This window comes from Rothia sp. HMSC075F09, assembly GCF_001810515.1.
Lineage (GTDB): Bacteria > Actinomycetota > Actinomycetes > Actinomycetales > Micrococcaceae > Rothia.
Genome location: NZ_KV801793.1, coordinates 1 through 86,556, shown reverse-complemented (window position 1 = coordinate 86,556; position 86,556 = coordinate 1). Strand labels below are relative to the sequence as shown.

Sequence of the window (86,556 nt, the reverse complement as noted above, 5' to 3'; positions counted from 1 at the left end):
GCGTTCACTGTATGGTTTTTGGATAACAATCCAATAGGCAATAAAAAGAGCCCGCTTGCGCGGGCTCTTTTGCTTTAACAGCTAAAGTTAGAAAGGGGGCAGACCCGCATGGGTCTGCCCCCTTTTTTTTGTACCCTCAGACCCTTGTCTATGGCTCTGACTACAAGGAAGAATGCTCTTCACAGACACACTGGGATAGAGTAGAACCATGCACTACCCCATGTTTTCCCACGCACCAGAGCCCGTCGATCAGCAGCACCAACACAACGGTGAAGAACGAACGGCAGCCCTCTACGTAGAGAGCACACTGGAGCCTCACGAAACCTGGGCGGCACTGACCGAATACATTCACCTCTGGTGGCCCAGGCAGCTCCTACAGAGCGAGGAAAGCCATATCGACCTCTCCACTGAGCTACTGCTCGAAGAGACCGCAGCCGGGGATATCATTCCTGTCGCACGCATTATCCAATGCGAGAACGAAGACGTCCTCACCATCGCACCCTACCCGGGTACACACTTGGGACGCCTCCTGGGAGTAGCTGAAGAATCAGAAGAAAGCCTGAGCTTCATCCTGGATGCCCTGGCACCGGAGACCGCAGAAGGACCGTTATCCCTGCTCGAAATCAGTAGCGGCACCTACACTGGTCGTGAAGACGAGGAACTGGGCATCTACGCTGAACAGGAAGCAGCAGCAGCCCTACTTATGGGTGCCTACAGTCGTTTCATTGGAACTGAACTCCAGCGAGAAGAGCTATAGGGGCCTTCGGATAAAAGAGGTTCTCAACCCCTGTAGAGTGGTATGTCATGAGCACACAGGACCAGAACACCCCGCAGCAGAAGGACGCACGCCCCATCTGGGCGCGGCTGCGTACTAAAGCCACAGCAGAAGAGGCGCAACCTCACCATTACACCAGGGCTGACATGCTAAAGCAGAGCAATATCTGGTTCCGTAAACAGGGCGTGCCCCTCATTATTCCTGCCCGTCAACGTGCTCTCGATGCGTTCCCACGCTCCGTGCCGTGGATCCTGTGGGCTGGCATCATGCATATCTGCTATATCTTCCTGCGCGACATTCTCCTCTTCGTCGTAGAGGACGTGAAGGGTTCCCTACCGAACTACATCAAAGCTCTCACAAGCGATAGCGCCCTCAGCAACGAAGTACTCCCAGTGCTCGTACTCGGCGGGATTTTCCTCGTTATGCCGATTATCTCCGGTGCGTTCATCGCTCTTGCTCACATGCTGATGGTCCGTACCCCGCAGTGGGTTCAAATCACCACGGGTATTCTTACCCTACTTTTTGCCGGAATGCTCTTCACCACCGGCGTCTTCGAAGCAAGCACCCTTGAAGGCATAGACTTCGTCTATGACGGCGGACAGGTCTTCCCCCTGATTGTTATCGGAATCTACCTCGCCATCTTCTTGGGCGTAGATACCGTACTCGGCTGGTCCCTCAAGCACGCCATCCACCAGCTCGCATCCCTGTCGCCCATGATCGCGAAAGTACTGCCCGTACTCATGGTGTCCGTACTCTTTATCTTCGTGAACGCAGACCTCTGGAAGCTCGCCAACGGACTCAGCTTCCCGCGGACCTGGGCGGTTCTGGGCCTCATGGGGCTACTCGCCGTGTTCGTGGTCGTCACAACCTCCCTGGAACGCACAGCGCGCCTGCTGGGGCGCTCCAGAGGCGACGACATCGCACGCTTTAGCGACAACGACTACGAGTATGCCGCAGCCCTCGAAGGCGGAATCTGGAACACTGCCCAAGACTGGGTCGAAGAGAAGAAAATCCTCGAACACCGACCCCTCAAAATCGCGCCCTGGAGCAACCTCATCATCATCCCCATGATCGGGCAGATCATTCAGGCGACCCTCTTCATGCTGCTCGTCTTCGGATTCTTCATGGGCTTCTCGTCCATCGCCATTAGCGACACCACCATCGAATCCTGGATGAGCATCAAACCCGAACACCTCAAAATCCTCGGCGTAGACACCAACATCAACGCCGTCGTCATCAAGGTGTCCATGATCGTTGCCGTGTTCTCCGGGCTCAACTTCGTTGCAACCACCAGTAGCGACGAAAAATACGCCCGAAGCTTCCTCAAGCCCATGATTGAGCGAATCAAACACATCCTGATCATTCGCGATATCTACCTGGGCCTACTCACCATGCCCAAAAATGAAGTGCTCATACCCCTCGAAGAGGAGAAGAGCACTGAAAAAGAGACTGACAAAGCATAAAGAGGCAAGTCAGGGGGATAAAAGCTAATGAGTCGACAGGTTCACTGTCAGCAGGTTGAATACCAGATACACCATGAGTAGGGCCACCGCCGCATCAAGTACACGCCAGGCCTCCGGGCGGGCAAAGAGCGGACGTAAAATTCGTGAGCCGTAGCCAATCATGAGGAACCACAGCACGCTACCGCAGCAGCATCCCAGGTAATACCACCAGCGGCCGGGATCGCCCTGCGTATTAGCCAGAGAACCGAGGAAAATCGTTGTGTCCAACCATGCCAGCGGGTTGAGGTAGGTGACCGCCGCCGTGGTCAGCAGGGCCGCCTTCAAAGACTGCGCATCCTCGGTACCCTCCTCAACGACAACCGCATGCGGGATGAAAACACGCTTCGCCGACTCGTAGCCGAACCACGCCAAAAACGCCGCACCCACGTAGCGGAACACCTCAATAAACCACGGCGCCGCATCCAACAGGGCACCCAGACCCACAACGCCCAAACCAATCATCAGAGCATCCGACAGAATGCAGAAAATAATAATCGGGGTAATATGCCGACCCAAAATACCCTGACGCAGCACAAAAGTTCCCTGGGCGCCAATAGCCGCCACCAAAGAAATCGTGGTGGTAGCACCCAGAAACAGCAGGGAGAGGGATGCGGACATCGTGAAACTTTCTCTGTTGATCAAACGGGGTATGAACCCGCGTACGCAGTGGTGGGTAGCGGCTCTCTTACTACCAGCTTGCCAGGCAAAAGCTCGCGACGCAGGGATAAAGCCTGCGTTAGCTGAAGTGTGAAGTGCCAGAGACGAGAATACGGGAAAAAGGACCCTAAATCTATCTAAATATTTTCACACTGCGTAAGATATTCTTATGACACGTTTCAGTACCGACCAGCTCACCACCTTCGCCACCGTCATTGAATACGGCACCTTCGACGCGGCAGCAGATATCCTGCGAGTGAGCCCCTCCGCCATCTCCCAGCGCATCAAAGCCATGGAACAGATTGCCGGAAAAGTCCTGGTACGCCGAAGCAACCCCGTCACCCCCACCGACGCCGGACAAAGCGTACTGCGCATCGCCCGACAAAGCGAATTCCTGCAGCAAGAAATGGAACGCGAACTCATGGGCGCCGGCGGCTTCCAGAGCGTCTCCGTTGCCGTCAACGCCGACTCACTCGCTACCTGGTTCCTCGACGCCGTAGGAATCCTCAGCCGCGAAGACAGCATCTTCTGTGACCTGCGACGAGAAGGCGAATTCCACTCCTCCGCTATGCTCCGATCCGGAGAAGTCATGGCAGTCATCACCTCCAAACCCGAAAAAATCCCCGGCTGCTCCGTCGAAACCCTCGGTGTGGCACGCTACTGGTGCGTTGCCACCCCCGACTTCGTGCAGCGGTACCTGCCCGGCTGGCCCAAGACCATGAGTCGCGAAGAGCTCAATCGTGCCCCCGTCGTCGAATATGACCGTAAAGACTTTGTGCAGGATGTGGCGCGAGCCCTCATCGAAAAAGAGGTAGGTCTAGAGGCTGAAGAAACCTTCACCCAAAGCCCCACCATCTACATTCCCTCATCTCCGGACTATGCGCGAGCCGTCAGCTCCGGTATTGCCTGGGGTCTCATTCCTGAGGCGCAATGCGCCGAAGAGCTCGAAAGCGGGCACCTCGTGAAGCTCGCCGCAACCCCGGTAGAATTCCCCCTCTACTGGCAGCGCTGGAACATCAACTCGCCCGTTATGGAGACCGTAACCCGCCGCGTCCACGAAGCGGCACGAGGCGACCTAATCTACTAAAGGGTTCATTGATTCAAGATTCTGAAATTAACCAAATTGTTAAAAATATATGTCTGACTAGACTATATTCTTATATAAGAATATAAGAACCGGGTAATAAAACCCTATAACACCCCACCACACATACAGAGGCGGCCGCCCCACACGGGACGGCCGCCTCTCTATAAGCTCTAACGCCTAAGTCATAACGCCTAAAACTCTAGCGCCAACGAGTCATCATCAGCATGCTCACCATCATGGCGCCCACACCAACACTCACATTCCACATACCCAAATCAGGAATCGGGAACAGGCCCTGCGTAATGTAGAAAACAATAATCCACAGAATGCCCACCGCCAGCAGCGAGAACATAATCACTCGGTACCACAACGGAGTCTGCTCCTTCAGCTGCGTGCCGCTCTCCATCTCACGAGCAATCTCACGCAGACGCAGCTCGCTTGCATCCTCCACCTCAGACTTAGCAGACTTCTGAGACTTCTTCTTGGACGATGCCTTAGCCGAGTTGGTCGACATACTTCCTCCGCTTATTGTTGTATGGGTAACCTAAAAATATATGTTCACACCTATCTTTGCAGACTTACGGGATGATTTCACCTTCTCCGTGCGTTGAAAGATAAGGAACGCCACCCGGCGCCCAAGAACATACACAACCCAAAGGACAAAGGAGAACGCATGAGCCAAGGAACGGCACCCACCGCAGAGCGCCGCCCCCGCACCGTGCTGCACTGGATCATCCAGATTACAGGCGAACTCCTTATCACCGTCGGCCTCCTACTGTTGCTCTTTGTTGCCTGGCAACTCTGGTGGACCAACATCGACGCCGACCGCACCCAATCCCAAGCCGTCAGCACCCTCGTTCAGGAATTCGACTCCAATCCCGGCGAACCCGTCCCCGACTGGGACCCCAACACCCCTCCCGCAGGTCTGAGCGAACCCGGCCACGGTGAAGTCTTCGGCGTCGTCTACATCCCCAAGTTCGGATCCGACTACCAGCGCCCCGCCACCCAGGGCACCAGCTCCGACGTGCTCGACTCCCTCGGACTCGGCCACTACGAAGGAAGCGCCATGCCCGGACAGGTCGGCAACTTCTCCCTCGCAGGCCACCGCCAAACCCGCGGTAAAGTCCTCAACGACATCGACCTGCTCACCGAAGGCGACCACATCTACGTGCGTACCAAAGACGGCTACTACACCTACACCGTCTACAGCCACGAAATCGTGCAACCCGACCAGGTAGAAGTCATCGAACCCGTCCCCGGACAGCCCGGCGTAGCACCCACCGAGCGCCTCCTGACGCTCACCACCTGCCACCCGCGCTACGGCGACACCGAACGATACATTGTCCACGCCCGCCTCGAATCCTGGCAGCCCGCCGCAGCCGGAGCACCCGCAGAAATTGCCGCCTCCGTTGCAGGATCCTAAATCTGAGAGGAAAAGCAGATGTACGCATGGATTTTCCGCCACCTTCCCGGCCCCCTGTGGGTTCGCATCATCATCGCCATCGTGCTGATACTCGCCGTAGTCTACCTGCTCATGGAATTCGTCTTCCCCCACTTCGCAGAGTACGGCCCCTTCAACCTGAACGTCACCATCAACCATTAGCGCTAAGGACGTGCCATGACCCGCATCCTTGTTATCGACAACTACGACAGCTTCGTCTTCACCCTCGTCGGCTACATCCAGCAGCTCGGCGCTGAAACCACCGTCATCCGTAACGACGAATACGAGCTCGCCGAAGTCATCAAGCTCGCCGAAGAACACGATGGCGTGCTTGTCTCTCCCGGCCCCGGTGCCCCCGCAGAGGCAGGCGTCATCATTGACACCATCCGCTGGGCAGCCGAAGCGAAGAAGCCGCTACTGGGTGTCTGCCTCGGCCACCAGGCCATCGCGGAGGCATTCGGCGGCACCGTCACCCACGCCCCCGAGCTGATGCACGGCAAGACCTCCCGCCTCGTGCACGAGAACGTCTCCGTGTTCAAGGACGTGCCCTGCCCCTTCACCGCGACCCGCTACCACTCCCTGGCGGTTATACCCGAAACCATGCCCGAGGTCCTGGAAACCACCTCCACCACCGACAACGGCATCATCATGGGCCTGCGCCACCGCGAGGCCCCCATGCACGGCGTGCAGTTCCACCCCGAATCGGTCCTGACCGAAAGCGGATACCTCATGCTCGGCAACTGGCTCGAAGAAACCGGCCTGCAGGGAGCCGCAGAGCGCGCTAAGAGCCTCTCGCCCCTCATGGCCTAGTACTTCTAGCCTAAGAAGCCCTCAACGGCTTATATCGCCTCCAGAAGCCCCGTAGCAGACACGCTACAGGGAAACTGGAGGCGATAGCTATATCTGGACCCCTAGCTACGAGCAAACCCAGATACACGAACAAGCCCAGATACGCGAAAAGGGGCGGCACCCCACACCCAACGGTGTGGAGCGCCGCCCCTTTTGCTAACCGCTAGAACCCCTTAGCGGGCGTTAGCGTTTGCATTATTAGCGTTGTTCGCATTGGTATTCGCGTTAGTACCCTGAATCGTACGGGTACCCGCAGTAGCGGACGCAGCCGGTGCCGGAGTAGCCGTAGCGGTAGAACGCTGCTGGTTCTGGTTACCAGTGGTAGCGTTCTGGTTACCGGTCGCCGCCGCAGGCTGAGTAGCCTGCTGGTTAGCCGCGGTAGAACGCTGCTGGTTCTGGTTACCAGTAGTAGCGTTCTGGTTACCGGTCGCCGCCGCAGGCTGAGTAGCCGCAGTAGTCGGAGCGGTCGTCTGAGTCGGAGTAGCAGCCACACGGATCGTCACAGTGCTGTTCTGAGCCACCAGAGTACCCGCCGCAGAGCTCTGCGAAAGCACAGTGCCCGCAGGACGCTCGTTAGTCTGAACAGTCTCAATGTTGGTGTTCAGCAGAACATCCTGAGCGGTCAGAGCAGCAATCGCCTGATCCTTGGTCAGACCCACCAGCGAGGGGACCTTTACCTTACCGGAGGACAGGACAATGTTCACGGTGCTACCAGCCTCAACGGTCTGAGCGCCCTTATCGTCGGTCGAGCCCTTCTCCGGGGACAGCTCCACAACCATACCGGCAGGAACGGAAGCGCTCTCCACAGTGGAGACGCGGCCATCCACCAGACCCAGGTCCTTCAGAGCGTTACGGACATACGCCTCACTCTGACCCTGCAGGTTATCCGGCAACTTGACCTTCTCCGGACCGCTCGAAACAGTCACAACCACGGTCGAGCCCTTATTAACCGTAGAACCGACACCCGGCTCAACGTTGATAACGTCGCCCTTCTTGATGTTGTCCGAGTAGCCCTGACGGTACTCCACCACGAAGCCTCGGTTACGCAGCTGGTTATCGGCATCATCGCGGGAAACATTCACCACAGCCGGAACCTGAACCTGCGGAACCTCATTGAGCTTGTTCTGGTAGTACAGAACCGAGCCGACACTGAAAACCAGCAGAGCCACAATCAGAGTACCCACAAGGAAACGAACCCACGCACGCTTACGCGGCGAAGACTCATCGTACTCTGCGTACTCCTCATCGTCGTACAGTTCCTCATCGTCTTCATACTCGAAGAAGCCGTTGAGGCCGCCATCCTCCACCGAAGCCTCAGTAATCGAGGTGGTGTACGGGGCGTAATCCTCACCCAGGGAAGCAGTAGTCGCCGAAGGAACAAAAGCAGTAGTCATCGCTGCATCCTGCACCACGGTCTCTTCACCCGGGCGAACAACCGACACCAGAGCCTGAGCGAACTCAGCCGCGCTCTGATAACGCTCATCCGGGTTCTTCGCCAGACCCTTCAGAATCACAGCATCCAGACCAGCAGGAACCTCAAGCGGGGTGAACTTGCTCGGAGGCTCAGGGGCATCCGAAAGATGCTTAGCCGCGAGATCAACATTCGACTCAGCGTCAAACGGAGAACGACCAGCAATCATCTCGTAAATCACGCAAGCAGCAGAGTACAGGTCGCTACGGGCGTCAACTTCCTTGCCGCTCACTTGCTCAGGGGACATGTAGCGTGCGCTACCCATCACCACATTAGCCTTGGTCAGCGCCTCGCCAGCTTCCTCAATGGCACGGGAAATACCGAAATCCATGACCTTGATCTGGCCCGGCTGACCCTTAGCGATATCCTCGCTGGTACGCTCCAGCACCATAATATTCGCCGGCTTAATATCGCGGTGAATGATGCCCATCGAGTGGCTGTACTGCAAAGCACCCAGCAGCTGCTCGGAATAACCCAAAGCATCACGGACCGGCAGGTGGCCGCCACGGGACAGGATGGAACGCAGAGTATGACCCTCCACGTACTCCATCACGATATAAGGAATAGCGGTGCCCTCTTCCGAAGAAGCAGACTCCCCACCATCCTGCGAAGGGTTATACGAACCGGTGTCATAGACAGCAACAATCGCAGGATTGTTCAGAGACGCCACAGCCTCCGCCTCACGCTTAAAGCGTGCGCGGAACGTATCGTCCTGGGCCTGCTCCGGGCGCAGAATCTTAAGCGCAACCTTGCGGCCGAGGCGAGTATCCTCAGCAGCATAAACGGTTGCCATCGCACCGGTACCGATTACCTCGAGTACCTTGTAACGGTTATCAACCGTGTCGGGAACCGACAGGTCCATAAGTTCTCCTGGATCACTAAGACTAAAACTAAATCAAAATGTAGGGGCTAACGCGCCGACGCAGAAGCGGAAGCAGAAGCCGACGCAGACGGTGCAGCAGAAGCGCTCGCACTCGAACCCCTACCCGAACTGGAAGAGGCCACATACATGTCTACATTACTACCAACCGTAACCTTGGTGCCAGATGAGGGGGTAGTACGAAGCACCGTACCGGGGGCCGCAGTGTCCGAATTCTCATAATGCAGAGAAACATTCACACCCAAAGCGGCAACAGCCTTCGACGCCTCATCAACGTTCTTACCCTCAAGATTCGACGGCAAAGTCACCGACTTCGGACCGGTCGAATAGCGAACAGTCACGCTATTACCCTGCTCCAAAGTACCCGTCGGAGAAACCGAAATCACCGTGTTCTCCGGCTGAGTAGACTCAACACCCTCAGTCTTGGGGGACAGACCAAGGTTCTTCAGCTCGTTCACTGCGTCCTGCAGCTCGCGACCCTCATAGTTAATCGCGTTGATGGTCACCTTCTGCTTTGCAGCACGGGCAGAAGCAGACTCAGTCGGCTCCACCGTAGAAACGGTACCCGTGTTCGTCGGAACAACAGACGAAGAAGCGCTCGGAACCGGATCAGTCGAACCGCCACCATTATTGGAGGAGAGGACTGTCCAAATACCGCCAGCGATCAGCACGATTGCCAGAAGCAGAGCAACCCACATCCACACGTTCGGGCCACGCTTAGCCGGAGGGGCAACAGCAGCCTTCACACGACCCGAAGCCGGACGCATGGTCTGCGCACCCGTACGAGGAATAGGCGCCGTCGTCGGCTCCGGCGAGAAACGACCACCAGAACCAAAACGCGGAGTAGCAGAAGCGCTAATCGGCTCCGCCGCCACATCCATCGCAGTCATAGCGACAGTACCGTCGTCAGCATTCTCCTCAGCCAAGAACTGAGCCAAAGAAGGAACAGCCTTCACCGCTGCCTTCAGATCGCGGCGACGAATCGCATCCACCGCAGAAGCCAGAGCGGTCGCATCCTTAGGACGCTGAGCCGGGTCCTTCGCCAACAAGCACATAATCAGCGCACGAGCAGGAGCCGGGATGGTCTCCGGAAGCGGCGGCGGCGGATCATTCACCTGAGCCAACGCAATCGCAATCTGCGACTCACCCGTAAACGGACGACGACCCACCAGGCACTCATAACCAATAATGCCCAACGAGTACATATCCGAAGATGCGGTAGCAGCCTGACCGGTTGCCTGCTCCGGCGCCAAATACTGGGCGGTGCCCATCACCTGGCCGGTAGCCGTCAACGGCACCTGATTAGCCAGACGAGCAATACCGAAATCAGTCACCTTCACGCGATCATCCGGGGTGATGATAAGGTTACCCGGCTTCACGTCACGGTGCACCAGACCCTGCGAATGAGCCGCAGCCAACGCGCGAGCGGTCTGAGCAATGAAGTTCAGAACACGGTCCGGCGGCAGGGTAGTCTCGTGCTCGATAATGCTCGAGAGCGGATTACCCGGCACCAGCTCCATGACCAGGTACGCGGAGTTGTCCTCCTCGCCGTAGTCAAAAACATTCGCTACGCCGGGGTGGTTCAACAGCGCCGTATTACGGGCCTCAGCGCGGAAACGCTCCAAGAAGCCCGGGTCACCGGTGTACTCCTCCTTGAGGATCTTGACCGCAACGATGCGCCCAAGCACCTTGTCGCGAGCTTTCCACACCTCGCCCATACCGCCAATCGCGATACGTTCGGTTAGGGTGTAGCGCCCGCCCAAAGTGATATCAGCCGCAGGCCTCACTTGTTCAACACCGCCTCAAAGAGTTGCTTACTAGTACTGGTTGCCAACTGGGCACCGGTCGCCACGTCAATATCCTCATAAACCACAGCAATCGCAATCTGAGGATCATCAGCCGGCGCGAAACCGGTAAACCAAGAATTATTCAAACCTGCGGTGGTCTCCGCGGTACCGGTCTTACCCGCCACCTTCACACCGGAGACACCAGCATTACGTGCAATACCATTATCAACCGCATTCACCATCCACTGCTTTACCTGGTTAGCAATTTCAGGGCTAGTGGAGGTACGCAGCTTCTCAGGAGAGAACTCCTGCAAAGTGCTCAGGTTGCTGGTCTTCACCGAACGAATCAGGTTCGGCTTCATCTGCACGCCGCCATTCGCAATCGCCGCAGAAGTCATCGCCACCTGCAGCGGAGTGGTCTTCACGTCGTACTGACCAATCGCCGACTGAGCCAGCTGGCTCTGCGTCAGATTCGACGGGAAAGACGACTTAGAAACTGTCAAAGGAATCTTCAAATCCTGGCCGTAACCAAAATTCTCAGCGGTCTTCGCGATACGCTCCTGACCCAAGTCCATCGCAATCTGCGCAAACGGCGTATTACAGGACTGAGCCAAAGCCCACTCAATTGTCGCCTGAGTGCGGGTTCCACACTGGCCGCCAGTATAGTTCGGCAGGCTAATGTTCGTACCCGGCAGAGGCAATTGGGCGGGATTCGCAATGACCGAAGACGCGTTGTACTTGCCGGATTCCAGCGCCGCCACCGCATCAATAATCTTGAAGGTCGAACCCGGCGAATAAGTATTACCGGCAATCGCACGGTTAAACAGGGGGCTGTCCTCATCAGAAGTCAGCGCCTGATAATTCGCCAAAACCGAAGAGCTCGTATGAGCCGACAGAAGATTCGGGTCATAGGACGGCGAAGAAGCCATCGCCAGAATCTCACCGGTCTTCGGGTTCATCGCCACCACAGCACCCTTACGGCCCCGCAGAGCGCTATACGCAATATCCTGAAGCTTCGAATTGATCGTCAGCTCCACGCTAGCGCCCTGCGCGGAAGAACCACTGAACAGCTGCGCCACACGGTCATAGAACTGGCTATCGCTCGTGCCCGCAAGCTCCTTATCCATAGCAGCTTCCAAACCGGTCGCGCCATAAATCGTGGAGAAGTAACCCGTCAGAGCCGCATACTTGAGCGGGTGGTTATACACACGCTGGTAGTTGTACTCATCATCGGACTTCACCGACGAAGCAATCTCCGTACCATCAACCACAATCGAACCACGTGCCGAACCGTAATTATCGTAGAGAGCTCGGGAATTCCACTGATTGTTCATCAGAGTCTTCGAATCGAAGAACTGAATATAGCTGAGGGTGCCCATCAGCAGGACAAACACGCACGCGGCAGACATCCACATGCGGCGAATAGCCCTATCCATTCTTCTCACCTCCAGAATCCTTAGCCGTAATACGCGCCAGAACGCTAGTAGCACCCTCCGGCTCGTAGCTAGTGTCCGCATGGTCAATACCCTGCGGAGCATCATAACCAGCCACCAGGTGAGGTGCGCGGGCGCTATGAGAAATAGACAACCACAGCGCCACAATAATCCAGTTAGCCACCAACGAGGAGCCACCGGCAGACATGAAAGGAGTCGTCAGACCAGTCAGCGGAATCAAACGAGTCACGCCGCCAATCACCACGAACAGCTGCAGAACCATGACCGTAGACAGGCCAGCAGCCAGCAGCTTACCGAAACCATCACGAGTACCCAACGCCGCACGGTAACCGCGCGAAACCAGGAGCATGAACATCATCAGGATCGCGCCCAGACCAACCAGGCCCAGCTCCTCACCCAACGAGGAAATAATCATGTCCGAGTTAGCGTACGGGACGAGGTTCGCGCGGCCCTGACCCCAACCGCGGCCAAAAAGACCGCCATAAGCCAGGCCGAAAACGCCCTGCAGAATCTGACCCGAACCGCCAGGAGACGCCTGGTAAATCTCCGGATCAAAAGCATGCACCCACGCATAAATACGGGCGTGCACGTGCGAGACATAGTGGTACGCGAAATAGCCACCCACAGCCATACCGATACCCGCAACCACCAGCCACGAAATACGACCGGTCGACAGGTACAGCATCGCCATGAACAGACCAAAGAACATGATTGCCGAACCAAGGTCCTTCTGGAACACCAGAACACCCAGGCTCACAATCCACGCCAAGAACACCGGCGCCAAATCACGCAGACGCGGCAGATTAATCGGACCAATACGGCGGCCAGCCACCAGAATCAGGTCACGGTGCGTCGCCAAATAGCCGGCGAAGAAAATCGCCAAAGTAATCTTCGCGACCTCACCCGGCTGGAACGTGCGGTTACCGATATGAATCCAAATACGAGCACCATTAAGCTCCATACCCAGACCCGGAACCAGCGGCATGATGAGCAGAATCATCGACAACACCAGCGAGGTGTACGTGACCTTACGTAGCAGACGGTAATCCCTGAGCACGAACACGATAATCGCGCACAGCACCATAGACACGCCGGTCCACATCAGCTGACCATCACCCACCGGCGCCGCAATCTGCGGGTCCAGACGATAAATCATGGTCAAACCAATACCGTTCAGCGCCACCACCAGCGGCAGAATAAACGGATCAGCATAACGTGCGCGGAACTGCATGACTAGGTGAATCAGAAGAGCACCGGCACCCAGCACCACCGTGCACGGCAACCACTGGCTCTTCGACGTATCAAAAGCATGCTCCGGATCAATCAGATACATGCCGAACGAGCTGATACCCACCGCCAAAACCAGCAGGAAAAGCTCCGTGAAACGGCGTGCACGAGGCGCATCCGACTCACGACGGAACGAGAACTTAGCCATTATTCTCACCGCCTACCGCAGCAGGAGCCTCCGAAGAAGCCTGCTCAGGAGCCGGGGATGCCGAATCAGAGCCCGGTGCTTCAGAGCTCGGAGCCTCACTGGGTGCCGCAGAGCTCGGGGAAGCGGAAGCGGAAGCCGAGGCAGACGCTGCAGCCTGCTCAGCCTTCTCACGCGTCTGATCCGCCTGAGTCTTCAAACGAGACACAATCTGGTGCGCATCATCCAGGTCCTTCGCCGTAATCGCATTACGCAACAAAGAACGCGTATGATCGCTCAGCTCACTCGTAGGAATATCGGTATTCTCCACCACGTGAGAAAGGCGAATCGGGCCCAACGCATGCGGAATACCGTTGTACACCGCAACCGTGCCGTCACTCTCACCCACATAGTAGCTACGCTCTACATAACGCAGACCGGTCCACGCAGCCAACGTCAAAACAGCCGCAACCAGCAGAGTAATAAACAGGCGAATCGGCCACGACCTCGGACGCGAACGCTCCTCAGTGTCCTCAGCAATCAGCTCCTCCAGCTCAGCCGGCAGGGCCGCCTCATCAGACTCAACCTTCAAAGGCACACGCTGAGCCACCGTCGCACGATGCTCCAGGGTACGAGAAGTAACCGCCGGAATCATGCCGGTCTCAGTAGCCACCGAAGCAGCACCAACCAGCTGATGCGGGCGGGAACCCAATTCGCTACGCAAGATCGCAGCATTCGTAAGAGCCGCATCCACGGCGTTATCGTACGTACCGATATGGTGACGAACCGCCCCAGAACCGCTGTGCAACAGGGTGCCAGAGAAGTCACGAGCACGACGGAAACGGCGCAACGACCGACGATGATGCTCCTCAGAGTCCTCATCATGGTGCGCACCCAAAAAAGCCTCAGCAGCTTCAGCCGTGGCAGCAACCTCGGGAAGCTTCTGAGTGTTCGTGCTGACCTCCTGCTCCGCCACAATCGAATCAGGCAGAGCAGACTCAGGCAGGCTCGAAGGACCCACCGGCTCATCCACCGGCAGAACCTCACGGTCAATCACCTGCAGGGACACAACCGTCACGTTATCCGGAGCGCCACGCTCCAAAGTCATCGCAATCAGAGTGTCAGCAATCTCAGACAGGTCATCGGTAGAACGCATGACCTGCTCAATCTCCGACAGGGACACCACAGCATCCAAACCGTCAGAAGAGAGCACCCAGCGCTCGCCGGGAACAGCGTCCAGAGTCTTCAACTCCAGCTCAGGGGACGCGTCAACATCACCCAGAACGCGCATAATCACGTTCTTATGCGGGTGGTTCTCCGCCTCCTGCGGGGTAATACGACCCTCATTGAGCAGGCGCTGCACAAACGTATGGTCAGTAGAAATCTGCTCAAACTCGCCATCAGCACCCGGACGCAGACGATACGCACGCGAATCACCAATATGGGCGAACTCAATGCAATCACCATCAATCAGCAGGGCAGTACAGGTCGTACCCATACCCGCCAGCTGAGGGTCATTAGCAGCCAGCTCATTAATGATTAGGTTCGCGCTCTGAATCTCATCAGCCAGATAAACGCTACCGGTACCATCCTCAAAGTCAGGGTGGTCAAGCGGAGTCAAATTCAAAACCGTCGTAGCCGACGCAACATCGCCGCCCACGTGACCGCCCATGCCATCAGCAACGACAGCAAGGAAACGACCACCGTAGCCGGAGTCATCATTCTTCGAGCGTTTCAGACCCGTATCAGAGCGGGCCTCAAAACGAAAAGCGATCTTCATACACTAGCCCCTCAACTGCATGGTGGTACCGCCAACGCGGAAATCATCACCGGGCTCAATCGGGGTCGCACGAGTCAGACGCTCGCCATTGACGAACGTACCATTAGTAGAATTCAAATCCTCCAGGAACCAACGGGAACCCTGAGGGAACAGGCGCGCATGGCGACCCGAGGCGTAATCATCCTGCAGAGACACCTCAATGTCATTAGCGCGGCCAATAGTAATCGGCTGGTCGCCCAGCTGCATCATGGCGCCAGCCTGCGCACCGGCAGTAATCACAAGCTGCGAAGGGCGAGTCGGCGGAGGCACAATATGGGTAGCCTCCGGAACTGCATCAACCGGCGCCGCACGATAGTTCTTACCCAAACCAAGGTCACGGCGAGCAGCCGAAACCACCAGGAAAACAAAGAACCAGATGAGCGCCAGAAAAGCGTAACGAAGGATAGTAACAGTCAGTTCGGACGCCATTAACGGACACCTCCGGTCGAACTATGGAAGATGATGCGGGTATTACCCATGCGAAGCAGCGAACCGTTCGCCAGCACCACCGGCGCACGCAGAGGCGCACCATTAATCAACGTGCCGTTGGTAGAACCCATATCGGTGGCGACCACCGCACCACCCTGCATCGAAAGCTGCAGGTGACGGCGAGAAACACCCTTATCGTCCAGACGAAAATCAGCATCAGAACCGCGGCCCAGCACAAACGGCAGGTGGTTCACCGGGTGCATGCGACCCTCAATCTCCAAGAAGAAACGGGGAGCCGCCGCAGGGGGCGCTACAGGCATGTTCAGGCGAGGCGCAGGAGCCTGCTGAGGGGCAGGGCTGGGTGCAGGCTGAGCCGGCTGAGCAGCCGGCTTCGTAATGCGGGTCGGCAAAGAAGACTCACGCGGCGGACGCACCGGCGCGTAGTTAGTAGCGCCGCGCAGAGACGGGGACGCGGGAGCCTCCGGCACAGAGAACGGCTCGAAGGTCGCAACAACCTCAAACTCGCCCTCAGAGAGAGAATCAAGAACGTTGAACGTCACGCGAACCGCACCAATCAGGGTGTAACCCTGCGCGCGGGCGTGCGAAATCGCCAAATCGCACAGCTCAACAGCGAACGGGTTGCCCCACTCGCGCACGCGAGGGAAATCAACCGGTGCGAAACGGAGAGTATAGACATTAGGAGCCATAGTGCGGCCACTGCCGTCCACATAGGACTCGTCATCCATCATGATGCGGACGCGGTTAGCGACATCCGCCTTCGCAAAGGTGCCGAAGCCCTTGGAAAGGCCGACAGTGCGGCCGATGCCTTGCTCCAGCTTGCCCAGCTTGTCGAAAAACTTCATGCCGCCTCCTTCTCAACGACCATTCCGAGCAACAGACCGCGCAAACGGTCTTTATCCGAAAGGCTCAGTTTAACGAGCGTGTCTGTGCGTTAGCTGTGTGTCCTGTGAATGAACACACCCGATTCTATTTTAGGTGATGCACTCGCCATCGCTCTGGAACCCCGTCATTTAGCGGGGGATTGGTTATGGATATGAAAAAATCCCCGGTTCTTTCGAACCGGGGATCGTTGGTGCGCGAGGGGGGAGTTGAACCCCCACGCCCTCACGGGCACACGGACCTGAACCGTGCGCGTCTGCCTATTCCGCCACTCGCGCATGTGTCTTACGGTGTATCACCGCAGGCAACACATAAAACTATACGGACTGCATGCGGTGCTGTCCAATTGAGAGAGTGTGACCTTCGTTACTTAGAGGTGGTGAAGGGTTCAGAAAGAGCCTCCGAGGCGCTATTGGGCACTCCATCGGACGCAGCTGCAGAACCCCGCTCCCGCGCCATACGCTCGTTTTCAGCACGCTCCCTGTCAATACGTTCCAAACGCGCGCGCAACAACCACGTCACCGGACCCACATACGGCAGGCACAGCACCAGCAGAAGCCACTTCAGCTTCTGCACCTCCGAAAAATGCGGGTTCCGATGAATCGTCACCAAGCACAGCAGCGCCAACGCAATACCTGCCAGAAAAACAACCGTGACCACCAATTCGAGTACGGCATGCCAATCCATAAACCCTCCTAATATCCTTCCTAAGCATACAGACCCGGAGGAATCCACAAGCCCTCAGGGTAGTTCAAGGAGGCGTTCAGAGCCTACCCCGATGGGCAGCCCCATACGCCCCTCAAGCACGCAAAAGGGCCCGCCCCGCACACAGCAGGACGGACCCTCCACAAAGCCTATACAAGGCTCACAAACTAGCGGCTAACCTTCTTAGCCTTCTTCGCAGCACGACGCTCAGCAGCCTTCGCATCATACTCAGCCCAGAACTCACGGGTAGTCACCGCATCAGTACCATCCCACGCCGCAAGATTCTTCAACTCAGGCATATCCGAAGCCTTGAAAATCGGCTCCAAACCAGCCTTACGCTGAGCCTCATAGTTCTTCAACACCGCAACAACCTGCGGAGTCATCAACAGAACCGCCGTCAAGTTCACAATCACCATGCCGGCATTCAACATATCCGCGGTAGTCCACACCAGATCCAGCGAAGAAATCGCGCCGAAGAACACGAACACGAGAACCAGCGCACGGAAAATATTCATCGGCAGCTTACGCTCAGTCACGAAACGCATATTCGACTCGCCGTAGTAGTAGTTACCAATCACAGTCGAGAACGCAAACATGAAAATCGCGATAGTCAGGAAGTGAACCGCCCAATCGCCCAGCTGCATAGCCAACGCCGACTGAGTCAGCGACGCACCACGAGAACGATCACCATAAGTCGGGTTCGACAGCAGAACAATAAACGCAGTCACAGTACACGCCATCATGGTGTCAAAGTAAACACCCAAAGTCTGCACGTAACCCTGCTTAGCCGGGTGAGAAATAGTAGCGGTCGCACCAGCGTTCGGAGCGGTACCCATACCCGCCTCATTAGTCAGCAGGCCACGCTTCATACCCCAAATCACGGCACCCATCGCGCCACCGGTCACAAACTCCTTAATACCAAAAGCACCCTGGAAAATCATCAGCAGCATCTCCGGAACCTTGCCAATGTTCAGCAGAACAACCAGCAGACCCAGCAGCAGATACAGCACCGCCATAATCGGCACCAGCCACTCAGTCACCGAAGAAATCGCGCGAATACCACCGAAAATAATAGCCGCAGTCAGCGCCACCATAATCAGACCAATAGTGATGCGGAAGCCCATCGAGTTAGTACCCGAAACATCAATGCTGAACGAGTTCGCCGCAGCATCCACCACAGCATTCGTCTGAACCGCCACAAACACGAACGCATAAGTGACCACAATGAACGCCACAAAGATGTAACCCATCCACGGAGCATTCAGACCGCGCTTCATGTAGTACGCCGGACCACCAATATAGGAATCCTTACCGCGCTCCTTATACAGCTGACCCAGAAGGGACTCCGCAAAAGCAGAAGCCGCACCAACAGCAGCAATAACCCACATCCAGAACACAGCACCCGGGCCGCCCATAGCAATAGCCAAAGCAACACCCGCAACAGTACCGGTACCCACACGAGAAGCCGCCGAAACAGTAAACGCACGGAACGAAGAAATGCTCTTCTTACCGTCAGCCTCACGAGCAACCGGGTCACCCAGGACGCGGATCATTTCCTTAATGGAACGCCACTGCACACCGCGAGTGCGGATCGTAATGTACAGACCAGCCGCAATCAGAGCGTAGTAGAGGAAATTACTCCACATCCAGTTCTGCACGGCATCCACGGAGGAAGTCAGTTCCGCAGTCTGCGTATTAATGTCCCCGATGATATTCAGAAGAAAATCCACTCGGCACTCCAATCTTGAAAGCAAAAAGCCCGCACGCTCAAATCCGAAAGACGGACAACGTGTGGGCTACATTGCTGGGTGGCGCGGACTCAAAGCCGCGTAACGGAGACAGATACACTCCGTATGATTAGTCACCTCATTGTGGGGTGCGCAACCCTCACGGAGCAACTTAAAAAAGGGGTCAAATGCAAAATGTAACGAATACTTAATATATGGACAGAGTAAATATAGACTCCGTGGAGGTGTTGACGGCACCGGCAGGGCGGGCACAACAAGCCCGGCACAAGGTACAAAACCTCGCACCGGGCTTAGCGGAGAAGCGTGGGTATCAGTCGGGCTACGAACGCTCAGGCTTCACAAACGGGAACGACAACACCCCACGAATCTGCGTCTGAGCCAACAGCATCACCAAACGGTCCACACCCAGACCCAAACCACCCGTCGGCGGCATACCCGTCTCCAAGGCGTAAAGGAAATCCTCATCCACCTCCATCGCCTCCAGGTCACCCGAAGCCGCCTTCAACGACTGCTCCGTCAGGCGCTCACGCTGCACCAGCGGATCCGCCAGCTCCGAGTAGGCACAGCCCATCTCCATGCCGTTAATCACCAAATCCCAACGCTCCGCCAAACCCGGAACACTACGATGCGGCGCCGCAAGCGGACTCGTCTCCGCCGGGAAATCCGTATAGAACGTCGGCTCCACCGTATGCACCTCAACCAGCTCACCATACAGTTCCTCAACGATGGCACCCGGACCCATACCCTCGTGAACACGCACACCGTGCTGCTGCGCCAAAGCCAGCAACTCCTCAAAATCCGTCTGCACATCCACTCGGCGACCCAGCGCCTCCGACAGAGCATCACACACCGACACCACACGCCACGGACCCGACACATCACGCACCACGCGCTCGCTCGAAGCCTTACGACCCAGCGGCAAAGACACCGAACCAAACACCGCCTGAGCGGCATCCTTAATCAGACGCTCCGTCAACTCACGCATCTGCACATAATCCGCATACGGACGATACGCCTCAAGCACCGTAAACTCCGGATTATGGGTCGCATCAGCACCCTCATTGCGGAAATCACGACCCAGCTCATACACCGGACCGCTACCGCCCACCACCAGGCGCTTCAGGTACAGCTCCGGCGCAATACGCAGCGTCAGATCCTCACCGTACGCATTGATATACGTGCGGAACGGGTGCGCGCTCGCGCCACCGTGCACCGTATGCAGAATCGGGGTCTCCACCTCAAGGAAGCCCTCCGCATCCAGGCGGGCACGCAGTGCCTTAATCACCGCGGTACGCAGGCGCAGATTCTGCATCTGGTCCGGATGCACCAACAGGTCTGTGGAACGGCGACGCAGGCGCGCCTCCGGGTCAGTAAAGGAGTCGAAGGGGATGGGGTGCAGGCTCTTCGACGCCATGTACCAGGAGGCGGCAATCAGCGATGGAGTGCCGTTACGGCTCACCCCGTAAGTGCCCTGCACGATGATGATGTCGCCGGTATCCAGGTTGCGGGAGGCGAGGCTCAACGGGCGCTCGCCCACCAGGCTGCGTTCCATGACGACCTGAAGAGTTTCGCCACCCTCAATCAGGGTCGCAAAGAGGACTCCACCGTGGTTGCGAAGCGCGCGAATACGCCCCGAAACCATGAATTCTGAATTTGGAATATTTTCAGAAGAGAATATACGCAGGGCATCCTTCACGCCCAGAATAGGCGCACCATTACTGCGTATCTCACCACCCAGCGGATACGGATCCATGCCCGCCGCACGCAGTGCTTCCAGATGGCGCAGACGATGCTGAGTCTGATCGCTACGCGACACCTCAGGAAGCTCTTCCACAGTAGCGAGCTGCATCTGGCGAAGAGCCTCCAGCTCATCTGTAGAAAGAACCTGCTCCTGATCCTGCAAACGGCGCGCCGACAGATTCGGCAAAAAGCCCTCCGCCATACCCGACGCAACCACAACATTCGCCATCGCCAACGTCGGCTCCGTCGCCAAAAAACGAGGAACCCACAGCGGGGCAAACTTCAGATTGAAACGATACAGGCGGCGCAACTGCAGAAAACGATCCAGCACACCCAAAGAGCGGGAAGCAAAACGGTTCCACGCCGACGCACCCACCTGATCAGCAGCCTCAAAAATATGGCCAAACATCGCAAAATTCAGCGACACCCGACGCACACCCAAAGACGCCGCCTGCTCCATGAGCGAGGCCACCATAAACTCCACCACACCATTAGGTGCATCAGGGGAGCGGCGCATAACGTCCAGCGATAGGCCGATAGGACCCCAGGGGACGAAGGACAGTAGGGCCACCATCTGACCAGCCTCATCATGCGTAGAAACCAGCAGAGAGGAAGAATCCGCCGGATCATTCACACGATTCAGAGCCATCGAAAAACCGCGCTCCACACGCCCATGACGCCACGCAGAAATATTCTCCGCAACCTGCTGACGCTGCTGCTCGTTCAACTCTGAAAAACGGCGGATCTGCACTGTATACCCGCCGCGGCGCACACGCTGAACCGCCTGACGCACCGGCAACATCGACGTGTCATTGAGCGTGAAACGATCCGCCTCAAGGACCGCCTCCTCACCCATCTGAATAATCGACAGACCCGCCCGGTTATAGGCGCGCGCACCCGCCTCACTCACGCTCAGCGCCGCAGGAACCCAACCGTAACTACGTGCCTGTAGCATCCACTGCTCGATCGCGGCATCCCACGAATCGGGGTCACCCACCGGGTCACTCGACGCCAAGCACACCGAACCCACCGAACGGTACGTAATCGCCGCCCTCTGATCCGGAGAGAAAATCACCTGCTTATCGCGGCGCGTCGAAAAATAGGAGAGTGAATCATTGGCGCCATACTGCTGCAGCAGAGCGCGAATCTTCAGCTCCTTCTCACCGGTCCAGGCGTCCGGGGCACGGTAGCCGCGCGCCAACAGGTACAGCGCCGCAACCAGCGAAGCACCGTAACCAAACGACGCTAAGAAAGCCACCACATCGGCAGCCCAAACACCAGGATGCGTACGCTCAATACCCATGCCGTGCATGAGTAGCTCCCACGGGGTGATGAAACGCAACGGCTCCCACACGCCGATGTGGCAGAGGTACCAGAGCACCAGAGTAGTCAGCAGGATGCCGCCAACAGCCGTAGCCGCCGCACCCGCCCACGAGAGGCGACCAATGCGTGCCGGGAACGCCGAACGAATCGAGAAAAGGAAAGGCACCAGCGCACACGCAAACACGATGGAGAGCGTATCGACCGTCGAGGAGAAAATACGGTCCTTCGGCATAATCCCCGCGGGGAACACCAGCGTGAAGGCGCTATGGGTCGCAATCAGCGCGCCAAGCACCTGAAAAACGATGGCGGCAATGAGAGCGGCACGCTTGCGCACAATCAGCCCGGACACAAGCACAATCATCGTAATGGCGCTGGGTAGCGTGTGCGTGGAGGGAATATTCAGCAGGTCAGCGGTGACTTCCCACCAAGTGAAGCCGCGACCGTGCCGCAGAGGAGAGATAATCCACGCGAACGTGGTCAGTAGCGCGGCAAAAGAATACACCCCGATCACCACGCGTGCTGATATCTCTGCATACCTTGAGGGAGGCGCAGGCGCCTGTCTTGCTCGTGCTGTACGGCGACGTGAGGTAGTGCGGTGAGACATCATTATCAGCGAGGAATCGGGGTGTAGAGAAGGTAGTAGACCTTAGAGGTTCTGGCTAGGCTTCAGCCTTCGGGTCACGGTAGGTGCCCTCGAAGACGTCGGGGATGCCGTTGTCGTCAGCGTCCACGCTTTCCTTCTCAGCCAGGGCACGGTAGTGCTTGTTACGGCGAGACAGGATAGCCGCGCCCACAATGGCAGCCAGAACAGAGCCAACGAGAATCGCAATCTTTGCGTCTTCGGTGTGCGGAGAGCCGTGCGGGAAGGACAGCTCAGCGACCAGCAGGGACACGGTGAAGCCGATACCGCCGGTTGCAGCCAGACCGATCACGTCAATCCATGCGATGTCCGGATCGAGGTTAGCGTTCTTGAAGCGAGTCACGAGCCAGGTGGTGCCGAAAATACCGATGGTTTTACCGGCAACCAGTGCGACCATAATGCCGACCGCCACCGAGTCGGTGAGGGCGCGTCCGAGGCCTTCAAAACCGCCCACAGCCACACCCGCGCTGAAGAATGCGAAAATCGGCACGCAGATGCCGGTAGAGAGGGGACGGAATCGGTGCTCCAGCACCTCTGCAAGACCGTGTTCAGCCTGTGCCGCCTCAGAGCGAGCGGACATCTTCACGGGCACCAGGAAGCCGAGAACCACACCGGAAATGGTCGCGTGAATACCGGACTCGAGGAAGAGCGCCCAGGTGATAATACCCAGGGGCAGAAGTAGCAGCCAGGCAGCCAGCGGCTTCAGGTGCAGCATGGTCTCACCGCGGTAGGCAATGAACGCAAAAAGAGCGAGGGGAATGAGCGCGAAGAGCAGGTACTCGCCGTGGAAGTTATTGGTGTAGAAGATCGCGATAATGCAGATCGCAATCAGGTCATCGACCACTGCCAGGGTCAGCAGGAAGACACGCATCGCCGAGGGGAGGAAAGTACCCACGGCAGCGAGAACAGACACCGCAAACGCAATATCGGTTGCGGTGGGGATTGCCCAGCCGTGCAGAGCGGTGGGGCTGGTGAAGTTCAGCGCCGTGTAGATAATCGCGGGCACTGCCACGCCACCGAAGGCGGCCGCAATCGGCACAATAGCGGTGGAGGGCGACTTGAGGTCACCAATCACGAATTCCTTCTTCAGCTCCAGGCCGGTGAGGAAGAAGAAAACGACGAGCAGACCGTCTGCTGCCCAGGTTCCGATGCTCATCTGCAGGTGGTTGAAGCCGGGGATGACCGGGCCAACAACGGTGTCTCGCAGACCAAAATAGAAGGTGGATGCGGGGGTGTTGGCGAGTACTACTGCCAGCACCGTCGCAATCAGAAGTACGGTACCGCCGACTGATTCTGCACGCAGAATGTCGGCTACGCGGCGTGAGTTGCTATATGAGCCGCGGCTGAGGGTATCTGGATTGGTGTGAGTCATTCTCTCCTCTTTCTGCCGCGATATTATGCGGCATCTAAGGCTTTTAAGTTTACTCTGCACTGTATGAGTATTCGAGTAGCTTCTGGCGGCTTTTAGCTCATGGGCGGTGCACCGCGGTGTGCTTTCATGGCGTATATACATAAACGTTCCGCCCTCCCCACGGCGTGTGGGGAGGGCGGAACGTTTAATATTTTGCAGATATTCTGCGTGGTCGACTAGGTGTCTAGCCGCCTGAACGCAAGATTAGGAACCAGCGATTGCGGGTGCGCCGGACTCCTGGCCATGGTCGTGTGCCAGCTCGCGTGCAACGTAGTTCTCCAGGTCGAAGAGGTTGCCGTTTGCGCGCTTCACGATGGTCACCAGGGTCTCCATGGTTGCAACTTCCTCAACCTGTTCCTTCAGGAACCAGAGGATGAACTGCTCGCCCAGTGCGTAGTTCTCAGCGCGTGCTGCGGAGAACAGGGCCTCGATCTGACCGGTGACAGCCTTCTCCTGTGCCAGGGACATGTCAACGATTTCCTGAACGTTCTCGAAGTCGTTCTTGACAGCGGGAACAGCGGGGATCTCGACCTTGTGGCCGCGGTCCAGCTTGTACTGAACCATCATGAGTGCGTGCTCGCGCTCTTCGAGGGACTGCTGGTAGAAGAACTTAGCCAGCTGGGGCAGGTCCTCACCGTCGAGCCAGATAGCCATGGACAGGTACTGGTGGGATGCAGCGAACTCGTGGCCGATCTGCTCGTTCAGAAGGTCGTAGAAAGACTTAGACATATGGTTTCTCCTTATATGGTGGTTGCTTTTGGGTGCCGGGATGGCGCGGTGCAACCTGTTGATATTTATCGTAAGGGGTGGGGTGCGCCATGTACAGAGAGAAAAGGCTAATCGGTGAATCAGATAAGGTACCCCTGACATATTGTCACCACAACCCTTAGTGTGGATGCCCTGAATACTTTCTTTGGATTGTGTGGTATTGGGTGTGTTTCCTTGAGATTTCGCGGTTTAACAGGGATAGACAGCGGGTTTAAAAACCACAAACCCTACGGCTCAAGGTAAACATAGAGACACCATGTTGGGTGCCTGCGCACGGGGCTAGAGGGCGCAAAAAAAATCTTAAAAATCTCTCGAAAATGCGGCGAAACTGGTGTGGCCAGAACCCCGATGCGCCCCCAACCGCCTCCGTAAAGGTTGTTCTGCGCGCACCTTTAAAGAGATAAGGCACGTTCCCGGTGGGGAATGTGCCTTATCTCTGGTTCTCTCAACTCTCATCCCTCTGTGGGGTGGAGGAGGTTAGTGTGCGGGGTATTCCCCACGCTGCAGTGCATCAATCGAGATGACGTTTGAAGGAGTATCACCCAGAACAGCCTTACCGATCTCGGCAAGCTGCTCAACCTGCTCGGGGGTGAGGTGATCGAAAATTTGGCGGCGTACTTCGCCAACATGGCTGGGTGCGACTTCCTGGATCTTCTGCTCGCCTGCGGGGAGCAGGTGGCAGATGCTCACACGGCGGTCTTCAGCACTGAGGGAACGGCGGACGTATCCATCCTTCTCCAAACGCGCTACGACTCGTGAGAGGCGTGCGGGAAGAGTGTTCGTAGTGATTGCCAGCTCGGTCATGGTCAGGGAATGATCCTTGGACTCGGAAAGCATTGCAAGCACCATGTATTCAACGAAGCTGATGCCAGCCTCGGTTTGTAGCTGATTCTCTAGCTTGCGGGTGAGGCTGAAGATGATGGAGCTGATAAAGAGCCAGCCTTCTCTCTCTTGCGGGGAGAGCCACTGGGTGGATTCGCTGTGCGAGGCATTCTCCGGCTGCTGCGCAGACGTGGTTGGTATGGACACGAGATTGGTTCCTCTTTTATCGGATATGGAGCTCTCTTAAATAAAGAGAGAAGTGGCGTGTTGGCACCCATTGTAGCGAAAGGTCTGACTAGGTGACTCAAAATTGGTACGGTCAAGTAATGGTTGACACTTTGGTGCTAATTTTTTGAGGGGTGCTAGGGGTATCTTTTTGCACGCGGTGACTGCAAATACCCAAGGTAAGCAAGTGATATACGGCATATTTAAAAAGATTTCTGGTACAAGTATAGACGAGACCATACCAAGAAGCACCTCCGTGCATAATGCCAACTTCCGCGGAATATCAAGGTTTTTTAGGTGGTGGAAGAAAATTCTCGGGCCGGCAAAGAGTGTTCCGAGGTCGAAAAATAACGAAACGGTAACAAAAATTTTAAAAAAATCTCGGTTTTGGCTTTGCAACCGTAATGAAACCGTGTACACTAATTACATAACGGGGTCGAAGGAAGCCTCCGAGGCGAGACCGGAAGCTCGCTTCGATAGGTTCGACTCTCTATTTATCGGTGATTGTCGTCGGTGTACGAGTAACTCGTATTTCTACCGACGGATGTGCGGTGCGGGTGCAGTTCGTGGTTGGGCTGCATTCCGTACCGTATCTTTTTAACTCAAAATTTCTATCAACTCACTCTAAGAGCATCCAATGGTCGGGTGCTCTTTTTCTTTACCCTCATATCGGCATCAGCAAGAGCGCTGTACGAGCCGGGGCAGAGTCGGGGGAGGAAGCGTAAACACCTGTGCTGTGTATCTGCCCTGTGTAGCTGTGGGGTGTAGCTGCACGGTGTGGTTTGTGTTGTGTGGTGGTGCCGTGTGTCCGCGGTATTGTTGCGCCGTATCGCGTCAGAAGTGTTATCCACAGGGGTTATCCACAGTGTGGAGAACTTACGCTCGTGTGATTTGGTGGAGCGGAATCGAGGCTCGCCACGGGCACAATTTAAGAGCTCTGCAGAAAAATTCTTGTAATTACAGGCTTTCACAGCCGTTAAAACCGAGGGCAAGTTCTTAAACAGAAGACCTTTTCACCTTTAAATTCGCGGAACGCCAGATTTTCCACACCTGTGGATAACCCTGTGCACTTAATCCACCACCTCCGGCGTAAAAGAGGTGTATAAGACCGCTCAGCGCCCCTGTTGGCGTCCAAAATTTTGGCTAGTAGAAGGAAAAATGCCCCGAGTGAGGGTGAAAATTCTGCAGTTTTTCCCCCGCACATCCCCAAAAGGAGGCGTTATCCACAGGGGTTATCCACAGTGTGGAGAACTTACAGCACTGTTATTCACATGAGTGCATACCCTGTTATTTCAAGGCAGAATAGGGTGCCGAGCCTGAAAAGCCTGTTGATATACAGGGTTATCCACAGGTGTGGGGAAAAGTTTCAGCCTAAAATCCACAGGCTCGTGCGGGTTGGTGCGCACATGTGACGCCTCCCAACTCGTGAAAAGTAAAGTAAACGCTACGCTGGTAATCTTTAATACAGGCCAAGCATTCTAATGAAAGGCATCATCATGGCTGAAAAGTACACCCTCCCCGAGCTTCCCTACGACTACGCGGCGCTCGAGCCCCACATCTCCGCAAAGATCATGGAGCTGCACCACGACAAGCACCACGCAGCATACGTTGCAGGTGCTAACGCAGCTCTTGAGCAGCTCGAAGAGGCACGCGAGAACGGTGCGTACGGCAACGTCTCCAAGCTCTCCAAGGACCTGGCGTTCAACCTGGGTGGCCACACCAACCACTCGATTTTCTGGAACAACCTGTCCCCCGAGGGTGGCGACAAGCCCACCGGCGAGCTGGCAGCGGCAATCGACGAGTTCTTCGGCTCCTTCGACAAGTTCCGTGAGCACTTCACCAACGTTGCACTGACCATTCAGGGCTCCGGCTGGGCAATCCTCGCATGGGACACCGTTGGCAAGCGCCTCATCATCGAGCAGCTTTACGATCAGCAGGGCAACATTTCCGTTGCACTGATTCCCGTTCTGCAGCTGGACATGTGGGAGCACGCATTCTACCTGGACTACCAGAACGTTAAGGGCGAGTACGTCAAGGCATTCTGGAACATTGTGAACTGGGCTGACGTTCAGGCTCGCTTCGAGCGCGCAGTGTCCCAGACCAAGGGCCTGGTCCTCTAATCTAAGTTTTCGTCAGCGCGGTGACGTAGCCGCGGTGAGGTAACTGAAACGGGTGCCCGGCGCCTCCAATATTCGGAGGTGCCGGGCACCCGTTCGTTAAGCCCCGGGTAGCACCCGCGGGGTTGGGTTCGGAACCTTAGACGGAACCCTAGTTAGAGCGCCATCGTGCGGTCAATGCGGATGCGGCGGCAGAAATCCTCATCATGGCTCACCACGATAAGCGCACCGGTGTAGGCTTCGAGCGCCTGCACCAGCCAATCCACCGAAGAAATATCGAGGTTATTCGTCGGCTCATCCAGCATGAGTAGCTGCGGCACCGGATCTGCCAGAAGCACCTGCGCCACCGCTGCGCGGAAACGCTCACCGCCGGAGAGCTCACCGGTCTTATGGTGCACGCTCTCACGGCGGAAAAGCAGGCGCGCCAACTGGTCACGCAGATGCTGCTCGCTCACGCCGGGGTTAGTCCGCTGCACGCTCTGCAGGAGGGTGAGCTGCGGGTCGAGGGTGATGCGCTGGGGAATGTAGGCCCCCTCGAGGCAATAGTCGACCCGGTAGGCGGGCTGCACGGGGGAGCGGTACTCCGGGTCTTTTGCGTGGGCAATTGCCTCAAGGAGGGTGGTCTTGCCGCTGCCGTTCGCACCGGTGATGCGCAGATGCTCGGGGCCGCTGAGAATCAGGTGTTCGGGGTGCTCCGCAGGGGTTCCCTGCCGGCTCTCGCCATCTGCCTCAACGGGTGAAAAATGCAGAGAATCAACCTTAGTGGGTTGCTGAGTGGTAAATGTTTCACGTGAAACCTGCTGAGGGTTAGTCCCACGAGAATCAACCCTGTGCAGCTCCAGTACCTTGCGCCCCGCGGGTAGGGGCTGCTGGCTCAGCTCGGCATAGATTTTCTCCTGCACGCGCACCTCATCCTGGGCGTTCTGGTATTCCTCCTGAGCCTGCTCCTGCTTGCCGATGCGCAGAACTCGAAGCTTTGCCGCCGCCTGACGTGAGGCGTCCTTGGCGAGGGCAAGAATCGTATCCGGCTGGTCGTCCTTCCACACCTGCGCCATGTTCTTCGAGATAATCTCCTGCGCCTGCACCCACTCGCGATGCGCCGAACGCACCCGGTTCTTCGCCTCGCTCACGCGACGCTGAGCCGCCTGCTGCTCGGTGTCCAGTGCCTGCCGGTAGGTGCTGTAGTTACCCTCGAAGAGGCGCAGATGCGCCAGCCCCTGACGGTCAGCATGAAGCTCGGCAATCACGTTTACACGCTCCAGTAGGTCACGGTCGTGGCTAATGATGAGCGCCGGGCAGGGTAGCGCCTCCAACGCGGCGAAGAGCTGAGCCTTCGCCGCGGAGTCCAGGTTGTTCGTCGGCTCGTCGAGCAGAATGAACTCGGGGTCAGAAATCATCAGCGAGGCAAGTGCAGCAATGACCGCCTCGCCACCGGAGAAGCTGCGCATGCTGCGAGCAAAGAGTGCCCGAATCGCCTCCGGGTTGTCTCGATCAATCAGTGCCGCCGGGGTGAAGCCGTAGGTCGCAAGGGCCGCCAGGGTGCGCTCCTCAACGTCCCAGTTATCCCCGATGGTCTCGTAGAGTTCGGGGGAGTATTCGCCGGATTCCACCGCCTGTAGCGCCCGCAGAATCTCGGTGATTCCGCAGAGCTCGGCGAGGGTTTGATTCCGATTCAGACCCATATCCTGAGGTAGATACGCCATGTGTTCCGGCGCCGCCAAAGAACCGGAACTCGGGGTCAAATCACCCAAAATCAACCTCATGAGGGTTGTTTTTCCGCAACCATTATCGCCAATGAGCCCGGTCAGAGGTGCCGAAAATACTGTCGACAGATCCGCAAAAAGCGGAGGCTGGCTCGGGTGCGCAAAGTGTAGATGGGCGATACTAACGTGCGCCGCCGCGTGGGAAATGGCGTGCGAGCGGGCATCGCGGGAAGAAGCGGAACGGGGAAAGGTCGCCTGCGGCTGAAGTACGTGTGTCATACGAGCTCCTTGAGGTATGGATGCTCGGGTGCTCTCAAACTCCGACGGTGGTGCGTTGCAGTAGTGTGCCGGCGGTTTGGGTGCCTATGCTGAGCGCGTGGCGGTAAGAGGATCGCCCCAAAAGGGCGCGAAAAAACCCGAGCGTAACGGTGGATGTACCTGTGCCCGGGTGTGTGCGCGCTGATTGGAACACGTAGGAAACGTGTCCGTAGAGCTGCTGCGTGAGCGCGCAAAAAATTCTTCTGAGTCCGGGCTTATGCTCGGTGGGTCATTTCTTTGATGCCTCCTAGATTCCGAATACCGCCCCGGTCGCGCCTTGGGTGGCTTCGGTCAAACGATACGTTCAGCTCCGTAACTACCCCCACGATGGGGCGGCGTCGGAAGAGAGCTGAGGACTCCAGCATAGGAACTAACTGGGCGCTGAGTCAAACACCTTCCTATGTAGGAGAAGATTCAGCGTGCTGATTCCCCGAATGGCTCCTTCCCGAGAGTTTTTGTTGAAAGGTTGAGTGTGCGGTCAATGCGGATGCGGCGGCAGAAGTCCTCGTCATGACTCACCACAATGAGCGCGCCGGTGTATGCTTCGAGCGCCTGCACCAGCCAATCCACCGAGGAAATGTCGAGGTTATTCGTCGGCTCATCCAATATGAGTAGCTGCGGTACCGGATCAGCCAGAAGCACCTGCGCCACCGCTGCGCGGAAACGCTCACCGCCGGAGAGCTCACCGGTCTTATGGTGCACGCTCTCGCGACGGAAAAGTAACCGCGCCAGCTGGTCACGCAGATGCTGTTCGCTCGCACCGGGATTTGCCCTCTGTACGGTTTCAAGGAGGGTGAGCTCCGGGTCGAGGATGATGCGCTGCGGCAGGTATGCGGTGTTGTCCAGGCGGTAGAGCACTTGGTATGCAGGCGGCACTGGGGAACGGTAATCAGGGTCATTCGCGTGCGCTATCGCATTGAGAAGCACAGTCTTGCCACTGCCGTTTGCTCCCGTGATGTGCAGGTGTTCGGGTCCGGTCAGGATAAGAACCTCGGGAAAATCTTGGATTTGAAGCAGATAATCAACTTTATATGGTTGTGTTTCACGTGAAACGGTGTTTTGGGTGTATGCCTTCTTAAGGTCGGCGCTCTGCGGTGTAGATGCGCAAGAGTCGTTCTTCACCCGATGTAATTCCAGTACCTTCCGCCCCAATGGGAGCGCGTCCTGAGCAAGTTCCAGATAGATACGCTCCTGCACGCGCAGGTTCTTTTGGGCTTCTCCAACTGCTACACGTGCATCCGCCACCATGCTTTCGTGGGCTGTGTGAAGTTTCCCGGCAGAGCGCTCTGAACTGTTTTTATCCAGGCCCATAGCCATGCCAGGTTTCCGCTTTGACCGTTCAAATTCGCGGCCTCGGCGGGCGTTGCGATCGAGCTTAATCTGGTTCTCGGTGCGCTCACGCACAGCCTTACGCACCTCATTCTTCGCCTCGGTCACGCGACGCTGAGCCGCCTGCTGCTCGGTGTCCAGCGCCTGCCGGTAGGTGCTGTAGTTACCCTCAAAGAGGCGCAGATGCGCCAGCCCATGACGATCGGAGTGAAGCTCGGCAATCACGTTCACGTGCTCCAGCAGATCGCGGTCGTGGCTAATGATGAGTGCCGGGCAGGGTAGCGCCTCCAGTGCGGTGAAGAGCTGGGCTTTCGCCGCGGAGTCCAGGTTGTTCGTCGGCTCATCGAGCAGAATGAACTCTGGGTCTGAAGACAGAAGCGCGGTGAGTGCGGCTGTGACTGTCTGACCACCTGAAAAGGTGCTAAGGGGACGCATCAGAAGGTTGCGACGGGCCTGCGTATCGGTCGTAGTGAGGGCAGGACCAAAACCATGTTCGGCAAGGGCTGCGAGGGTGCGTTCTTCAATATCCCAGGCGTCGCCTATGGTGTCGTAAAGGCTGGGGGAATATTCGCCCGATTCCAGCGCATCAAGCGCCTGCAGTATTTTTGTAATTCCAAAAATATCGGCAAGATGCTGATGCCCACTCAACCCTAAATCTTGCGGTAGGTACGCTATGTGCGGTGGGGTGCTGATTATGCCTTGACTAGGATTTATGTCGCCAAGAATAAGTCTGAAGAGGGTAGTTTTTCCGGCGCCGTTATCGCCGATAAGTCCGGTGAGTGGCGCAGAAAATACCGCCGAAAGATCCGCAAAAAGCGGAGGCTGGCTCGGGTGTGCGTACGAAATATGGTCGAGTGTAATGTGACGTGACATGGGCCGAGTTCCTTCGAGTAGGTGCTCGGATTCCTGCCAGCGCACATGAAGGCCTGAAGGCATGAAAAAACCCGAGCGTAACGGTGGATGTACCTGTGCCCGGGTGTGTGCGCGCTGATTGGAACACGTAGGAAACGTGTCCGTAGAGCTGCTGCGTGAGCGCGCAAAAAATTCTTCTGAGTCCGGGCTTATGCTCGGTGGGTCATTTCTTTGATGCCTCCTAGATTCCGAATACCGCCCCGGTCGCGCCTTGGGTGGCTTCGGTCAAATGATACGTTCAGCTCCGTCGGCTACTTCTGCAACGAGGTGGCGGTAAAAGAGAGCTGAGGACTCCAGCATAGGGAACGCGCGGGTGCTGAGTCAAACACCCTCCTGTAAAACCTTCTGACAAGTGCCGATACCCCCTAGAGAATGCAAAAGGAGGGACGACACCACGCGGTGCCGCCCCTCCTTTTAGGCATTAAATCTACGCGCGTACAACGCGCGAAACGCTATTACGCCTCGTGACGCTCACGGTACATGCCCAGCGGGCCCGCATCTGCGTATGCCTGAGCGTCGTTGTAACGGTACAGGCGCGGCGGGCGGTGGCGGGTGCCCTCCACGCGGCGGCCGGTGTCAATAATCGACTTCGATGCCGCAATCTGGCGGCGGAAGTTCGCCGGATCCAGGGTGCGACCCAGAATCGCCTCGTACACCTCACGCAGCTGCGCCAGGGTGAACTCCTCACCCAAGAAAGAGTGCGCAATACGCGAGTACTCGACCTTGTTCTGCAGGCGGTAGAGTGCGTACTCAATGATTTCGTTGTGGTCGAAGGCAAGCTCGGGCAGCTCATCCACCGGGAACCAGCGGATGTTCTCGTGCACGCGGGTGTTTGCGACCTCGGTGGCGGGAATCGAAGCCCAGTACACCACGGAAACCACGCGCTCGTGATCAGCGCCGGGCGCCGGGTCGGGTTCACCCACAACGCGGGCGGCACGCGCCTCGGGAGTGCGCAGGACATCACCGAATGCGTAGAGCTGCTCCAGATAGCCGGGCTGCAGGTTGGTTGCACGCTTCAGGGTCGAAGCGGCTGCCTCTTCCAGAGAAAGATTCGGGTTGAGCGGACCGCCAGGAAGCGCCCACTGGCCCTTATAGGGCTCGCGGAGGCGGCGAACCAGCGGCAGCCACAGGGTCGGGTGGGTCTCGTTTTCCTTGGGACGCAAAGCTAGAATCACGGTCGAGACAGCGAGAGATACAGAGGTGTGGTCCACGTCGTTGTGCTCTTCAGTGGCGACTGCGCCGGGAAGAGGCTGGGATGCGATGCTCATTCAGGCCTCCTGTGCGAATGGGTATCGATAGGTGTGCATACTCTACCCATTTTAAGGGGTTAATAGGGTAAAAATGCACGCAAGGCACCCGCTGACCCGAAAACCGGTACCATCCGCGTCGTATCAAGGGGAAAAGTTCAGGTACCGGACACACCAAAGCGCCTCTCCTGCCTGCCCAATAGGACAGAGAGGAGAGGCGCTCCAGCGTCTACTTATGCAACGTCTAACTATGCAATTCTAGGGTGCATGTCGGGGGTGCAGATTAGTCGATCTGCAGCTCGCCCATAGCTTCCCAGCCCTCGCCGTCAATCAGGCGAGAAATAATCTTCGGGGTTGCAGTCAGCAGCGGACGCATGTCCTTCATGGCCTGCTGGAAGTGGTCAGAGTTCACGTGCGGGCCAGCTGCGTCGTCGTTGAAAGCCTCGAGCAGAACGAACTCATTCGGGTCCTCAACGCTGCGGGACCACTCGAAGAACTTGTTGCCTTCCTCGGCGCGGGTTGCCTCGGTGAAAGCGCGGGTCTTCTCGATCCACTGGTCAGCGTATTCGGGCTTGACGGGGAACTTGACAGCAATGAAAATCATTGGAACTCCTTGGTTGAAGAGCGGTTACGTACTCTTCCAGTTTAAGTCCTGGGTGCTCGCCGGCGCTGAAGAATACGGTCTGAGGCGGCGGTTTTAGCTTGTGGCTTTAAGCGCTGTATCGGGTGGTTTTTGTGGTTTAACGAGTCGCCGCCTTGAGTACCTGCAGGGCGCGTTCGAGTGCCGCTCGGTCTGCCGCGATGGCTGCGGCCCTCTGCGGGCTGGCGGAGTCGCCTCCGAACGCCGCGTTGTAGTACATGCCGTCACCCAAAAGCAGCACGGTGCGGGCAATCTGCTCATCACCCAGCTCGGCGAGGACGAGCGCATGCCAGCCATCCTGTACGCGGCTCATGGTCTGCTGGGCAAGCTCGTTATTGCTCTGTGCCAGGCGGCTGAGAGCAATGAGGGCGCGGTCGAAGGGGGAGTTATCTGGCGTGGAGGAATTGATGTAGTAGGCGCTTGCCCCCTCGGGTGCCTGCTCCATTGCCGCGAAGTCCTCTTCAGCCAGGGTGAGGGTGCGTTCTGCGAGCGCCTCAAGTAGCGCCTTCTTGGAGGCGAAGTGGTAGAGTAGCCCGCCCTTGGAAACCTTGGCGGCGGTGGCGACGGCGTCGAGGGTTGCGGCGCGTTCTCCCGAGCGAATCAGCAGGTCGATGTAGGTGTCGAGGATGTGTTCGCGGGAGTTGTTGGCGCGCTGTTTGCGGTGGTTGGGGGTGGTCATGGGTACCAGTCTAACCGCTTGAAACTATACCGTCCAGTTGGTATAATCTTCGTTTATGGCCCCGTCCGGACCCCTAAAACCTCACTAAAAGACCTAGCCCAAAAGACAGGCCGAGCTGATGCCGCCGCGTCCGCCGCATCAGCCGACACCTTATAGACGCACGAAAACAACCCATGACGAATCACAATCCGCACACCACGGCTCTGCCCATTCACGCCCCCGACCAGAAGACCAAGCGCTGGGCGGCACTCGGTGTGCTCATGCTCCCGGTGCTCCTGGTCTCCATCGACAACACAGTGCTTGCCTTCGCGGTGCCCGCAATCGCTAAGGCGCTGAGCCCCTCCTCCGCGGAGCAGCTGTGGATCGTTGACTCCTACTCCCTGGTGCTCTCCGCCCTGCTCGTGCCCATGGGCGCTATCGGTGACCGCATCGGTCGCCGCAAGCTGCTGCTCATCGGCTCGACCGGCTTCGCGGCAATCTCTGCGCTCGCGGCATTCGCGCCCTCCGCGCTGATGCTCGTGGTTGCCCGCGCCCTGCTTGGCATTTTTGGCGCCATGCTCATGCCGGCAACCCTGTCGATTATTCGCAATATCTTTGTGGATGCGACCGAGCGCCGCATCGCTATTGCCGTGTGGGCTTCGGGCTTCTCGGCGGGTGCGGCGCTGGGCCCGATTGTGGGTGGTTTCCTGCTGGAGCACTTCGACTGGGGTTCGGTGTTCCTGCTCGCTGTGCCGATTCTGATTCCTCTGCTGATTCTCGCCCCGATTATGGTTCCCGAGTCGAAGGACCCGAACCCCAGCCCGGTGGATCCGCTGAGCATCCTGCTGATTATGACCGGCATGACCGGCATTACCTTCGGTCTGACTCACACCTCCGAAACCGGGTTCGATGCGGTGGCTATCAGCACCATCCTTGCCGGCCTGTGCTTCATTGTCCTGTTCGTGCTGCGTCAGCTCAACCGCGAGAAGAACGATATTCAGCCCATGCTGGATGTGCGCCTCTTCCGCAACACCGTGTTCACCGGCGCGATTACCGCAAACCTCATCTCCATGATGGTGGACGTTGGCTTCATCTACTTCGCCTCCCAGCACCTGCAGTTGGTCTCCGGTCTGCCGCCCATGTACGCCGGTATGCTGCTGATTCCCGGTACCCTGGCGATCATTATCGCCGGTCTGGTGATTGCGCGCGTGGCGGTGCACTTCCACCCGGCGCAGGTGGTGTCTTTCGGTCTGGCGCTCCACGCTGCCGCGTTCGCGGTGCTCGCCTTCCTGGGTGCGCACAACGACTTGGTGATTATCCTGATCTTCATTGTGCTCGGTACCGGCATCGGTATTGCGCAGACCATTTCGAACGACCTGATGCTCTCCAGCGTGCCGCCGCGTAAGGCTGGTGCGGCATCCGCGATCTCGGAGACCTCCTACGAGACAGGTACGGTGCTCGGCACCGTCATCATTGGTGGCATGCTCACCGCCGTCTACCGCGCAAATGTGGTTGTACCCGACGGCCTGGATGAGACTCTCGCCGACCACGCCCACGAAACCCTCGGCGGTGCCGTGACGGTCGCAAGCCAGGTGGGTGGCGAGCAGGCGAACCAGCTGCTCTCCTCCGCATTCGCTGCCTTCGACTCCGGCGTGGTGCTGAGCTCCGCATTCAGCGCCGTGCTCATGGGTGTTATGGCCGTCATTAGCTACTTCATGATCCGCAAGGCACCGCGCGAAATGAAGCCCGCTGACCACTAATTCCGCGCACTAACTCTGCGCGCTAACCCAGCGAGAACACTAATTCGGAATACATGAGCCCCGCCTCCTGACGCTACCGCAGCATCGGGAGGCGGGGCTATTTTTACGCACCCACCTGCGCATTTAAAGGTTCAGCACAGGTGCCGGTGGTACGGTAAAAACAGCGGGCTTGCGCCCGAAAAAGACGTCCCGAAAAGACGCGCTGAAAAGACCGCGGAACCAGCGGCTCCACACACTCAAGGAGGAACGCCACCATGGGACTCAAAGACTGGATAGCACCCTTCATCACGCTACTGATTGGTGCCAGCACCATTTTCATCTCCTACAAGAACTACCAGGCGCAGGCGGCGGCAAAACCCTCCGAACTGGCGCGCTTAGAGTTGTGGAGCAAGCTACTGACCGAAGCTGGCATGGACATCAGCGCGCTACCCGACCCGGAGAGCCTCACCTCCGACCAGCGCGTCGTCCTCGAAAACTACCGGGTCTTCCTCAAACGTGCCTCCCTCGAATCGAAGCTGCGTAAAGTTGGTATCGACAGCAACCGCATCTTCAGCCTGCTCATGAAGCGTGCGCACTCTTCCGTGAAGCCCACGCCCATCCCCATTGGCGACTCGGTGTTCTACTACCGCCTGATTCTGCGCGGCCTGCTGTACATTTGGGTGCCGCTCGCCGTGGTGTTCATCGGTGTGCCCATCGTCGTGGTCACCATCGCCTACCTGATTGGCCTGTTCCCGAACCACCGCGGCAATCTGCCTGACTTTGCGCTCTCCCCGCTTGCCGTGGTGCTCCTGATTGTTGGCGCGATTGCGGTGGGTTCCCTCGTGTACCTGCAGAACCGCATTATCTCCGCCATTATCGCGAACAACGTGTACTTTTACTTCTGGGATATTTACGGCTCTAAGAAGGGCGCCCGCGATTCCAAGGACGCCTACAGCGAGCGCCTGGCGGCTAAAACCTACGCCGACCAGCTGTTCCTCGGCCAGCAGGAGTTCGCCCAGCAATTCCGCGAGAACATGTACATGGCGGGTATTCAGGAGATTGACGAGTACCCGCGCGTGCTCAGCGATAGCGTGATGCTGCCACACAACTACCGCGTGGTGAAGACTCGCGAGGCGGAGGACCCGGAGGACCGAATCGACCGCTTCGTGAACTGGGTGCGCTCCAAGATCGGGTTTGAGCGGCTGGAACCGCGCATCATCTACACGCTCGAACATAAGGACGCGCACAAGGATGCGAAGAAGGAAGCGCACGGTGAACCTGTAGCTACTGAGCAGGGTGTTTCTGGGCAGCCCGTAGAGACTCCGGCTCAGGATCAGCAGGAGGATGCGCAGAAGGCTCCGGAGGCACCCGCCTCGGAGGAGCCCATCGTTGCGGAGGTGCCCGTTGGCGCGCCTGCCGAGGATCCGGCTGATGCACCCACCGAGCCCGTCACCGGAGACGCCACCGAATCCTCTGCCGTATCTGGGGTATCTGCCGCATTCGGAGAGGATGATCCCACGGAGGTGTTCAACCCCATCACACAGAACGCCGCTATCGGCGAGAAGGCTGACGGTGAGAAGCCTAAAAACTAAATAGCCGCCCGGAACACAGAAAAACCCCGGAGCACAGAAAATCCCCGCAGTGCCGGAATCCGGGCATGAGAAAAGGGTCGCAGCCTACGAATCGCCATTGAATCGTAAGCGTGCGACCCTTTTCCTTTCCCTTCAAGGAGGAGCAGAATCGGAGGTACCGCCCGACCAAGAAGAGCCAAATGATGCGCCCCTCCACCAGTAGAGGTTGCCTGGCAGAAGAACCCGCAAGAGCGGGTCGGCAGAGCGCCCGGCAGAGGAGGCATCACGCGTGAGGAACCGCCCCTCAACCCACAAAAGAACAGGTTGAGCCCGCCAAAGAACGGGTTGCCCAAAGAATGGGTTGAGGGAACAGAAAACCCCGAGCTGGCGTATCTCTTGAATCTTCAGAAAATCCTGTATCTTCAGACAATCTTGTCTCTTCAGAAAATAACTACATCTCGGGGTAGGGGAGGGCGATTCGCGCTCCGGGTGGGACCTACCCTCTCCCACCCGGAGGCGAATCGTGGGGATGTTCGCAGTGTAATGAAGACATCCCACCGAAATCCCTAACGAAAGTTTGGGGTTTCAGTATGAGCGGTATATGAGCCTACCGCTGTCTATGCCGCAACCTCGGGGTTACGGGAGATAACAACCTTCACCACGTTGTGCTCAGCAGCGTGGGAGAACAGGTCGTATGCCTCCTCGAACTGGTCGAAAGTGAAGCGGTGGGTTGCCATTGCCTTAGCGTTCAGGCGACCCGAGCGGACCATGTTCAGCAGGTTACCGACGGTGTTGCAGTTGACCAGACCCATGTTGATGCGAACGTTAGAAATCCACATGGTGTTCAGGGGCAACTCAACGGGCTTGCCGTGCACGCCAGCGTTAGCGATATTGCCGTAGGGGCGAACAATCTTGGTGCAGGTCTCGAAAGTCTGCGGAACGCCCACAGCCTCAATTGCCACGTCCACGCCCAGGCCGTCGGGGGAGAGAGCCTTAATCTTCTCGATGAAGTCCGGGTCGCCCGCGTTGACCTTATCGGTTGCGCCCAGCTCCAGTGCCTTGTTCATGCGGTTCTCGTCAAAATCGACGGTGATGACGCGGCCGGCACCGCAGAGGTTAGCGGTCATGATAGCGCCCAGACCCACGGGGCCTGCACCCACGACAGCGACGGTGTCGCCGGGCTTGGTGTTGCCGTTCAGAATACCGATCTCAAAACCGGTGGGCAGTGCGTCGGTGAGGAAGAGGACGTCCTCATCGGTCAGACCCTCCGGAACCAGGTGAACCGAGGTCTCTGCGTAGGGAACACGCACGTACTCTGCCTGGGTGCCGTCAATCATGTAACCGAAAATCCAGCCGACACCACCAACGGTCTGGCAGTGCGAAGGCTGGTTCGCCTTACAGTAGGAGCACTTACCGCAGCTGGTCACGGCGGGAATGATGATGCGGTCGCCGACCTTCAGGTCAGTCACCGCGGAGCCAACCTCGGTAATGGTACCGACAGCCTCGTGGCCCAGGATGCGTCCGTGGTCCACCTCGGGGCAGTCGCCCTTCAGGATGTGCAGGTCAGTACCGCAAATGGTGGTGGTGTCGACACGGGCGATAACGTCCGTGGGCTCAAGAATGGTGGGGTTCGGGACTTCCTCCCAGGCGCCCTTCTGGTCGGGGCCGTGGTATACATATGCCTTCATGATGACTCCTTCTTTGAAGCTCTAATGAGGGTGTAGTGACTGCTTTATCACTACATGTATCAACCCATAAGAAATATTTGATAGGTTGTATTTTCATTAAACCCGACGTGTTGAATTATGCGCTTTTATTACGCGGAGTGTATCTTTTGGTTCTTTAAACATGAACATGATTCACTTTGGGTATTTAAGACCTGTAAAAAACGCACGAGGCGCACCCCCCAAACAGGGATGCGCCTCGTGCGTTTATTCGTGCGTTTAATCGAGAAAAGTTGGGTTGAGCTGTGCCTAGCTCTTCAACTGGATTTAGCTCTTCAGCTGGGCACGCGCTCGCGAACGAACCGCCGTCACCGCCCACACCAGCACAAAAGCCGCCACCATCGACAGCACAATCGTGCCACCGGTCGGCAAGTTAAACGCCCACGACAGGTACAGGCCAACAATCGAGCAGATACCGCCAAACACCGGCGAGAACACCATCATCGACCCCAGACGGCGGCACGCCAGGCGGGCAGCCGACGCCGGAATCACCAGAAGCGCCAACACCAGCACATTACCGAGCGTCTGCAAACCCAGCACCACAGAAATGGTCACCAGAACGTACAGCACAATATCCAAGGCAAGCACCGGCAGGCCCATCGCGCGGGCACTCTCACGGTCCAGGCTGACCGTCACAATCTGGCGGTGGAACAGCCACAGCACCAGCAGAATAACGGCACCCATAATCGCCGCCTGGGTAATGTCCTCATTCGAAACACCCACAATCGAGCCGAACAAGAAGTCCTGCACCGACCCCGAATAGCCCGGCGCCAACGAAATAATCACAATACCCAACGCAAAGGATGCCGCGAAGAAAATACCGATCACGGAATCCTCGCGTAGCCGCTGATTCTGACTAAAAATAGCCACCAGAATAGCCGTGACCACGCCCGCGGTCAGACCGCCCATGACCAGGTTGCCGCCCAGCACGAACGCCACCGCAAGACCCGGGAACACCGAGTGCGCCACCGCATCGCCGATGAAGACCATGCCGCGCATCAGCACGTGGCAGCCCACCACACCGGTCACCACCGACGCGAGCAGTACAGCCGCCAGGGCGCGCGGAAGGAACGCCAGGGACGGGTTGAACAGGTCGGCAAGAAAATCGATAGGAGTAATCAACGGGCACCCCCGGTAGAAGCAGAATCAGCGTGGGCGGGGGAGAGAGAAAGATCAGAAGTGCAGGAATCGGGTAGCTCGTGGCCGTACTCATCCAACGCACCACCGGCACAGGTGAAGCCCGTGCGGGCGTGACCCTGCGCCTCCTCAATATCGTGACCGTGCAACCACGTATGCAGCTGCTCCAGGCTAAAGGAGTCCGCCGGACCATCCAGGTGAATATTGCCGCGCACACCGCACAGACGCGAGCAGGACTCACGCGCCGCCAGCATGTCGTGCGTAGACATCAGAATCGTGATGCCCTCACCCGCCAATTCACGGTACAGGCGAGTCAGAGTGGTCTGAGTCGGCGCATCCACGCCCGTAAACGGCTCATCCAGCAGCAGCAGGGAGGGGTTCGCCGCCAAAGCGCGCGCCAAAAGAACCCTCTGACGCTGACCACCGGAAAGCTCCGCAATGGAAGCGTCCTGCAGGTGCAGAACATCGGTGCGTTCCATCGCCGAAAAAACCTGCACCCAATCCTTCTTCGCCGGGCGGCGGAAGAACCCAATCTCACGCACGCGACCGGTCATCACCGTGTCCTTGACGGTCAGCGGAAAATCCCACTGGAACTGGTGCTTCTGCGGCACATAACCAATATGCGCACGCGCCACACGCGGCGACTCACCCAACACCCGAACCTGCCCGGATGCCGGGCGAATCAGACCCAAAATGGTGCGCAGCAGCGTGGTCTTACCGGCACCATTAGCGCCAATCAAACCCGCAAACTCGCCGCGCTCCAGGGTCAGGGACAGATCCTTGAGGATGGAACGGCGCGCGTAACCCGCGTACAGGTTCGAAATCTCTAGAACGGGTTCAGTACCCGCTGTTACCGACGCGCTCACGAACGGTCACCGCGCACTTCATCCAGTGCCTCACGCTGCGCGGAGGAACGGCGACGGAACGAAAGGAACGCGCCTACGGCGATCACAGCTGCCACGCCTGCGGCAATAGCACCCCAGGGGATAGTGAACTCTGCCTTGTAACTGCTCTGGTCGCTCGCCGCGGCGGCAGACGAAGAACCGGACGCCTGAGTACCGGCAGACTGGGAAGCAGAGTTAGACGAAGTGCCGGAGGATGCAGAAGAAGCCGAGCCCGAACCGCGCGCCTGCGCCTCCATCGCGTACAGGGCATCAGCGCTCGCGGAGTCACCCACCGCAAACTTCAGGTAGCGGGTATCAGACACAGTCGAACCGTCAGACAGCTCAGCGCTCGCGGTGACCTTCAGCAGGTACTCGCCGGGGGCGGTGAACACCCAGTTCGCGTGGGTGTGAGTGTTCTTCTCCACCCACAGCTTCTGCGGCTCACTCTTGGTCGAGGACCACAGCACCTGCGGTGCCGAGAAGTTACCGTTCTCCAGGTACAGGCTGAACGTGCCGGGGCCGCTCACCTGCTCCAGGGTCAGGTTCACGCCGCGGTTCAGCTTGGACACCAGCTGCGGATCCTGAGTGTTCCAACCCGGCCAGATTACGCCCTTAGTTTCGGTCTGCGGAATCACGTACACCTTAGAGCCGGCGGGCGCACCCACGAAGGAGTAGCGCGGGTCGTTCGGCACCTCAAGGATCGCCTGGTCGCTACCGCGGTAGATGACCTCGTCCAGGCTGCGCCAGACGGGGGTTTCACCGTGGTCGTCGTGGAGCATGAGCTCAAACTTGCCGTTGTTGAAACGAGGACCCATATCCACGTGACCGGCAGAAATTTCGGTGCGACCGGATGCGACCGGCTGCTCTGCAGACAGGGTCTGGGTGAGGGCGCGCTCGCCGCGGCTGAGGTTGCTGTCGCTCGGCTGAGCCGAGGCGCTCTCGGTGGTTGCCGAGGTGGTCTCCGCGTGTGCCACACCCAGGGGTGCGAGCATGAGGCTGGCACCCAGAGCCAGGGCGGACAGGCTACGAGAAGAGCGGGTGGTTGAGTTCATCATGAGGACTTCCTTGAATCATGACCTAGGTGGTGTGTGAAAGATTATCTATATGCTGGTACGGCTATATGAGCTTGTGGGTAGCTTAAAAACCAGGTTACGAGGAGTTGGCGTCCGAGCAGCTAGCACCCGAAGAATCGCCGCCGGAACCATTCCCAGAGCACAGCGCAATCGTGTGAGCATTCGCCAACATCATCTGCGCGTAGTGAGGAGCCTGCGCATCCAGGGTATCCGAATAGAGCACCCCGGTACGCACCTGAGCCTCCCGAGCCAGCTCCGTGAGAACCGGTGAACGCATCGCCGTGGACTTGTCCAGATAAATTGCTGGAACCTTCAAATCCTCGACCGTGCGACGCAGGCGCTGACGCTGCTGAATGCTCGGCTCGCCGCTGGCGCTGGCACTCACAAAACCGGCAATGTGCAACCCGTAGGTGCTCGCCAGGTAGCGGTAGCCGTCGTGCGTGGTGACCAGGTTGCGTGCCGACTCCGGCAGACCCCCGTACACCTGACGCAGCTGAGCGTCCAGGGCGTCAAGCTCCTTCATGACCTGCTCGGTGCGGGTCGCGTACTCGCTCGCACCCTCCGGGTCGGCGGAGATGAGCGCGTCACGAATGACCTGCACGCTCGCCTTCGCGTTCGGCACCGAATGCCAAATGTGCGGGTCGATTTCGCCGTGCACGTGCTTGCCCAGAACGGCCTGCGCCAACAGATACACCTGACCGCGATGCTCCGAAGCACCCGAACGCAGGAAACGGTAGCTACCGCCGGCGGGCACCTCCTGCAGGGTGCGGGAGGGGACCGCGACCACGGTGCGGTTCAGTTCGTACTCTACGGCGCCCTGGGAGGAATCCGCGCGAAGCACGAGCCTGCCGTCGCCGGTGCGTGCCGTAATATCGGCGTGACCTGCGGAAAGAACCTTGATGTCCGAAGCGGAAACGTTCTGTTCCTTCGCTAGACGGTCCACCAGCTCCTGCGGGTCACGACCGACCGCGCAGTACAGGGTGCCGCGCGAGGAACGCACCGACTCCGGCGCATTGACTGCGGTGGCACTCAGCTCAATGGCGTACTCGCCGGCATCGCTAAACGCCCACGACAGGTGCGTATGCGCCTGCAACGGAAGCTCCAGCGAACCCATATCGCCGGTGCGGACCGCGGTGTCCCCCTCACGGGCGAGGTTCACGCCGCGCGCATGCGAATCGCACAGCATCTCCACCGCCCCGAAGGTCTGCGTAATGAACGCCGCCAACTGCGCATTCGACGAATCGGTAGAGGTGCGCGCCCGCACGCTCTGCACCTCAAAGCGCATGCCCGCATCCGAAGAGTCGGCGGGGGCAGATTCGTTCTGCCCGCCCTCTTCAACACGCAAACCCAGCCAGATGGAGTCCAGGGAGGCATCCTCAACAATGGCTTCCAGCTTGCCGCCGTACTGCTCGATTTTCTCCGCAACAGCCACGGACACGACCCCGGCGGGCAGGTTCGCCTCAACCATTTTGGAGAGCTTACGCTGCTCCAGCAGCAGGCCGTTCGTCAGGGCGCAACGGGCGTAGGCGACATCGCGGATATCGCGCAGGCTCGGCTCGTACGAGTGTGGGTCGGCACCGGCGGGCACGAGGGAGTGCACGCTGGCGCGGTCGCCGGCAATCTGCTGCGCCAAATCCGCCAGAATCGGGGTCGTGGCGACCACGCGCATCCGGTCGGAGGAGGCGTTCACGGTGCTGGCGCATCCGCTCAGCGCGAAGGCACCAGCCCCCACCCCCGCACCCACCGCAATACGGGAGGCGAGGGTGAGGGCGGTACGCCGACTATAGGTATGCGCGTCGGTATGCCCGCTATGCGGTGTCACCGCTGCGGCCCTTTCGGCGTGCCGAACGCAGAATCATGGCACCGAGTGCCAGCGCCAGAATGGAGGTGCTGACCATGAACGGGTCGATGACCACACCGGTGTTCGGCAGCTTACCTGCGGCGGCTGCCTTCTGTGCGTTCGCGAGTTCCTGGCTGGTCAGGGCGCAATCCTCACCGGAGGCGGTCTTACCGACGATGCGCACCTTGGATCCGTCGGGCTTGGTGACGATGCCGGTGGCTTCGTCGACGGTGCCGTTGACGGGGTTCTTTGCGGTGCTCATCTCGCCGCCGTTGTTGGTGCCGTTAGCGTTGCCGCCGTCCTGCTTGGTGCCTGCCGCGCCCTGCGCGTTGTTGCTTGCCGGGGCGTTATCGGGGTTGCCGACGGTGAAGTGCAGAACCGATTCGCTGCTGACCTGCTGGCCGTTCTTCAGACGCGCAGTCCAGCCGATGGTCACGGTGTAGCGACCCTCGGCGGTGAACACCCAGTTGCTGTGCTGGTGGGTGTTTGCGGGCACCTGGAAGGAGCCGCCGCTCCGCGAATCGAAGACCTTCTGACCGGCGGAACCGAAGTTGCCGGAGAGGAAGGTGGACATGGTGCCGGGGCCCTCAAAACCGTTGAGGCTCATGGTGACGGGGCCGTCGAGCTGCTTGAGCAGTTCGGGGTCCTGGGTGCTCCAGCCGAGCCAGGGCACGCCCTGCTGCTGGGTTGCACCGATCATGTGCACGGGGGTGCCCGCCGGGGCGATGTTCTCCATGCCTGCGGGCAGGTTGATCTTCGCGGCGTCATTGAGTACGAACTCGAGGGCGCCGGGGGAGACGTGGCGGGCGGGGCTGGTGCGGTCGTCCTTCACGCTGCTGGTGAGGTTGCCGCCGTTGAGGATCGGGCCTACGTCGAAGTGGCCGTGGGTGACTTCTTCACGGCCGCTGTGCTCGGCGGTATTGACCACGGCGAGGGTGGGGATGCTGGTCGGTGCCTGGGCTGCCTGGTTGCTCTGCTTGTTGTCCTTCTGAGCGTCCTTGGAGTCCTTAGAGTCCTTGGCATCTTCGGCGGGAACCTCGGTGGCGATGCACTGCTGGTTCAGGCTACCGGGCAGACCGGAGGACAGCACACCGTTGCCGGTAATGCCGCCGCCGTTGCTGGGGGCGCTGATGTTCTGGGCGTTGGAGCCCTTCACACTGGATCCCTTCGCGCTGGTGGCGTTGCCGTCCTTGTTTTCACCCTTGTCAGAGCCGTTATTGGTGTTGTCGGTGCCGCTGATAGCGGTTACACCGGATCCACCCTGGGATGCCTGCTCACCGTTTGCCGCCGCCTTCGCGCCGTTCGGGTCGGTCACCTGCGCGGCGTTCTGACCGTTCACAGATTCATCCACGCGGCGAATACCGGTGGATGCGCTCGCCTCAGCAGATGCGCTCGCCTCAGCACTCGCGGAGGTAGATGCGCTGGGGCTGCTGGTGGCGCTCTCGGTAGCGGTGGAGGTCGCCTCGGGGGTAGTGGTCGCCTCGCTCGTGGCGTCCTTGGTTGCTTCCTTTGCGGCGTTCTGCGCGTTCAGGAGCTTGAAGCCGTCCTCAGCGTTAGTGCCCACGGCGATGGTGTAGGTCGCCTCGGAGCTGACCGGGGTGCCGTCGGCAAGGGTTGCGGTGGCACGGAAGGTCAGCTGGTAGATGCCTGCGCGGGTGAATGCCCAGCTGAGGTGCTCGTGACCGCCAGAGGTGATGGTGTGCGGTGCGAGCTTGTCGTTGGTGCTGAAGACGCGCGGGTTGTCGCGACCGGATTCGGTGAAGACTTCGGCGCGGCCGCCTTCGGGTACGCTGCTACGCACGAGTTCAAGGTTGATGGTGTTGTCCTTGAGTGCGCCGGGGCGGATTCCTTCCGCGCCGAGGCCGGGGTAGAGCAGGCCGCGGGTGCGGGTGGAGGGAATGTAGAAGATGTCGGTGCCTTCGGGGGCAATGTAGTCGTAGCCTGCTACGACGTTGGTGTGTGCATCCTCGACGTCGGGCAGGTGGAAGACGGTGCGGGCGGGGTTGAATCGTCCCTGCTGGCCGGGGCCGGTGTCTGCGAGGGTGGCGAGGGTGAACTGGTTGCCGTCGAGGAATGCGTTGAGCATTTCGGTGTGTACGCCCGCGATGACGTAGTCACCTTCGTAGTTGACGTAGGCGCGCGACTCGGTACCTGCCTGGGTGCCGGTCTGGTTTTCCTGTGCCTGGTTTTCCTGCGCCTGTGCGGCGGTGAAGGTGCCGACCTGGGGGAGGGCGAGGGGTGCCCCGAGTGCGAGGGTGCATCCGAGGGTGGTTGCGCTGAGTAGGCTCAGGGGTTTGGTGCGTCCTTGCATGGTGGCTCCTTGGATGACTGCTCATTGGCTGGCGCGCTACCCGGTGCTTTCGGGGCTTGCCCGGTACTGGGTCCGGCGGCCTGTTGCCGGTTTCTCCCCTGCGTCCGGGGTGCGCTCTGCCGTGTTTTTCTCTTTGTGGATGTACGTGGTGTGCGTTTTTGGGCGCGCCTCGGCGCACACGTGTTTCTGAGAATCACTATACTCACTTAGGTTCTAAATGACAATTATTTGCAAAAGAGCTACCCTAGGAAATAGAAAAATGAGAAAGGTTGTCATGAGCTCTCAGAAGCAGACCCAACGACGGGTCACCACACACACCCCCGCACTCTTCATCCCCGGCGGCAAGCCCGCCCTCCGCCGCGCAGCCGCATTCCTTTCCGCCGCAGCGCTGCTCGCGCTCGCCGGCGCTGCCCCCTCCCTGCCCGCCGCAGCAGGCCCCGACGACGGCAAAATCGTCACCACCAAGGGCCACGTTGACGCCCCCAAGGCATACTGGGACGAGCAGAACGGCACCTTCGTCCTCATGAACGAGGCGAACCCCTACAAGACCGGTGCAGACACCTACGAACTGGACAAGACCGTCAACTGGGTCGGCAAGGGCTACAGCACCAGGGACGGCAAGTCGCAGTACACCATGACCCTGGGCGACTCGCCCTCCCTGGCGTTCCTCGGCGAACCCGGCCAGACCCTCTACATGGCACCGCACCTGACCTACGGCAACCAGGACCCCATCTGGGCTGGCCTGGGTGCCTCCACGAAGGTGCCCACCGAGCGTTTCCGTGACGGCGTGTTCGCTACCGACATTCTCTCCGTTGAGGGCCCCGGCCGTATGGAGCTCTTCCGCTACAACCCGGACGACGCCCCCGCTGACGTGTACCGCATGCTCTCCAGCAGCTCCACCGGCTGGCACTCCTGGCTGCTCGACAAGGGTAGCCACACCCACAACACCACGACCTTCACCCGCCCCGGCCGCTACGTGGTCACCTACCGCACCGTGGCGCGCTCCACCGACGGCCGCATCATTAGCTCCAAGCCGTCGAAGCTGGTCTGGCAGGTTGGCGGCATGCAGCCCGTGCTCGGTGACGGCACCCCCACCGCCGTGCCCACCGTCGACCGCTACAACGCGGCACCCGTCGGTGACCTGGACGCCGCAAAGTACATGCTGTCCGTGGCACCGCACCGCCTGGACGCCGACCCGGCTAAGAACAAGGATGCCGACGACAAGCTCAGCGACATCACCTTCACCGCCGCGAACAAGAACCTCAAGGGCACCCTGACCCTGTACAACAACGGCTACTTCCTGACCGACCTGCCGGTCGTGAACGGTACCGCCACCTGGTCTGAAATGCTCGGTAGCGAAGGCTCCCAGCTGCAGGCGGTCTTCACCCCCGACACCTCCGACGAGAATAGCGCGGAGGCGTCCCGCTGGATCTCGCACAAGCTCACCTACGAGCCCGGCAAGGCTGAGAGCGTGTACAGCGATGACGGTAACGGCTCCTGGCCCGAAGAAATCCCGGATCAGGCGAACACCGTACTCAGCACCCAGCAGTACACGCCGACCAGCATGGACTACGACGTGACCGTCACCCCGAACGGCAACGGCTTCAGCACTGTTGAGGTCCGCTTCAAGGACCCGAAGGTGCGCGGCTTCATGCGTGGCGGCTTCTACGCCCAGGATGACCCGGTCTACCCGTACCTCGACCTGGAAGGCTCCGTTGAGGATGGTGTGGTGCGCTTTACCTTCCGTGATGAGTCCTTCTACAAGGGCACGGCTCTGCGCGTGAAGATGCTGACCCACCCGGATATGAACGCTTCCGCCTCCACCACTGAGGTTGCGGCGAACTACGAGCCGGGCACCAAGTACACCGCGCACGATGCGTTGGCTCCCGATAGCGCACCCATTGGCGATGCGCCGAAGCCTGCTCCGGTGGATCCGTCGCCGAGCGCTGAGCCTACCGTCGCGCCCTCTGCCGAGCCTTCTGCTGAGCCGAGCGAGGCTCCCAGCGAGGCTCCGACCGCTGAGCCCAGCACCGTTCCGTCGGTATCCCCCAGCGAGGTTCCGACCGTGCCTGCGGTGCCGACCGCCTCCGCAGAGCCGAGCGTACCTGCTCCGGCGCCCTCCACTCCGGCACCCGCGAACCCGACCCCGAGCGCCCCTGCTCCGACTAGCCCGGCACCGTCTGCGCAGCCGTCCACCCCCGGAACCCCGGGTAACCAGTGCGTGCCCGGCCAGATTGACGGCCGCACCAAGATTTCGCACGGCCACCTGGACATCCAGGCGACCCTGAAGGACCGCCAGCTGTCCGTGGGTCTGCGTGACGACAGCGGCATCATTGACGCTGATTCGACCGTGCGCCCGCTTGATTCGGTCGTGTGGACGGTCAGCGAGAACGCTCGCCGTGTGCGCACCGAACGTATGGCTGATGAGAAGCTGAACTTCATGGGCCCGGTCGGCACCGCCTTCTACGGCCTGCCGCAGACCCAGCAGAGCGGCCTGCCCTGGCCCGGCTACAACACGCAGGACATCGACTACTCGCAGCTGCGCGGCCCGGTGCGCTTGCACGTGGTTCCGAAGGTCATGCCTGAGGGTGCGCGCTTCGGCATGTTCACCGAGTCGCTGAACGGTGCGGATGTGCTGCTGGATTCGACGACCGGCAAGACCACGATCGACATTGATTACGCGACGCACGCGCACGCGAACTGGGTGTTCTCTGAGCCCGGCCAGTACATGTTTGATGTGCACTATTCCGCGACTCTGGCTGATGGTACTGAGGTGAACAGCCCGGTGCAGCAGCTTGCGGTTGCTGTGGGTAAGAAGGCGTCGGATGCGTGCTCGTTTGAGACTGCCGTGCCGAAGGACCCGAATGCGGCTAAGGACGACTTTAGCGGTGTGCGCCGTGTGGATTCGGCAACCCCGGGCGGTACCGCTGGTGCTAACCAGCCCGGCTCCGCACAGTCTGGTGCCGCGCAGGGTGGTCAGTCCGGTCAGGCTGGTGCTTCTGGTGCTGCCGGTGACGTGAACGCGCAGGGATCCTCTGACGGTTCGGCTGATGGTTCTGCTGGCGGCGTGTACCCGGGTGGTATCTCCGGCGGCGGCGCTGGTGGTGGCTCTTTGGGTCAGTCCGGTGTGTCTGCTGCGTCGGGTGGCGTGAGCTCCCAGCAGGGCGGCCTGGCGCGTACTGGTTTTGGTGCGGTGTCTGTGGCTGTGGGTGGCGCATTGGTGCTTGGTGCCGGCACTGTGATGGTGTTGCGTTCTCGCCGCCGCGCTTCTTAGCGCTCGCCGCGTGAGGACACGCTGATACGGTGAAGCCCCCGCGGCCGAGAGGATGACTCTCGGCTGCGGGGGCTTTAGTTTTAGTTTATGAGGTTGTTATTCTTTGATTTCTTCAAAGCGGGTCGTATCAAAATCTCGTTCCTTTTTAAGAGATGAGTTTGCGACGTGGAATAGGTATTTTTTGCCAGGTTTGACGGTCTCAACGTACTCGGGAATCTTGCGACCTTCCGGCGGCACAATCATCGTGAGAGTGCCGCATTCTTCTGTCTCAAAAACACCTTTGGGTCTAATATCATTCATGCCGCTTACTGTTCCGCCAATCTCTTTTGTATATGCCTTAGTTACGGTGCAGGTGGCGGTGATACCGTCGCTGTCATCACGTGAGTATTTAGGGAAAACAAAGAACATGTACCAAAGAATGATGAACGAAATAATGAGTGCTATTCTCTGGCGGCGTTTGTAATTAACTTCCATCAATTCCCCTACTATAACTCGGCAGAAAAATGTAATTTCATTAAATATCCCATTTTTTAAAAAATCTTATTAAAAAATTCCCTGCTCTTCTTTTTTCTTATCTTGGCGTCGATTAATCTCGTACCTGATAATAATGTAGGGAACAGAGATGATGGAGAGCACCCACCAAAACAATTCCCCAGAAAATACTAAAAATGGTATCTAACATGTTTTACTCTACCTCCTGAACGCTAGCATGAGAGGATAGATACTCGTCTTCGTTCTCGGGAATGGTGATACCCACGGTGACGTACCGCTTCACCAGCCACCCAGTTGTCACCACCGGTATCGTGAAGGCTAGCGCGGGTAGCCACTCTGAACGGTTCAGCGTGTTGGTCATGTACACCAACGAGATGCAGCAAGACATTCCCACCATGCCGACGCAGATGACACGCAGGGTGCGGTACCCCTCGGACCCTTCCTCAAAACGCGGGTGGTGCAGGTAGAAAAGACCATCGCGCACGAAGTATAGGAACCACGGGGTAAGGAGGAGCGTCAACGCCAGGGCAAGTGAATCGTAACTTGTAGCGGAGAGACTAATCAGGGGAACCACAAGGCACAGAACCGCAAAAATAGCCGCCGTCACAACACCCATACGGGTTGAGCGCCTATCCAGCTGTTCCATGCGTTGCAGGTCAGGGGCGCCGTTCTTGGGGTTGGTGCGTGTGGCTAGGACAAGGACGATATGCGACCCGGCAGCTATATACCACGAGGCGAAGTTCGTTTCCGGGGTCCACGGAGTCGTATCCCCCTGGAGTACACCGAAAGCCGTAAGAACCGTCAGCACAATCAAGCCCACCGCGCTGAAGGAGAAAACAAAGATAAAGAAGTGGTGGAAAGGCCCACCGTTTGCTTTGCCTGCAATGCTTTCATCATGCGCCATGTCTAGAGCTAAGAGGGTCACAGGCCCCCCGACGAAGAATATCGCGCCCCACGGCCAGTGTTCGACCATACCCAGCAATAAAGATGCGAGAGCCAAGAAAATAAAACTGAACCACATGAAGAGAAGCCTGGGGTCGGTGATGGCATTGATAAATGCGTTCATGTTATTTCCCTTTCAACTATTTGGACTCTGCCGCGGCGCGGTCGAGGATGCACTGCAGGTGCTCCGGGGTGTACTCGCCGCCAGATGCTGAAGCACCCATGGAGGATACGGTTGAGGGGCGCTCGCAGGCACGGCGACTGCCGCATGCACGAACGCCCCCACCCATCACATCATCGGTTACTAAACCAGACGACCGGTCTACTTGTCGTCGTCTACAGGGTAGAGCCAGCCGCCGTATGCGCAGTAACGCTTACCGTCCTTCTCGGTGTAGTAGGCGCCAACAAATTCCTTGCTCTCACACTTCTGGATTGCTTCCTGGGCTCGTTGCTTAAGCCTTGCATCCCTCTGAGCGCGCACATTGTTACCCAGAACGAAGGTGACCATCGCAACCGCGACCAGCACGAGCGAAATGATAGCCATGACCTTGCCCTTGCCGGTGCCGCGCTTGACCATGACCAGGGCGATAATCGCAAAAATAACGGTCGGGATTGCGGTAAATGCGCCCAGGATAATGAAGCCGGTCAGAGCGGAGATAATGCCCAGGACTAGTGCGGTTACTGCCGCCCACTTCTTCTTTTCCGGTACCTCGACGGGTGCGCCGTATGCGGGCTGTGCGGCGGGTGTCTGCTGGGTGAATTGCGGCTGCTGCGGTGCAGCCGGCTGCGGGGTGTTTTCAGACATGAAAGTCCTCATTTCGTATGTGGTTGGTGATTCTATCTATAAGGTGCCACCCTCAGTGGGCTGGCATTTCCTAAGGATACCGTAGCGGGAGAAATCCCTTGATGAGAGTAGATAGATGTATATGCACGCACTGTTGTGCAATGTCTACAATGAGAAATTTTTCTCACTACAGGGTGTGGGAGATGCGCTTTGCCGCGAAATAGTGTAATGTTCGAAGTGGTGCAAAGCACTAACGGTGCGTATTTGATATTCGCGTATCTAATGCACATCTTCCGGCAACTCAACGACGAAAGAGGAACATCGTGTCCGATCGCGTACTCTCATCGCAGGCAGCCAAGGATGCCATTACTGCTCTTCAGAACATCATCAATGGCGGTCTGCAGAACGAAATCAACAACCTCAACCAGCAGGGTAACCAGCTGAAGGACCCCAACAACTGGGACGGCCCCCTGGCTGAGCGTTTCCGCAATGACACCTGGCCCGGCGTAGAAAACACCCTGCGTAACCTGACTCAGGAACTGACTGACCTGCGCGAGCAGCTCAACCAGATTTCTACCGATATCTTCCAGGCAGGTGGCGGCTCCTAAGCCTTCCCTGGTAAACGCCGTTTACCGCCCCGCTCCCCGGCTACGGGGCGGTGAGCGGTAGGCGGCGTTTTCTGTTATTCGGTTATACCCACGTTGTTTTCCAGACATGGTGTACATGTCTGTCTACATCTGTTTAATCACCACACTTCCGTACTAACCACATTGAAAGACAACAGAGCATGAATCTGAATACTGAAGAAGTCAAGTACGATGATGCTACGTCGGATGCCCTTGCCAATGCCTGCCGCACCGTCGCGCAGAATATTGATAATGCATTACCCCCTCTTAAGAACTCACTGACAACGGCTCTGGAGGAGTTTAGAGGTCACTACGCCGATGTTGCGGCGGCAAATATTGATACCACCATTAGCGATGGTCGTGATATCGCCAGCATCTTCCGTCAACTGGCTGATGTGGTGGATCGCCTCAAAGAGTCAGCTCATAAGGAAAATGAGAACCGCGACCTTATGTACCACTATGAGCATGACCTGGGTGGTTTCCGTAAATGGTGGGTTGAAACATTCGGAGGTGAACCGCCTAAGCCGACATCGTATAAGCCGGATACCTCGATTGACACCACATCGCTAGGTCATCGTGAGAGCACTGAGACCCGCTCAGGGAGTATGACTGTTTCTTCAGCGCGCCCTTCGACCGTGCGCTCTCTCTCTAATACTTTGGCGAACCTTGGTACTAGCCTTGATGCTGAGCCTGGCAAGCTGCGTAACCTTTCCACAGAGTTTATGGTTAAGTGCCAGTGGGGCTCCGTCGATGCTGAAAATCTCATCAGCACGTTTGAAGCATGGAATAAGTCGAACGCCAACGATAAGACCTGGCTGGGTATCGTAGCCGATACTTTTGAGAAGTACGGTAGCTCGAGCCAGGTTATTACCGTTGCCAATTCGACTCTGGAAGGTGCAATCAGCGCAGCTGGTGTTAGTACTGAGCGCCACGATTTGGAAGTTCCAACGCCGGCTGTAGTAGGAATGTCCACCACAAGCGGTTATGTGAATGACCCCGTGAACGTTGCAACCGGTAACTTCATTGAAGAAGAGACCGATATGGCGTTTGCTGGTGTGGTTTCTGCTTGTTCTGTAACTCGTATGTACAACAGTGTGGCTGTCTTCGGTCAGCACGCTGTATCCGGTGTGTTCGGCGCGGGCTGGTCCTCGAATATTGAGAGCCGTGTGCAGCTGAACGTTGAGAATGCTGTCTGGACGATGGCTGACGGTCGTGAGGTTACCTTCGACCGAATGATTCGTGAGGACGGCACCCACGGCTATGCTCGTGCCCCGCGTGAAGCGTGGTGGCTTGAAGAGCTGCCCCTTACCCAGCTGATGGGTGAAGAGGGCTCTATTGCTGACCCCTCCCTGCGCTATATTTTGCACGCTACGGACTATGACGCCTCGTCCCTGCTGCGTATCTCTGACAACTCTGGAACCCAGCACATTTTCAGCCTCACTGGTGTTTACCTGGGTATGAGCGCTGGGGCAGGTACTGCTGTCGCATACCTGCGCGATGAAGAGGGTCGTGTTCGCGCTATCGTGCATCAGCGCGGTGCACGTATCAACGTGGAGTACACCGAAGGCGGCCTTGTCGGCGCTATTCATTCTTCTCGTGGGCAGTCGGTGCGTTACGAGTACGTTACCCTTGATGGTCGTACCCACCTGTGCGCTGTACACGGTGACGCCGGTACCCGCCGTTATGAACATGACGCTGCCGGCCTGATTCACCGCGTGGTGGCTAGTGCCGGCGCTGTTGAGGTGACGAATTACTACGACCCTGCCGGCCGTATTACCGAACAGGACACCGAATACGGTCGTCGTGTTCGCTACCGCTACCTGCCGAATGGCATCACTGACGTTTCTAACGAAGACGCCTCCTACACGAACCTGTGGGTCAATGACCAGTACGCACGCCTGACCGCCATTGTTGATGCGGAAGGTGGGCGTACTAGCTATGCCTACGATGACTTTGGCAACCGTGTGAGCGTGGTTGATCGTGATGGTTCCCGCACTACTCGCTACAGCGATGAGCGCGGCCGTATTATTCGCGAGGTCACCGATGAGGGCGCAGAAACCCTCTTCGCGTATGACGAGCATGACCGCGTGGTCTCCGTGGCGATGAGCGCTATTGAGACGGATCCGCGTGCCCGCCGTGCCGCCCGTCTGGCTCGTCGTGCCCGCCTGGAGGCGGAGGCTCAGGGCCGTACCCTCGATGAGGCTACTTCGGGGCAGGAGTCTGCCCAGAGCCCTGCCGTAAGCCCGATGACTACGGTGACTTACGAGTACGCGAATGATTTTGAGCGTAACCCCTCTTCTATGACCGACGGCAACGGTCATGTGACCCGTTTTGAGTGGGCTGACGGCCTGCTGCAGCGTGTGGTGAGCCCTGAGGGTGTTACTGTCTCCTTGGAGTATGACGAGTGTGGTCTGCTGACCGGTATTCGTAATGCTGAGCAGCAGCTGACCCGTTGCGAGTACTCTGCTGCGGGTCACCTGGTGAAGATTGTTTCTGCTCTTGGGCTGGAGACTGAGTTCACCTATGATTCTGCCGGTCACATGGTGTGCCGTCAGGACCCGGATGGTTCCCGCTGGCGTTTTGAGTACGCTGCTGGCGGTCGTCTGGTGGCTTCGGTGGACCCTGCTGGTGCTCGTACCGAGTACGAGTACGGTCCGAGCGGTGACATTGTTGCCGTGGTTGACCCGCTGGGCCGCCGTATGGAGCGTTCCTTTGATACGAACGGCAATATTGACCGCATTACCCTGCCGGGTGGCGCGCAGTTCAGCTACGCCTACGATGGTTTGATGCGCCTGGTTCGCACCATTGACCCCGCCGGTGGCGTGTGGACTCGCGAGTATGATGCCGCAAGCACCCTGACCGCGTTGATTGACCCGACCGGCGTGAGTGTACGTACTTCCGTCGATTCCTCGCGCAAGACCTTCACCACTAACGATGGTGTTGACCGCGTGCGTATCTCGTGTGACCACCTGGGCCGCCCGGTACGCAGCGAGGTTCTCTCTGAGGATTCTGGCCCGCAGGTTAGTGCAGATGCTGACGACCCGACTGTCTCTACGATGGTTTATGACGGCGCGGGTAACCCCGTGCAGGTACTGGACGCTGAGGGCGGTCTGAGCCGCTACGAGTACAACGGCTCGAACCAGATGGTGCGCATGATTTCCCCCGCGGGTCGTGTGACCGAGTACAGCTACGATGTGTGCGGTCGACTGGCTGCAACCTATGAGGCTGCCGGTACTCCTGAGCAGTCTGTGACTCGCTACGAGTACGACGCTGATTCCCGTCTGATTCGCCAGGTGTACGGTGACGGCTCTGAGGCGCGCGTTCGCTATGATGCATGCGGTCGTGTGCTGTCCATTACCGGTTCCGGTGTGGCTTCTCCGGTGTTCTACACCTGGGATTCTTGTGGCCGCGTGAAGAGCATTCGCGATAACAAGTGGGGTACTCGTTCGTTCACTTATGATGCCGCTTCTCAGGTGGTTGCGGTGACTAATGGTGCTGGTGGCGTGACCCATTACCGTTATGACGAGGCGGGTAACGTTATCTCCGTGATGGACCCTGCCGGTCGTATTACCAGCTACGAGTATGACCTGATGGGCAATGTTCTGGCGGCAACCAATCCGCTGGGTGTGCGCACTACCTCTACCTATGATGCTGCCGGTCGTCTGCTGACCAGCACTGACGGTAATGGTGCTGTACATTCCTTCGGTTATGACCGTGACGGTGTTCCCTGCTCCCATTCGGTGAATGGCTCTCTGTTGTACCGTATGGAGCGTGATTCTGCGCGCCGTACGATGACGACTTATGATCACGCGGGCGTTGATGCGTTTGGTGCTCCCGTGGTGACGGTTGAGTCGTATGACCGTTTGGGTCGTCTGATCCGTCAGCGCCGTGAGTTTGGTGCTCAGATTCCGGAGTCTTTCCGTACCGCGTACATGGATGAGACTGGCGGCTATGAGCTGTCCTACGCTTATGACGCTGATGGTCTGCGCACTGAGTTTGTGCACCCCCTGGGTTCGAGCGCTTACGCGTATGATGCTGCTGGCCGTATGGTCAAGCAGACTGACATCACCGCGTACCGTCTGGATGGAACCGCCGTTACCTCTGAGTCTCGGGTAGAGTCCTCCTTCGAGTACAACGCGGTAGATGCGCTGGTGCGTGCGCAGGTGTCTGACCTGGCGGGTACCTGGGTTCGCGAGTTTGGTTACCGTGGCGCGCACATGACCTCTGTGACCGAGCAGCCCGCTGTGGCAGACCCGGCTGTGGCAGACTCTTCTGAGGCTCTGCACACTGAGATTATTCGTGATGATTTGGGCCGTATTAGCGGCGTGGATTCGCCCGCTGGTCTGGTCATGTACACCTACACTGGTGCCCAGATGCTCTCTTCTGCCGTTCGCGGCACCGAGACTCTGCGTTGGACCTATGATGCCGCTGGCGCGCTGGTGCGTGTTGAGTACTTTGATAGCGCTCAGCCTGAGAACGCTTGGGTGAAGGTGCTGGTCACTGACGAGGGTGCCCGCGTTCGTGCAGTGTGCGTCTATGGCGTGCAGGATGAGGCGAAGGCTGATTCCCAGTCGGCTGAGTTTGCCTCTGCTGTTGAGGATGCTCAGGCGTGGCTTCCGCAGTGCCCGGAGTCTGTGGAACTTGAGGGCGTCACTTTGGTGCCGGTTGCGACGAGCGTGTTCTCGTATGACGGTAATGATTCGCGTCTTCTGCAGGTTTCTTCGGATGGTTCTGGTTCGTCCTTAACCTATGGTGCGGCTGGGTTTGTGAGCTCGGTGGCGTCGTGGGGTTCTGCTGACGATTCTGCTGTGTCCTTCTCGCTGCTGTGCGCTTCTACTGATGGTCGTGTACTTGCTGCCGGTGGTGCGCCTGCTGGTGTACCCGAGTTTGGTGTACCCTCAACCGATGCTCGCGCTAATGCGGGTTCTGTGGCTGGTTTTGATGCTTCGGTGATGCACCCGCTGGTGTGGGATGAGAACTCGTTCGTTCCGCGTGTGTTGGGTGTGGCTGGCTCGTCGATGCCTTCTGTGGGTTCGTTGGTGCCTGGTGCTGGTTCTGGTGCCGGTTTGTTGGATCCGTATGGTTGGGCTTCTTTGGGTGTTGTTGCGCCTGCTGTGCCTTCTGCTCAGGGTGCTGGTGGTGCGCCTGTATTGCCGGATTCGCTGGTTGGTGTGTCTGCGGCTTCGGGTGTGGTGCTGGGTTCTACGGGTTTTGAGGTGTTGGGTGCCCGCGTGGTGGATTCGCGTGTGGCTCGTTTTACTGCGCCTGATCCTTTGGCTGCGCCGGTGGGTGCTGGTTGGGGTGCTGACCCGTTCTCGTTGGTGGGTGGTAATCCGGTTTCTTTGGTGGATCCGTGGGGTTTGTCGCCGGTGTCGGTGGAGGACTTCAATAAGTACCGCGAGCAGAAGGGCTCTTCCGGTATTACTGGGTGGGCACGGAAAGCTGCTAGTGGTGCAGTAGCTTTGTGGGACAAAGGTAAGAAATTCTACCGGGCTGCTACCGAGACTGCAAAGGGCCTATGGAACAAAGCAGTGGAGGGTGCAAAGGTAGCTTGGAATAACCGAGCTGTATTGGCCAAGAACGCTTGGGACAAGACTAAGAAGTGGTTCGGGGAAAACTGGGAGTATCTTGCAGGCGCCGGGCTGGTGGCACTTGGAATAGGCATAAGTGCTCTATCTGTTGCAGGCGGTCCTTTGACCATGGTGGTATTTGGTGCTCTTGGAGGGGCAATTTCTAGCGCTGGCACGTCTATGATTACCCAAAAGGCACAGAAGGGGTCTGTGGACACGGGGGAGATGCTGAAAGATGCTGCGATTGGCGCAGTAGTTGGTGGCATTACCGGCGGTATTGGTGGTCGTATTATAGCTGGTGCTAAGCAGGCTGCTGGCGTGGTTACGAAGCCTAATTGGATTACTGGCCCCGTTGCCAGAAGCACTGATTGGAAGTGGGCGAATAACCTGATTCGTAAGCCTGTTGATTTCAAGCCTCTGGCAGGTTTGAAGGGAACCTCAGGGGTGGCCGATGATGTAGCTATGATGGCCCCAGCGCGAGAAGCTAAGGAGTTTATGTCGAAGCAGGTTGCACGATTCATGGCTCCCGGCGAACATACAATGTTTGTCTCTCGTGGCTGGTGGCATAATCTAGCTGTGTCGCAGGTGACTACTATGCAACCTATTAAGTTCGCAGTTAATTATGCTGTGGGTGGTCTTGTTGCTGGTGCGTCTTCTGTAGCAACATCGACGATGCATACTGCTGAGGATGTGTGGCGTAATATTCATAAGAAATAGATAGATGAGGTAGTAAGATGAGTACTTTTTCTGAGGTTTTAAGGATTTTATGGCTAATCTTCCTGTGGTTCTGCTTTAGCTTCATAGCTCTTGTATCTCTAGCGATGGTCGTTATTGGGGGATGGCCTTGGGGCGCAATGTTCTTTGTTGCAGGTCCCGTATTCCTCGCAGTTATAGATATGGCTCACAGAGAAAGCATGGGAGGTAAAGCAAACGGCGGTTCTTTCAACTTCTTCTTTCTCCTTCTTATGTTCATCAGCGCGGTAGGCTTGATTATTCTGACGGTTCTAACCGCTTTCGGGGTACTCCACAGTGAGATTCAAGGATTCTGGTCACCAGAGACGAACTTCGCCTCCTGGTACATGGTTAGCGGGCTAATCATCGTCGTTTGCCTTATCTACCAAATCGAGCCTAATGACGATATTCCTGACCTGCAGCGCATGGAACAGATGAATAGGTACTCAACCCGAGTGGGCGTTATATCAGCGGCTATTTTCACGGTTCTGTGCCTTGTGGTTCCCCTGACCAGTTTCATGACCTCAGGTTACGATCCGGCGGCTCTGGCGGTTGCACTCTTCCTGACCCCGGGGTTCCTGCGTGTTGTGCGCGAGGGTCTCTTCTACCTGCAGGGCACCCGCCTTGAAGAAGGAACCGACAGGTATCGCACCTTGCGTGCCGTGTGTATTGGTGTGGCTGGCCTGGCCGCGTGTATTGCGCTCGGGTATTTGGGCTATTCGCTGGTTCGCCTGGAGTGGTTGCCTGCGTTGTTCTTTGCTGCCTCGGTGGCAATGAATGCGTGGTCGGTGAAGAGGTACGTCACCGTGGGCATCACCATTCCCGAGGAGGAAGAAGATGAGGTCCCCGAAACTACGCCTGTAGCTGGCTAAATAGAATGTAAGAAAGCCCCTGGGCTGAGAGTTCACTCTCTCAGTCCAGGGGCTTTCTGCATACCAGCGACAGCTAGCCTAGAGTGCCACCGTTAGCGGGTGATAATCGCGAAGTCGCTACTGGACAGGTTCGTGAAATTACCAATCTGCGCATTCAGGCGGCACTTAGACGTCACCGACAGCGCCGTCACCACCCGCTGATCCTCAGACACCAACACATGCCCCGAACAACCATCCGAAAAACTAATCAACTGCGCATCCGGAGAAATCGCCTGAACCAGCGTCGAAAACTCACCCGTACGCGGCAAAACCATCAACGGGTTCAACTCATCCGCACCACTCGGCCACACCGGAACCACCGTCACCGGCAAAACACTCTGATTCACCACACGAGAAGGAACCCGCAACTCAATCGAACGCAAACGCTGAATCGGGTACGCCGTCGAACGAACCTCCCGATCAGAAATAGCCTTAGACGTCTCAGAATCAATACGGTTCAGCCATTCCTCAAAAGCACGAGAATCCTTAAACTCAGCAGACACATTCGCCCGAACCTGCACCACACCATTAGCCGGGATACTCACCCCAGACAGATTCCACGAACACGGAACATCCACCGCAGTCACACTTGACTGATTCTTCGACACACCAGAAGACGCCTGACCGGCATCCCACGTCACCGAAGCACACGAACCACCCTCAACACCGGGAAGCACCTGCAAAATATCGCCCCGAAGAGCCGACTTCTGCGAGGAAAACTCAAAAGTTAGGCGGGCGCTCTTATCTCGCGGGTTATACGTACCCTCAATACGGGTACCCAAACCACTCGGCAAAGATGCCGAACTACGGCTCGAAGCAGACCACGACTCAGCTGTCTTAGACGAACCCTTACCGCCGCCCAAACCCACAAAAGCGAGCACGCCCACAAGAATCAAAGAACCCAGGATAGCGCCCCATACCAGCGGGCGGCGCAACGGCGAACGGGTAGGCTCCTCTTCCTCAACAACCTCATCAGGCACATATACCGGCTGCTCCACCACAAAAGGAGCGCGGATAACCGTCTCATTCTGCGCTTGACCCAGCGACGGCATGCCCGCACCATACAGCTCCGTAACATTCTGCCCAGGCACCGCAGAAACCGCAGGCTCAGCACCGTGAACCACCGTAGGCGTGTACCCCACAGCACCCGAAGACACCTCAACCCACCGAGGAAGCACCGTATCAGCCGAGAAACCCTCAGCCAAAAGACGCAACTTAGCGGCAGCCTCAGCCGCCCCAGGACGCTGAACCGGGTTCTCCGCCAACATCCCGTGAAGCACCTCAGCAACCTCAGCCGGAATCTGCGGCGACACCTGCACCGCACCACCACGCGCCGGAAGAGGACGCGCCGCCACCAACAACTCATGAAGAGTCACCGCGCACGCATAAACATCAACCGCCGGAGTAGCCACACCGTGCGCAGAACGCTCCGGAGCCATATACCCCGGAGTACCAGAAAACGAACGAGAAGCCCCCGAACCCGCAGAGCCAGTAAAAGAAGCAATACCGAAATCAGCCACACGAACCTGCTGATCCAGAGACTCCCCCAAAAGACCGCTCAGCAGAACATTCTCCGGCTTAATATCCAGGTGCATCACGCCCTGACGGTGAGCAAACTCCACCGCATTCAGAACCTGCACCATCAGACTCAACGCCAAACGAACCGGCAGCGGACCCTCAGAATCCAGCTTCTGACGCAACGAACCGCCATGCTGAAACTCCATCACCAGAGCTAGCACGCCACCCTCAACAACCATGTCCGTCAACGGCACAATATGAGGATGCGACAGCGCCAACAACACCGAACGCTCACGCACAAAAGATTCAAGAACCACAGGGTTCTCCGCAAGCTCCGGACGCAAAACCTTCGCCGCATACAGAGCCCACGAGCCGCTCATCGTAGCAGCCCACACCTCACCGACCGCGCCAGAACCCACCCGGCGCACCAAACGATACGAAGAGCCAAGGGGAGCGCCCGCAACCAGACCCCCCGCAGGCTGACCAGCAACCTGCGGGACAGGATGAGCATCACGACGCTCCGAGCCGGAGTACTGCGGCGAACCAGCAGGTACAGTCACGGGCTAACTCCTTAACATCAACTTCACAACAAGCAGGAAGACTCCCCAGACGGGGCGACCCCTACAGCAAAATAGCCGGTAAAGTTACACCATACCTCACCACACGCCAGACAAGCCCTACAGCCCGCCACGGTGCTGAGAATCCTCAGGGCTCATCAGCTGCACCAGAACCGGCGACCCGGCAAGGAACGCGTAGCCACGACCAACGCTCAGCTGAACCGGGGCGCGCCTCGGAATAGAACCGAACATGTCCATATCCGTATCAACATTCGGCTGAACCACAGCACCAGTGCGGAACTTGCGAATAGCCTTCGTCCAATGGCTATACAAAGGACGCAAATCAGTCGGCTTACCCGTAGCAATAATGTGAACGTCCGGGAAGTCACCCTTCACAATCGCATCAAAAACGTTCATCGGGTCATCCACGCGGTCACCATCATCAATCAGCAACAGCACCGGGCCCGCGGCATCCTGCAAAGCCGCCTGCACCTGAGCAGAAGCATTCTTGCTCTCAAACACCCGGTCAAAAACGCCCTCCGGCGCATTCACCAGACCGGAACGCTGATCAAATACAGCCCAAACCTCCGGAACCTCAGCGGCATCCATGCGTGCGTTCTCCGCCGCGGTGGCATCACCAGACGCCAACGCCGCAGACACCGCCTGCTCCGCCGCAGCCCTCGCCCGAGAAACCAGACGAGCAAACGCAACCAGCAGAGAAGACTTACCCGAACGCGGATTACCCGCAACCATGGCGTGCTCACCCTCGTACAGCTCGAAAGCGCACGCCTCCAACGTAGCCTCCGCAATACCCACAGGGATACGCCACAGGCTCGGAGAAAACTCGGCAGCAGGCATGCTCTCCCACGAAACCCACGTCGGCAGCTGACCAATCACATCACGCTTAGCAGGATCCTGCGGGAAGCGCTCACGAACCATAGAGACGGCCTCCTCCACACCAACAGCGGGAGTAGCCACCTGCATCTGACGCAGACGTTTCGGGTCAACACAACGCCCAGGAACTGCAGCCGGAACATTCGTGCCGCGAATACCATGCGAGGAATAATCGTGAATATCGCTCAGCTGGAAGAACCACGTCTGCAACGAAGCATCAAGAATCTGCGAGGGAATATTCTTCGCGCGACTCGTTGACACCACGCAGTGAATACCAACAGCAGGACCATCCGCATACACTCGGTAGAAATTCGCCAACAAATCCATGCTCACAGCATCAGAGAACTCATCACGCAGCGTCGCAAAACCATCCAAAACAATGAAAAGAGGCTTACGGCGTGCCGCGTCAGCACGGCGAGCATCAAGCTCCGACTTCACAAAACGCAAGAAGCGAGCCTGACGTTCCCTAGCGCCCTGACCGGTACCCACAGCAGAAACAACATGCGGCAAAGAACCTAATGGCAACAAGCCATCAGCGCCCATATCCACCAGAACAATATCGATGTCCTCCGGCGAATAATGCTGAGCCAAACCCAGCACCACCGACTGAATCGTCGTAGTCGTACCACTACCGGCAACACCCACCAACAGCAGGTTGCTCATCTCAATATTCCAGCCCATAGGCACCTGACGCTGCAGCTCAGGCTCATCACCCAAAGTACACATCAGAACACCGTCCCGGACACCACCCACAGTGGGAAGATCCGGGTCGGGGAAGCCGCGAACACCAAAATCAGCCAAATCAACATACGAACCCAACGGCTCAGGCCACACCTTACGAGGAGCAACCGCACCACGAGCCGCATGAGCCGCCACAACAGCATCAATCAGCAGATCCAGGTCATTCGCATCACTCGACGACACCTTCGGGCGTGCACGCTCCGAACGAGGAATACCGATACTATCGGTGGCACGAACCTCCAGAGAAGTCACCACCTCAGTGCCACTCTGACCCGTCACCAGGGCAGTCTGCACCGGCGAAATATCATTCTGGCCCAGCTTCACATAGGCGCGACCCATCTGCGAACGCGAAATCTCCGAAGCATCCGGAACACCAATCACGTTCGAAGAATCCTCACGGCTCTGCACACGCAACGCCACACGCAAGTTCGTATTCGCCAGAATATCGTCATTCACCACGCCAGCAGGACGCTGAGTCGCCAAAATCATGTGCACACCCAGGGTACGACCCACCGCACCAATACTCACCAGCGACGACAGGACATCAGGGAAGTCCTTCGCCAGCATCGCAAACTCGTCAATCACCAGCAGCAAGCGAGGCATCGGCTCCGGCGGGTTCGTCGCCAAATAATCCTTAATGTTGTCCACACCCTCGCCAGCAGCCGCAAACAGGCGCTGACGACGATCCATCTCCGCCTCCAACGACTCAATAGCGCGGTGCGCCAACTGAGCATCCAAGTTGCTCAAAGTACCAATCGTATGCGGCAGACGCTCACACGTCTTAAACGCCGCACCACCCTTAAAGTCAACCAGAATAAAGTTCAAACGGCTCGGATCATGGTGAGCAGCCAAACCCGCCACCAACGAACGCAAAAACTCACTCTTACCCGAACCAGTGGTACCACCCACCAGACCGTGAGGACCGTCCTTCACCAAATCCAGCGTGAACGCGCCAGAGTCGCCCACACCAATCTCCGTACTGAAACCATTAGCCTGCGACCAAAACGCCTCAATATCCTCAGCACCCGGAAGTGTCGGCAAACCAACCAGCTCAGGTAGCTTTACCAGCTGCGGCAAACCGCCGCCCAGAAGCAGACGCTCAGGGTCCTCATGATGCGCCAAAGTACGCGCCACGTGAAGAGCATCCTCAGCGCTCACACCGGCGAGCACACCGTCAGTGACCGTGTAACGGCGGCGAGGCTCCGAATAGGTCATAGAAGCCTCCTCACCAATCTCCACGACCGAAGTACACGACGCAGGAAGACGATCAACAGAAGAAGCCAACACAATACCGGCAACACGGCGAGCCCCCGCAGCAGCAGTCTTATTCGCCATCAGACGCACTTCATCGCCGTACGCCAAAAGGTCGCGTGCCGGCGACTCACGGCCCTCAGTGAGGGTATCCGAATCAACGACCACGCACAGGCCGCGGGTCGGAAGAGACTCAATATCGTTGTATAGAGAGCGCAGCATCTGATCCGACTGCTCCTTACCAGAAGCAAACCAACGCATCTGCTGGTTCTGCGCCATATGCATGTGCGGAAGCCACGACGTCCACACCCAGTCCTGCGAGCGCGCCGAATCAGCGCAGACCGCAATCGTCATATCAGCAGGACCCGTGTGGGTCGCCGCCTGCAGCACCAGGCTACGCGCCAGGGCAAGAGACTGCTCACGCGGCCCCACAATACCGATAGCGCCGCCCTCACGCAGGTCAGCAACCAGCGGGGCATCCCACAGGGTATTGTGCTCAAGAATATGCTGAACCTCAGGCTCAGGATTGCTCGGCTTCGTCAGCTCAGGAGCCCAATGAATATGCCCAGTACCCACATGGAAAGTCAACAGGTCAGGGCTGGTGCTCCGGCGACGCCACAGCGTCATCGCGGGAAGAAGCGCCCGCAGCTGAACGGCATCCGGTGCCGGGGCAAGGTCGTGAAGACGCTCAATTTCCTCACGGTTACTCAGAGCGATACGTTCCTTGAACTTCTCCATTTCCTGCTCAAAACGCACACGCTCCTTCACCTTATCCTTAGCGTGACGACGTTTCTGCTCCACCCACATGCCAATACTCAGAATGGGGCTGAGCATCGCGAAAAGGGCGTAACGAATCTCCTGCATAATGGCGACCATTGCCGCCGCCATAATAATCGGACCCACCGCCATCGCAATATTGAACTTCGGCGGGTCAGAAACGTTCTTGCGGGTAGGTGCCTCCACCTTCTCCGGGGCGCTCAACGCACCCTGACGCGGCGGACGGTTAAACGGTGCAGTACCCGACGCGCTCACATTCGGGGCGCTACCGGGGCGAGGCGCAGCCTTCTCCTGAGGAGCAGGCTGCAGAGTCAGAACACAATCCCCAACATGGATAGTGGTGCTCTCAGAAACAGTCAGACCCTCCTCAGGGATTTTCTGACCGTCCACAAAACTACCGTTCGTAGAACCCGGGTCAGTGATGCGCACCTTCTGAGTGTTTGTCGACTCATCATGAACCACCTGCAGGTGCAGATGCTCCCACGAGGCGCTCGCCGTGGGCAGCACAATGTCGGCGTACGGGGAACGACCCGCCACCAGAGGACGCGAAGAAGGGATAGGGCGCGGCAGGGTAACCGTCGAACCGCCGCTCAAGCAGACACTCCAGCCCTGCACCAGGGAAGGGTAAGAAAGCGGTGCCCTAGAGATGCGCATACCCTCCATCGGCTTGACCTCCGCCAGGGTGGAGGATGCCGTCACCGGGCGGTTATCGCAGTACAGCGGCTCGTCGGCGGGCAGGGAGGGGCCACCGGTCGCCTGGATGAGATCAGCGATGGTCGTCTCAGGCTGCCAGGAGTCTAGTTCATAGCTCCCGTTATGCTCTTCAAGTTCAAGGAAAAAGCGCATAAGGTGTTCTCCAAAATAGATAAATCGTGAGCCCCGCTGGTGGACGGACTAGAAGTAATACCCGAAAGTGGGGGGGGGTGATGGGCTGGCTCTGTACAGTAGGCTCCATGCGGAAAGGCTAGTCGCGAGATTCTGAGGTGAACGTGCGAAGCATCCACACGGGCGGATTTACCGCATCCGTTGAGGAAGACCCGCCCTGAATCATCGAAGTTTCCGCGGTCGGGTAAAGAAGACCCACTTGCCCGCCCGCAGCGTAGGAAGACGAAAAATCCAACGGATACGCGACCGTAGAATCTTTAGCGTCCAAACGAAGGGTTCCTAGAACCCGTCGAACCGCCTCAGGAGTGTATTCACGAACCTGGCTCGTGGCATACGCAAAAGCCAAAAGCGCGTTATGGGAGGGAGCATCCGCCCACACTGCCGATTTCGAGAACGACTGTTCGCCTGACAAATCCTTGAGCGAAGAATCATTCTTCATACGCTCAACCGTTGACACAAATGCCGAAGAAGCGCGACCGGCATCATCAGCACTCAACGCCGCAGCACGTGCCTGCACACGCCCCACAATGCGAATATTGTCAGTCAAGGAACCACCGTTCTCCAGAAGAAGACGTATAAAAGGCTCCGTCAAAGCTTCCTCACCCGCAATCACCGGAGAAGTAATACCCGCCCTCTGAAGAGAACGAAGAACCTTTGCCTGAGTCGACGCCGAACCCGTCAAAACCAGAACAGGAGAAGAGCCCGAAGACTTGTCCCCCAGAAGGCGCGTCAGCTCCTTGAGAATGTCTTTCATGCTGTCTTCATCAGCAGAAACCTGAACGCGATTCGTATAGGGAAGGTCCGGTGCAGAGCCCTCACCCGCATCCAGCAGGATGGTGCGCACACCATTAAGCTGTTGCGAAGAACCCGTGCTAGATGCACCGGCGAGCGAACGAATAGCAGTCGTATAGACCTGCTTCTCCCGCTCAGGGTCCAGAGCAAAACTCCATACCCCATCGCCAGCATCTACCCGGTCATACGCCTCAATCACCGCAACATTGCGTTCCTTAGCAGCAGCCGTAGCACCCCGAAGATGCTCACCCCGAGAAGCAAGCACAATACCCAAAGCACCCTCAGAAGAGAGCTTCTCTACCGCCTCACGGGCACCCTGCTCCGTTCCCTTATCGTTCGCATAAAGAACCTTCACAGAAGAACTACCCAAAGCCAGACGGTACTGCGCAACACGAGCACCCTGAGCATTCAGACGCCACGCAGACCCCTCAGCATCATCACCAAAAGTAGTAACAACACCAATAACAGGCTCACGACCAGACGCAGGAAGAGAAATAGCCTGCTGAACCGTCACCGCAGACGCAGGGTTCGTACCCGTGCCAAGCGGCAAAGGCTGAGGAGTCACAGCGCGCACGCCATACCAGATCCCCACCACCGCAAGGCTAAACAGCACACACAGACTGACACACCACACCACGGTGCGCTGAGTGAGCCGCCTGCCCTCGCGGCGGTGAGGACCTGAATCAGAGCCCAAATGAGGGGAAAACCCCACGGCTAATCACCAATCTGGAAGGTGTACACCGTCTTCACCTCTGCACTGCCAGCATTCGACAGGTGGAAGGTCGGCAGCGAACGCAGACGCTGCAGGGACGCCTTGAACTGAGCCTGACGTTTCTGCAGAGCGGCAATATCCTCAGAACGGAGGTTCGTGTAACCCTGAGCATTCTGCATCGCCAAAGCAAGCTGGTAATCAGCCGCACCAGCCTTCGCGCTATTGCTCTTGAGCGCGCCCAAGAGGCCAGCGCCCTCAGCGTTGCTATCGCCCAAATCGAGCATGAGCTTCGACAGGTCGTTATTCAGCTGAACGGATGCACCAGCCAAATCTCGGGTAGCGTTCTCAGCGCGGGTGCTCAGAGCAACCAGAGAACGCTCAGTCACCGAATCCAGAGACTGACGCAGGCCCTCAATACGATCATTCATATCCTTGTGCTGAACCTCGATAGACTCACCAGCCACCTGAACCACAGTATTCGCGGTATCAGTAATGCCAGCAATCGAAGCGGAGAACGCCTCCTTAGCAGCCGAAGCGCTAGAAGAACCATCGCTCGAAACCTTACGAATCTCCTCGCTAATCATGCTCGTCAGGCTCTCGCGAGTCTCATTGGCAGACTCCTTGAACGCTTCCTTAATAGCGGTGGAGAGGTCAGCCTGCATGTTCGTCATATCCTCCAGGTTCTTACCCAAAGCATTGACAGCATCCGAAGCTGAATGGATACGATCACGCAGAGAAACCTTAGCCTCCTCAGTAGGCTCTTCCTTCTTCTCCGCGTCCTGGTTCTGCGCGTTTGCGGCATCGTTCAGGGTCTTCTCAATCTCGCCCAGGGCACCATCTACCGCGTTCACAGCATCGTTAAGGTCCTTGGCGTCGCGAGCCAGACCCTCCTTGGGGTCATCCATCGAAGTAGCGGCAAGAACCTCATCCCACGCAGCTACCGCGGCAGCAATACGCTGCTCCATCGGAGTACGTGCTGCCGGGGTGTTCGAAGTGTAGGTACGCTCGTTCGCGTTCTCCACCGTAATGACGCGAGTATTACCTTCCGTGGCAGTAGGCTCGGCGGAAGGCGCCTCAGAAGAGGGAGCGGCGGAAGGAGCCTCAACCTTCTTCGACGGCTCCTCAGAAGGAGCCACAGAAGCAGACTCAGACGGTGCAGGGCTAGGAGCCTCAGACGGCGCCTCAGAAGACGGTGCAGCAGACGGTGAAGCCGCGCCACCACAAGAAGAAGCCGTCAGGTATCCACGCAGATGCTCCACCTGCTCAGCAGACAGAGAACCGCCACGCTCAGTAGACAGAGCACAAAGCTGCTCCGCCAGTTCCTTATTCTGAGCGCTCATAGAACCAGAACCGTCCACCAGCTCCGCACGAGCAGAAGCCGCACGAGAATGAACGTTCTTGATGCTCTCAATCAGACGGCTCGACGTTTCCTTCATCTGATTCACGCTCTGACGAGCCGCACTAACCTTCTCACTCAAAGAACGCACAGCATCAGCATCAAGAGAAGACGGGTCCTTCTCCACCTGCTCAACAAGCTCATCCATCTGACGCTTCAATGCCGAATAGTTGTTGTTCGCACCCTTCAAATACTCCGGCTGCAGGTGATCCACAATCTTCTCACCAGTAGCAACCAGTGCAATCAGAGAGCTCTGCACCGTCACCGACGCACCGAACAGGGCGCAGGTCACCGAACCGTTAGAAGAACAAGTCTCAGCGGTCGGGTGCTCCGGGCCAACAATCTCACGAATCGAAGCCGTAAGATCCTGCTGGCAGTCCGAACTTGCCTCCGCATACGCATTCAGAACAGCAGACAGCTGAACCAAATTACCGTACACGCTACGGCTACTCGCACCCTCCTCACGATGCACAACACAACGACCGCCGCTATGCGAAACAGACACATTGGGGCGAGCCGTCGTATCACCCAGCATCGAGTGAAGAGCAGCAACAGTACGCTCCAACTGAGAAATCAGCTGAGAATTATTAGTCCGCGAAGCCTCAGAAAGGTCCTTCTGCAGGCTCTCAATATTCGCCTGCAGACCCTGCATAGTCTTCGTCAACGATTCATTCTGAGTCTTCAGATGCTCGGCAGTGTCCTTACCCAAAGTCGCAGACGTATCATCCAGGCTCTGACGCACCTGAGCAACCTGCGAACTAGCGCTAGTCAGCGTCGTATTAACCTCGTTGACGGTATCAATAGTGCGCTGCAGAAGCGCCACCTGAGACGCATCCTGAGAAGTGAAACCATTAGTAATGATTCCCGCACCAGACAAATCAGAAGCAAAACCAGGCTGCACCGAAATATTGAAGGTAGGCGCACTAAAATCCTTCGCCTTAACCTTCAACACAAAAGAAGAAGAACTAGCAGTGACCGGAGGTGCCGAAATAGCACCCCACTGAACAACAGCCTTACCTTCATCGTTGGTGCTCACCACACCATTCGTCGACGAATCAGCAGCGTCAGGGGTCGTAATAACCTGAGTAGGAGAACCCGAAAGAACAGTAGAAGCAGCAATAGAGAACGGAGTGCCAACCGGTGCAGGGCTAGTACGGCTAGTACCGGATGCATCATAGGTGACGTCCTCGGTCTTCACCGTCAGGTTCTCAACCGTAACCTTAATCGTGATTTCGCCACTGTAACCATTCAAATCATTCAGGTTAGTGCCGCTACCGCGCTCAGTAGAATACTGCAGGCTCACACGCACAGGAAGGTCATTAACGACGTCCTTCGGCTTGAACTGCACATTGCTCGAGGAGCTCGTACGATCCTTGTCATTGACGTAAATGTTGGTCGACTCAATCGACGAAACCTCGCCGTCACGACCCATCTGAATATTCACGTTCTGCAGAACATTAGTAGCGTTCTCCACCTGGCGGGGACTCTGAGAAGTAACAGTACCCTTATCGGAAGGGGCACTGTTATTGTTCGTGCCCGTGGAGCAGGAAGAGAAAATAAGTGCCGTCGTGACACCCAAAATCAAAGGGAAGCGGAGTAGACGCTGACGCGCTGTGGTGTGGTTGGTCATGATGATCTTTTCGTTGAGTTATATACCGTGCAGACACATAACAGCGGCAAGTCTGAAACGCCACTGTATAGTGCCCACCTGAGTGGAAAGGGTCAGGGGCAAAGCCGGAAAGAGAAAAAGCCCCGTACCACTTTATCAGTCCAATATGGGAAGGTTGATATTTTTTCCTCCTAGTCGGTGCCTCATCAGGATATTCAATTCAACCTTGAGGTGATAGTTAAAGGTATTTTTCATTTCGTTTCAAACTAGTGCACTTACCGAACTCTGTTTGACATAGAAAAACCCCGCGGCTGAGGTCATCTCTCAGCCCACGGGGTTCCACGGTTTAGCTGGCTGCAGGTTCCGCCTCCGGGTCCTCCTCGTCTTCCTTCTCGGGGATAGCAACACCCACGGTCAGGTACCTCTTCGCCAGCAGGTACGAGGCGATCACCGGCACCACATACACCAGCGACAAGCCGCTACCAGACTGCACAACATCCACGGCAAGACGGGCCGCCGCCAAGCATCCACCCAAACCCACCAGGGTGACGCAGAAGCCACGCAACACACCATACCCGGCAGTGCCCTCCTCAAAAGTCGCCGCCCACAGCTTGAACAGGGCGCGGCGCACAAAAATCAGGAAAACCGGCACCAGGCACAGCACCACTGAAACACCCACAGGCTCATAACCGGCAGCAGCGAACGAAACCACCGGAATAACCAGGCAGAAGAGCACCATCAGGGCGCTCACACCCAGCACCACGGTGCGCACATACCGGTTGATGCGCTCCATACGGTGCAGGTTAGGGATCTCCTCGCTCGGCTGCGCGGCATTGTAGAAGAACAGCAGCAGAACCAGCGCGGACGCCGCCACATACCAGGGCTCGAAATTGATGCCGTCCACCTGCGGGGTGGAGGCAACCTGCGGGACACCCACCAGGGAGAGAGTAGCGAGCAGAACAATCGCGGCGACGCAGAACGTGCCCACCGTCAGCAGAAAGTAATGGTACGCGCCACCGTTCTTTGCATCGTGCACACCGTGCTCACGCGTGCCGTCAATCATCACGACGGAAAACAGCATCGTGGAGATGGATAGGATGCTCCACGCGTACTCGCCCGTCATGACGGGGACAAACAGGAGAAGTGCGGACGCGGAGAAAAGAATCCACAGAAATACTTGCTGCAGGGTTGTTGAGGATGCGAGGGCCACCTCAAAAAAGCCGATGATAAAGTCGCCGATATCGTCCATGGTGGAATCCTTTCTACGGGGGCAGGGTTATTCTTTGATCTCTTCAAAGCGGATGGCAGTGAAGCCTGTGTCATCGTTACGGGTATCGAAGGACTTATAGGCCCTATATTTCTTACCCGCCTCAATACTGTTGAGGTAGGGGTAGATACGTTCCCCATCGGGAGCGTGCCACATCGTGATAGTTCCGCACTCTTCCGTCTCAAAGACACCGGAGATTGCGTAAGGGTCCTCATGCTCAATAATTTCAACCGACTCGATAGTGCATATTTCAGAGTCATTATTCGGGTTGTAATGAGTCATGAAATATAAAAAACCAAATACGGCGATAATCCCTACACAAAATATGATGGCTTCACGGTCATACCAAATATCTCTTCCTTTTCTACGAAGATACTCTTTGAAGGTAACTTTATTCTTCTTTTTCTTTGAACTATTCCTTTTCTTCAAAACATTATTTTTCACCGTGAATCACCTCTTCCCAGCGTAGAAATTTACAGCTTCACTAACTCATTCCTTTTCGCGGCGTGCCTCCTCACGCGCCTGCTGACGCTCCAGCCTACGCGCCTCATTACGAGCAGCCCTACGGCGGCGCTTCTGACGCTCACTCTTCGTCACACCCACCACATACTTCGTTTCGCACAAGTCATAAAACTGGGCATAAATATCGCGCGAAGAACCATACATCCCCACCACACTCATCACATCCAGACCGTCCTCCTCAGCCCAACGCCCATGATCATCACGGTACAGCACCTGTGCCATAAGAATCGTCGCATCAAACTGATACGGGTCAAAGCTGCAAGTACGCTTACCCATCTCAGTGCTACCAATACGCAAGAACCCGTTCTTGCCGTTGTTCTCCACATGGGCAAACGTGATGGAGGGGTAGGTGAAAGTGCGTTCCTTCCACCGCCAATTACGCCACCGCACGTGGTCCTCACGCAACTCGAGGTAGAAGGCGTAGCAGTGGTTCAGAGGAATAGCACCCAGCAGGCCTATGCCTAAGACACCAATCAGGAAAGCGGCAATGACCACCCCCGCTTGTGACTCATCCGCGAGGCCTTCGTGTGTCCCTGTCGAAAAGAGAAATATCGGCGCACCAACAAACCCAAGGATAGATACAAGCCAGAAGAAAATAAACGCCGCAATGGGTCTTTTCTGCCTTTTGTTTAGGGTGGGTTTGCCGAGCTTAATACGGATACCCGGTATCAGGGCGACGATAAGTCCTGCGAGGGCTCCGTCTTCTGCTGCGCTCATGGTGTGTACGTCCTTGTGCGGTAGTGGTTGGTGAATCACACCCGCCCCGGTGAGGTGGCGGGCACATCCTTAGCCTATCGCACCCAATCTAGACGGGAGGTTAACTCGACGCAATGCTCCGGTGAAGACTCGGCAACCACTGCGCAGATAGCCCAAATCCGTGCCTAACCACCAGATTTCCTCGGCTACTCTGAGAACGAACCCGCACCCTTCGCACCGTTGCCGGAAAGCTACGGGTCACCGATAAACAGAAAGGGTAGTTGACCACCATGATGATGAACTACACCACGATTGCCCTCTGGGGCCTAGTAAATGTTCTACAGGCGTATAAGATGTTCCGGTCCATCATTGTCTACGAAATCAACCGCCGCCGAGACAAGAAGCTGTACGCCAAAAATATTTACATTACTCGAGGCGACCGCCTTGGAATAATTGCGCTTACCGTCGCGCTTCTTATAATCCCTGCTGTGATGTTTATGTTGCATTTGCTGAACGATGTAGGATTCCATTTTCTAGATATCGGAGTTTTCCTTCTCATCTGTACTCTTCTGTACTTCTTCAATGAAGCTACTGGGTCTTACACCAAAATTTCGCCCGAAGGAGTCGAAGAGGACGACGGGCACGACAATAAAACCTTCTACCCGCTTAACGCGATTGATAAGGTCACGTATAGGGAGAGTTACGACAGTGAAAGCCCAGACTCTGTCTCCTTCGAAACAAAATCGGGTAAGCATATTGCGCGTTTCGGGCCCATCTATGATGGCTACCCCCTTCTCGCAATGACCCGATTCAAGATGGAAAACGACCGATGGCCAGACATGAACAACCCCGAAGAAGTCGCCCAGGTCAAGGCGTGGATGAACTGGAACTCGACCATCCCGCACATCAAGGACAAGGAAATTTCGGGCCTCGCCGAAGTAGACATGTAGCCTGCAATTTAGGCTGTTTTCAGCCCGTATTGAGTGCGTGCCCGGCGTGTTTCTCAACCAATATTTCCGCAATTTTTCTGCCGGAAAAACGTGGACTAGCTCGCATGATCTAACCCTCAACTAGAAGGTGCACTCTGCACGTAAAAACATTAACGTTGAGGCATACAATAAGAAATGGTTAATGCACAGCCGCACGCCGTGCACACGCCACGTCACTTCACAGAAACACCGACCCCGAAAGGCACATCATGGCCACCAAGAAGCCCTCACGCCTCACCCGCCGCGCAGCACTCGCCGCAGCAGGCGCAGGCGCAGCAACCGCCCTCGGCGCACTGTTCACCCCCGCACAGGCAACCACCTATCGCCCCACCGTGCGCCGCACCCCCTACAACGGCTACTACTCGCACCGTTACGGCCGCCGCGGCCGCATCGTCATCAGTGACTACTACGGTAGCTCCTACAGCAACTACTACTATTACGGCGGCTAAAAATACCAAGCCCAATAAACATATACTGGAAGACGGCACTACACTCACGTAGTGCCGTCTTCCCGTTAGATGCCGCAGGCATCACCCGCACCACGGTGCGGAAAACACACCACAGATAGAGAGAAAAATGAAGAACGTAACCCGCCGATCCGCCCTCGGCCTGTTTGTCGCTGCCGGTGGCGCAACCCTCCTGGCTGCATGCGGTTCGCAGTCTCAGGCATCCAGCGGCTCTGCATCTGCATCCGGTAGCGCTTCTACCTCGGACGCCGAAGTTAACAACGCACGTGCCGACTACTCCGGTCCTGCTGTCCTGGACGGTTACACCTCCAAGCCTGCTGACTACCAGCTGGCAACCCGCACCGAGCCGGCCAAGAACGTGCCCGTGCCGACCAAGCCCGCCGTCGCTAACGAGAACAGCGTGGAGGGCCTGTACCAGTCCATCGCGTTCTTCGGCGCAGCCATGGAATACTACATGCGTACCGGTAAGACCGAGCCCCTGCGTGAAAGCGCTATGGACAAGAGCGAACTCAAGTCAATGCTCGAGCCGGAAGACGGCACCCTCGGCGAAAAGCTGGTCAAGGGCGAAGTCTGGATGCACGACCCGACCGTCACCATCACCCTGCTCTCCGCACAGCCCACCCGCGATGGTAAGGCATACACCTGGAATGCTCGCTTCACCCTTACCCGCGGCGAATTCATGGCATCTAAGGATAAGGTTCTGGAGGTCCCCGAAAGCGGTCGTGAGAACGTCAACGAGCGTACCCTGCGCGGTGTTTACGAGAACGGTGCGTGGAAGCTGACTGGCATGAAGTCTGAATCTGAGGCTTCTGCATCGGCTTCTGCTTCCTAAAAGCATCAGTCTAGAAGCGTATAGCTTCTAAAAACAGAGAGGCGCCCGCCCCGTGGCTGAAAAACCACGAGGCGGGCGCCACCACCGTAGATAGAGAGAACCAATGAAGAACGTAACCCGCCGATCTGCCCTCGGCATGGTTGTAGCCGCCGGTGGCGCAACCCTCCTGGCAGCGTGCGGCGCTCAGCCGCAAGCAACCAGCGGCAACGCATCCGAGAGGGCATCCAGCAATGCATCCGGTAGCGCATCTGCTTCCGCATCTAAGAGCGTTCGTAGCGACTACTCCGGCGTTGCGGTCCTGGACGGCTACACTTCCAAGCCTGCAGGTTATAAGGAAGGTACCCGTACCGAGCCGCCCAAGAATGTTCCTGTACCTGTGAAGCCCGCTGTTGCTAACGAGAACAGCGTGGAAGGCTTCTACCAGTCCATTGCATTCTTTGGCGCCGCTTCTGAATATTATGGGCGTACCGGAAAGACTGAACCTTTGCGTGAAAGCGGTATTGATATTTCAGAATTGAAGACCACCCTTGAACCCACGCCTGGTAGCTTCGATGATGCTTTGCAAAAGGGGGAGGTCTGGCGCCAAGAACAAACTGTTACTGTCGCTATGAATACGCCTCAACCGACCCGCGATGGTGATAGCTATATCTGGAATGTAAAGATGGTTTTGGAGAACGGTGAGTTTGCTGTATACAAGGGGAAAGTGATGGAGTCTCCCAAGGAATACCGCAAAATTACTGGAGATGCCATCATTCGTGGAGTTTATGAGAATGGCGACTGGAAGCTTACAGTGAATCCGGTTGCTACTTCTAGTGCCACTGCATCGGCTTCTGCTTCCTAAAAGCTTCAGCCTAGAAGCGCATAGCTTCTATACCTCAAAGGCGCCCGCCCCGTGGCTGAAAACCACGAGGCGGGCGCTTTTCTTATATGTGCAATAAAGCATATACCCTTATCGGGATGCTACCAGATGCGCACGCGCTCCTCCGGAGCCAGGTACAGTGCATCGCCCTCAGAGACACCAAACGCCTCATAGAACTCATCAATATTGCGCACCACACCGTTCACACGGAATTCATCCGGCGAGTGCGGATCCACCGAAATCATCACCTCGGCGTGCTGCGGGCGGGACTTCGTGCACCAGCCGCGAGCATTCGAGAAGAAGAAACGCTGAATACCGGTCATACCGTCAATCACCGGCGCGTCAGCCAGCGACTCAATGCCCTGCTTCTTCAAAGCCAGACGGTACGCCTTCAACGCAATCGACATGCCAGCCAGGTCGCCAATGTTCTCGCCCAGAGTCAGCTCACCGTTCACGTGGAACTTCGGGTCCAGACCCACCGGAACGTACGCGTTGTACTGCTCCACCAGCGCGGAGGTGCGCTCCTTGAACTTCGCGTAATCCTCCTCAGTCCACCAGCTCTCCAGCTTGCCGTCACCGTCATAGCGGGAACCCTGATCGTCAAAACCGTGACCAATCTCGTGGCCAATAATCATGCCGATATTGCCGTAGTTCGCCGCATCATCAGCATCCGGGTTGAAGTACGGCGGCTGCAGAATCGCTGCCGGGAACACAATCTCATTCGCCGGCGGCATGTAGTACGCGTTCACGGTCTGCGGAGTCATCAGCCACTCCGACTTATCCACCGGCTGACCCTTACGGGCAATCAGCCAGTCAGCATCAAACGCACCGGTACGGCGCAGGTTCTCAAACAGGTCACCGGGAACGAGCTCCAGTGCGGAGAAGTCACGCCACTTATCGGGGTAACCGATCTTGGTGACGAACTTCGACAGCTTCTCCAGCGCCTTCTGGCGGGTTGCCTCAGTCATCCAGTCCAGCGACTCAATAGACTCGCGGTACGCCTCAAGGAGGTTGCCGACCAGAACCAGCATCTTCTCCTTGTGCGAAGGCGGGAAGTGCACAGCCACGTACTCCTGGCCAATCTCCTCACCCAGAGCCTTCTCGACAGCACCCACGCCGCGCTTCCAGCGCTCACGAATCTGCTGGGTACCGGAAAGGGTCTTGCCGTAGAAGTTGAAGCTTTCCTGAACCAGCTCGTCGTACATGAACGGCGCACGCGAACGCAGAACAGTCCACACAGCCCACAGCTTCCAGCTCATCAGCGGGATGGAGGTGAACAGCTTAGCCGCACCCTCAAAGAAGGACGGCTGAGCCACAATAACCTGACCCAGGGTCTCCGGGTCGGCGCCAAGAGCCAGCAGCCACTGCGAGAACGGGAAGCCGGGGAACTTCTCGTCCAGCTCGGTCGCCTGGTACGGGTTGTAGGTCGCCTCAGCGTCGCGATTCTCCACGACGTTCCAGTGCAGGCGAGCCAGCTCAGACTCGTGAGTGAACACCAGCTGAGCCGCCTGCTCCGGGGTCAGGCCGAAGCCCTCAGCCAGACCGGTCAGCTCAAACATGCGGGCAATATGCTCAACGTACGCCGCGCATGCAGCCTCGTGCTTCTCTTCACGGTAGTAGGATTCATCCGGCAGACCCAGACCCGACTGGTACAGGAAGAACGTGTAATTCTTCGGGTCCTTCGGGTCGTTGCTGGTGTACCAGGCGAACAGCTGCGGCAGACCCGCACGAGACAGCAGCGCCAGGGTCACAGCCAGGTGGGAGGGGGTTGCCGAGTTCAGAATCGGGGCGATTTCCTTCAGCAGCGGCTCCAGGCCGTCCGCCTCAATCTTCTCAACATCCATGAAGGAGTTGTAGAGTGCGCCAATACGGGACTCCGGCTGCTCCTTCGCAATCTTCTCCACCAGCTCACGCACGTGCTTCTCTGCGTTATCGCGGAGGGTGTACAGGCCGCCGTCCTTGGGGCGGTCCGCCGGGATTTCGTGGGTAGCAAGCCACTTACCGTTGACGTGGCGGAAGAAATCGTCGCCCGGCTTGACGGTTTCATCCACCCATTCTTTAGTGATTCCAGAGTTAGTAGTCATGGTTCCATTCTAGGTTCTTAACGTAAGAAGCCACACGATTACCGACAAGCCACCATATGGTGACTCACCAGCAAACGTGTGGCTTCCCTACACGAAAGACTGGGCAATTATGCCTGAGCCGCCAGCTTCTCTGCACGCTCAGCCATCAGACGCTTCTCAGCACCGTTAACCAGCCAGAGGAACAGAACCGCCAGACCCGAGCACACAATCATGAAGACGAACGCGGTGCCCCAACCCCAGTGGTCAACAATAATGCCGATACCGGCAGAAGCCAGGGTCGCACCCAACGCGTAACCGAACAGGCCGGTGAAGCCCGCAGCGGTACCCGCAACATGCGAGGGGGATAGGTCAATAGCCTGCAGACCAATCAGCATGACCGGGCCGTAAATCAGGCCACCAATCAGAGCCAACGCAACGTACGCAATCCACAGCGGCGCATCCGAAGAAGGCAGCCAGTACAGCAGAATCGCGCCAACGGTCGCAATCAGGAACAGGATACCCGCGGGGGAGCGGCGACCCTTGAACATGCGGTCAGAAACGTAACCGCACAGGACGGTACCACCAATACCGGCAAGCTCCAGAATCGAGAAGCCCGCAATACCACCCTCAAGGGAAGCGTGGCGCACATCGTGTAGGTACTTCGGCGCCCACACCAGCACGCCGTAACGCAGGGTGTACACGAACACGTTTGCCAGAGCCAGGTACACCATGGTCGAGTTGGTCAGCACGTGCTTACGGATGGTGGTCCAAGTGGACTCTGCACGATCCTCAGCGGTGGACTCAACCTTGTGCGGGTCGTTGCGGTACACGTCAACGGTGGGCAGACCCTCAGCCTCGGGGTTGTCACGAATCAGCAACCACGCCACGAACGCCAGAACGAAGCTGATAACTGCCGGGAACCAGAAGGCAACTTCCCAGGTCTTGCCGAACATGGAGAAGCCCCACGCAACCAGCAGGCCGGACAGCGCACCACCGACGTTGTGGGCGGTGTTCCACCACGAAACCTTCGCGCCGCGCTCGCTGGTGGAGAACCAGTTCACGAGCACGCGGCCCGAGGGCGGCCAGCCCATGCCCTGGAAGATGCCGTTGAAGACCATAATGGTCGCCATGATGGAGGCGATAGCGGCACCGTAGCCCGCCGCGCCCGCACCTTCACCCATGTAACCGGTCATAGCCAGCAGGATGTTGGCAACACCCGAGAGCACCAGACCGATGGGCAGGAACAGACGCGCGTTCGAGCGGTCAGAAATCATTGCGGTAAAGAACTTGCTGAAGCCGTATGCCAGCAGCAGCGCCGTAGACAGCGCGCCAATAGCCGCGTTGCTAAAGCCAAGTTCCTTGGTCAGAATCGGGGTGACCAGCGGGACGTTGTTACGAATCAGGTAGAAGGTCGCGTAACCGATGAAAATACCCATGAAAACCTGCAGACGCATGCGCGGGTACTTTGCATTAACTTCTGCCTCACTCAGCTGAGGCTTGGGTGCCGGAATGGCGAGCCAGCGGGGTACAGAACCCTTCTTCTTCTTTGATGAAGTGGTAGTAGTCATGCTGGAATTCTAAAAACGAATTCTTATAAAAATGCTAATCTGATGGGCATATGTGCATAGTAATGCTTTCGGTTATGAACGGATATTCAGAACGAGTATTCTTTAAAATGTGTTTTTACCCCGTAAATTCGGGGAAGTTCAAAGAATGTGTGATGCATATCTAGCTACTGGGCAACATTGCCGCAGGTTAGTCAATGAATATAAATACTTTCCCCATTGAGTAAGTATGTGTTTTGGTCAGACCACACTTAAATTTAGAGTAATTTATACCCTAAGTTCAAATAAAAACCACCTCAACACCGCTAAATCAGCACCCAAAACAGCACAGAAAAACCCGCCCGCACGGTGCAGAAGAAAAACCGTACGGGCGGGCCTGTTATCTATCCCCAAAAGCTCGGCATACAGTCGGTACGCATACCGGCACGAAGCCGAACAGCCGCCACCTGCCGCAGGTTACCGCGAGCAAACCATCATCCGGTCAACCCACGGCAGGCAGCGGAACCAATAGGCGCCTCCTAGAGGGATGCGCGAATCGCCTTGGTGGCATCCACCAGGTGACGCAGAGACTGCTTGGTCTCCTCGTAATCACGAGTCTTCAGACCACAGTCAGGGTTCACCCACAGGTCAGCAATGGTGCCGTAACCAATCGCAGCCTTCAGCAGGGACTCAATCTCATCCTGCGAAGGAACACGCGGGGAGTGGATGTCCCACACGCCCGGGCCCAGACCGGAAACGAAGCTCTCCGGAATATCAGCCAGTAGCTCCATGTGCGAACGAGCCGCCTCAATGCTGGTCACATCAGCGTTCAGAGCGTTAATCGAGTCGATAATCTCGTTGAACTCCGAGTAGCACAGGTGGGTGTGAATCTGAGTGGAATCCTTCACCGCGCTGGTTGCCAGGCGGAAGGAATTCACCGACCAGTCCAGGTACTGCGGCTGCTCATCGCGGCGCAGGGGCAACAGCTCACGCAGAGCCGGCTCGTCCACCTGAATGATGCGGATGCCCGCCTGCTCCAGGTCGGCAATCTCGTCGGCAAGAGCCAGAGCCACCTGGTTAGCGGTCTCGCGGCGCGGCTGGTCGTCACGCACGAAGGACCACGCCAGAATCGTCACGGGGCCGGTGAGCATGCCCTTGACGGGCTTCTCGCTCAGCGACTGTGCGTGGGAGCTCCACGGCACGGTGAACGCCTCACCGCGCAGGCCCTCGCCGTGACGCTTCACGTCACCGAACAGGATCGAGGGGCGGGTGCAACGCGAACCGTAGGACTGAACCCAGCCGTGGCGGGTGGTTGCAAAGCCGTCGAAGTTCTCGGCGAAGTACTGAACCATGTCGTTACGCTCAGCCTCACCGTGAACCAGCACGTCCAGACCCAGCTCCTCCTGCAGCTTGATGACCGAGGCAATCTCGTCACGCAGGAAGCCGTTCAGCTCCTCAGCGGAAATCTTGCCCGCACGAGCCTCCGCACGGCGGCGGCGAATCTCAGCGGTCTGGGGGAAGGAACCGATGGTGGTGGTCGGCAGCTTCGGCAGGTTCAGGTCAGCCTGAGCCGCGCGGCGAACGTCAATGGTCGGACGGTCGAAGTCCTCGGCGGTTACAGCTGCGGCGCGGGCACGAATCTCGTCGTTGTGCTTGCGCGGGTCGGCGGCGAAGCGAGCCAGCGCCTCGTCAGCAGCCTTCAGCTCCGGCTCAACAGCAGCCTCACCCTCGGCCAGGCCACGAGCCAGCAGGGCGATCTCGGCAACCTTCTGGTCGGCGAATGCCAGGCCGTCCACGGGAACCTCGGCGGGGTCTTCCAGAGCCAGGTCGTGCGGCACGTGCTGCAGGGAGGTCGAGGAGGACACCGACACGGCACCCTCGGATGCGCCGGGCAGCGCCTCCAGAGTCTTCAGAGCCGCGCGAACATCGGCACGCCACACGTTACGGCCGTTCACAACACCGGCAACCAGGTGCACACCAGCGGCAGAAACGGACTCCAGCTCAGCCTTCGAGTACACGCCGTGCACCAGGTCAAGGTGCAGAGCCTCAATACCGGTACCCAGCAGAGCCGGCAGGTTCTCACGCAGGGAACCGTAGGGGCTGGTCACCAGAATCTGCGGGCGCTTCTCGCCGGCAGCCAGGGTGCGGTAGGTGCGCTCGGCAAGCTCAGCAACCTTCGCGTTGTCGGCACGGTCCACGGTCAGGCCCGGCTCATCCAGCTGAACCCACTCAACACCGCGCTCAGCCAGCTGCTCCAGCACCTGAGCGTAAGCGGCAACGAACTCGTCCAGGCGGTCGATGGGTGCGAAGTCCTCGGCGGAACCCTGCTCGGCCTTAGCGCCCAGCAGCAGGGTCAGCGGGCCAACAATCTGCGGGCGAACCTTCACGCCAGCCTGCTTTGCGACCTCAAGCTGCTCGTCAATAGCCTCAAGGTTCAGCTTAATCTCGGTACCGGCACCAATCTCAGGCACCAGGTAGTGGTAGTTGGTGTCGAACCACTTAGTCATCTCCAGCGGAGGCAGGGTCTCGGTACCGCGCGCCAGGGCGAAGTAGCCGGGCAGATCCAGCAGGCCGCGTGCATCCTTAGCCTCAGCCAGACGCTCGGGAACCAGGGTGAACAGGCGAACAACGTCGAGCACCTGGTCGTAGTAGGAGAAGGTTGCCGGAATCGAGTAGTTGTCAGCCTTCAGACCGGCGACGGTCACGCGCTCGAAGTAGGTGCGCTGCACGTCAGCGGCGGTGTCCTGTAGCTCCTGCAGGGTGGCCTTGCCCTTCCAGAAAGCCTCCTGAGCCTTCTTCAGTTCACGGAAGCGGCCCACGCGGGGGTAACCAACAATAGTTGCGGCGGGGAAAGCAACGTTAGACATAGTGCATATTCCTTTACTGGGGATAGAAATGGGAGAATCAGCGGGCTCTGCCGGCCCCGTCGATGGGGCCGAGATCCGCGGGACGCTCCCGGGGTACTTTGGGGGAAACTTGGGTGGCGCATCCGCGCCGGGCGGAGCGGGTCGCGTTTAGGCGAATTCCAGCTCGCTCAGGGGCTGGGAGAAACGGTTGCTGTATCGGGGTAGGTCCAGCTGATCCAGAACGTCCAGCACCGCCGCATGCTCGTTGAAGGTGAAGAAGTGCAGGCCCGGTGCGCCCGCATCCATCACGGCGCGGCACTGGTTCAGCGCGTAATCCACGCCGATGCGGTGCAGCTCAGCGTTGCTGGTCGCCGTCTCTAGGGCGTAGGCGAGGTCCGTCGGGACTTCCATGCCCGCCATCTGGCAGAGGTTCTGTAGGCGCTTCAGCGAGGTTACCGGCATGATGCCCGGAATAATCGGAATATCCACGCCTGCCAGGTGCGCCGAATCGACCAGGGCGCTGTAGCGTTCATCCTCAAAGAACACCTGAGTGATCGCGAAGTCCGCGCCGGCACGCTGCTTCGACAACAGAATCTCAATATCCTGCAACAGAGATGCGGACTCGGGGTGCTTCTGCGGGTATGCCGCCACACCAATCGACACCTTGCCAGCTGCCAGGTGGGCGAAATCTTCACGCTCCACGCGGCGAATCAGCTCCACCAGGTAGCGGGCGAAAGGAAGTTCAGAAACCTGACCTTCCTGAATATCACCGCGAAGAGCCAGGAAACCGCGCACACCCAGACCCAGAATCAGGCGGACCGCACGCTCCAGCTCATGCACCGAATGGCCTGCACAAATCAGGTGAGCCAGCGGGGTGAGGGACGTTTCATGCACCAGGTGGTCGAGTAGCGCGAGGGTCTTCTGGCGGCGCTTAGCGTCACCGGCGTAGGTGACCGACACGTAGTCGGGGTTGGTGCCCTCAAGCTCGGCAATGGTGTGGAGTAGCGACTCGCAACTTGCGTGTGAGCGGGGTGGGAACAGCTCAAAAGAAAGAGCCGGGTGAACTGTCGTCATAACCTTCCTTCGTGTTCACCCGATAGATACGCACCGGGAGGGTGCGCGAATTCTTCTGCAGGATGCGCTGTACCGGTTTGCGGGTGCACATCATCAAGGGGTGCCGAAGGGTATTCTTCTCTATCGGTTCTGGCGGGAGCACCTTGTCCGTACCCTGCACCGTGACGGTGGGGGATACTGGCGAGGTTGCTGCGACGTCGACGAGCCAGATCTCTCGGTCGCTCTTGATAGATAACGCTTTCACTCTACCCACTGCCTCCGAGGGTGTGCAAGGGATGCGGCGGTTGATGTCCTAATATTTCTGGACATGACATCGGGGGCGAAATATGAACTTAATATGACCGACTATGACGAAGGGCAGCTGGGGGCGTTGCGGGTAGGGCTGTCGGTTGACCCCTGAATGCCCGAAAATATCACAGATATATCTGCTTAATATTCTTGGACACGCACGAATATGTGTGTTTTATATTTCATTGAAGAGTAGAGTTAGTTAGTGAGGCACGGGTAGTGTTTCAATGTCCGCTCATCGAGGAGTTTCAGGGCTCAAAGATGAGTTCAATATGACTTTGTGAGCGTGGTGAGAATGAAAAATCTATTTTCTTCTATACTCTGGTCCTTCCGCCTAGCCTGGAAAACCTGTCCCACAACCCTGGTGAGCGTCGCCCTATCGCTAGCCGTCATAGCCTGCATTCCCCTGAGCCAGTCCCTGCTGATCGGTAATACAGTATCAGCCTTGAGCGGTTCAAATGGTGGCGCGGCCTGGATTTATATTGTTGCTCTTGCCCTTGTCGTTGGAATTAATATCATTGCTAAACGCTGGGTCATAAGTAACATGCTCATCCTCAAATCAAAGGTGAATTATCGGGTTCACTGCATGTTAAATAACAGGTTATCTACATTTCCGTTATCTGATATAAGTAGCACAAAATCACAGGAAGATATACGTGCTGCTAGAGAGGCAATATCGAAACAGGAATTGCAGGTTCACACCATGTCAGTTATGACACTGGTGAGTGCCTTCGCAATGGTGTTACTTCTCTGTCTTAATATCGCGAACGTCAGCATTGTGGCAGCAATTTTTGCGGCACTGTGTTCACTACCCCTATCTATTGCAATGGTAATCCTCGCTAAACGTGATTACGCTATATACACCCTAATGTACGAGGACTATCGGGTAGAGAACTACTATCTAGACAATCTGATGGCTCAAAGTCGCGCCCAAGAACTTCACCTCATGAGAGCCTCCCGATTTTTCTCGCAACGCGTAGCGTCCTGGCGACGCCGGGCGGCCGGTAGGGAATTGAGCCTTGAAAGTGTTAGAGGAATCATCTCCATAGTTGCAGGGCTACTCTGCTCTGTCTTACTTTTTGCGTCCCTGTACTTCCTTGTGGATTCAGGAGCCGATATATCGTATGTGGCCGGATCGCTGATTGGAATCATTGCCTGTGTTAACGCGACCCAAGAGGTGGGATATTCATTCGGCCAGATTATTAATGGAGCATTATCTGTTCAGCAATTCCGAAGGGTATGCGACTCTGATACTTACGACCATGCTTCTGAGATAAAAACTTCTAACCATAACCGTGAAAATATTTCAAAAATTATATGCAAAGATGTATCCGTTCAGTATGAGGGCGCGTCGTCTTTTGCGCTTAAAGATATTAATCTTGAGCTGATGAATAATCAAATGATTGCAGTAGTTGGTGCCTCGGGCGCGGGAAAAACAACGCTAATAAATGCAATTCTTGGAATTACACCAATTGCCCAGGGGAGCATAACGTATAAGGGTGCTTCTTCTGAGAGTAAATACAACATGTTGGCAAATGTGGGTTTGGTGAGTCAAGACTACGGCCGTTATGAACTGACTGTGCGTGAAAATCTTCTTCT

The 86,556-nt window shown here is 57.5% G+C and carries 59 protein-coding genes, 1 tRNA gene and 1 riboswitch; of the genes, 18 read left to right on the top strand and 42 right to left on the bottom strand.

The window, feature by feature from the left end:
- The first annotated feature begins 220 nt into the window (after nucleotides 1-220).
- Together HMPREF2749_RS06900 and HMPREF2749_RS06895 are read left to right on the top strand one after the other, a co-directional pair.
- Nucleotides 221-757 (top strand): GTPase, encoded by a 537-nt coding sequence (locus HMPREF2749_RS06900; RefSeq protein ID WP_231840270.1) that lies wholly within the window; start codon nucleotides 221-223, stop codon nucleotides 755-757.
- A 47-nt stretch (nucleotides 758-804) separates the two neighbouring features.
- Nucleotides 805-2,238: a D-mannonate dehydratase gene (locus HMPREF2749_RS06895; RefSeq protein WP_070593888.1), complete on the top strand. Its 1,434-nt coding sequence runs from the start codon at nucleotides 805-807 to the stop codon at nucleotides 2,236-2,238.
- Between the two features lie 24 nt (nucleotides 2,239-2,262).
- Here HMPREF2749_RS06895 and HMPREF2749_RS06890 read toward each other — a convergent pair whose 3' ends face one another.
- On the bottom strand, nucleotides 2,263-2,895 hold the full coding sequence (locus HMPREF2749_RS06890; RefSeq protein ID WP_044150899.1) for a LysE/ArgO family amino acid transporter: 633 nt from the start codon (nucleotides 2,893-2,895) through the stop codon (nucleotides 2,263-2,265).
- A 208-nt stretch (nucleotides 2,896-3,103) separates the two neighbouring features.
- Between HMPREF2749_RS06890 and HMPREF2749_RS06885 the strand changes: the two genes are divergently transcribed.
- Nucleotides 3,104-4,021: a LysR family transcriptional regulator ArgP gene (locus HMPREF2749_RS06885; RefSeq protein WP_049350261.1), complete on the top strand. Its 918-nt coding sequence runs from the start codon at nucleotides 3,104-3,106 to the stop codon at nucleotides 4,019-4,021.
- Between the two features lie 199 nt (nucleotides 4,022-4,220).
- Here HMPREF2749_RS06885 and HMPREF2749_RS06880 read toward each other — a convergent pair whose 3' ends face one another.
- Nucleotides 4,221-4,535 (bottom strand): cell division protein CrgA, encoded by a 315-nt coding sequence (locus tag HMPREF2749_RS06880; RefSeq protein WP_005507388.1) that lies wholly within the window; start codon nucleotides 4,533-4,535, stop codon nucleotides 4,221-4,223.
- Nucleotides 4,536-4,694: 159 nt separating this feature from the next.
- On the opposite strand from HMPREF2749_RS06880, the gene HMPREF2749_RS06875 reads away from it, so the two are divergent.
- The 3 genes from HMPREF2749_RS06875 to HMPREF2749_RS06870 are packed head-to-tail and all read left to right on the top strand — an operon-like array spanning nucleotide 4,695 to nucleotide 6,272.
- Complete coding sequence (locus HMPREF2749_RS06875) at nucleotides 4,695-5,444, top strand: class E sortase (protein WP_070593887.1); 750 nt, start codon at nucleotides 4,695-4,697, stop codon at nucleotides 5,442-5,444.
- A gap of 18 nt (nucleotides 5,445-5,462) precedes the next feature.
- Nucleotides 5,463-5,624 carry a hypothetical protein gene (locus HMPREF2749_RS09300; RefSeq protein WP_005507386.1) on the top strand — a complete coding sequence of 54 codons (162 nt, stop codon included), beginning with the start codon at nucleotides 5,463-5,465 and terminating at the stop codon, nucleotides 5,622-5,624.
- Nucleotides 5,625-5,639: 15 nt separating this feature from the next.
- The gene (locus HMPREF2749_RS06870) at nucleotides 5,640-6,272 is read left to right on the top strand and encodes an aminodeoxychorismate/anthranilate synthase component II (protein WP_070593885.1); all 633 of its coding nucleotides are present in this window, start codon (nucleotides 5,640-5,642) and stop codon (nucleotides 6,270-6,272) included.
- 212 nt (nucleotides 6,273-6,484) lie between these two features.
- Here the strand turns inward: HMPREF2749_RS06870 and pknB are convergent, their stop codons facing one another.
- The 14 genes from pknB to HMPREF2749_RS06800 all read right to left on the bottom strand — a co-directional run bounded on the left by pknB (nucleotide 6,485) and on the right by HMPREF2749_RS06800 (nucleotide 25,826).
- On the bottom strand, nucleotides 6,485-8,644 hold the full coding sequence (gene pknB / locus HMPREF2749_RS06865) for a Stk1 family PASTA domain-containing Ser/Thr kinase (protein ID WP_070593884.1): 2,160 nt from the start codon (nucleotides 8,642-8,644) through the stop codon (nucleotides 6,485-6,487).
- A gap of 47 nt (nucleotides 8,645-8,691) precedes the next feature.
- Nucleotides 8,692-10,449 (bottom strand): protein kinase domain-containing protein, encoded by a 1,758-nt coding sequence (locus tag HMPREF2749_RS06860; RefSeq protein WP_070593882.1) that lies wholly within the window; start codon nucleotides 10,447-10,449, stop codon nucleotides 8,692-8,694.
- Nucleotides 10,446-11,885 carry a peptidoglycan D,D-transpeptidase FtsI family protein gene (locus HMPREF2749_RS06855; RefSeq protein WP_070593880.1) on the bottom strand — a complete coding sequence of 480 codons (1,440 nt, stop codon included), beginning with the start codon at nucleotides 11,883-11,885 and terminating at the stop codon, nucleotides 10,446-10,448. The genes HMPREF2749_RS06860 and HMPREF2749_RS06855 overlap by 4 nt, the downstream gene beginning before the upstream one ends.
- Nucleotides 11,878-13,338 (bottom strand): FtsW/RodA/SpoVE family cell cycle protein, encoded by a 1,461-nt coding sequence (locus HMPREF2749_RS06850; protein ID WP_005507381.1) that lies wholly within the window; start codon nucleotides 13,336-13,338, stop codon nucleotides 11,878-11,880. Before HMPREF2749_RS06850 ends, HMPREF2749_RS06855 begins: the two co-directional genes overlap by 8 nt.
- The gene (locus HMPREF2749_RS06845) at nucleotides 13,331-15,094 is read right to left on the bottom strand and encodes a PP2C family protein-serine/threonine phosphatase (RefSeq protein ID WP_049341960.1); all 1,764 of its coding nucleotides are present in this window, start codon (nucleotides 15,092-15,094) and stop codon (nucleotides 13,331-13,333) included. Before HMPREF2749_RS06845 ends, HMPREF2749_RS06850 begins: the two co-directional genes overlap by 8 nt.
- A gap of 3 nt (nucleotides 15,095-15,097) precedes the next feature.
- A complete protein-coding gene (locus HMPREF2749_RS06840; protein WP_049341961.1) occupies nucleotides 15,098-15,562 on the bottom strand; it encodes an FHA domain-containing protein FhaB/FipA in 465 nt (154 codons plus the stop codon).
- Entirely contained in the window at nucleotides 15,562-16,425 is an 864-nt protein-coding gene (locus HMPREF2749_RS06835; RefSeq protein WP_070593878.1) for an FhaA domain-containing protein, read from the bottom strand. The genes HMPREF2749_RS06840 and HMPREF2749_RS06835 overlap by 1 nt, the downstream gene beginning before the upstream one ends.
- A 228-nt stretch (nucleotides 16,426-16,653) precedes the next feature.
- Nucleotides 16,654-16,740, bottom strand: a tRNA-Leu gene (locus HMPREF2749_RS06830).
- A gap of 88 nt (nucleotides 16,741-16,828) precedes the next feature.
- Nucleotides 16,829-17,149: a PLDc N-terminal domain-containing protein gene (locus tag HMPREF2749_RS06825; RefSeq protein ID WP_070593875.1), complete on the bottom strand. Its 321-nt coding sequence runs from the start codon at nucleotides 17,147-17,149 to the stop codon at nucleotides 16,829-16,831.
- A gap of 185 nt (nucleotides 17,150-17,334) precedes the next feature.
- Nucleotides 17,335-18,897 carry an alanine/glycine:cation symporter family protein gene (locus HMPREF2749_RS06820; RefSeq protein ID WP_049345755.1) on the bottom strand — a complete coding sequence of 521 codons (1,563 nt, stop codon included), beginning with the start codon at nucleotides 18,895-18,897 and terminating at the stop codon, nucleotides 17,335-17,337.
- Nucleotides 18,898-19,234: 337 nt separating this feature from the next.
- Entirely contained in the window at nucleotides 19,235-22,585 is a 3,351-nt protein-coding gene (gene lysX / locus HMPREF2749_RS06815; RefSeq protein WP_080975569.1) for a bifunctional lysylphosphatidylglycerol synthetase/lysine--tRNA ligase LysX, read from the bottom strand.
- Between the two features lie 52 nt (nucleotides 22,586-22,637).
- Nucleotides 22,638-23,990: a Na+/H+ antiporter NhaA gene (gene nhaA / locus HMPREF2749_RS06810; RefSeq protein ID WP_049341966.1), complete on the bottom strand. Its 1,353-nt coding sequence runs from the start codon at nucleotides 23,988-23,990 to the stop codon at nucleotides 22,638-22,640.
- Between the two features lie 243 nt (nucleotides 23,991-24,233).
- On the bottom strand, nucleotides 24,234-24,758 hold the full coding sequence (locus HMPREF2749_RS06805; protein ID WP_049341967.1) for a ferritin: 525 nt from the start codon (nucleotides 24,756-24,758) through the stop codon (nucleotides 24,234-24,236).
- Between the two features lie 516 nt (nucleotides 24,759-25,274).
- Nucleotides 25,275-25,826 (bottom strand): MarR family winged helix-turn-helix transcriptional regulator, encoded by a 552-nt coding sequence (locus HMPREF2749_RS06800; protein WP_080975570.1) that lies wholly within the window; start codon nucleotides 25,824-25,826, stop codon nucleotides 25,275-25,277.
- A gap of 1,514 nt (nucleotides 25,827-27,340) precedes the next feature.
- On the opposite strand from HMPREF2749_RS06800, the gene HMPREF2749_RS06795 reads away from it, so the two are divergent.
- Complete coding sequence (locus HMPREF2749_RS06795; RefSeq protein WP_005507370.1) at nucleotides 27,341-27,964, top strand: superoxide dismutase; 624 nt, start codon at nucleotides 27,341-27,343, stop codon at nucleotides 27,962-27,964.
- Between the two features lie 152 nt (nucleotides 27,965-28,116).
- On the opposite strand, the gene HMPREF2749_RS06790 is transcribed toward HMPREF2749_RS06795, so the two are convergent.
- The 5 genes from HMPREF2749_RS06790 to HMPREF2749_RS06770 form a co-directional block, all read right to left on the bottom strand.
- Nucleotides 28,117-29,943, bottom strand: a complete 1,827-nt coding sequence (locus tag HMPREF2749_RS06790; RefSeq protein ID WP_070593873.1) for an ATP-binding cassette domain-containing protein — start codon at nucleotides 29,941-29,943, stop codon at nucleotides 28,117-28,119.
- Nucleotides 29,944-30,396: 453 nt separating this feature from the next.
- Complete coding sequence (locus HMPREF2749_RS06785; protein ID WP_070593871.1) at nucleotides 30,397-32,184, bottom strand: ATP-binding cassette domain-containing protein; 1,788 nt, start codon at nucleotides 32,182-32,184, stop codon at nucleotides 30,397-30,399.
- A gap of 494 nt (nucleotides 32,185-32,678) precedes the next feature.
- Nucleotides 32,679-33,491: an NUDIX hydrolase gene (locus tag HMPREF2749_RS06780; protein ID WP_070593869.1), complete on the bottom strand. Its 813-nt coding sequence runs from the start codon at nucleotides 33,489-33,491 to the stop codon at nucleotides 32,679-32,681.
- A 262-nt stretch (nucleotides 33,492-33,753) separates the two neighbouring features.
- Complete coding sequence (locus tag HMPREF2749_RS06775; protein WP_070593866.1) at nucleotides 33,754-34,074, bottom strand: putative quinol monooxygenase; 321 nt, start codon at nucleotides 34,072-34,074, stop codon at nucleotides 33,754-33,756.
- 136 nt (nucleotides 34,075-34,210) lie between these two features.
- A complete protein-coding gene (locus HMPREF2749_RS06770; protein WP_070593864.1) occupies nucleotides 34,211-34,789 on the bottom strand; it encodes a TetR/AcrR family transcriptional regulator in 579 nt (192 codons plus the stop codon).
- Between the two features lie 173 nt (nucleotides 34,790-34,962).
- Here HMPREF2749_RS06770 and HMPREF2749_RS06765 point away from each other — a divergent pair, with 173 nt between their 5' ends.
- Both HMPREF2749_RS06765 and HMPREF2749_RS06760 read left to right on the top strand, forming a co-directional pair.
- Entirely contained in the window at nucleotides 34,963-36,528 is a 1,566-nt protein-coding gene (locus HMPREF2749_RS06765) for an MFS transporter (protein ID WP_049338178.1), read from the top strand.
- Nucleotides 36,529-36,782: 254 nt separating this feature from the next.
- Nucleotides 36,783-38,099, top strand: coding sequence for an NADH dehydrogenase (locus HMPREF2749_RS06760; RefSeq protein ID WP_070593862.1), 1,317 nt, complete (start codon nucleotides 36,783-36,785; stop codon nucleotides 38,097-38,099).
- A 596-nt stretch (nucleotides 38,100-38,695) separates the two neighbouring features.
- Here the strand turns inward: HMPREF2749_RS06760 and HMPREF2749_RS06755 are convergent.
- The 6 genes from HMPREF2749_RS06755 to HMPREF2749_RS06730 all read right to left on the bottom strand — a co-directional run bounded on the left by HMPREF2749_RS06755 (nucleotide 38,696) and on the right by HMPREF2749_RS06730 (nucleotide 47,047).
- The gene (locus HMPREF2749_RS06755; protein WP_049352853.1) at nucleotides 38,696-39,766 is read right to left on the bottom strand and encodes an alcohol dehydrogenase catalytic domain-containing protein; all 1,071 of its coding nucleotides are present in this window, start codon (nucleotides 39,764-39,766) and stop codon (nucleotides 38,696-38,698) included.
- Between the two features lie 303 nt (nucleotides 39,767-40,069).
- The gene (locus HMPREF2749_RS06750) at nucleotides 40,070-40,924 is read right to left on the bottom strand and encodes an anchored repeat-type ABC transporter permease subunit (protein ID WP_049350274.1); all 855 of its coding nucleotides are present in this window, start codon (nucleotides 40,922-40,924) and stop codon (nucleotides 40,070-40,072) included.
- The gene (locus tag HMPREF2749_RS06745; protein WP_049341976.1) at nucleotides 40,921-41,805 is read right to left on the bottom strand and encodes a metal ABC transporter ATP-binding protein; all 885 of its coding nucleotides are present in this window, start codon (nucleotides 41,803-41,805) and stop codon (nucleotides 40,921-40,923) included. Before HMPREF2749_RS06745 ends, HMPREF2749_RS06750 begins: the two co-directional genes overlap by 4 nt.
- On the bottom strand, nucleotides 41,802-42,878 hold the full coding sequence (locus HMPREF2749_RS06740; protein ID WP_049357168.1) for a choice-of-anchor M domain-containing protein: 1,077 nt from the start codon (nucleotides 42,876-42,878) through the stop codon (nucleotides 41,802-41,804). The genes HMPREF2749_RS06745 and HMPREF2749_RS06740 overlap by 4 nt, the downstream gene beginning before the upstream one ends.
- 94 nt (nucleotides 42,879-42,972) lie before the next feature.
- Complete coding sequence (locus HMPREF2749_RS06735; RefSeq protein ID WP_070593860.1) at nucleotides 42,973-44,718, bottom strand: anchored repeat ABC transporter, substrate-binding protein; 1,746 nt, start codon at nucleotides 44,716-44,718, stop codon at nucleotides 42,973-42,975.
- A complete protein-coding gene (locus tag HMPREF2749_RS06730) occupies nucleotides 44,705-47,047 on the bottom strand; it encodes a TIGR03773 family transporter-associated surface protein (protein ID WP_070593858.1) in 2,343 nt (780 codons plus the stop codon). The genes HMPREF2749_RS06735 and HMPREF2749_RS06730 overlap by 14 nt, the downstream gene beginning before the upstream one ends.
- A gap of 274 nt (nucleotides 47,048-47,321) precedes the next feature.
- Between HMPREF2749_RS06730 and HMPREF2749_RS06725 the strand changes: the two genes are divergently transcribed.
- Nucleotides 47,322-50,321 (top strand): choice-of-anchor M domain-containing protein, encoded by a 3,000-nt coding sequence (locus HMPREF2749_RS06725; protein ID WP_070593856.1) that lies wholly within the window; start codon nucleotides 47,322-47,324, stop codon nucleotides 50,319-50,321.
- A 96-nt stretch (nucleotides 50,322-50,417) separates the two neighbouring features.
- Here HMPREF2749_RS06725 and HMPREF2749_RS06720 read toward each other — a convergent pair whose 3' ends face one another.
- The 4 genes from HMPREF2749_RS06720 to HMPREF2749_RS06710 form a co-directional block, all read right to left on the bottom strand.
- Nucleotides 50,418-50,795 (bottom strand): hypothetical protein, encoded by a 378-nt coding sequence (locus tag HMPREF2749_RS06720; protein WP_070593854.1) that lies wholly within the window; start codon nucleotides 50,793-50,795, stop codon nucleotides 50,418-50,420.
- A gap of 211 nt (nucleotides 50,796-51,006) precedes the next feature.
- Nucleotides 51,007-51,879: a hypothetical protein gene (locus HMPREF2749_RS06715; RefSeq protein WP_070593852.1), complete on the bottom strand. Its 873-nt coding sequence runs from the start codon at nucleotides 51,877-51,879 to the stop codon at nucleotides 51,007-51,009.
- A 16-nt stretch (nucleotides 51,880-51,895) separates the two neighbouring features.
- Complete coding sequence (locus tag HMPREF2749_RS09295) at nucleotides 51,896-52,048, bottom strand: hypothetical protein (RefSeq protein WP_168162429.1); 153 nt, start codon at nucleotides 52,046-52,048, stop codon at nucleotides 51,896-51,898.
- A 29-nt stretch (nucleotides 52,049-52,077) separates the two neighbouring features.
- A complete protein-coding gene (locus HMPREF2749_RS06710; RefSeq protein ID WP_070593850.1) occupies nucleotides 52,078-52,560 on the bottom strand; it encodes a DUF4190 domain-containing protein in 483 nt (160 codons plus the stop codon).
- 302 nt (nucleotides 52,561-52,862) lie between these two features.
- Here HMPREF2749_RS06710 and HMPREF2749_RS06705 point away from each other — a divergent pair, with 302 nt between their 5' ends.
- From HMPREF2749_RS06705 to HMPREF2749_RS06695, 3 genes are all read left to right on the top strand, one after another.
- On the top strand, nucleotides 52,863-53,147 hold the full coding sequence (locus tag HMPREF2749_RS06705) for a pyrophosphorylase (protein ID WP_005507345.1): 285 nt from the start codon (nucleotides 52,863-52,865) through the stop codon (nucleotides 53,145-53,147).
- Between the two features lie 179 nt (nucleotides 53,148-53,326).
- The gene (locus tag HMPREF2749_RS06700; RefSeq protein ID WP_246823514.1) at nucleotides 53,327-59,452 is read left to right on the top strand and encodes a DUF6531 domain-containing protein; all 6,126 of its coding nucleotides are present in this window, start codon (nucleotides 53,327-53,329) and stop codon (nucleotides 59,450-59,452) included.
- Nucleotides 59,453-59,469: 17 nt separating this feature from the next.
- Nucleotides 59,470-60,339: a hypothetical protein gene (locus tag HMPREF2749_RS06695; RefSeq protein ID WP_070593847.1), complete on the top strand. Its 870-nt coding sequence runs from the start codon at nucleotides 59,470-59,472 to the stop codon at nucleotides 60,337-60,339.
- A 92-nt stretch (nucleotides 60,340-60,431) separates the two neighbouring features.
- Here HMPREF2749_RS06695 and HMPREF2749_RS06690 read toward each other — a convergent pair whose 3' ends face one another.
- From HMPREF2749_RS06690 to HMPREF2749_RS06660, 7 genes are all read right to left on the bottom strand, one after another.
- A complete protein-coding gene (locus HMPREF2749_RS06690; RefSeq protein WP_070593845.1) occupies nucleotides 60,432-62,456 on the bottom strand; it encodes a serine/threonine-protein kinase in 2,025 nt (674 codons plus the stop codon).
- A 117-nt stretch (nucleotides 62,457-62,573) separates the two neighbouring features.
- Nucleotides 62,574-66,962: an FtsK/SpoIIIE domain-containing protein gene (locus HMPREF2749_RS06685; protein WP_070593843.1), complete on the bottom strand. Its 4,389-nt coding sequence runs from the start codon at nucleotides 66,960-66,962 to the stop codon at nucleotides 62,574-62,576.
- A gap of 118 nt (nucleotides 66,963-67,080) precedes the next feature.
- The gene (locus HMPREF2749_RS06680; RefSeq protein WP_246823513.1) at nucleotides 67,081-68,358 is read right to left on the bottom strand and encodes a type 1 periplasmic-binding domain-containing protein; all 1,278 of its coding nucleotides are present in this window, start codon (nucleotides 68,356-68,358) and stop codon (nucleotides 67,081-67,083) included.
- Nucleotides 68,359-68,507: 149 nt separating this feature from the next.
- A complete protein-coding gene (locus tag HMPREF2749_RS06675; RefSeq protein ID WP_070593840.1) occupies nucleotides 68,508-71,531 on the bottom strand; it encodes a chitinase in 3,024 nt (1,007 codons plus the stop codon).
- A gap of 325 nt (nucleotides 71,532-71,856) precedes the next feature.
- Nucleotides 71,857-72,759 (bottom strand): hypothetical protein, encoded by a 903-nt coding sequence (locus HMPREF2749_RS06670; RefSeq protein ID WP_070593839.1) that lies wholly within the window; start codon nucleotides 72,757-72,759, stop codon nucleotides 71,857-71,859.
- 27 nt (nucleotides 72,760-72,786) lie between these two features.
- A complete protein-coding gene (locus HMPREF2749_RS06665) occupies nucleotides 72,787-73,221 on the bottom strand; it encodes a hypothetical protein (RefSeq protein WP_070593837.1) in 435 nt (144 codons plus the stop codon).
- Nucleotides 73,222-73,266: 45 nt separating this feature from the next.
- On the bottom strand, nucleotides 73,267-74,016 hold the full coding sequence (locus tag HMPREF2749_RS06660; protein ID WP_070593835.1) for a cobalamin biosynthesis protein CobN: 750 nt from the start codon (nucleotides 74,014-74,016) through the stop codon (nucleotides 73,267-73,269).
- A 269-nt stretch (nucleotides 74,017-74,285) separates the two neighbouring features.
- Here HMPREF2749_RS06660 and HMPREF2749_RS06655 point away from each other — a divergent pair, with 269 nt between their 5' ends.
- From HMPREF2749_RS06655 to HMPREF2749_RS06640, 4 genes are all read left to right on the top strand, one after another.
- Entirely contained in the window at nucleotides 74,286-74,945 is a 660-nt protein-coding gene (locus tag HMPREF2749_RS06655; RefSeq protein WP_060824882.1) for a hypothetical protein, read from the top strand.
- Between the two features lie 248 nt (nucleotides 74,946-75,193).
- Entirely contained in the window at nucleotides 75,194-75,433 is a 240-nt protein-coding gene (locus HMPREF2749_RS06650) for a hypothetical protein (protein ID WP_049340845.1), read from the top strand.
- A gap of 127 nt (nucleotides 75,434-75,560) precedes the next feature.
- Entirely contained in the window at nucleotides 75,561-76,283 is a 723-nt protein-coding gene (locus tag HMPREF2749_RS06645; RefSeq protein WP_049327859.1) for a DUF6318 family protein, read from the top strand.
- Between the two features lie 103 nt (nucleotides 76,284-76,386).
- Nucleotides 76,387-77,124 carry a DUF6318 family protein gene (locus HMPREF2749_RS06640; protein ID WP_049340842.1) on the top strand — a complete coding sequence of 246 codons (738 nt, stop codon included), beginning with the start codon at nucleotides 76,387-76,389 and terminating at the stop codon, nucleotides 77,122-77,124.
- Nucleotides 77,125-77,243: 119 nt separating this feature from the next.
- Here HMPREF2749_RS06640 and HMPREF2749_RS06635 read toward each other — a convergent pair whose 3' ends face one another.
- From HMPREF2749_RS06635 to HMPREF2749_RS06620, 4 genes are all read right to left on the bottom strand, one after another.
- Nucleotides 77,244-79,226, bottom strand: coding sequence for a M13 family metallopeptidase (locus tag HMPREF2749_RS06635; protein ID WP_070593834.1), 1,983 nt, complete (start codon nucleotides 79,224-79,226; stop codon nucleotides 77,244-77,246).
- A 107-nt stretch (nucleotides 79,227-79,333) separates the two neighbouring features.
- Nucleotides 79,334-80,773, bottom strand: coding sequence for an MFS transporter (locus HMPREF2749_RS06630; RefSeq protein ID WP_070593833.1), 1,440 nt, complete (start codon nucleotides 80,771-80,773; stop codon nucleotides 79,334-79,336).
- 515 nt (nucleotides 80,774-81,288) lie between these two features.
- Complete coding sequence (gene metE / locus HMPREF2749_RS06625; protein ID WP_070593832.1) at nucleotides 81,289-83,616, bottom strand: 5-methyltetrahydropteroyltriglutamate--homocysteine S-methyltransferase; 2,328 nt, start codon at nucleotides 83,614-83,616, stop codon at nucleotides 81,289-81,291.
- Between the two features lie 147 nt (nucleotides 83,617-83,763).
- On the bottom strand, nucleotides 83,764-84,669 hold the full coding sequence (locus HMPREF2749_RS06620; protein ID WP_049356122.1) for a methylenetetrahydrofolate reductase: 906 nt from the start codon (nucleotides 84,667-84,669) through the stop codon (nucleotides 83,764-83,766).
- 117 nt (nucleotides 84,670-84,786) lie between these two features.
- Nucleotides 84,787-84,903: riboswitch (SAM riboswitch) on the bottom strand.
- 349 nt (nucleotides 84,904-85,252) lie between these two features.
- On the opposite strand from HMPREF2749_RS06620, the gene HMPREF2749_RS06615 reads away from it, so the two are divergent.
- The coding region (locus HMPREF2749_RS06615) for an ATP-binding cassette domain-containing protein (RefSeq protein WP_070593891.1) at nucleotides 85,253-86,556 on the top strand (1,304 nt) is incomplete at its 3' end.

Excerpts from the sequence above, each read along its gene's own strand:
- HMPREF2749_RS06730 (WP_070593858.1), bottom strand. The coding sequence starts at position 47,047 with ATGCAAGGACGCACCAAACCCCTGAGCCTACTCAGCGCAACCACCCTC.
- HMPREF2749_RS06785 (WP_070593871.1), bottom strand. The coding sequence starts at position 32,184 with ATGTCACGTCACATTACACTCGACCATATTTCGTACGCACACCCGAGC.
- HMPREF2749_RS06630 (WP_070593833.1), bottom strand. The coding sequence starts at position 80,773 with ATGACTACTACCACTTCATCAAAGAAGAAGAAGGGTTCTGTACCCCGC.
- HMPREF2749_RS06805 (WP_049341967.1), bottom strand. The coding sequence starts at position 24,758 with ATGTCTAAGTCTTTCTACGACCTTCTGAACGAGCAGATCGGCCACGAG.
- HMPREF2749_RS06700 (WP_246823514.1), top strand. The coding sequence starts at position 53,327 with ATGAATCTGAATACTGAAGAAGTCAAGTACGATGATGCTACGTCGGAT.
- HMPREF2749_RS06760 (WP_070593862.1), top strand. The coding sequence starts at position 36,783 with ATGGGACTCAAAGACTGGATAGCACCCTTCATCACGCTACTGATTGGT.
- HMPREF2749_RS06655 (WP_060824882.1), top strand. The coding sequence starts at position 74,286 with ATGATGATGAACTACACCACGATTGCCCTCTGGGGCCTAGTAAATGTT.
- nhaA (WP_049341966.1), bottom strand. The coding sequence starts at position 23,990 with ATGACTCACACCAATCCAGATACCCTCAGCCGCGGCTCATATAGCAAC.
- HMPREF2749_RS06675 (WP_070593840.1), bottom strand. The coding sequence starts at position 71,531 with ATGACCAACCACACCACAGCGCGTCAGCGTCTACTCCGCTTCCCTTTG.
- HMPREF2749_RS06660 (WP_070593835.1), bottom strand. The coding sequence starts at position 74,016 with ATGAGCGCAGCAGAAGACGGAGCCCTCGCAGGACTTATCGTCGCCCTG.
- metE (WP_070593832.1), bottom strand. The coding sequence starts at position 83,616 with ATGTCTAACGTTGCTTTCCCCGCCGCAACTATTGTTGGTTACCCCCGC.
- HMPREF2749_RS06650 (WP_049340845.1), top strand. The coding sequence starts at position 75,194 with ATGGCCACCAAGAAGCCCTCACGCCTCACCCGCCGCGCAGCACTCGCC.
- HMPREF2749_RS06715 (WP_070593852.1), bottom strand. The coding sequence starts at position 51,879 with ATGAACGCATTTATCAATGCCATCACCGACCCCAGGCTTCTCTTCATG.
- HMPREF2749_RS06755 (WP_049352853.1), bottom strand. The coding sequence starts at position 39,766 with ATGAAGGCATATGTATACCACGGCCCCGACCAGAAGGGCGCCTGGGAG.
- HMPREF2749_RS06720 (WP_070593854.1), bottom strand. The coding sequence starts at position 50,795 with ATGGAAGTTAATTACAAACGCCGCCAGAGAATAGCACTCATTATTTCG.
- HMPREF2749_RS06775 (WP_070593866.1), bottom strand. The coding sequence starts at position 34,074 with ATGATTTTCATTGCTGTCAAGTTCCCCGTCAAGCCCGAATACGCTGAC.
- HMPREF2749_RS06840 (WP_049341961.1), bottom strand. The coding sequence starts at position 15,562 with ATGGCGTCCGAACTGACTGTTACTATCCTTCGTTACGCTTTTCTGGCG.
- HMPREF2749_RS06725 (WP_070593856.1), top strand. The coding sequence starts at position 47,322 with ATGAGCTCTCAGAAGCAGACCCAACGACGGGTCACCACACACACCCCC.
- HMPREF2749_RS06900 (WP_231840270.1), top strand. The coding sequence starts at position 221 with ATGTTTTCCCACGCACCAGAGCCCGTCGATCAGCAGCACCAACACAAC.
- HMPREF2749_RS06795 (WP_005507370.1), top strand. The coding sequence starts at position 27,341 with ATGGCTGAAAAGTACACCCTCCCCGAGCTTCCCTACGACTACGCGGCG.
- HMPREF2749_RS06640 (WP_049340842.1), top strand. The coding sequence starts at position 76,387 with ATGAAGAACGTAACCCGCCGATCTGCCCTCGGCATGGTTGTAGCCGCC.
- HMPREF2749_RS06895 (WP_070593888.1), top strand. The coding sequence starts at position 805 with ATGAGCACACAGGACCAGAACACCCCGCAGCAGAAGGACGCACGCCCC.
- HMPREF2749_RS06790 (WP_070593873.1), bottom strand. The coding sequence starts at position 29,943 with ATGACACACGTACTTCAGCCGCAGGCGACCTTTCCCCGTTCCGCTTCT.
- HMPREF2749_RS06855 (WP_070593880.1), bottom strand. The coding sequence starts at position 11,885 with ATGGATAGGGCTATTCGCCGCATGTGGATGTCTGCCGCGTGCGTGTTT.
- HMPREF2749_RS06845 (WP_049341960.1), bottom strand. The coding sequence starts at position 15,094 with ATGAAGATCGCTTTTCGTTTTGAGGCCCGCTCTGATACGGGTCTGAAA.
- HMPREF2749_RS06765 (WP_049338178.1), top strand. The coding sequence starts at position 34,963 with ATGACGAATCACAATCCGCACACCACGGCTCTGCCCATTCACGCCCCC.
- HMPREF2749_RS06635 (WP_070593834.1), bottom strand. The coding sequence starts at position 79,226 with ATGACTACTAACTCTGGAATCACTAAAGAATGGGTGGATGAAACCGTC.
- HMPREF2749_RS06710 (WP_070593850.1), bottom strand. The coding sequence starts at position 52,560 with ATGTCTGAAAACACCCCGCAGCCGGCTGCACCGCAGCAGCCGCAATTC.
- HMPREF2749_RS06880 (WP_005507388.1), bottom strand. The coding sequence starts at position 4,535 with ATGTCGACCAACTCGGCTAAGGCATCGTCCAAGAAGAAGTCTCAGAAG.
- HMPREF2749_RS09300 (WP_005507386.1), top strand. The coding sequence starts at position 5,463 with ATGTACGCATGGATTTTCCGCCACCTTCCCGGCCCCCTGTGGGTTCGC.
- HMPREF2749_RS06695 (WP_070593847.1), top strand. The coding sequence starts at position 59,470 with ATGAGTACTTTTTCTGAGGTTTTAAGGATTTTATGGCTAATCTTCCTG.
- HMPREF2749_RS06740 (WP_049357168.1), bottom strand. The coding sequence starts at position 42,878 with ATGATGAACTCAACCACCCGCTCTTCTCGTAGCCTGTCCGCCCTGGCT.
- lysX (WP_080975569.1), bottom strand. The coding sequence starts at position 22,585 with ATGATGTCTCACCGCACTACCTCACGTCGCCGTACAGCACGAGCAAGA.
- HMPREF2749_RS06890 (WP_044150899.1), bottom strand. The coding sequence starts at position 2,895 with ATGTCCGCATCCCTCTCCCTGCTGTTTCTGGGTGCTACCACCACGATT.
- HMPREF2749_RS06835 (WP_070593878.1), bottom strand. The coding sequence starts at position 16,425 with ATGAAGTTTTTCGACAAGCTGGGCAAGCTGGAGCAAGGCATCGGCCGC.
- HMPREF2749_RS06620 (WP_049356122.1), bottom strand. The coding sequence starts at position 84,669 with ATGACGACAGTTCACCCGGCTCTTTCTTTTGAGCTGTTCCCACCCCGC.
- HMPREF2749_RS06645 (WP_049327859.1), top strand. The coding sequence starts at position 75,561 with ATGAAGAACGTAACCCGCCGATCCGCCCTCGGCCTGTTTGTCGCTGCC.
- HMPREF2749_RS06870 (WP_070593885.1), top strand. The coding sequence starts at position 5,640 with ATGACCCGCATCCTTGTTATCGACAACTACGACAGCTTCGTCTTCACC.
- HMPREF2749_RS06825 (WP_070593875.1), bottom strand. The coding sequence starts at position 17,149 with ATGGATTGGCATGCCGTACTCGAATTGGTGGTCACGGTTGTTTTTCTG.
- HMPREF2749_RS06875 (WP_070593887.1), top strand. The coding sequence starts at position 4,695 with ATGAGCCAAGGAACGGCACCCACCGCAGAGCGCCGCCCCCGCACCGTG.
- HMPREF2749_RS06770 (WP_070593864.1), bottom strand. The coding sequence starts at position 34,789 with ATGACCACCCCCAACCACCGCAAACAGCGCGCCAACAACTCCCGCGAA.
- HMPREF2749_RS06670 (WP_070593839.1), bottom strand. The coding sequence starts at position 72,759 with ATGGACGATATCGGCGACTTTATCATCGGCTTTTTTGAGGTGGCCCTC.
- HMPREF2749_RS06780 (WP_070593869.1), bottom strand. The coding sequence starts at position 33,491 with ATGAGCATCGCATCCCAGCCTCTTCCCGGCGCAGTCGCCACTGAAGAG.
- HMPREF2749_RS06885 (WP_049350261.1), top strand. The coding sequence starts at position 3,104 with ATGACACGTTTCAGTACCGACCAGCTCACCACCTTCGCCACCGTCATT.
- HMPREF2749_RS06685 (WP_070593843.1), bottom strand. The coding sequence starts at position 66,962 with ATGCGCTTTTTCCTTGAACTTGAAGAGCATAACGGGAGCTATGAACTA.
- pknB (WP_070593884.1), bottom strand. The coding sequence starts at position 8,644 with ATGGACCTGTCGGTTCCCGACACGGTTGATAACCGTTACAAGGTACTC.
- HMPREF2749_RS06850 (WP_005507381.1), bottom strand. The coding sequence starts at position 13,338 with ATGGCTAAGTTCTCGTTCCGTCGTGAGTCGGATGCGCCTCGTGCACGC.